Consider the following 114952-nt stretch of genomic DNA (forward strand, 5'->3'; position numbering starts at 1 on the left):
GCCAGCCACCCCATGCACCGGGTGAAGTCTACCTGGTGGGGGCTGGCCCGGGTGATCCCGATTTGCTGACCTTCAAGGCCTTGCGCCTGATGCAGCAGGCCGACGTGGTGCTGTACGACCGCCTGGTGGCCCCGGCCATCATCGAGTTGTGCCGTCGAGATGCCGAGCGCATCTACGTTGGCAAGCGTCGCGCCGACCACGCCGTCCCTCAGGACCAGATCAACCAGCAACTGGTGACCCTGGCCAAGCAAGGCAAGCGCGTGGTGCGGCTCAAGGGCGGCGACCCGTTCATCTTCGGCCGTGGTGGTGAGGAAATCGAAGAGCTGGCGGCCCATGGCATCCCCTTCCAGGTGGTGCCGGGCATTACCGCGGCCAGTGGTTGCGCGGCTTACGCCGGCATCCCGCTGACCCACCGCGACCATGCCCAGTCGGTACGCTTCATCACCGGCCACCTCAAGGACGGCACCAGCGACCTGCCTTGGGCAGACCTGGTGGCGCCGGCCCAGACCCTGGTGTTCTACATGGGCCTGGTGGGCTTGCCGATCATCTGCCAACAACTGATTGCCCATGGCCGTGCTGCTGATACGCCGGCAGCACTGGTGCAGCAAGGCACCACGGTCAACCAGCGCGTGTTCACCGGCACCCTGGCCGACCTGCCACGGTTGGTCGCGGAGCATGAAGTGCATGCGCCGACGCTGGTCATCGTGGGGGAAGTGGTGCAGTTGCGCGAGAAACTGGCGTGGTTCGAAGGCGCTCAGCGCACTGTGTAAGGCCCTGACCCGGTCTGGCGGGCGCTGCTACACGGTTTTCCCGTAGCAGCGCCCCCCAGGTCGCGTCCCACGCTCAACCCGCAAAAATCCCACGCCCCGCCAACCGCCCGCGGTCGTGCGCTACGGAAAAATCCTGCGCCGGTCCCTTCGGCACAATGCCTGTCGGGTTGATGGTGGCATGGCTGCCATAGTAATGATGCTTGATGTGCTGGAAATCCACCGTCTGCGCCACGCCTGGCCACTGGTACAGCTCACGCAGCCAGTTCGACAGGTTCGGGTAATCGACGATCCGGCGCAAATTGCACTTGAAGTGCCCGTGGTACACCGCGTCAAAGCGAATGATCGTGGTGAACAAGCGCACATCCGCCTCGGTCAGGTACTCTCCCGCCAGGTAGCGCTTTTGGCCCAGCAGGGCTTCCAACCTATCCAGCTCGGCAAACACTTCATCGAACGCCTGCTCATAGGCCGCCTGCGACGTGGCAAAGCCTGCGCGATACACGCCGTTGTTCACCGCTGGGTAGATCGCCTCGTTCAGGGCCTCGATTGCCGGCCGCAAGGGTTCCGGGTACAGGTCCAGCGTATTGCCAGTCAGCGCGTTGAAGGCGCTGTTGAACATGCGGATGATCTCCGCCGATTCATTGCTGACGATCCGCTTGAGTTGCTTGTCCCACAGCACCGGCACGGTCACGCGCCCGGTGTAATCCGGGGTTTCCGAGGTGTAACGCTGGTGCATGAAGGCAAACCCGTCGAGCTTGTCGCCGGTCGAGCCCAGGGAAGTATCGAAGGTCCAGCCATTCTCGCGCATCAGCCAGCTGACCACAGACACGTCGATCAGGCTTTCAAGCCCCTTGAGCTGACGCACGATCAGCGTGCGGTGCGCCCACGGGCAGGCCAGCGAAACATACAGGTGGTAACGGCCGGCCTCGGCCTTGAAGCCGCCTTCGCCGCTGGGGCCCGGGCTGCCGTCCGCGGTGACCCAGTTGCGGCGTTTGGCTGCTTCGCGCTGGAACGCACCGTCTTTGCTGCTTTCATACCACTGGTCATGCCAGCGCCCTTCGATCAGCAAGCCCATACCCTGTACTCCCGGCAGATTTCATAAGCGTTGGAGTCCAGTGTACGGGCCGCAGTTCGAATAAATAGCGCAAAACCCCGGCGGTATCTATCGGCTAGATCGATCTATCGCGGGCGTCCCAGTACTGGCGTGCTGTCGCAAAGGCGTCATCACGGTTTTTGCCCAGGCCGCGCAAGGCCAAGGCCATGGTCGAGATCAGCGCCATCTCGCCATAGCTGTCCTCGGCGTCGCCCCGCCATACCGCCAGCAGGTGCGTCGGGTCCAAGGTGGCCGGCTTGACGTGGCGCTGGGCCGAGAGCTGCGGCCACTCTTCGTCCCAGCTCTGGCCGCCGGTGGTGCCATACAGATGACTGGGGCTGTCCGGGTTGACTTCGATCTCGCCGCCATCGCCCTTCACCACGATAGCGTGGTCGCCCAGCAGGCCGCTGGCATCGCGGTGCACCGCCTGGTAGCCAGGGTGGAAGATGCTCTGCAGGCCACAACGGGCACCCAGCGGGTTGAGAATGCGTGCCAGGGAGTGGATCGGCGACCGCAGGCCCAACGTATTGCGCAGATCAATCATGCGCTGCAACTGCGGCGCCCAGTCCACCAGCGGCGCGAACGCCAGGCCATGGCTGTCCAGCGCCCGGCCCACCGCGTCCCAGCCACGGGCCAGGGGAATGCCGACGGTGCCCAGCAATTGTTCGGTATACAGGCGCCCAGCGGTGTGCGCGCCGCCGCCGTGGATCAGAATGCGCACACCGTTGCCGGCCAGGCACTTGGCCGCCAGCAGGTACCAGGGCAGGTGGCGCTTCTTGCCGGCGTAGGTGGGCCAGTCGATGTCCACGGTCAGTGGGGGAGGCCTGAGCCGAGCGCGCAAGGCCTCAGTGAAACCGGCCAACTCCTCGGCACTTTCTTCCTTATGGCGCAGCAGCATCAGGAAGGCGCCCAGTTGCGCTTCCTCGACCTGCTCGTCCAGCAACAGGCCCATGGCCTCACGGGCCTCGTCGCGGGTCAGGTTGCGAGCGCCGCGCTTGCCCTTGCCCAGGGCGCGAACGAAGGGGGCGAAGGGGTGCTCGGCAGGGGTTTCCAGCAGCAGGGCGGGGTAGTCGGTCATATGCAATTGGTCGGTTTGGGCAGGCCCGCCAGCTTGGCGGCGAGTTTGGCGGGGGTGCCATTGAACAGGCGGTTCAGGTGCGGGCTGTTGCCTTTCTCGGCGCCCAGTTTCAGCGCCGTGTACTTGATCAGCGGGCGCGTGGCCGGCGACAGCTGAAACTCCTGGTAGAACTGGCGCAACACCTCCAGCACCTCCCAGTGTTCTGGGGTCAGGGCAATGCTTTCCCGCGCCGCCAAGGCTTCGGCGACAGGTTTGGACCACTCGGTCAGGTCTTCCAGAAAGCCGTTCTGGTCCAGGGCGATCGGGCGGCCATCGACAATCAGTTCGCTCATAGCCAGGTGTTGACCTTGTCGTAATCAATGGAAAGCTGCACGAAGCCTGGGTAATCCACGACCTGCGCCGTGGTGGTGAGCGCCCGCGCCTTGACATCTTCTTCCAGGGCGTAGAGCCGGCCCGCCAGGTGCGCCAGATCGTCATTCAACAGTGCGTACACCGCGTCACCGGTCAGCAGCACGCCATCGCGGGCCCCCAGCACGCGCAGGCAACTGGCCAGGCGCTGATCGCTGAAGGGCGAATGGGACAACACATGCAAGGTAGCCATCAGAGGGTAATCACCTGATCAAAACGGTCGACAAGGGCGGCCAGGGCATCATCTTCCAGCACCTGCGCCTCCAGGCTCAGCGGCACGCTGTCCAGCCCGCGGGCACGCAGGCTACTGGCAGCCACGAACAGCTCATCCACGCCAAACATCGGCAGGGCCTGCAGGTTGGCGGTCAGGTCTTTCTGTTGCACCTGGCCAGGCGCCTGCCCCGGCATCAACTGAAAAACCCCGTCATCAAGAAACAGCATGCCCAGCGGCAGGTCGAAGGCGCCGCCGGCCAGGGCAATATCCAGCGCTTCGCGCGGACCTGGGCCAGACCAGGGGGCCTGACGGCTGATGATCAACAGCGACTTGGCCATCTCATTGCCCCCCAAAAGTCACAAGGCGGTCGGCCAACTGCGCGGCCTCATGCAATTGCCCCAGCCCGGACAATTCCCAGGGCGCGGGCAGGTTGGCGGCCGGACGGTTCCAGCGCCGAGCTTCTTCTTCATTGAGCACGCCACGGCGCAGCGCTGCGGCGATGCACACCACCGCATCCAGCTGCTGCTCGGTAATAAAGGTACGCCACTGCGCGGCGATGTCCGTTTCATCCTGGGGGGCAACCACGTTGCCCGAGGCGCTGTGCACCCCGTCCTGGTAGAAGAACAAGCGGACGATCTCATGGCCGCCCGCCAGCGCCGCCTCGGCAAACCGCAGGGCGCGGCGCGAGGAGGGCGCATGGGCGGGGGAAAATACAGCGATGGCGAACTTCATGGCGCGGCTCTGTCAGCAAATCTGCCGGAATGATAAAGCCTGGCCGCCAAAAAAGCCCGCCGCACGCGCCTCAACGGCCGTCGCGTGCCTCGGGCAGGAACCAGTTCAGCACCAGCGCACAGATACCACCGGTGGCCACGCCCGACTCCAGCACGTTGCGCAGCGCCGACGGCATGTGGGCCAGGAACTCTGGCACCTGGGCCACGCCCAGGCCCAGAGCCAGGGACACCGCGATAATCAGCAACGCACGACGGTCCAGGTGGATACTCGCCAGGATATTGATGCCCGACGCCGCCACGGCCCCGAACATCACCATGGCCGCGCCACCCAGCACCGGCTCCGGTACAGCCTGGATCACCCCGGCCACTGTCGGGAACAGCCCCAGAATCACCAGCATGCCCGCGATCCACACACCAATGTGGCGGCTGGCGATACCGGTCAGCTGAATCACGCCGTTGTTCTGGGCGAAGATGGAACTGGGGAAGGTATTGAAAATGCCGGCCAACAGCGAGTTGGCACCGTTCACCAGCACCCCGCCCTTGATACGCTGCATCCACACCGGGCCTTCCACCGGTTGGCGCGACACCTTGCTGGTGGCCGTCACGTCACCGATGGACTCCAGCGACGTCACCAGGTAAATCACCAGCATCGGAATGAACAGCGCCCAGGAAAAGCCCAGGCCGAAATGCAACGGCACCGGCACCTGAAACACCGCCGCCTCATGCATGCCGGTGAAATTCAAGCGCCCCATGTAGCCTGCCAGCGCATAGCCCACCGCCAGCGCGATGACGATGGCGCAGCTGCGCATCCACACGACTGGCAGACGGTTCAGCACCACGATGATCGCCAGCACCACACCCGACAGCAGCAGGTTGTCGCCGTTGGCGAAGGTGCCGTTGGCCATCGCCGAGAAACCGCCCCCCATGCTGATCAGGCCTACCTTGATCAGTGTCAGGCCGATCATCAGCACCACGATGCCAGTCACCAGCGGCGTAATCAGCCGCTTCACGAACGGCAAGATCCGCGAAATACCCATTTCCACGAACGACCCGGCGATCACCACGCCGAAAATCGCCGCCATCACGCCTTCCACCGGCGTGCCCTGCTTGACCATCAAGGCCCCGCCGGCAATCAACGGCCCGACGAAGTTGAAACTGGTGCCCTGCACAATCAGCAAGCCCGCGCCAAATGGCCCGAAGCGCTTGCACTGGACGAAGGTCGCGATCCCGGAGATGACCAGCGACATCGACACGATCAGGTTGGTGTCATGGGGCGACACCCCCAGAGCCTGACAGATCAGCAACCCGGGCGTCACGATCGGAACAATGATCGCCAGCAAATGCTGCAAGGCCGCCAGCAGCGCGATCAAGGGGCGGGGCCGGTCTTCCAGGCCCAGCACCAGGTCCTGGTGGTCGGGCGGGGAGGGCTGTTGCTGTACGGTCATGGCAGGTGCCTTGGAAAAAAAGAGCGCAATTCTACGGACAAGCACGCCACAAGGCCACTACCCACGATAATCGGCAGATTCCCTCCGGTTTTCCTTCATCGGAGCCGGTAGCCGCCGCGAAAACCCTTATTGCACCCACGAAAAAGCCCGCCGAAGCGGGCTCTTTCTTGCTCTGCTCAATCAGTCATCACGACCCATCAGGCCAAACAACTGCAGCAAGCTGACAAACAGGTTGTAGATCGATACATACAGGCTGATGGTCGCCATGATGTAGTTGCGCTCGCCACCCTGAATGATCGCGCTGGTCTGGAACAGGATGCACGCCGACGAGAACAGCACGAACCCCGCGCTGATCGCCAGTTGCAGCCCGCTGATCTGGAAGAACAGCCCCGCCAGCGTCGCACCCAGCAGCACGAAGAAGCCCGCGGTGATGAAGCCACCCAGGAAGCTCATGTCCTTGCGGGTGATCAGCACGTAGGCCGACAGACCGCCGAACACCAGTGCCGTCATGGCAAACGCCGAACTCACCACTTCCGCGCCGCCCTGCATGTGCAGGTAACGGTTCAGGATTGGGCCCAACAGGTAACCCATGAAACCGGTCAAAGCAAAGGTGGACACCAGGCCCCACGCCGAATCACGCAGCTTGGTGGTGAGGAAGAACAGCCCGTAGAAGCCGATCAGCACCACGAAAATGTTCGGGTAGCGCACGTTCATCTGTTGCGCCACATAGGCGGTCACGGCGCTGAAGGCCAGGGTCATGGCCAGCAAACCGTAGGTATTGCGCAGGACCTTGCTGACCTCTAGCTGGTCGGCCTGCTGCCTGCTATTGACTGCGTAATCCTGTTCGCGCATGGCGAGACTCCTTTGGGTTGAAACCGGGTTTGAAACGTTCAGATGCAAAGATCATAACAGACCTGCAGCGCAGGGCCATGAAGAGAGTTTGACAGTGTGTTTCATTCGGGTATTATGCACGCCGCAACACAGCTGGAAGCGTGGCCGAGTGGTTTAAGGCAACGGTCTTGAAAACCGTCGATGGGCAACTATCCTAGAGTTCGAATCTCTACGCTTCCGCCACATACCTCCTACAAGGCCCGTTTTAGGCGGGTCTTGTCGTTTCTGCTTTTTGCTGGTCCCCCACTCCCCGGTTCTGCTTCTGCGCGATGAGCGTACTTTCCAAAACCGCTCTAGATTGGCCGTTTTGGCGCCATTTCCGATTCGTTAATTCGAATCCTTAACGATCCGCCAATTTTCCCTTTTCGATGATGACGGCTACTTTTCACTTTCCTTGTCATCATTGACTGGGTCCATGACGGCGGCAGGCTCCCGGGGGAGAAGAAGCAATGAGCGAGATCCAGCTGTTAACGCAATTAGTCGCACGGCTCGACATAAACCAGATGGCGATTCAAGCTGCCATCAAGGAGGTCGCGCTGTGGATTCGTCAACAAGGCGCACAGGTAGTCGCTGACAACATTTCAGGCACGTTGGAGACTCTGAGCCTGAATGCTGACTTCATCGCACAAGGAGTGGCCGACCTAACCGTCGCGATCGAGGTGAGGGGATGGCAGAAAAAACCTGAGCAAAGCCAGTCGTCACTGAATGGGGGAAGGACACGGCTCGACGCGCGCGGCCTGCCTATAACACATCATTGGTGCTCAACTCTTTAACGGGGGAGTTCAGTTCTCGAACAGCTTGAGGGCATCGGATTCGCTCAGCAGTTCCTTGGCCTCCGCGAGGCGGAGTAGCATATTCCGGTTCATATCAAACCAGGTCGCAGAGGGAGCCGCTGATGGGAGCGTACAGTGAGAGCTTGACCGAAAGGTGCAATCACACGCGGATCAAGGCAGGCTTCTGCCTGATCTGTGGGGGCTACGGCAAATTAAGTTCTGACCATGTTCCACCTCGATGCTGTGTCACGATCACCAGAACAGAGCAACGCCACATTACTGAATCCTTAGATCTCGGTGATCGCAGCATCAAAGGCGTGTCGTCCACGAATGGCAGCCGGTTCAAGACCATTTGCCAGTGCTGCAACAACCTGCTGGGACGAACGGACGGTGAGGTCGGTCAGGCGTATCGTAATTTGAAGCATCAGGTGGTCCGTTATTTCCAGTCTGGTGATCAGATTCTTCCTATGGCCAGCGCCGCTATCGACTCCATCAGCTATGCCAGGTCAATGCTTGGACACCTCTTGGCCGCGACGATCGTCAAAGAATGTGAGACAGAGCCGACCCCGACCGCATACTTTGACCCCCTCAAGCGCTTCGTGTTGGGCGATGACCATGCGCTCGATCAAAGTCATGACATCCATTATTGGTTCTATCCAAGCAATGTTCACATAAGCGCCAAGCTTGTCGCTTTCAGCAATGAGGGGCATCAATCTTGCCTCAGCTTACTGAGCTTTTTTCCGGTGGCGTTCATGGTCACGGCGAAGGGCGAGGGCACCTGGCCGGTACAGGCTCGCCAGCTGTCTTTTAGTGATGATCGATTGATTCTGGATTTATCTGTTCACGATATTCGCTATGTCACGTTCTCTTTCGTCGAATTGAAGGGAAACCAGTTTTTTGCTCTTGCCGGGCAGCAAGCAATCATCAGTTATCCGGTGGGGCAATGATGTTTCGGGCGGTGGACGCCTAGCGTTAAGAGTGGGGCACACTAGACGATGCCCGTGCAGGCCTGGCTGTGGGTGGAAAAGCTCACCCACACGCGTCTACCACGGCCGATGCACCGCTTTCAGTGACCTCAACCGGTTTGCCGTGAGACTCCCGTTCGAAAGCAGGCGGAGTTAAGTGAAGTTGTGCCTGCAGTTCCCCTGCGCTGCGCACCCAAAACATGAAGCGAACCAGAAGTCCCAGCATCAGGAGCCCTAATAACTCCAGAGCGACGGCCATTTTCAGTTGTGATGAAATAGCGTCGGAGACGAAATCGTTTCCGAATCCCACCACTAACTGACAAATGACATCGCTTTCCCAGATGTCCAAATTAGGCTGCGGATGATTGGTGTATCGACAATCGCCTTGCTGCATTCTCCAGGCGTCGCCACGGAAAGGCTCTGGAAATTCAAAACGAACGCTGTAGGCTTCGTTTTTCCCTGCCCAAAACCAGGTGCCGGTCGCATTGATCTTGAGCAAGGCGTAGTCGCTATTTGCCACGAATAGGCCGCTGGTCATGAAGCATCCGGCGAACGCTACGTAGGTTAATTGGGTAAGCCTGCGGCGCAGCGAGCCCGGCACGTCGAACGTCAGGTCATTAGCCTTAAACAGTCGCCCCGCACGGCGTAATTCTGGGAACTCCAGCTCATGCTCCCGCATCCACTGATGCAGGTTCCGTTTTGCCTTGACCGACCTCAGTTGGAAACCTGTTTTCAGGTTGAATTTGTTGAGGTCTAGATAGTCATCGGCAACCTTCTGGTCGTCCTCGCAAGTGTACTTACCTTCAAGTCCTAGCCATTTCAAAGCCTGATGGAAAACAAAAAATGGGGAGCGTGTCCGCGACCAGACAATGGCTATCACCGCTATCCCGCACGCGATGGGCCAAAGCTTGTACAAGATATCTAGCCAGTGCATCAACGAGGTAAATGTCTGGTCGTTCAAGGTTACTGAGCTCTGAGGTTGTGGGGTAAAAATCCTACATCCACCGGATGCCACCCGGTGTTTTGGAGGGATAAGCCTGACTCGGTAGAGGCAAGGAGGGCTAGGGTTCAAGGCTGATTTCTATCCGCTTGATCAACTGCCACCATCGCCATGAAATCAGTCTCTCCAACAATTCGAATTTCCTGGCCAGCCTCTATCAAGTCCTCGGCCTTCAAATGCTTGCTGCTTTTCTCCTTCCCTCCAAGCCGGCTAAGGTCTTGATCACCGACGACGAGAATCGTGGTCTTACGGGTGACGGTGCTGGAGCACGTACATCCAAGAGCCATAGCCAATTGTTCGGCTTGAGAACGCCCCATGTGCATTGCTCCGGTGAATACCATGCTCTCGCCAGCAAGTGGGCCTGCAGTGTTGATATCTGAGGTAGGGGGGCGCTGAATTGGCAGTTTGTTCCTGGTCAGCCAGCCAGAGGGAGAAATCCCTGTGGCCTCACACGCGCTTATGAAGACTTGGCCGGCAGCCCTCGCATCTTCTAATGCATTGTGATGTCGTGAAAGAGAAATACCAAGATGCTTACACACGGCCTTCAAGCCCCACCCACTCTCGGCGTATTTGTCGGGCCATGCTCTTCGCACAATTGGGTGAATGTTCAGCCAAGGGTTAGTTATGGGTGTCAGCTTCCGAAGCCCGCAGGCTTGGCTGAATGCTGACCGATCAAAGTGACCATAGCTCGTAATCAAACCATCGGATGCCAATGGCCGAATGATCTCAAGCACAGCCTGAAAGGTCGGCTGTCCTATTACCATGGCTGCAGTGATGCCATGAAGCCGGGTATTGATTGCGTGAAAGTGATCCTCGGGATCGACTAGTGTTTCCCACTCATTCGCGATCTGGCCGTCTACAAACTCAACCACACCAACTTGGCAAATTGATCCGAACCAAGAGTTTGCCGTCTCTACATCAATCGAGATGAAACGATTACCTGACATAAGCCTTCCCTGGATTGCTGAAGGCTAAACGCTACTACGACTCGTGCTTTGTCGCCACTGACGCTTTGACTAGGGGAGCAGTCCCTAGTCCTGTAGGCTGCCGCCAGGCTGCGTCCGGGGCCCACGCCAAATCCCAACTGTACCGCGGCGGGCATGACGCGGCGTGGTGGCCGCTGCTACTGGATTACATTCACCTCAATCCGTAGCCGCTGCCGCAGGCTGCGCTGGCCATCAGCGGCGCAGCTTGGTCCAGGTGTATTTTCTTGGGGTTACGCAAACCTCTCGTGCGCACGTTGCCACAAACTGAGCGCATCATTGAGCAAACCTACCGCAATAACCTCCCGGGTTTCCGGGTCGCGAAGCAGCGCGAGATCCTCATTCGATGGGGTGTGCAGATTCACATTGAGCGCTGGATACTTCCAGAAAAGTGCATCCGAACCGCGAGCAGCGGGCGCAATCTCCCGGCTCAGCTCCAGCAAACGTTGACGGTCTTCCGGAAACTCTCCTCCGTCACAGTAGTAGCCGCAGTAAAGGCGATGGTTAAGCTCGATATATACGCCCCCCTTCATGAAGGTGAAGGGGAAATAGGCGCCAATGTACTTACTGTTTTTGGCCCGCTTGTAATAGGCGCAAACTGCCTCCTTGGTAACGGTAATTTCTGGATTGCCCATCTGTGAGTACTTGCTCGCCTGCTGCGCCGCCATGCGTTCCCAGATATCCAACTGCAAGTCAGCGAGCACCGCCCTGAACGCATGATTGAGGTCCGCGATCAGGAAGAGGTTGTCACCCTGCAAAATTTGTTCTTGCAGCTTGTTCATGTATGTCTCGTCCTGGTCGCTCGATGTCAGTTTCTGAAGCAGCTCGATGTACTGAAACAGGCTTTCCCGAACTCCCGGCTCGCGGGCAACCAGTGGAATACAGTCCTTGAGCCAAGCGATGATCTCGGCTTCGTAGCTCACGAGAATGACAGGCAAGCCCTTGCTGCTTTGCTCATCAGGCTCGGAACCGTCGAGTGTGAGGTATGTGGTCCAGACCTCGCTGCTGCCTTCAGCCTGCATGCGTTGGTGGTAGCGCCAGAGTTGTTCCTCCTGGTCGCCTGCGTAGATCTTGTTCTCGATGATGACGGCTTGCCCGGCACGGTTGCGGACGAGGATATCGATGTTCTGATATTCGACGTCGACCCTCGCATGCGCCATATCGAAGTTTTGGATGCCCAGGCGCTCCAATAACAGACCAAGCAGGGCTGAACCTTGATTGTGGGTAGCCTTGGGGTCGAGCAGGAAGGCGAGGAACCGCGAGTGGAGGCGGATTTCGTCGCTGGAGCTGCGTAGCACCGAGAAGAGGTTGAAGCCGGGTGGGCGCTGATACTTGGCGCGGAGGAGGGCTATGGTTTGGAGAAAGTCGTCCATGAAGGGGCGTTCCTGGTGCGGGCGGGGACAGGGTTCAGTATCGGCTACATCAGAGTTTGCGATAATGGCCATCTGATGGTGATGGGCCCCAGGGTAGCCCATGATAAGGTTAGCCGATAACGGAATTGATAAAAACGTGAATGATCACTGACCATCTGACGCCGCTGCGCTGCGCAATTCATGATCGAAAGATGACCCCGCCTTCCAGCCCGTGGATCGAGGCCGCACGATATTGCGTAGCCGGGTTGTTTGACATCGGCTTTCATCGCGACTCAGAGCTGCTTTTGGTGGTGTCGAGTTCAGGGCGTGGCGTATTCGATTGTCTTACGGGAGCGAAGATCGCGCGGGATTATGCCGACGATGTACTAACCGATGCCTAGCTGGAGTGCGAAGGAATAGGCCCGCTGGCCGGCATGAATATAAGGATGTAAGGGATCAGCGGGGAGGGCTGCCCGTGGCGTCACCGGATGGGTGGTGTGTTGAGACCGTAACGTTGAGTTGGCCGGAACATCACCTGTTGCTGGTGGAACCTGGATCGTGGCTTTATCGCGGACGTTATAACAGCCATGCGCTTTCCATAAATTGGCGGTCGAGCGTGAGTTGAGGGCGTTTGGGTTTTCCTGGTCGGGGAACAGCTTGGTGATTGCTACGTCCGGGGAGTTGGTGGTTTATCGCCGGTAGGGCTTGGCCTGCCCCAACCATGCCGGGTGATCTGCTAGAGAACACGCGTCTGACGACCAAAGGCTGATTACCACCCCACCCAAGAAGCGCTATCATCGCGCCACTAGCCTGAGCGGGGCCTACCAAGATCGGGCGCTCGTCCGCACTCCCTTGGGCACCATGACAAGGATGGTTGCACATGGACGACTCCGTTCAGCCTGTTCCGGCACCTGAAGCCCCGCTGCCCAAAGAACTCAAAATCCTCGCCACGCTGGTTTCCAAACTTAACCTGGCAGATTTCCAAAACGCTATCCCGGTCATTCGCGAACTGCGGATTCTAAACGAAACGGATAAGCGTTACCTGAATGCAACGCTTACCCTGACTTCGTCGCCAGCGGTGTTCAAACCCAAGATCTGGCGCATTGATGAGATCAGTGCAGGAGCATTCCAGATCATTCCCGGCCTAGACCTGGTGCTCGACGGCGCATTGCTCGGGCGTCTGACAGAAGCAGAAGGCTCAACCTTCACTTTCTTGCTTGAAGCCGACGACCGTGAAGCCGGCGCTGGCCGCACAGAGGTGCTGCGCACTGAGCATGTGGTTGAACTGTTACCTCGCAACCAGTGGGGTGGTCTGGCACACATACCGGACATGACCGCCGCCTTTGTGCAGCCGAACGACAGCGCCGTTGAGCGCTTGCTCAAGCAGGCGGCGGATGTGTTGCGCAAAAGCGACAGGCCTTCGGCTTTGGATGGCTATGAAGGTGGCGCCAAGCGGGCGTGGGAGTTGGCTTCGGCGATCTGGGCTGCCGTGGCGCGCATGAAGCTGGACTACGCGCTACCGCCCGCCAGTTTCGAGCAGTTTGGTCAAAAGGTCCGCAGCCCTAGCCAAGTAACCGATAGCGGCTTGGCTACGTGCCTGGACCTGGCGCTGTTTTTCTGTGCAGCACTGGAGCAGGCAGGTCTGAACCCGGTGATGGTCTTTACGCATGGCCATGCTTTCGCCGGCCTGTGGCTCAAGCCCGAGGAGTTCACCACGGCGCTCGTCGACGACGTTACCACTATCCGCAAGCGGGTAAAGCTAAAAGAGCTGGTGTTGTTCGAGACGACCCTTATTACCCAGCACCCCATTTGTTCATTCTCTTATGCGGCGGAGCGGGGAACCCTTCAGGTTGCCGAAGACGCGGAAGTGCCATTCCAAATGCTGTTGGATATTCGGCGAGCACGGCTACAGCGCATCAAACCGCTTGCTAGCGCGGAAGCGCAAGGTGCGCGTCCCGTTGACACTGATGAGACCGGAATATCGAATCTTGGCGTTGAAAGTAATGCGGATTTGCCAGTCGATAACGCTCAGGTAGCAGACGTCGATGTTTCCAAACTGGACCCGGCAGACCGCCTGGGCCGCTGGCAGCGTAAGCTTCTGGACCTTTCCCTCAAGAATAACCTGCTCAACTTCAAGACCGGCAAGCGCGCCCTCAAGCTCGAAGCGCCAGACCCGGGTGCGCTCGAGGATCTCCTGGCCAGTGGCCAATCACTTCGCCTGCTGACCCGCCCAGACTTGATGGACGGCGCGGACCCTCGCGAGCGTGCGCTCTACGAACAGCGTGAGCGGGAAGATGTGCGGCGTCGCCATGCGGAGGATGCGCTGAAGCGGCGAGAAGTCTTCGTCGCGCTATCCAGTGCGGAGATGGACTCACGGCTCACCGAACTCTACCGCGGTGCCCGAACCGCGTTGCAAGAGGGTGGGGCTAACACGCTATTCCTGGCACTCGGCTTCCTCAGCTGGACACGCGAGGATCGCGCCGACCAACGCTACCGCGCTCCTCTGGTGTTGATCCCCGTTACGCTTGAACGCAGGAGTGCCCGGTCTGGGTTCTCCATCGTGTTGCACGATGATGAGCCACGCTTCAACCCTACGCTTATCGAGATGCTGCGCCAGGACTTCGAGCTTGGGCTCGGTTCGCTCGAGCACGAACTGCCCCACGACGACTCAGGCCTGGACATCGCTGGAATCTGGCGGCATGTCGGTCATGCGATCAAGGACGTACCAGGTTGGGAGCTGAATGAAGACGTAGTGCTGTCGATGTTCTCGTTCGCCAAATACCTGATGTGGAAGGACCTGGCGGAGAACGAGGGTCACCTGCGGCAAAGTCCGGTGGTTCAGCACCTGCTGGACACGCCGCGAGACTCGTTCGCTTCTGACCTGACGTTCCCTGAGGCCCGGGCACTGGACCGTGACTTCGGTCCAGCCGACGTGTTCTGCCCACTGCCATCCGACTCCTCGCAGCTTTCCGCGGTGATGGCCGCCTCCAAGGGCAAGGATTTCGTGCTGATCGGCCCGCCAGGCACGGGTAAAAGCCAGACCATCGCCAACATGATCGCGCAGTCCATCGCCCAGAACCGCCGCGTGCTGTTTGTTTCTGAAAAGATCGCGGCGCTGGATGTGGTGTACCGCCGGCTTCGGGAAATCGGCCTTGGGGAGTTCTGTTTGGAGGTCCACTCCAGCAAGGCACGGAAAACCGATGTGCTGGCTCAGCTGCAATCCGCGTGGGAAGCCAAGGGGCAGGTCGATACCGCCGCGTGGGAAGCCGAAGCGCTACGTTTGAGTGCGCTGCGAGACAGCTTGAACCTGTATGTGGAGCGCCTGCACCGCCGCCACCGTAACGGTTACTCCATCTATGAAGCCATTGGTGTCGTCACTGGCGGCGTAGACGTGCCGCATGTTTCGTTGGCGTGGCCGACCCCGGAGTTCCACGACCACAAGGCGTTGCTTGATCTGCGTGAAGTAGGCGACCGGTTGGAGGTCAACGCCCAGGCTGTCGGGTTCGACCAACTTGCAGGCCATGCACTGTCTGTAGTCGGGCAGACAGATTGGTCACCCCACTGGCAACAGCAATTTGTACAAGCTGCGCGCGACGCTATTCCGGCCGTCGAGGCCGTGCAGCGCGCCGCAGATAAGTTTATCGGGTTGACCGGGTTACCTTCAGCAAGTCTCACACCCACCGGCCTGCAAGGCTTGTCAGCCTTGTCCGAGGTTCTGCCAGAAGCCGCAGGCCACGACTGGCGCTTCGCCCTGAGGCCCGATGCCCGTACCTTGGCCCAGCGGTTGGGGGAGGGCTGCGAACACATCGAACAACATCGTCAACTGAGCGCGGGCCTTTCGGCACCCTGGCCGTCAGCGGTCGTCACCCAAGCGAAGCACGCCTTGGACCTACTCCAGCAGCGCCGTGAGACTTTGGAGCAGGTGGGCCCGGTCTGGTCCGAATCAACCCAGACGGTACTGACCCAGGCGATTGGCTTGTTGGCGCAGATAGCGGCGCTCAGGCAGCAGTTGTCGGTGAATTATGCCGATTCCGTCGAAGCGTTGAATATCGATCAGCTACAGCAGCAATGGAATGCGGCCAAAGCCACCTTTTGGCCCAAGTCCTGGTTTGCCAAGCGGCAAATCATGGCCGTGCTGGCGGCTACGCAAGCAGCGCCGGGTGAACTGGATGCGGGCAAGGACCTGGATATCTGGAGCCAGATTCGCGTCGTACGCAAGGCCATCAACGCGCTCGAACCTACCGGCGAAGCGGCTGCGGTTTGGAAGGGCGCCGAGTCGGATGCATTGCATTTGGAAGTCAGCCTTCGATTGCAGCAGGCGATCAGCGCGCAGAAGGGCAACAACACTTGGACGGATGAAGGATTGGAAGCGGTAGACCAAGGCCATCTGGGCGAAGCGCTAAAAGCAGAGCTCAGCCGACTACGAAAAATAGTGCGGCTCGATGGTGAAATGGTCGAACTGGGTTCCCTCGACGAGCAAGTACACGGCTTGTGGAAAGGGCTGGATACTTACGTCGATGGGCTCTGTGCGGCGCTTAAATTCCAGGCCGACAAGCGTGAAATCGTCGAGCGCGGCAAGCTGTCAGACGAGCACTCACTGGTTGAGGCCGGTACTTGCGGTGCCCTGCTGAAGGCTGACTTCGAGCTGCTTCGCCAGCGGTCAGGGGTCGAACGACAGCTGGCTGATCTGGTGGATTTAAAAGAGTCGATTCCGTTGTGGCGCGACCTTAAAACCAAGCTTGAGCACGCCCGTCAAGCCATTGTATTTCAGTCACGGCTTGCCGCTGCCCTCGCCAAGCTGGCGCTGAACCCAGAGCAGATATCAGCCTACAAAGCGCCATTGAGCACGTTGCTCGGCGATGGCAATGCACTTCTTGAACCTGAGGGCTCCATTGTCCTGGCCGGGGTAGCCTTGCGCGATAGGCTCGCGCAATTGGCGGAGCGCACCGACCAGTTCGTCACGGTAGGGCATTTCACCGGGCCGGGAGCGGCGGCCGTCGTCGAGCAGACCCTGGACTCGTTCAAACAAAGTTGCCATACCGTCATCCTGTCCGAGCCGCGTCTGAAATCCTGGTGCGCCTGGCGCAAGGTTCGGGATGAAGCCTATATGCTGGGCTTGGGCACCTTGGTGGAATCCATGGAAGTCGGCAGCACCGGCGTCGCCAGTGTCCGCCGCCACCTCGAAGTGAACTACGCCCGTTGGTGGTTGAACGCGACGGTCGACAACGAAGCCGTGATTCGTACCTTCGTCAGCGTTGAACACGAACAGCGCATTCGCGATTTTCGCGTGTTGGATGACCGCTTTACCGCGTTGACTCGTGATTGGCTACGGGCACGGCTGTGCGCGGACCTGCCCAGCCAGGACAGCGTCAGCCGATCTTCGGAATGGGGGCTGCTGCGCCACGAGATGGGCAAGAAAACCCGGCACATCCCTCTGCGTGAGCTGATGAGTCGGGCTCCCGAGGCGTTGACCAAGCTGACGCCTTGCCTGTTGATGAGCCCGCTATCGATTGCCCAATACCTGCCGCCTGGTACTGCACCCTTCGATCTGGTGATTTTCGATGAGGCCTCACAGATCCCCGTGTGGGACGCTATCGGCGCCATGGCGCGCGGGCGCCAGGTGGTGATGGTCGGAGACCCGAAGCAGCTGCCGCCGACCTCGTTCTTTGATCGCGCTGAATCCACGGCTGAAGATGAAGATGTTGAAGCTGATCTGGAAAGTATTCTCGATGAATGCATCAGCGCCAACCTGCCCACTCGCAACCTCAACTGGCACTATCGCAGCCGCCACGAGAGCCTGATCGCGTTCTCCAACCAGCGTTACTACAACTCGAAACTGGTCACGTTCCCATCCCCCCATACGGCTGACAAAGCGGTCAAGCTGTGTCCGGTGGCGGGCGTGTACGAGAAAGGCGGGTCTCGCACCAACCCCGTTGAAGCATGGGCGCTAGTTGCGCATCTGGTCGCCAGGTTGAAATCTCCCGAATTCCGGGCGTCTGGCCAAACCGTGGGCGTAGTGACCTTCAACGGCGAGCAGCAGAAACTCATCCACGACCTGCTGGATGATGCCTGCCGCAAAGACCCTTCGCTGGAGCCGTATTTTGCCGAGTCCGAACTTGAGCCGGTGTTCGTCAAGAACCTGGAAAGCGTGCAGGGTGATGAGCGTGACATCATCTACTTCTCGATCACCTACGCCAAGGATGCAGCGGGCGTCATGTCGATGAACTTCGGCCCCCTGAACCGCCAAGGTGGCGAGCGCCGGCTTAACGTGGCCGTTACCCGGGCTCGGCATGAACTGTTGGTGTTCTCCAGCTTGCGTCCCGAATATATCGACCTGGCTCGCACACAAGCCGTCGGCGTCAAAGACCTCAAGCACTTCCTGGAATTCGCCGAGCGTGGCGCAGCCGCGTTGGTCGAGGCCAACTCTGGCAGCGTGGGCGGCTTCGACAGCCCGTTCGAAGAAGCAGTTGCCGCGGTGCTGGTGAAAAAAGGCTGGCAGGTTCACACCCAGATAGGGGTGTCGTCCTTCCGCATCGACCTGGGGATAGTCGACCCCGACGCGCCTGGCCGCTATCTGGCAGGCGTGGAATGCGATGGCGCCACTTACCACCGCAGTGCCACGGCTCGTGACCGCGACAAACTGCGTGAACACGTGCTGCGCGGCCTGGGCTGGGATATCGTGCGCATCTGGTCGACGGACTGGTGGGTGGACGCGGCCGGTACAGCGGAAAAAGTGCATCAGAGCCTTTCGGCGCTGCTGGCGAACGCTCGCGCTAAACAGGCACAGATAGATGCCACTCAAGAAGCCGCCCGGCAGCAGGTGGACGCTGCGGTGGCCGAGGCTATCGCCATTGCCGATGAGGTGGGGCAAGTACTGGCGCCAGACGTGCAGGCGCCGGGTGCCAATGATCCGGACGGCGCATTGCCACAGCTGCTTTATGCAGGCGCCGCGGCGCCTGCACCTGCATCTGCGGCGGCTCTCGCGCCAGCGTTGCACGCGCTCACGGTTGCCCGGCCGGTTTACCGCGAAGTAGACCCGGCTCAGGCAGTGGACAGCGTGGACCCGGATCGGTTCTTCGATGCGGGATACACCCCGGTTCTTGAGCAGATGATCACCTATGTAATCGATCAAGAAGGCCCCGTGCTCGACACGGTGCTGGCGCGCCGCATCGCACGGGCCCATGGCTGGGTGCGTACAGGGTCGCGGATTCGGGATCGTGTCGACCAATTGGCGAAAGGACGTTTCCGCTCTCATGAGGAAGAACAGGTCGGCGTGTTTTATTGGCCGGCAGCGCTGGAGCACGATGGCTTGGCTGTTTTCCGGGGGGCGGATGAAGAAGATGCGATTCGGAGTTTGATGGAAATTTGCTTGCCTGAGCTCGGAGCGCTGGTAGAGGAAATGGTGGCGCGTGGGTTATCGGGGGAGGCGTTGGTATATGCGGTGTCGCGCGAGGCGGGGGTGCAGAAGCTGACGCATGCGGGGCGGGCGCGGATTGAGCGGGCGGTTCGGCGGCTAGGGGACTAGGCTCTGTACGAAATCCCGAGAAACCCAATCAGTGTCCCTTGCAACCGGAAATTTTGTAGAGTTTCCGGCCATCTACGGAAAGGAATCCTGTGATGGCAAAGCGTTACGAACTCTCGGATGAGGCTTGGACTGTGGTTGCCGATCTCTTCACCGAAACCCATGGCCGGGGGCGGCCCCGCCTGAACGACCGCCTGATGCTCGATGGCGTTGCCTGGGTGCTCTGCTCGGGTGCTGCATGGCGAGATATGCCGGAACACTTCGGCCCGTGGTCAACGGTGTATCAACGGTTTCGGGGCTGGCGAAACCAGGGCATATTCGATCAGATGCTCAAACGCTCGCACCTGAGATTGAATGAGCAAGGCTTGATTGATGTGCAAACCTGGATGATCGACTCAACCGCAGTACGTTCAACCCGAGCCTATTCTGGCGCCGGGAAAAAAGGGGGGCTGACGAGCCTGCCGATCACGCTTTAGGCCGCAGTCGCGGTGGCCTGGCAACCAAAATCCACATGCTGCCGACACATCGTGCGACTGATATAAGGCTGCTTCTGCCACGCTGGTGGGCGCCGGGTTGAGCGTCCTAACCAAGCGGACGTTTTGCCTTTGTGATGGATAACCGAAAGGAAGGAATATGACGCTGCATCAGGACTTTAAAATTTTGCTATTTTCTTATGGCACCTTGCAGGACAAGGCCGTTCAGGTCGCCAACTTTGGCCGAGAGCTAACCGGGCAGCCGGATCACATGGCCGGTTACAAAGAGTCCTACGTTGAAATTACTGACCCGGAGGTGATTGCCACCAGCGGGAAAACGCACCATCCAATAGTCATCCCTAGTGCAAACCCTGAAGAGACTGTTCCAGGCATGGTCTTCCAGATAACCCCAGAAGAGCTACGTGCAGCGGACGCCTACGAGGTTTCCGACTACAAGCGTGTTGCAGTGGGGCTCGTCTCCGGGTTGACGGCATGGGTGTATGTAAAGGCCTAACAACCTCAAGAAATTCATTGGCGCATAGTGAGCCCAGCATTCCGGGTAAAGTCGACCTTCTGAGTGGTCGGCACTGGCCACCTGAATGCTGGGATTTGCCATGTGTGTTCTCGGAACACTTACCTAATATCTACCCATCCAAGGAGCGATGTATGCGTATGCGTCCAGCGATAATGGGTGACTGTGTGGGCATGAGTAGAATCGCGAGGGCTACCTTTTCATTGGCGTGCCCAGCTGACACTCCAGCAGAAGAACTGGAGCGCTACATCAGCGAAAATCTGACCGCGCGTTGTTTTCAGATCGCACTGGATTCGTCAAGCCAAGAGGTGCGAGTGTTGGAGAAAGCTGGAGATATTGTGGGCTTCAGTTTGGTTGACTACAAACCAGATCGATTAAACATCCCATTGGCGGATGGCATCCCTGAGTTGAAGCGATGCTATGTCGATTCAAAACACCATGGAACCGGTGCCGCACAACTCCTCTTAGCTGCAACGCTTACTGGTATTTCAGATCGTATCCGGCTTACGGTTAATGATCAGAATACCCGCGCAATATGCTTCTACCAACGTAATGGATATCTGACAGTTGGAGAAACCAGTTTTCAATGCGGCGATCGTGTCCCAGGAAGTGGTGTAACTCATCGCGGTTCTGGCCACAGAGCTTGCCGTTTAGTTGATCACGGCCGACAGCTTGGCCTGTGGATTATCGCTGACTGCCTCAAAGGCCTCCAACTGCATATAACGCCGTTGCAGGCACCACTCGTCGTTCTGCTCCAACAGCATCGCGCCTACCAGCCGTGTGATCGCCGGATCGTTGGGAAAGATACCCACGACATCGGTGCGGCGCTTGATCTCGGCATTGAGCCGCTCCAGTGGATTGGTGCTGTGCAACTGCTGCCGGTGCGCCTTGGGAAACGCCATGTGCGCCAGCACTTCATCCTCGCAGCCGTCCATGAGCGTTGCGATCTTGGGGTACTTTTCGCGCAGTTGATCGGCGACCAGGCGCCACTGCTGATGGCATTCGGTACGGCTGTCTTGGGCGAAAACCGTACGCAGGAGCGCCGCCACCATGGTGCGTTGCCCCTTGCCGACATGGGCCATGGCGTTGCGCATGAAGTGCACGCGGCAACGCTGCCAAGTCGCGTTGAAGACCTTGGAAACAGCGGCCTTGAGCCCTTCGTGGGCGTCAGAGATGACCAGCTTTACGCCACGCAGGCCACGCCGCATAAGGCTTCGCAGGAAGTCTGTCCAGAACGGCTCGGCTTCCGAAGGGCCAACCCGCATGCCCAGGACTTCGCGGCCACCATCGGTGTTCACGGCCACGGCGATTATGACGGCGACCGAGACGATGCGCCCGGCCTCCCGCACCTTGACGTAAGTAGCATCGATCCAGAGATAGGGCCAGTCGCCTTCAAGTGGGCGATCAAGGAAGGCGTGGACCCGCTCATCAATCTCGCCAGCCAGCCGTGACACCTGGCTCTTGGAGATGCCGGTCATGCCCATGGCTTTGACCAGCTCGTCCACTGAACGCGTTGAAACACCCTGGATATAGGCCTCCTGGATCACCGCCGCCATAGCCTTCTCGGCAGTACGGCGTGGCTCTAGAAAGCCGGGGAAATAGCTACCCTGACGCAGTTTCGGGATCTTTAGGTCGACATCGCCAGCGCGGGTTTGCCAGAGGCGATCACGGTAGCCGTTGCGGCTGTTCGTCCGGTCTGGGCTTTTGACATCGAAGCCGGCGCCGCACAGGCCTTCGACGTCGAACTCCATCATGCGCTGGGCAACGAACTGGATCATTTGCTTGAGCAGATCAGCATCTGCCCCTTTCTCAACCAACTCGGTCAATGCGATAGTGGGCTTGGTCATCGTGGTTTCTCTGGTGAAGGTTAAGTCCGCAAACTCAACGTTAGCCAAAAACCACGATGACCAACCTCTTTCGCCCGCAGGGCGCCTTCGATTGGTTTAGTTACACCACTTCCTGGGACACGATCAATGCGGCGATGATGTCCACCGAGACTTGGTGATGGTACGTTAACTGTAGGGTTGCGGTATTCGCGTAAGCGTTCCGGGAAAACAGATTACGAGACTCCTGCGTTCGGGCGATCGGCGCCGATTACCTAGGTCAGGTCGCCGGACGCTCACAATGAAAGGTCAAATCGAATGCAAACGCGCAGTCGACTGGAGTGCAATCTTGCGACAGGTAGGCACCTGTCTAACTAGGCAAGGTGTGTTGAGCGGACGCTTACGTGGCACGGACAGAATCAAGCGGCACTCCAAGCATTTCCCAAAACTGCAGGAGGCATTTCCTTTGATGGGCAAGGTGGGGACATTTCACTCAACACCGGGCGACGGATCAACCGTCGTCCGGCCTGAAGCGTACATCGTGTAAACAACGGCCTTGGCGTAAGCGGCATCGACATTGCCGTGGCGAGTGGGAAACGGGGCTTCTGGCCTGCAACGGCCTGTTTTCAGCTACCGCGTCGCTCGCCTTGCTTGCAAAACCGCTCTAGCACCTGCAGGGCGCTGGTGCCGAAGAGGGCCCCACTCAATATTGATAGCGTAAGGTCACCGCGAAATTTCTCGGCTCGCCATAGAACAAACCGCCAAAGTTGTTCGAGGTCGGTAAGGTCTGGTAATAGGTCCGGTCCAGCGCGTTATTGAGGTTGTACTGCACGTTGAAGTGCTCGTCGATCTGGTAGTTGAGGTGCAGATTGACCAGCGCATAGCCGCCTTGTTCGATGTCGTAAGTACTGGCCTGTGAGTAGGTGCGGCTTTGCGCGAACACCTCGCCACCCGCGCGCCACTGATTGAGGCTGCCCGGCAAGCGATAGTCGGTGGACAGTTTCAGCAGTCGGCGTGGGATACGCGTGTAGTAGTCGGTGCCCTTGTTCTTGCCCGCTACGTACTCCGGGTCGCTGTAGGTGAACCCGGCGCCCAGGTTCCAGCCTTCGGCGGGCTGGCCATTGATCTCGATTTCAAAGCCGTTGTTGCGAACCTTGCCGCCTTCCTCGTAACAACTGCTGGTGCCGGTGACGCCGCAGGTACTGGCGCCAGCGATGGCTTCCGGCATGTGGGTAAGGTTGGTCTGGAACAGCGCCAAGGAGGTGTTGAGGCGGCCGCCGAAGTACTCGCCCTTGATGCCTGCTTCGTAGTTTTCGCCTTCGATGGGCGCCAGCAGCTTGTTGCCCACGCCGAAGTAGCTCTGGGTCTTGTAGATCTCGGTGTAGCTGGCATATAGCGTGTGGTGGGTGTCCAGGTCGAACACCAGCCCGGCATAGGGCACCACGTGACGGTTTTCCTTGTAACTGTCTACGGTGGAGGGGCTGTCGATGGCGTAATCGGACCAGCTCACGCGGCTGCCCAGTATCAGGCTCAGCGAATCGGTGAGGCTCAGCCGGGTTGCGCCGTACACGCCTTTTTCCTTGCGCACGTAGTTGTAGTCGGCGCGGCTGGCCGGGTTGACGATGGGCGTGGCGATGCTGTCCCAGTCAAATGAGGTGATGTCGATGGACGGCGTGTTGGTGGCCTTGTAGATGGCAGCGTCGAAATCATCGCGGCGCAGGTTGGCCCCGAACACCAACTGATGCTCACGCCCCAGCGCGCTGAAGGGGCCGGTAGCGTAGAGGTCGAAGCCGTACTGCCGGTCGTCGTAACCCACCTTGGAAATGGGCAGGGTGTACTGGTTGCCGCTGGTGTTGCTGGTGACCCGCGCCGGGTACGAGGAAAGAAACTGCGCGTCGGAGCTGATGGCGTTCACCGCCAGGGTCAGTTTCCAGTCGTTGTCGAACTGGTGGGTGAGGTCGCTGAAGACGGTGTAATTGGTCTTGTCCAGGTACGCCCACTTGCCGGCCAACGAGGCTGAACGCGACAGCGGGTAGAACGAACCGTCGACACGGGTGTTGAGCCCGCCCCAGTCATAACCGTTGTTGCGGTCCTGCTGCAGGGTGGCACCCACGGTCAGGGTGGTGGCGTCATCAAGGTCGGCTTCGCCCACCAGATACAGCAACTGGTTGTCCTTGCCTGCACCGTCGCGAAAGCTGTTAGCCGTGTTGTAGTAGGCCACGGCGCGCCCGCGCACGCGCCCGTCGTCGGTGAGCGGGCCGGAGACGTCGACCTGACTGCGGTAGTTGTCCCAGGAGCCCGTACCCAGCTCCGCGCTGAGGCGAAAGTCCCGGGTCGGCCGTTTGCGCACCAGGTTGATGGCCGCCGACGGGTTGCCGGTGCCCTGCATCAAGCCGTTGGCCCCGCGCACGATCTCCACCCGGTCGTAGATGGCCATGTTGGCGGTGGACATGACGTCCATCGAGTAGTTTTCCGAGACATTGGTGGGAATGCCGTCGAATTGCAGGTCGTTGATTTCGAAGCCGCGGGCGTAATAGGTAGAGCGCTCGGTACCGATCTTGGTGTAGGTGATACCGGGCGTGGTCCTGGCGACGTCGTCCAGCGATTGCACGTTCTCGTCATCCATCCGCTGACGGGTGATGACTGTCACCGACTGCGGTGTTTCGCGCAGGCTCATGGCCATTTTCGTCGCGGTGGCGGTGGAGCCGGTCGTGTAGGAACCGGTTCCTTCGGTGGTCGCGCCCAGCGCGCTGGCCACCACTGAGGAGGGCGCCAGCTCCAGGCTGCCATCGCGCTGGGGCACGGCCTCCACAGACCAGGTATCGCCGTGCTGCACGCTGCGCAGACCGCTGCCGGCCAACAGTCGCGCGAGCGCATCCACCACGCCGTGGCGCCCCTGCAGGCCGCCGGTGCGCTTGCCTGCGGTAAGGCTGCCGTCAATCGACAGCAGAATGCCCGACGCCTGCGCGAACTGGTTCAGCGCAGGGTCCAGGTCGCCGGCCGCGATGCTGTAGTCACGGTTGGTTTCCTGCTGCGTGGTAGCCGCCTGTAGCGGCGGGCAGGGCAGCCAGGCGCTGGCCAGCAGCGAGCTGAGCAGCAGCGGGCGCAATGTCGAGCGCTGCTGGGGGCGGGGATATGAGATCGGCATGCCGTGGGAGTCCTTCTTGAAATGACGAATGGGGTTCAAGAGGTATCCCGGACGAGTTGGCAAAATCTCTAATCCACTGCGCAAAAAAAATCAGCCAAGCGCTTCAACACTCACCCAGAAGCGCGTCACCCGGCGCACGCGCACTGCCAGCGTCTGCTCCAGCGCCGCAAGAATACGGTCGGTATCGGTCAGCGGAAACACCCCGGTCAAGCGCAGGTTGGCTACTGCCGGGCTCCAGCGCAGGAAGCCGGGCCGGTAGCGCGCCACGTCCTGCAGAAAAACGCCCAATGGAGTCTGGTTGGCAACCAGTTGGCCGCGGCTCCAGGAAATGGCGTTGGCATCGGCAAAGCCCGCAGGCCTGCTGGTACTGGCGTTGAACCACAGCGCCTGGCCGGCACTCACTTGCACTGCTGCCGCGTGTTGCGGCCGCACCTGCAGGGCGCCTTCGTACAGGCACACCAGGCAACCGTCGGCCATCTGGCGCACGCTGAAGCGTGTGCCCAGTGCCTGTACTTCACCTACGGAGGTATCAACGATCAGCGGCGCGTGGGTGTAGGCCGTGTCGTGGCCGCTGGCAAGCAATAGCTCACCGCTGATCAGCCGCACTCGGCGCGCCTGGGCGCTGAACCGCACGTTTACCGCTGTAGAGGTGTTGAGCCACAGTTGGCTGCCATCGGCCAACTGCTGCTGCAGGGTTTCACCGGTGCCGGTCCGCAGGTCCGCCATTGCTTCGCGCCAGGGCAGCTGCCGCTCGGCCAGCCAACCGCTGCCGCCCGCCGCCAACAGCCCGGTCAACAACTTCAGCGCATCACGGCGCCGCAGCTGCGGTTGCTGGCGCAACACCGCCAGCGACTGCGCCTTGGGCAGCCGGGTAAACGCCTGCTGCATCTGCTGCAACCGCGCCCACGCCCGCTGGTGTTCCGGATCGGCGCCATGCCAGGCCGCGAACGCAGCCTGCTGCGGTTCTGCCAGCGGCCCTTGCCAGTGCAGCATCAGCCAATGGCTGGCCTCGGCCACCACTGCGGGGGCCACGGGGGTATCCGCCAGGGGCTTCATTCGCTGTACATCACTTCGTAGCAGGCCTGGATAGCCCGGGTCATGTACTTCTGCACCGACCCCAGGCTCACCCCCAGGCGCGTGGCAATCTCGCTGTAGCCCAACCCCTCGAACTGCGACAGCAACAGCGCCTCGCGCACCTTGGCGGGTAGCGCGTCGAGCATGCGGTCGATACGCAGCAGGGTTTCGACGATGACCGCGCGTTCCTCCAGCGAAATGGACAGCTGTTCATCGGCGCTGGCCAGTGCTTGCAGGTACGCCTGCTCAATGCGCTGGCGCCGCCACAGATCGATGACCAGGTTGCGGGCTATCTGCAAAAGATAGCCACGACCTTGTTCCGGCTGTGGCAGCCGACGGCTCACCAGCAGGCGCAAGAACGTGTCGTGGGCGAGGTCCGCGGCCTGGTGCTGGTCGCCCAAGCGCCGGCGCAACCAGCTCTGCAGCCAGCCATGGTGGTCGGTGTACAGCATGTGGACCAGCACAGGAGGGGTGGGCTCGGGGGGGATAGGGGTCACAAGGCGTTCCATCGCGCACAGGTCATGCTAATGAGAATTACTCTTAAGTGTACCGGCGACGCGTCTCCTTGGGTACTGATCTGGAAGAAAAATATGGCCGAGAGGAAAGCACTGCCTGGGCACCGAACCCCGTCAATCGCTGACCGAGCTGGCCGAGCGGGTTGGGCTGAGCCTGTCGCCATGTCACAGTCGTGGTCGGGCGCAGGAGGATGCCGGTGTGATTCATGGGTACCGGGCTCAAATGTCGGAGCCCGCAGTGGGGCTGAATTCTGGGCCAGGAAGAGGTGCTTCATTCCAAGACAGAACGTATACGTGATGCACTGTGTGCAACAGTCGTAGCGCTGGATAATCCCTTTTATAGCCTTGCCGACGCACTGCGAGCGGGGTTGAAGGCTGTCCCACATGGCTGAGAGGAACTGGCGGGGGCCAGGTCTTCGAGTACCGCATGCCAGGTTTGGCTGGTATGCGCGCACACTGCGCAAATCAGCTATGCACGCTTCGCTATTAATCGCACCGTCATCGTTTCGCATACTCCAGCTTCCAACAAAAACAGCGCAGAGCGCGATGGAGGTCACATGCGGTCCTGGTATAGCAGCATGGCGCCGCAACAGCGCCGTACCTTCTGGGCGTGTTTCACGGGCTGGGCGCTGGATGCGATGGACGTGCAACTGTTCGCGTTCGTGATCCCTACCTTGCTTACGGCATGGGGCATGACCAAGGGACAGGCGGGCATGATCGGTACCTCGGCGTTGATAGCCTCCGCGCTGGGCGGGGTGATCGCCGGCGTGCTGGCCGATCGCATCGGCCGGGTCAAGGTGCTGAAGCTGGCGATCCTGTGGTTTTCGCTGTTCACCGGCCTGTCGGCATTGACCGACTCGTTTCACACCTTATTGCTGACACGCAGCCTGCAAGGCCTGGGGTTTGGCGGAGAGTGGGCAGCAGGGGCGGTGCTGATTGGCGAGGTGGTGGACAAGCGTATTCGTGGGCGCGCCGTGGGCTCGGTGCAGGCCGGCTGGCCGGTGGGCTATGCCATGGCGGCGCTGGCCTACTGGGTGACCTTCAGCCTGCTGCCGGAACACAGCGCCTGGCGCGTGCTGTTTTTGATAGGGGTGTTGCCCGGCCTGCTGGTGCTGTGGATGCGCCGAAATGTGGCAGAGTCCGGCGCATTCCACGCGTCAGCCGCACACCGCGAAAACACGTCGGTCACCTCGACCTTTTTGTTGATTTTCTCCCCGCGGGTGTTGCCCCTGACGGCCATGGCGTCATTGATGGCCGCCGGTGCCCTGGGTGGCAATTACACCATCCTGACCTGGCTGGTGACTTACCTGCGTGAAACCCAGGGGCTGAACGTGAACATGACCACCCTGTACCTGGCGGTGAATATCGTCGGCTCCTTCTGCGGTTACCTGTGCATGGCGCACATGAGCGATTCGCTGGGGCGGCGCAAGACCTTCGCCTTGTCGGCGGCAGGCGCGACCCTGACAGTACTGATCTACACCCAACTGCAGCTGCCCATGTGGAGCCTGTTGCTGCTGGGCTTGCCGTTGGGTTTCTTCCAGTCCGGGATTGTCTCGGGCATGGGGGCCTGTTTTACCGAACTCTTCCCAGCGCAGATCCGTGGCAGCGCGGGGGGCTTTTCCTACAATTTCGGCCGAGGCGTCGGCGCCTTGGTGCCGGCTGGCGTAGGTCTGAGCAGCGGGGCCTTCGGCCTGGCTGCATCCATTGGTGTGTGGGCGGCTTGTGCGTACCTGCTGGTGTTCGTGGTAGCGCTGGTCTTGCCGGAAACCCGTAACAAGGAACTGGAAGTCTATGTCTGATCTCAAGCAAACCCGCAATGGCGGCCAGATCCTGGTCGAAGCCCTGCGTCGCAACGGGGTCGATACCCTGTACTGCGTGCCCGGCGAAAGCTACCTGCCGGTGCTCGACGCGCTGTGTGATGTGCCGTCGATTCGCACCATCGTCACCCGCCACGAAGGGGCGGCGTCGAACATGGCCGACGCTTATGGCAAGCTTACCGGCCGCCCCGGCATCTGCTTCGTGACCCGCGGCCCTGGCGCCACCCACGCCAGCAATGGCGTGCATACGGCGCGCCAGGACTCCACGCCAATGATTTTGTTCGTCGGGCAGATAGAGGGCGGTTTCAAGGGGCGCGAAGCCTTTCAGGAAGTCGACTACGGCCAGATGTTTGGCGGCCTGGCCAAGTGGGTGGCCGAGATCGACCGCATCGAGCGGATTCCCGAGTTTGTCAGCAAGGCATTCAGCATGGCGCAGTCGGGGCGGCCCGGGCCGGTGGTGATCGCCTTGCCCGAAGAAGTGCTGTTCGGCTTGGCGAGCGTGGCCGACGCGCCGCCGGTGCGTGTTGCCCGCGCGGCGCCTGAACCGTCAGCAGTGGCGACGCTGCGCGAACGCCTGGCCACGGCGCAGCGGCCACTGGTAGTCGTTGGTGGCACGGGATGGGATCCGCAGGGCAGCGAAGCACTGCGCCGCTTCGTACACGCCAACCAATTACCGGTCGCGGCCTCTTTTCGGCGCCAGGACCTGTTCGACAACCGTGACCCGCACTACATTGGGCAGTTGGGCCTGGGCACCTCGCCCGCGCTGCTGGCGCGGGTCAAGAACGCCGACCTGCTGCTGGTGATCGGCTCGCGGCTGAGCGAAACCGTGTCCCAGGGCTACAGCCTGATCGATAGCCCAGTGCCCCAGCAGGTGCTGGTTCACGTGCACCCGGATTCGCAGGAGTTGAACCGTGTCTACTGCGCCCAGCTGCCGATTCTGTCTTGCGTGGCGACCTTTGCCAGCGCCGCGGCGGCATTGGCGCCGGTGGAGAGCCATGCCTGGGCCGCCTGGACCCTGGCCGCCCGCGCCGATTACGTTGAACATTCCACGCCGCCTGCCGCCCACCCGCAACTGGCCGGCGTGGACATGGGCGCGGTCATGGGGCATCTGGACGAGGTACTGCCTGACGACGCGATCATCAGCAACGGTGCGGGCAACTACACCGTGTGGGTGCACCGGTTCTACCGCTACCGTCAGCCGGCCACTGAGCTTGCACCCACCAACGGTGCCATGGGCTATGGGCTGCCGGCGGCCATTGCCGCCAAGTTGCATGCCCCCGCGCGTACCGTGGTGTGCTTCGCCGGCGACGGCTGCTTCATGATGTACCCGCAGGAACTGGCTACCGCCCTGCAATTCAACGCTGCGGTGGTGGTGATTGTCGTGAATAACGGCATGCTGGCGACCATTCGCATGCATCAGGAGCGTGAGTACCCCGGCCGGGTGTCGGCTACGGAGCTGGTCAATCCGGACTTCATCAGCCTGGCGCGATCCTTCGGCGCCTACGCCGAGCGGGTCGAGCGCACCGAAGACTTCGCCGGTGCGTTTGCCCGTGCGCGGCAGGCCGGGGTAGCCGCGTTGATCGAACTGCGCGTGGACCCTCGTCAGATCACCCCCCAGGCCCGGCTTCAGTAACGGGGCGCGGCCCTCGGTGGTCGAGGGCGATGTCAAAAATCGGCTAGGGGCTGGAGCAACGTCGCCCCTGGCCAGAGGCCTTGCTCAAGCAGTTGGGTGGTTTCGTGGCGGATGATCTGCGTCACCGCCCACAGACCATCGGCAATTACCCGGTTTTTCGGCCAGGCCATGGCGATGGTGCGGCTGACGTCGGGGTTGGTCAGTGCGTAGCTTTTCAACCGTCCCGCCTGGACTTCCTCCACCACGGCCGCCTCGGGCAGCACTGTGCAGCCGCAACGTTCCAGCACCAGGCGCTTGGTGATCGAGATCGAGCCGTCGCACTCCAACGCAATGCGCGGGGTGAAACCGCTGCGCATGGCCAGCGATTCCACCAGCAGGCGCAGGCCATGGTGAGTGCTGGGCAGGATCAGCGGGATATCTGCTAATGACTTCACCTCGACGCAGTCGCCGCCCAGGGGGTAATCGGCGGGCGTGATCAGGCGCACACCTTCGCGCAGCAAGGGGTCGTGCTGCAGTGGTCCGGGATGCTCGGGTAAGTAGACCAGGGCCAGGTCCACCACGCCTTCGCTCAGGCGCGCCAGGACATCGGCGGCCAGACCTTCGACAAAATGCACTTGCGTATGGGGGTAGCGTGCTTTCAAGGCATGCCCCAGGCGCCCGAACAGGAGGCGGGCGATGGTGGGCTGCGCCGCGATGCACAGCTTCGCCGGGCCATTTTCGGCGCTGTCGCGCATGGCGCGCTCGGCCGCCTGCAACGTGTCCGCCAGGCTGCTGGCATAGCCCAGCAACTGCTGCCCGCGCTCGGTCAGGGTCACGCCGCGGCCGCTGCGATGGAACAGTCGGGTGCCCAGCTCGGTTTCCAGCAGGCTTACCCGGCGGCTGATGGTCGACTGGTCCGCCCCCAAGGCCATGGCAGTGCGGGAAATACTGGCGTGCCTGGCCACCTGGGCAAACAGCGCAAGGTCATCTGAATTCATTGCAGGCTCCAGCAGCGCAAGGGGGCGGATTCTGGCGCAATGCCTAGGGTGTCGGGTGCATAGCAGGTTTGCGCAACAGGCACGGGCAGTTAACCCTCACGTAATGGTGCAATGCAAGCTTTGGTTTCTTTGAGGAAACGTTATGTCCCCTGTCTTCCGAACACGGCTGTTGCTGGCTGGGTCCCTGTCGGCGCTGGCCTTTTGCGCCACGGCCGCTACGTCTTATGGTCCGCAATTGCAGGGCTTCAGTTACCCGTATCCTGTGCACCATTACCGCTTCAACTCCCAAGGCCAAGCGCTGGACATGGGCTACATGGATGTGGCGCCCACAGTCGCAGGCAATGGCCGCACGGTAGTGCTGCTGCATGGCAAGAACTTCTGCGGCGCTACCTGGGACGACAGCATCAAGGCCCTGAGCGGGGCCGGGTATCGGGTGGTGGTGCCCGACCAGATCGGCTTCTGCACCTCCAGCAAACCGGATCATTACCAATACAGTTTCCAGCAACTGGCCGCCAATACCCATGACCTGTTGGCCAGCCTCGGCGTCAGCCAGGCGACCCTCGTGGGTCACTCCACCGGCGGCATGCTGGCGGCGCGGTATGCATTGGTCTACCCCCAGGCCACCCGGCAACTGGTGATGGTCAACCCCATTGGCCTGGAGGACTGGAAAGCGTTGGGCGTGCCGTGGCGCAGCGTGGATCAGTGGTACCAGCGCGAGCTCAAACTCAATGCCGACGGCATTCGCAATTACGAGAAGAATACCTATTACGTGGGGCGCTGGAAGCCTGAGTACGACCGCTGGGTGGACATGCTCGCTGGGCTGAATCAGGGGCCTGGGCACCTTAAAGTCGCCTGGAACTCGGCGCTGATCTACGACATGATCTTTACCCAGCCGGTGTACTACGAACTGCCGCAACTCAAGGTGCCGACGCTGCTGATGATCGGTGACGCCGACACCACCGCCATCGGCAGTGACATCGCGCCGCCCGAGGTCAAGGCCAGAGTGGGGCACTACGCAGTGCTGGGCAAACAGACTGCCCAGCGCATCCCCGGGTCACGCCTGATCGAGTTTCCCGGCAAGGGGCATGCCCCACAGATGGAAGACCCTGCAGGGTTCAACCAGGCGCTGGTCAAGGCGCTGGATTGACCCCATGCCTGCGGCGGCAACCACGCCAGGTTCGTTAGGGTGCCACCGAGGCGCCGTTGATGTGATTGCGCGCCAGCGCCTGGGCAACGAAGCCTGACGACTTCATCGCCTCCACGAATGCCGCCAGGTACGCGGCCGCCTCGGGTCCCTTGGCCTTGGGCGTGGCCATGGCTTGGCGGATGATCATGAAGTGCGGCTCCACAATCCTCATTCCGCCCACCCGAGCGATGTCCTTTTCCAGCTGCTGGCGGATACCGGCCGCCACGCTCAGCTTCTGCTCGATGAAACCCTGGACGATGGCCAGGGAAGTAGGCAGGCGTACGAGCGTGGCGTGGTGCAGGGTACGGCTCAGGAACAGGTCATAGGCACTGCCCTTGCTGACCGCCACGGTGGTGCCGGGCTGGTCGACCTCGGCAGCGGTGGTGACAGGGGAGTCACTGCGTACCGCGTACACACCCTCGATTTCCACATAGGCCTTGGTGAACTCGATCGCCTGCCCGCGGGTGGGGTCGATGGCGAAAAAACCGACATCGGCGCGGCCTTGCTCCACGTTGTCCACGGCGGCCCCCGCCGAGGTGACGGTGACCAGCTGCAGGGGGACCCCCAGCCTGCGTGCCAGCTCGTTCGCCAGGTCGACCGATACGCCTGCCGGCTGACCGGTGGCGGGATCCAGGTGCGCCAGAATCGGGTTACCGGTGTTGATCGAGGCGCGCAGCGTGCCGGTGGGGGCGAAGGCGGCTATTACGGGTTGTTCTGCCATCTGAGCGGCTCCAGCAGGGGGGGTGGCAAGCATCAGTACGCAGGCCAAAGCGCACAGCCACGTGGTGGCGGCCCTCATTCAGGCACCGCTCGGGACTTGGGCGTGCAGGCGTTCGTCGAACGGACTGCCCAGCAGCGGTTGCAGTTGGGTGCGCAGGGTCTTGACGTAGGTGTGCTGCACGAAGCGATCGTAGGCGGCGGGGGAGCGCAACACTTCCACCAGGGTGAAATGGTTTCTGGCATCGGTTTGTTCGAGCACGTCCAGGCGTACCACGTCCGGGTCCTGGCGTGCCTGTTCGGCGAAACGGTGCAGCAGCGTGAGGGCGGCCTTGACCTGGGGTGGCTCGATGTCGACGTGGGCGACGGCATAGACCGATTCATCGGCGGCAGCGTGGGCGCTGAAGAGCACGAAAACGGCGAAGGCCGAAAATTTCAAGCATGGCATGGGTGGAAACCTTGTAGAGGGAGAGCAGCGCCTAGTATGCGGCTTGTGCCTTGGCCGGTAGCGCATATCAGGTTTGCATCATTCCTGAAGCTCCCTGCGCACAATAGCCGCGCCAGCGCTCAACGCATTCAACTTGCCTCTCGCCACCCGACGCGGCAACGGCGCCATGCCACAGTTGGTGCATGGATAGAGTTTGTCGGCGTCTACAAATTGAAGTGCCTTGCGCAGGGTGTCGGCGACTTCCTCAGGCGTTTCGATGGCATGGGTTGCCACGTCAATGGCGCCTACCATCACTTTCTTGCCCCGAATGAGTTCAATGAGCTCCATCGGCACACGCGAGTTGTGACACTCCAGCGAGACCATATCGATATTGGACTTCTGCAGTTTGGGGAAAGCTTCTTCATACTGGCGCCACGCTGAGCCCAGCGTTTTCTTCCAATCGGTATTGGCCTTGATGCCGTAGCCGTAGCAGATATGCACAGCGGTTTCGCATTCAAGGCCTTCTATTGCCCGCTCGAGGGTGGCCACGCCCCAATCGTTCACCTCGTCGAAGAAGACGTTGAAGGCAGGCTCGTCAAACTGGATGATGTCGACACCCGCCGCCTGCAGTTCCCTGGCTTCCTCGTTGAGAATCCTGGCGAATTCCCAGGCCAATTTTTCACGGCTTTTATAGTGGTTGTTGTAAAGCGTATCAATCATCGTCATGGGGCCAGGCAGTGCCCATTTGATGGGTTGCCGGGTGTGTTGACGCAGGAAGGTGGCGTCTTCCACGAACACGGGTTTGCGGCGCGCCACGGCGCCTACCACCGTGGGTACGCTTGCGTCGTAGCGATCACGAATCCTGACGGTCTCGCGTTTCTCGAAATCGACGCCGCTCAGGTGTTCGATGAACGTGGTGACAAAGTGTTGGCGTGTCTGTTCACCGTCGCTGACGATGTCGATCCCTGCATGCCGCTGCTCTTGCAGCGACAGCCGCAGCGCATCGTGTTTGCCTTCGGTCAATTCATCGCCCTGCAGTTTCCACGGTGACCACAGTGTCTCTGGCTGCGCCAGCCAGGCGGGTTTGGGCAGGCTGCCGGCCGTTGAAGTAGGTAGCAGTTTTTTCATGATGCATGGCCTTGTGTATGCGGTTGACCAAAGAGCGCCGTCAGGTGCGCCTGGTATGGCTTGATGAAATGTTCCTCGGCGAACGCCCCTTGCTCGATGGCCAGGCGGCTGCGCTCTGCTCGGTCGTAGACGATGCGAGTCAGCGAATAATCCTGATGCTGCAAGCTTGGCTGGAAGGATTTTCCGGCGGCTGAATTCGCGTTGTAGATTTCAGGCCGGTAGATCTTCTGGAACGTGTCCATCGTGCTGATGGTGCTGATGAGTTCCAGGTCGGTGTAGTCCCCGAGCAAATCGCCGGTAAAATAAAAAGCCAGGGGCGCAACACTGTTCGGCGGCATGAAGTAACGAACCTTCAGGCCCATTTTCCGGAAGTATTCATCCGTCAGCGAGTATTCGTCTTGCTGGTACTCGGCGCCCAGCACCGGATGCTGGTTTCCCGTTTGATGGTAGACCTTGCTGCTGGAAACACTCAGGCAGATAACGGGCGGTTTGCGGAAGTGACACGTGTAGGCGCTCGACGCCACGAAGGACTGGAACAGCTGGCCATGGAGGTCGCCGAACCCCTTCGGGGTACTGAATTCGGACCGGCCGTCGTTATGGCCTGGCAAGAGTACGCTGAAGTCATAATCCCGGACGTAAGAGGAGAAATTGTTGCCGACGATGCCGTCAATGCGTGCGTTGGCTTGTTGGTCGATCACCGTTGTTTTCAATAGCTCGATCAGCGGCAGTGCAGTGCCGCTGCCGTCAAGATCAATATTCATTTCGACGGAGATGACATCAAGCTCAACGGTATAACGATCGCCTGTCGGGTTGTCCCAATGCGCCAGCGCATTGAATCGATTATCGATCATCGCCAACGTATTGCGTAAGTTCTCCTGGCGATTGCAGCCTCTGGCGAGGTTGGCGAAGTTGGTGGTGATGCGTGTAGTGTCCGAGGGGGTGTAATGCTCATCGAAGCGAATGCTTCGGAGGGTGAAATCGACGTCATGGCTCATGGTGGTCGAGGGCTCTCATCGTTCAATGTTTTCAGTGCGCTCTATTACCCTTTTTCAGGTTTGGGTCGGTGAGTGTCTGCACAGTTATCGTGGGGCATGTTATGGGCGCCCATTGAACGAGAACCAGTGAATTGATTTCACAGAACCTTTAGTCATATTCATGCGCGCTTGCGCCGACAGTGCGGTACCCAGTGGGTGGGGTCGGCAGACTCCGGGCCATGCCCTTGCGCAAGGCATGGCCCAGCGCGGGACGTCAGTGACCGAGTTGCACGGTCACTGCGCTGTGCAGGCCATAGGGCTGGAACGGCAGCGGCGCATAGATCGCCGCTTCCTCTTGCTTCATGCGATTGTTCAGTGTCGAGGCCATGGTCAGTTCCACGGTATTGCGCCCGGCATGGGCGTACTGGCTGACGACCACCTCGCGCAGGTGTGGGTCGGCCGCCACGACATGGCCGTTCACCTTCAGTTGCCAGAGACCGTCGCCAGCCGGTATCCCCAGGCGCACGGCGGTGGTGCCTGCGGTCAGCAGGAAGGCGCCCCGGTAGCTGGCGCGGCCGGACAGGTTGCGCAGGCCGTCGACCTCAGACCACGGGCCCTGGGGGGCCGCGCCCACGGCGTGATGCTGGATACGGGTGGTGTAGCCATCCGCGGCCGGGCCCCAGTCGTCGAGTTGCAACGTGGCGTTGCTCAACGCCACCGGCACTTGCCAGCGCACGGCGGGCGCGGCAGTGGCGGTGAAGTGTTGCCCCAGGGCGAACGCAATCGCCTGGCCAGGTTGCAGCTCGACTTCAGTGCCCAAGCTGTCCGGCGCCTGAGGGGTGAACGCCACGGGCACGACCTTGCCGCTCCAGGCGTCCAGTTGCACCAGCTTGCCTTGGCCGCGCAGAGCGATCTGCGCCTTGTAGACCTGCTGGCCGGTATTGACCAGCCAGTAGTAGTCGTTACCTGCGTCGCGACGATGCACGCTGTAGACCCCGGCCACGCCCGGTACGAAGCCTGGCTGCACATGCAGCGTTTGCAGCGCGCTCAGGGCCTGCGAGTAGTCGGCGACTCGCGTAGCCCCCTCAAGCGCCAGGTCGCCGCCCACCACCAGCACCGGTGCGCCCTGGGCGCTCACGGCGCGCAGGCGCTGGCGCACGTCGACAGCCAGTGGCCGCCGGCCGTCCACCAGCAGCGCCTGCCATTGCCCATGCCCCATAACCAGGCGGTGGTCGTGCCAGGCGAGGCCATGGCTAAGGACCTGCTGGCTGCTGATGAACCCGTAGTGGTAGCCGGCCTGGGCCAACGATGAATCCGCCAGCAGCGGCCCGTCGTGATCCAGTTCGTCGTTGAGCACCACCAGTTCGGTCTGGGCCGTGCCATGGCGCAGCAGCGCCTGGGTGCGTGCCAGGTAACCGGTGATCTGCGGCATATCCGGCCAGGACGGCTGACGCGGCCCCCAGGCTTCGGAGAAACCATTGTCGATAGTCGGCGAAAACAGGCTGGGCCCAAACGGCTCGAACGGTGACCAACCCGGCCAGCGTGCCGTTGGCACCTTGCCCGAGTACGGGTAGCCGTGCACGGTGATCTGGTTGACGCCACCGGCGTAGTGCAGTTGCAGCACAGTGAGCATGTCGGCCCAGCTTTGCCGGTAGCTGCCGCCGATCACCGAACAGCATTCGGTGGAGAACTCCCCGCGGCCTTGAATCTGGCCGGCGGTGCCCAGCAGGCGGAACAGGTCCAGCTCGTTGTTCAGGGTCAGGTTCTCGCCTTCGGGGGTGTCGGCCTGTTCGGCCGCGGCGCCCATGTCCATGGGCTGGCCGTAGGTCTGCACGCGGTAGCCCAGGCCCAGGCTGTGGGCCCATTTGGCCAGCGGTTGCAGGTGGTGTTCGCGGTACAGGTCGCTGAGGGTGCGTTCGTAATCGCGGTACACCTCGCTTGAGTGGGCCGTGGCACTGGCCAGTTCGAAGGTGGGCACGCGGGTGCGCGGGGCGCCGAAGTGGCGCTGGTTGTCGACGATGATCAGCGGCAGCAGCGGTTCCATGCGGTAGCCACGGCGCTGGGCGAAGGCGTCGGGCAAGCCGGGTGTCCAGTTCAGGTGCGCGTCCAGTTCCAGGGAGTCTTCGAACAGGTCGCGGCCGTGCTGGCGAATCAGGCCCTTGAGCGTCGGGTTCAGGAGATTGGCTTCCCAGTAGCCGGTGACGGCCTGGCTGCCAGCGTCGGCGAAGTGGTCAGGCACGTAGGCCTGGGGGGCGCTGGCGGCGGGGTTTTGCTTCATGACGGCCAGGGCCGAGGTCTGCCCGGTACCGCGCTGCCAGTAGGCGATGATGATCCAGTGGCCGCCTGGGGGCGCCTGCCAGTGCAAGGTGTCGTCGGTGTTGAGTTCGATCAGCGAGTCGGTTTTCAGGCGGATAGGCTGTTCAGCGCATTGGTCGGCACATTGCCAGGCCTGCGCGGCCACCAGGTGCTGCTGGTTGATGGGCGGGGCTTGGCTTCTGGCGGGTTGGGGCAGTGGCGCCGAATAGGTGTCCTGACCGGCCAGCACTGTCCAGCCGGCCACCAGCTCCTTGGCGGCTTGCGCGCCGTTGGGGTCCAACCCCGGCACCACCACGGGCCACGCCGGGCCCAGGGTGAGCGATACACGCAGACCGTTGTTCGCGGCGGCGCGCAGGGTGGCTTCCAGCACCGTGCGCCACGCCGGCGTGCCCCAGCCGTAGCGCGCCGGGTCCACGGGGCCGGCGTTTTGCGGCAGGTCGGCGACCTCGACACTGCCGAAGCCGGCCTGGGCAATAGTGTGCATGTCCTGGGCAATCACGGCGCTGTCGGCCTGGGCACCCGGTAGCCAGTAACGGATGCTGGGCTTGAAGGGCTGGGTGGGGGCCTCGAACAGCGGGCGCAGGCGGTTGAAGTCGTCGGCGGCGTGGGCAACCGCGGGCAGGCCGGTGACCAGGCAGGTGCAGGCCAAAGCCCTGGCGAGCAGGGAGGGCAGGGTGGTGGGCACGGGGGCAGTTCCTTTGTCGAATCGAGTCCGAGGGGCTCAGGTGGGCGACCGTTCGCTGGCGGTCAGCGCGGCTTTCAGAATCCATGGCGCGGAGACCGCGCCGACCAGGGCGGCGTAGACCATCTTGAACGCCACGAATGGCCAGAAGGCCAGGGTGTCCACCGCCAGGGTCATCAGCGCCAGGCAGGTCGCTGGCACCAGAACGACGGTCATCAGCACGGCGACGATGAGGGTGCGGGCGGCCAGCGGCAATGAGGCCAGCGCGACAATCCACGAGGATGGGCGGGCCTGGGGCGCGGCGATGCGGCCCAGGCGCACGCGCTGGCGGGTGAGCAGCGAGATGGCCAGGCTGCCGAACAGGGTGAGCATGAACACCGTGGGTATCAGGTCGATGGCGATGCCTTTCGTGCCCCATAACGGAATGATGGCGGCGTCGTGAAACAGCAGGGCGGCGAAAAACAGGGCGATGGCGGCGTTGATCGCGCAGCCCAGCAGGGTTTCGCGCTGGATGTAGTGCGGGGCAGGGACGGGGGCGTGGTTCATGCGGTTACACCTGATTTATTGTTCGTGTCCAGGGTAGGTACAGACCGGTGATTCGATGAGGCCAGCCAGGCTGGCCACAAGGTTTCAGGTAACGCGAGTGACGGCTTCCAGGAAAGTGAGCAGCGGCGTGCTGAGCGAAGTGTCGGCGGTGCCGATGCTGAAGCCCTGGGAGAAATGGTTGTGGTTGGGCAGTACCAGCAGTTCGGGGCTGAAACCGTGCTGGCTGACCAGCCGTGCGAACAGCTCACCGGCCTGCACCTGCATTTGCACCAGGTCCAGTTGGGTAAAGCCGATGAGCAGCGGGAAGGGCGCGCTCGACACGTGGTCGACGGTGCTGGCGCTATCCCACATCGCCGGGTCGCTGCCGAAATAGGCTTCGTTGCGCGGGTCGGGCGTGTCGATGCCGAACTGTTTCCGCGCCTTGCCTTCCAGGCGGGCGTTGTAGGGGCCCGACAGCAGCACGGCGCCGCGGATGTTCCAGCCAGGCGGTTGAAACGCTGCGCGCAGTGCCGTGGCGGCCACATGGGCCGCGCCCGCCGATTCCCCCATCAGCACGACGCGGGTGCCGTTCACACCGAATTCAGCACCGTTGTCCTGCAGCCACTGCCACACCTGGGCGACGTCCTGTGGCCCGCACGGCCATTGGCTCTGCGGGGCCAGCCGGTAGTTGGCCAACACCACGGCATAACCGTGGCGGGTCAGGAAGTGACCGATGTTCTGCCGGTGCGCCTTGCTGCCACGAATGAACCCACCGCCGTGGAAGAACGCCAGCACTGGCCAGCCGCCGGCCGGTGCCACGCCAGTGGGCGTGAACAGGTCCAGGCGGTGGCGTTCGTGGGGGCCATAGCTCAGGTCCACGTGCACATTGACCGAGCCGGCGGCGGGCGCTGACTGGGCGTTGGCGTACAGGGCGGCGACGGCAGGCAAGTCATTGCCCACCTCGCGGATGCGCGCCGCCAGTGCCTCGCTCATGCCGCTCATGGCCGTGCTTCCGGGGTTTTGTACAGCTGGCCGTCCTTCATGATCAAGCTGATGTTGTGCTTGTCCTGTAGCACGGTGACGTCCTCGGTGGGGTCGCCCTTGATCATCAGCAGGTCGGCCAGGTAGCCGGGCTTGATCAGGCCCAGCTCGTCGCCCATGCCCATGATCTGCCCACCCAGTTCGGTGGCGGCCTGAAGCACCTCCAGCGGGGTGTAGCCGAAGTGGCGCACCCACAGCTCCAGGTCGCGGGCGTTGCGGCCGTTGGGGTTGAACGGGAAGCCGTAGTCACCGCCCGGCAACAGGCGGATGCCCCGAGCGCGCAGTTTGGGCACCAGGGCTTTCTGGTGTTCCAGCACGATGGCGGCATCGGCCTTCATGTGGCTCATGTCGAAATGCGGCGGCGGGTTGGCGTCCAGGGTTGCCTGGATGATGCCGATGGTGGGCGCGACGAAGAGCTCGTGCTTGCGCGATTCCAGCAGATCCAGGCCTTCATCGTCGGCATAGGTGCAGTGGTACAGCACGCGAAAACCACTGCGCACGCCGATCTTCACGGCTTCGGCGCCGTGGGCATGGCCGGTCAGCCAGACGTTGGACTCGCGCGCCTGTTCGCCCGCAGCCATGAGTTCTTCAGCGTCGTACAGCAGTTCGTGCGAGGCGCCGGGCTTGAGTGCGCTTTCACCGGAGATCAGGAACTTGACAGCCTTGGCGCCCAGCTCGGCGCACGCTTTGACGAAGCTGCGCATGCCGTCGGGACCGCGCTGGTTGCCTTCGACCTTGCCCGGGTCCAGGTCGGTTTCGTTCGGCGGTTCGCGCTCCACCGACGAGGGAATCAGGCGCGGCCCGGGCATTCCGCCGGAGACGATATGGGCGTTGAGGCTGATCTCCAGGGACTTGCTCAGGGCGCCCGCGGAGTAGGCGCTGGTGAAGCCGTGGTCCAGCAGGATGCGGGCATTGCGCGCCGCGGTCAGGGCCAGTTCCTCCGGTGGCAGGTACATGCCCGGCACGAACTTCTCCACCGACGTCGGCCAGGTGATGTGCGCGTGGGGTTCCACCAGGCCAGGCATCACCACGTGATGGGTGCAGTCGAAGACGCGCGCATCATGGCTGGACACGGTGTGCGGCGCACGGGCCACCTCGGTGATGCGGTTGCCTTCGACGCGGATCTCGCCGGCGAAGGCAGCAGCACCGCTGCCGTCGAAAATGCGGGCATTGCGGAATACGACGTTCATGGACTGTTCCTTGTAGTTGTAAGCAGTCACGGCTGAATGAGGTTCAAGCGGTCAAGCGGTGCAGCAGCTCGCGTTGCAAGGTGACCAAGGGGCCGACGCCCGCAGCGGTGGCATACACATAGTGGTCCGGGCGCACGATGGCGGCGGTCACGTTGTGGCGGGCGAACCAGGCGGCCAGCAAGCCGTCGGCCTCGGTCAGCATCGGGCTGCCGAGCACCACGCGCTGCATGCCGGTGATGGCCTGCAAGTGCGCATCCAGGCCCAGGTCGGGGTCGGTCACCACCAGTCGCCAACCACCGCCGAGCACGTCATCCATGCGCTGGCGGGTGCCCTCCTTGAGCAGCCACGGCTGCGGGAACAGGCTGCCGGCGGCGGGGCTGTCTGCCAACAGGCCGGTGGTCAGGCGCGGCAGGATGTCCTGGCGCGGGGTAGGGCGCACGCTGCCGCCCTGTTCGTCGAGCAGACGGGTATCGCGGGCGCGCGCCTTGGCCAGGTCACGCTCGCAGATCACTGCGCCCACCGACTTGATGGTCGTGGTCAGCTGGCGCACGTGTTCCTTGCGCTCGGTGCTGTAGCTGTCCAGCAGGGCTTCGGCTGCCTGGCCCCGCACGCGGCCGTCGAGCACCGCCTGCAGTTTCCAGATCAGGTTGCTGACGTCGCGCACGCCCTGGCACATGCCCTGGCCCAGGAACGGCGGTTGCTGGTGCGCGGCGTCGCCGGCGATGAATACCCGGCCGACGCGCCAGTGCTCGGCCACCAGGGCGTGGAAGCGGTAGCTGGCCTGGCGCCACAGTTGCGCGTCCGCGGGGCCGATCCAGCGCTCCAGCAAGCGCCAGGCGCCTTCCGGGGTGGCGGCCTGCACCGGGTCTTCATCCGGCTTGAGCGAGATTTCCCAGCGGCGGTGGTTACCCGGGCCCATCACGAAGGAGCAGGGGCGCTCGGGTTCACAGTATTGCACGCTGGTGGTGGGCAGCTTGGCCAGACCCTGTTCGTTGGCCACCACGTCGACCACCAGCCACGGCTCGTCGAAGTCCAGGTCTTGCAGGGTAAGGCCGACCTGTTCGCGCACGGTGCTGGAGGCACCGTCGCAGCCGATCAGGTAGCGCGCCGTGACGGTCTTGTGCGTGCCGTTCTCGGCCTTGAGCGTCAGGGTCACGTCGTCGCTGCCTTGCTGCAACGCCTCAAGCTTCAGGCCGGTGTCGACGGTAACGCTGGGCAGTGCGGCGATCCTGCGGCGCAGCACCGCTTCCACCGGCGGCTGGGTGAACACCACCGATGGCTGATGGGCCTGAGGGTAGGGCTCGGGCACCACGGTCATGCGGCGGATCATCTGCCCGTCCAGGCCAAAGTAGCAGGAGTCGGTGAACGGCTCGCAGTACTGAGCCACTTCCTCGCCAATGCCCAGGTGCTGGAAGACTCGCAGGATCTCGTGGTCCAGCGCGATGGCGCGCGGCTTGTCGTACACGTCATGGGCGCGGTCGCACACGTAGACGTTGACGCCTGCCTGGCCCAACAGCGCGGCGGCGATGGCCCCCGAGGGGCCGAAGCCGACGATGGCTACATCGTAGTTATCGGCCGCCATGGCTCAGGCTCCTTCGGCCAGGATCGGGTTGCGCAGCAGGCCGACGTTTTCGATTTCGACTTCCACCACGTCACCGGCTTTCATCCACAGTTGCGGGGTGCGGGCCTGGCCAACGCCGGCCGGGGTGCCCATGGCGATGACGTCACCCGGCTCCAGGGTCAGGCACTCCGACAGCAGCGAGATGGTTTCGGCGACCGACCAGATCATGTCGCGGGTGGTAGCGTCCTGCATGATTTCGCCGTTCAGTCGGCACTGGATGCGCAGTCCGCTGGCGCCGGCAGGCAGCTCATCAGCGGTGACCACGACCGGGCCCAGGGCGCCGGTGGCGTCGAAGTTCTTGCCGATGGTCCACTGTGGGGTGCGCTTCTGGTAGTCGCGCACCGACATGTCGTTGAAGCAGGTGTAGCCAAACACGTAGTCCAGCGCATCGGCCTGGCTCACATGGCGCGGCACCCTGGCGCCGATGACCACGGCAAGTTCGGCCTCGAAGTCGAAGCGCTCGGAGACCTTGGGCACGCGCCCGGCCACTTCATGGGCCATCAGTGACGTCTTGCCACGGTAGAAGAACCACGGGTATTCAGGCTTGCCGCGGCCGCTTTCGCTGGCGTGGTCGAAGTAGTTCAGGCCCAGGCAGATGGTCTTGCCGGGCTCGGGCACCAGCGGCGCCAGTTGCAGGTCATTGAGCGGCAGGCGCGGGGCCTGGCTGTCGGCGGCGGCCCGGGCCGCTTCGTTCAGGTCGATGCCTTGTTCCAGTGCCTGGCGCAGGTCGGCCGGTACGTGGGGCACGGCGGCGTTGAGGTCGATGACCTGGTCGCCTTCGATCAGGCCCAGGCGCGGGGAACCGTTATGCAGAAAGGTGGTGAATCGCATTGTTATTGTCCTTGCTCTGGGGAGGTAAAGAAGACGTTGCGCTGGGCGGCCTTGAGGGCCGGTGACGGTGGCTGTGAAATGCCCCACTGGTCCACGCGGCCCTCGGGCCAGGTCCAGTCGTCTGGCGCGCCGGCCTGGTAGCTGTCGTCGATCTGCTCGACGTCGGCGGTGTATTCGATGACTTCGCCGAAGGGGCCGATGAAGTAGTTGAAAGCGTTGTTGCCCGGGCCGTGACGGCCGGGGCCCCACTCGATGGGGTGCTGGGCGTCGCGCATGCGGCCGCCGCCGCGCATCACCGATTCCAGGTCCGGCATCAGGAAGGCGATGTGGTTGAGCGCGTCGTTGTCGGTCACGCCCAGGGCGATGGAGTGGTGGTCGTGGTCGCAGTTGAGGAAGGCCATGATCTTGGTGCGGTCGGACAGGCGGAAGTCCAGCACGCGCTCGAAGAACGCCTGGGACTGCGCCACGTCGTGGCTATTGAGCACGGCGTGGGCCAGGCGGATGGGGCGGTCCACGGCCTCGAACGGCGCGGTGTTGCGCGCATCGCCATGCACGATGCGCAGGATCCGGCCATGGGGGTCGCGCAGGGTCAGGGCCACGCCGCCGCCCGGCTCGGTCACGTTGACCTGGTCTTCGATGATCTGCCCGCCGTTGGCCAGCGCGGCTTCGCGGATCTGCCCCAGGGCGTCGGCGTCCCTGGCGCGCAGGGTGACGTTGCGGATCGCCAGGTGGGCGGCCTGGTGCAGGGCCAGCAGGTGGTGATCGGCACCCGTGCCTTTGAGGTAGATGGCCGTGTCGGTGCGCGCGGCGATCTCCAGGTGCCAGACGCGGGTGTAGAAGTCCTCGGCGAGCGCCAGGTCGGGTACGTCGAGCGCGACGCTGCGCAATGCCTGAATCCATTTGGAAGCCATAGGTCAACCCCTGCCTGTGTAAGTCGAGCATGCAAGAAAACGTTGGGCGTTGCCGTGCAGCAGAGCCTGAATGCCGGCGTCGTCCAGGCCACATTCGTGCAACCGTGCCACGGGTTTGCGTTCGTGAAAATTGAAGGGGTAGTCGCTGCCCAGCAGCAGTTGGCTGGCGCCGAATGTATCGATCAGGTGGCGCAGGGTCGGGGCATCGAAGACCAGGGTGTCGAAGTACAACTGGCGCGCCTGTTCGCTGGGTGAAATGGCCATGCTGTCGCGCAGGGTGGGAAAGGTTTTCCAGCCTTGCTCCAGGCGTGGCAGCAGCGAGGCGAACGTGCCGCCGCCGTGGCTGAACGCCAGGCGCAGGCCGGGGCAATCGCGCAGCAGGTTGCCGGTGATCACGCTGGCAGCGGCCAGGCCCACGTCGCTGGGGTAGGCCAGCACTTGCTGCAACTGCGCAGGCCCGCTGAGGCGGTCCATGCCGCAGGGCTTGAGGGCGTGGACGAACACGGGCACATCCAATGCCACACAGGCCTGGAAGAAAGGCCGCAGGCTGGGGTCGGCCAAGGTCACACCGTTGATGTTGCTGCCCAGCTCGACCGCTACCAGGCCCAAGGTGCCTGTGGCGTATTCCAGCTCGGCGATGGCCAGGTCCACATCCTGCAATGGCACCGCGGCCATGCCCAGCAAGGCACCGCCACTTTCGTCGCACAGTTGCGCCATGGATTCGTTGATATAACGCAGCAGCGGCTGCGCGTGCTGCGCCGCCAGCCAGTAGCTGAGCAGCTCGGGCATCGGCGAGATGACCTGGTGCGCCAGACCCATGCCCGGCAGATCGGCCAGGCGCCGCGGCAGGCTCCAGCATTGGTCGGACACGGTTCGGTAATGCTTGCCGTCGATCATCACGTGGCAGTGGCAATGGCCATCGTGTGAGGGTATCTGCATCAAGGAGGGCCAGCCGGCGGGCACATGCCTATCGGCCCAGGTGGGGAAGCGGTCCGGTACGAAATGGGCGTGGATATCGGTGCCCAGGTCTTTGGAGAGCTGGATGGTCATGGTCGTGGCTGTTTTTATGATTGTGTCGGCAAATCCTATATAAAATGATTTTTGGTGGCAATATAAAATATTAAAAATTGCGGTATCAGCTTGCTTACAACGGTCGAGGCCTCGCTCAGTGCCTGGCGGAGGCCCCGCGGAAGGTCACTAGCGCGCGGTCAGGCCCGCTGTCTCGATGCCAGCCGTGACGACCCGTTCGTCTTCGTCGCCGGTTCCGCCAGAGGCACCCACCGCCCCCAGCACGTTGCCCGCAGCGTCTAGCACCAGCATTGCGCCGGTGTGCGGAATGAAGGGTTGGCCGCTGGTGGTGGCGATCGCGCCGAAGAAAGCTGGCATTTCACTGGCTTTCTTTGCTAATAATCGCGTATTCGCCCCCATGCCGACGGCAGCGCAGGCTTTGCCCGTGGCGATGGAGAGGCGCAGCGCGGTGGCGCCATCCTCGCGCGAACAGGTGATCACCGCACCTGCGGTGTCGACCACCGCGATCGCCATGGGCTGGAATTGATGATCGCGTGCGGCTTGCAAAGCGCCGTGCAGAGCGGCTTGGGCCAGATCGAGGGTGAGTGTGGGCATGACGGCTCCTTTTTATATATTAAATGAACGGTGCAGGCGTATCTGATATGATTGGCTGCGCAATCGCAACCCCGACTGCTTGTTTTTCATTCTCTGGTGCATTTACCCATGGCTCGAACCCCTGCTGTCAGCATCGATAACCGCCCCTCTACCCGCGCCACTGACCTTTATGATCAGCTGCGCGCGGACCTGATCAACGGTCAATTGGAGCCTGGCAGCAAGCTGGTGATCGATGCCTTGGCGGGCCGCTATGCCACCAGCGCGACGCCGTTGCGCGAGGCGCTGAACCGGCTGATTTCCGATGGCCTGGTGGAAAAGCGCGAACTGCGTGGCTTCGTTGTTGCGGAGGTCAGCGAGCAGGACCTGGTGGAAATCACCAAGACCCGCTGCTGGCTGGAGGAAATTGCCCTGCGCGAGTCCATTGCCCGCCGCGATCGGGCGTGGGAAGAAGAGGTGGTCATTGCCCACCATCGCCTGGCGCGCACGCCGCGGTCGCTGTCCCAGGAGCATTTCGAGGACAACCCGGACTGGGAGCCGGCGCACCGCGCGTTTCACCGGGCGTTGATCAGTGGGTGCGGGTCGCGGTGGTTGTTGGCGTTCTGTGATCAACTGGCCGATCAGCACCATCGCTATCGCACCCTCTCGGCGCCGCAGGCGTTCACGGCCAAGCGTGATGTGAAGTCCGAGCACCAGCAGATCATGGAAGCGGCGGTGGAAGGCCGGGCGGATGAGGCCGTGGGGTTGTTGCGCGGGCACATCGAGCGCACGGCGAGCATCGTGCGCGCGGACTCGCCGTTGTTCATTCAGGGGCGTTGAGCAGATACCCCGCTCCCCCGCCATCTGTGTAGCAGCGGCCATGGCCGCGTCGGCGGTGCACACGGCCTGTCGAGTGGGACGCGGCGCCCGTGACGCAGCCTGGCGGCCACTGCTAAACCGTGGGTGTCATGCCAGCCCGTTGCGCTGGGCAATCGCCCCCAGCACCCGGGCGCTGCCCTTCATCTCGCGCTTGAACGTCGCACGGTCCACGGCCACCAGGCCAAACTTGGGCTTGTAGCCAAACAGCCACTCGAAGTTGTCCAGCAAGCTCCAGTGCACATACCCCAACACCGGCACCCCGTCGTGCATGGCCCGCTGCAGCCCGGCCAATGCCTCGGGAATGTACGCCTGGCGCCGCGAGTCGTTGGCCGTGTTGATGCCATTTTCGGTGACGATCACCGGTTTGCCCGTGGCCTGGTGCGCATAGCGAACGGCGCCTTCCAGGGATGCCGGGTAATATTCCTCGCCACTATCGGTCAATTCCGCACCCTTGGGCGGTAGCATGGCGCCCTGGGCATTCACCTGCTGCCGGCCATAGTTCTGCACGCCAATGAAATCCGCCGAGGTCTTGGCCGCTTCCATCCACGGCCCGTAGACGCTTTCGCGCTTGGCGTCGCGCTGGCTGTCCGGGCCCACGGCCTGGTCGTCGGTGATGGACAGGCTGACGCCCACCCACGCCTGCGGCGCCGCCGATTTGATCGCTTGATAACCTTTGCGGTGGCCTTCCAGCATCCGCTTCAGCTTGGGCTGGTACTGGCCGAAGTTGGCCACCGAATAGTTGGCGCTGCCGGTTGCCCTGGCTGCCGCTTGCAGCATTTGCGCTTCCACGGCCTTGAACGCTGGCGGGAAGGGCAGCGGCAGCCAGTCCAGGATCGCCAGGATGTTGGGTTCGTTGAGGGTGGTGGCGTAGCTCAAATGGCTGCCCAGGTGGGTGGCCGCACGCTCGCAGAAGCGGGCGAAAAGGTCCGGGGCCCCGTCCGCCTCCCAGCCACCGCGTGCGGCGAACCAGCGCGGCGTGGTGAAGTGGTTGAACGTGACCATGGGCGTGATGCCGCGCTCAAGGCAGCTACCCATCATGCGTTTGTACAGATCCAGCATCGCCACGGAAAACTGGCCCTCGGTGGGCTCGATGCGTGCCCATTCCAACGAGAACCGGTAGGTGTTCAGGCCCATGCCTTTCACCAGGTCCACGTCTTCGTTCCAGCGGAACAGGCTGTCACAGGCATCGCCGGAGCGCTCGGCGAACACCGTGGGGGTCACCTGTTCCAGTAGCCAGACATCGGCGTCGCTGTTGTTGCCTTCTATCTGGTGCCCGGCGGACGCGGCCCCCCACAGGAAGCCTGCGGGAAAGGCCGAGGTCTTGCCGGCGCCGTAGCCCAGGCCCGGCAGGCTGGCGGCCAGCGCCAGGGTGGCGCCACCGACCAACACGTCACGGCGGCTGAGTGGGGCAGAGGTATTTTTCACGATCTCGATTTCCTTTTTACCAGTGTGTTCTTCAGCGATGCATGCCCGAGTCAAGCCCCAGGAAACTTTCCAGCTGGACATGGAACAGGAAGCCCGCCGACACGCCGGCCTTGGGGGCAATGCCATCGAACGGGTTGACGGTGTTGATCGGGTCCCAGGTGTACATCACATAGGGGCTGACCACGACCCCGCGGGTCAGGATCAGGTTGGCGTCCAGCTCCAGTGCGTATTCGCCACCGGGGCTTGTGTAGTCCTGGCCCACCGAGCGGTAGGCGGCGTTGATGTACTTCTGTTCATGGTCGCTGAGTTGCACCCAATGGGCGCTCAGCGAGTAGGTGTCATAGGGGCGTGACTTGAATGGCGCGGACAGGATCAAGCCGGTGCTGACCTGGTTGGGAATGCCGTTGGGCACATCCTCTTCGAACACGTGGCTGCCGGCGAAGTAGGCGCTCAGGGCCGTGGGCGTCATGTCCTTGGACTGGCCGCCATCGGCGCGCCAGAAGGTTTTCTTCAGGCCCAGGTAAAAGCCGTTGAGGCCGTTGGTGGTGGCGGGCGCATGGGCCGAATCGCTGAGCTGCGCGGTGCCAGCCGTGGTGTAGTACGGGTCGTTGCCGTCGCGGGTGTTGTGGAAACCCACCAGTTCATAGGATTGCGGATACGCCGTGGTGGAAAAGTCGGTGCGGTAGGCCACGTTGGCCAGGTAGGTGGTGGACATGTTGCCGCCCGAGGAGCCAGCGCCACGTTCCCAGCCATTGGCGAAGGGATAGGCGTCGTTGACCCGCCAGGTGCCCACCTGAGCGCTCAAGGCCGGGGTGAACTGGTAGTTGAGCCGTGCGCCCCAGTTGGCATAAGGCGATGGGTTGGCGCCCGCGGCGTCCGGTAGCGTGGTGCAGCCCAGGCCGACGTTGCACAGTGGCAGGGCAAAGTAGTTGCCGGCATTGCTGATACCGCCTTCCACCGTCAGTTGGTCCTGCAGCAGCTTCTGTTCCAGTGTGAACAGGGTCAGGTGGCTGACGCGGGGAATGTACGGGCTCGACTTGCTCGACAGCACGTCACCGGCTTGCGCGCCGAAATCCAGGTTGTTGCGGTACGGCACGTACAGCTCATTGAAGTGCAGGCGGGTGCCGTGCCAGCCCAGGATTTTCTCCAGATCGACGTCCACGCCCACATCGAACAGTGTCAACGACTCGTGGTTGCCGGTGTCGGTGCCCACGCCCGGGTTGGCCAGGTAGAACTGGGTCAGCCCCAGGTGCGGGCTGACGCCGTGGTCGTCCAGCCATTTGCCTTGTTTTTCCAGCGGGGGCGGGGTCATCACCGGAATGAAGGAGTCCGGGATGGCAACGCTGGGGCCAATCGGCTCGCCCGGGTATTCCAGGCTGGCCAGTTCAAGCTGCGCCAGGTCGGCAAAGCTGGGCGTTGCACACAACAGCGAGACAGCGAACAGCGAATACGGGGCGTATTTGTTCATGGAGACCTTCTTTTTTTATTGTTGTGGCTCTGTTCACAAGGCGCACGAGTCCCTGGCCGGCGCAGGCGGCACGTTCGGCAATGCTTGCGGTGGATCAGGTATCAGGGATGCGGGTGGTCGGATGGCCAGGGCGGGTTAGCCACGCAGGGAGTGTCGAGGGCGCACGGCATGCTGCGGGGAGCAGCGTCTACCGCTGCCTGGAGCTGGGTAGTGGTCATGGCGGTCATTTTTATGATTGTTGGTGCTCAGAATCCTATACAGAAGTAAATACGCACGCAATATAAAATATTAAAATTTATGTATCCTCATTCCGTACAATATCTCAGGCGTGGTCGCCGGTGGGAGTGGGCGAGGTCCGAGGCAATCTGAGGACTAGGGGCATATACGCTTCGAGTCGATTTTTCAGCAGGCGCAGTCCCGCCGTCCGAAAAGGCAACCTATTGAAAATGATGAAGAATCTTTAACGGTTGCGTAGAACTTTCCTACGCAAGATGGTCTACTTGAGGAGATTTTTGTCGAAACTGACACAGTCGGCGCCGCGGCCGCGAGGTCGATTCAGATTCAACGGTTTACCAGAGACCTACCTGACTTATGAAATTCTACCGCCCCTCCATCGTGCTCGCCGCGGTGCTCTCCCTGGCGACGGCCGGCATGGCCTGCGCGACGCAAACCCAGGCGCCGCTGGCCCCGTCGCTCGTCCAAGGCCCTGCGGCGAATCCCCGAGGCGCATCCAACCCGTGGCCAGATGTGCTGAGCATGGGCAGCCAGCCTTCGAGCGAGTTGGCTTACGACGACCACTACCGGCGCGATGGCCACTGGCAGTCCCGCCAGGAGCAGATTCGCCGGGAACGCTGGCGCCGTGAGCAGGCGCGCCGCGAGGCGCAGCGTCGTCACGAGTGGGAACGCCGGCATCACCACTACCGCTAGGCCCGCCCACGCCTGCGGCGCCAGGGGCTGCTACGGGTAGCGCCCCTGGCTCATCCCCGCGCCCACGGCCGCAGCCATACGCCCAGCCCCACCAGCAATACCACCCCGCACACGCAACTGACGCCCAGTTGCACCCACAGGCCAGGTAACGGGTGCACCACCAGCCCCGCCAGCAACATCGCCACCGCGCCCAGCAACCAATGGCTGCGCCACGGCAATTGCCCCAGCAGCTGTTGGCGGCGCATCAGCAATACGCCGGTCAACAGCACACCACACAAGGCCGCCATGGCGATGCCGATCAGGCCGAACACCCAGGGCAGCAGGCCCAGCAGCACGGCGTTGAGCAGGCTGCCTGCCAGTTCGCAGTTGAGCGGCATGCGGGTGTCGCCCGCCGCGTAGGCGTAGCGCGCCAGCAGAGCGTTCCAGGCACCAAACATCAGCGGCGCACAGAACCAGGCCAGCAGTTGCGGCAAGGGGCCGTCGGCCGACTGGTTGGGCAGCAGCAGGGTGACCAGCGCCGCCGAAGCGCCGATCAGCCCGGTCACGGCTGGCACGGTCAGCAAGGTTGCACTGCTCAACCCCTTGCGCAGCAAGGTCAGGCGCTGCTCGCCGGCGCTGCCGCTCATCAAGCCGAGCAACACCTGGTTCAGGCTCATGAGGGCAATCAGCGGCAGGTTGATCAGTTTGCGCGCCAGGTTGATCCAGGTTACCGCGCCTTCACCCAGCAGCGACGCGACCATGCGCTCCAGCAGCGCCAAGCCCTGGCTGGCCAGGTTGCTGCTCAGCAACGGGCCGATGCGGTGCAACAGCTCACGCACCGCGCCTGGTGCCTGCTCGCGTTGCCACGGGCGCCAGCCGGCACGCAGCAGGGAAGGGGCCAACACGGCGGGCATCAGCCAGCTGCCCAGCACGCAGGCACACGCCAGGCCCGTGGTGGTGGCGTCGTGGCGCAACACCGCCAGGTACAGCACTGGCGGCAGGTTGAAGAGCAACGAGCCCAGCCCCGCCAGCACGAACCGCGAGCGCGCCTGCAAGGGGACGCAGAACAGCGCATGCAGCACGAACCCCGGCGCGCACCAGGCCAGCCAGTGCAGGGAACTGGCGGCCCGTACATAGCCGTCGCTGTCCAGGCCGGGGCCGATGGCGCGTACCAGCAAGGGGGCGGCCAGGCTCAGAAACAGGGCTAGCCCCAGGCCCAGCACGAACAGGCGGGGCACCAGGGCGCCCAGCCAGGCGCGCTGGCCCTGGGCGTCACGTTGCTGGAACAGCGGCAATGCCGCGGCGCTCAACAGCCCGGCGGCCAGCGCCATGCGCAGGGCTTCGGGCAGGAACAGCGACACCAGAAAGGCGTCGCTCTGCGCGCCGGCGCCCCACGAGGCCACCAGCAGCCATTCCCGGGCAAAGCCGGCTGCCAGGCCCGTGAGGGTGGCCAGGGTCAACCACAACGTCGAGCCAAACATGACAGGCCTCAGTGGAACAGGGTGAACAGGCCTTTGCCGCCCACCTTGTAGTTGAGGTTGCGGCAGCGTTCACCTTTGACCTCGGCATTTGGCCCACCGACGATGGCGTACGGCGCCACCGGCTTGCTGACCACGCTGTTGCCGCCGACGATGGCGCCTTCGCCGATGTGGGCGCCGAAGGACAGCAGCGCACGGCTGGCGATCCAGGCGTAGTCCTCGATGTAGATCGGCCCGCCCACGGCCCAGAACTCCGGGGCCTGGGTGTCATGGCCGCCGGCGATCAACAGCACGTGGGAGGCGATGGTCACATGGTTGCCGATGATCAGCCCGCCGCGGGCGTCCAGCTGGCAGTGCCAGCCCACCACGGTGTCGTCGCCAATGCGCAGGCCGTCGACGCCCAGCACTTCGGTGTTGCGCCACACGGTGGACCCTTTGCCGATTTTCGCGCCCCCCAGCCGCAACCAGGCCAGGCGAAGGGTATGGCTGGGGATCTTGCAGATCAGGATGTTGTAGGCCTGCTCCCAGGTGCGCAGCATGCGGTCGCGCAGGGTTGCCCAGTTCTTGCCGTACAGCGGGATCAAGGCGCCCTTGAGCTCGCGGCCCAGCAGCGCGTAGAAGCGCCGGGCCAGCGGGTGTTCGATGCGCGGCTCAATGTTCACATAACTGATGAAACACAGGATATCGCCCTTGAGCGGTTGTTCGAACGCCACTTCGTTGGCCAGCATCCAGTCGTAGGCCGCTGCCAGTTCTTCGTGGCTCACTCCCATCTTCAGGGCATATTCAGGCAAGGCCTGGCGCAGGTTTCGCGAATGATAAAGCCGATGTCTCATGGGCGGTTTCCTGGTAGTGCAAGAGAAGTGGCAGCGGTGGCGCGCAGGCGCTTGGCTTCTTGAAGGTTCAAGCCCAGCAGCAGCCAGAACAGAGCGACGAGCACCATGGTGAAGCTGAAGTAGTGGTCGAACAGGCCGCTGACCAGCGCGGCCAGCAGGCCAATCAGGGTACCCATCCACAAGGCGTTGTCAGGGGTCAGCACCAGGGCCTTGGTGGTAGGGCGTGTGTACTTCCACCAACTGCGGACCACCACCAGGAACATCACCAGCCCCAGCAAGCCCAGCTTGTAGATGTAGTTGAGGTACAGGTTGGAAATACCCCACAGGGTGGTGCCGGGAACCGGCGGGTCGACCTTGAAGCCGATACCCAGCGGGTACAGGGCCATGGCGCGGGGGAAGTTGGCGTACTCATCGAAGCGCACCGAGGTACTGGCGTCGTTGCTGGAGAACAGGTCCATGACCCGGTCTTGCAGCGGTGGGTAGAACATCAGCAACAGCGCCGCGCCGACCACGGCCACCATCAACGCCCGGCCGGTGTAGGGAACGCGCTTGCGCGCCAGCCAGATGAGCACCAGCACCAGGCTGACCAGCGCGCCCCGGGAACCGGTCAGCAGCAGGCCGACCAGCCCCAGCAGGGTGACGGCAACGCCCAGGGCCTTGGACCAGCCGGTGCGGGTCAGGCCGAAGCAGGCGGCCAGGGGCACCAGCAACGCCATCGCGCCACCGGTGATGTTGGGGTGCGTCCAGGGCGACGCCATCCGCCCCGATAGGCCGGCCAGGCCTTCGCTCAACTGGTCGACGGAGCCGTAGCCCAGCCGCCCGAGGATGCCGGTGAGGGTGTCGGGGGTGCGGTCCTTGAGGTACACCGGAATTGCCAGCAACAGCAGCCCCAGGGTACCCAGCAACAGGGCGATGACCAGTTGCTCGCGCTTGCGCGGGGTGTCCAGCAGGCGAGGTACCAGAAACAGCGTCGACAGGTTGAACAGCCACCGTACCCAGTTGACCGGACCATTGCCGGCGGCATCGATGACGACCTGGCCGACCACGAAGGGCAGGGCGCTGAACAGCATGAACGCGATGACCATGCGCTCGGTGTGCAGGGCCTTGGGCGCGCGGTGCATCTGGCCGAACAGATGCTGGGCCATCACGCTGGCCCACACCAGCATCACCAGGGCTTCGGACACGGTGGTGCGGATACCGACGTTGACCGTGGTGTAAGGCAGGAACGTGGCGATCACCGCGAACAATAGCAACCCCCACAGTGGCTTGCGCAGGATGGTGACGACGGCAGCGATGCCGACCATCACCGCCATCACCTTGGGCGCCGGCAACAGCCAGGCCAGCACACCGAAGACGACGCTGACGATCAGGGCAAGCGGGAAAGCCATGGGCATCAACGCAACTCCTCGAGCAGTTCATCGAAGCGGCGCCGGTAGGCGGCTTCGCCGTACCCCTGGGCCCAGGCCTTGAGCGGGCCGGCGTCCACGGCGGGCTCGGCAGCCAGGCGGGTCATCAACGCCACCAGTGCCGGGGTGTCGGTGGGGGAAAAGCGCGGGCTGTCGGCCGGGGTGATTTCATCCAGGGCCGACCCGGTCGCGACCGCCACCGGTGTACCCAGGCCCAGCGCCTCGATCACCGGCAGGCCGAAGCCTTCGGCGTAGGACGGTTGCCACAACCGCGCGGCGCCGGCATACAGCGCCTGCAACTGGGCGTCGCTGAGGTCGCTGACGAAATGCAGGCCATGCAAGTGCTGCTGGGCGCTGGGCAAGTGTTCGCGGGCGCCGACCAGCACCAGTTCCGGTGTGTCCGGGTTCTGCTGGCGCGCCTGTTGCCAGGCACTCACAAACCAGGGGATGTTCTTGCGCGGCTCGCGGGTGCCCACGGCCAGCCAATAGCGGGCGGGCAGTTGCAGGCTGCTGATGTCGCCGGGTTCGCCACTGAACGGCAGCACCAGGTTAGGCAGCACCCGCACTTTGTCGCGGGCCTGGGGAAACAGCTTGACCAGTTCGTCGGCGGTGTACTGGGAAGGCACCCACACCCGGTCCGCGACCTTCACCGACCAACCGATCGACAGCTTGTCGGTGTAGCCATAGACGCGCGCCTTGAGCTGCGAGCCGTGGGCGTTGGTGAGGGTCAGCTGGAACAGGTCGTGCAATTGCAGCACATACTTCAGGCCCTCGGGCTTGCGGCCCAGGGGCAGGCCCATGTTGAAGTTGGCGATGTAGGTTTCGATGCCCGCTTCGCGCAGCGCGCCGGGCAGGAAGCCGGCTTCGAATTTCAGCCGGATGGGCAGGCGATGCAGGCCCTGCAGCGGCGAACCCCAGCGCGGGCAGTGCGCCTTGCGGCGGATGCGATGGTCTTCGGGTGCCACGGTGAACAGTTGCAGTTGCACGGCCGGGTTGGCCCGCAAGGCAGCTTCCAGCGCCAGGGTCTGGCGGCCGATGCCGCTGTTGGGGTAGCTGGTGGCGGGGCGGTAATCCAGTCCTATGCGCATACGCTGGTGTCTTCCATAGGTTGCAAAAGGCGAGAGTAGACATGTTCGAGCTGGGCCGCGGCGACGGCCCAGTCGTGGTGGCCGCGCACATAGCGGCGCGCGGCGTCGGACAGGGTTTGCAGGCCGGCGGGGTCGCGCACCGCGTCGGCCAGCAGGTGCGCCAGGCCGTCGGCGGTTTCGCTGCCCAGGTAGTGCTGGCCGTTGGTCACGGCCAACCCCGACACGCCTTGGCCGGTGGTAACCACCGGCAGGCCGGCGGCCATGGCTTCGAGTACCTTGAGTTTGGAGCCGCCGCCCTGGCGCAGCGGGGCGAAAAACACCGCGGTCTGTTCTTGCAGGGCGCGCAGGTCGGGCACGAACCCCTGGAAGTCGACCCGCGGGTCGGGCCAGCGTTCGCGCCACTGGGCCGGCAGGCCAAAGCCGCACACGGCCAGGCGCACGTCGGGGTTCAGCGCCCACACCTTGGGCATGATCGCTTCCATGGCCCATTCCACGGCGTCCAGGTTGGGGCTGTACTCGTAATTACCGATAAACAGCAGACGCTGGCTGTCGAATGCCGGTTGCACGGTGGCGTAATGGGGGCAGTCGACGCCGTTGACCACCACCGATGCCTGACGCTGGAACAGCGTCTGCATCTGCTCGGCGTCGGCTTCGGTCACGGCCACCAGTTGCGTGGCCTGGGCGAACACGCGTTTCTCCCAGCGCCGGTAGCGCCACTGGTCGTAGGCGGTGAAGGGCTTGAGCCAGGCCGGAAAGCGGTCATAGCTGGCCGCGCCCAGGGCCGACTCGATGTTGTGCTCGGTCAGCAGGAACGGCTGGCCATGGCGGCGCAGCGCCGCTTCATAGGGTTCGAAGGCATAGCTGTGTTCGATCTGCACCACGTCCCAGCGGGTAGTGAGCAGTTGGTCGAAATAGCGCTCCAGCTGGGGGGCCAGGCCGTTGATGCTGGCCAGCATCGGGTAGGGCGCGGCCACCACCGCCATCAATGTCTTGAGGCTGCGCAGCGGGCGGCGCGGCAGCACGATCAACTGTTCGAGAAACGGCTCCAGGGCGTTGCGGGTGGCCTGGTCGACGTCGGTCTTGGCTTGCACCAGCAGGGTGATACGGTGCCCGCGCGCGGCCAGGCTGCGCAGCAGGTGGTATTGGCGGGTCTTGCCGCCGCTGGTGGTTGGCCAGGGCAAATAGGGCAATGTCCAGAGAATGCGCATTGAATCGTCCTTGTCACCAGACCAGCATCTGCAGGCTGGTCTTGAGCGGAACACTGATGCCCTGGGCGTTGGCCAGGTCGGTGCGGGTGCCCTTGAGCGGGTCGAACAGCGCCGCCGAAGTGACCGATGGCAGCGTCACCGAACTGCCCGACGCGCTCCAGAACAACCACAGGTGGCTACCGTCGGCGCGGGTCCAGGCGACGTTGTAGAGGTCGCCTGGGCCGTTGGTGTAGGTGGGGGCGTCTGCCGGCTCCAGGCGCGCGCCGGTCACCCCGAGGAAGTTCTTCAAGGCGGTGTACACCGGTTTCGGACTGCCATTGATGTCCACCAGCCCATAGTACTGGTCACGCGCCGAGGCACGGGCGTCGAGGTCGCTGAGGTTGAACAGGAAAATGCGCTGGTAGTCCATGGCGCTCATCAGGGCCAGACGGCGCAGGGTGTAGTCGGCCTGGCCGTCGACCCCGATGATGGCCTGCATTTCCACCGGCCCCGCGTAGCTGGACCAGCCCCACTCGGTGGCCCACACCTGGGTCACGCCTTTGGCGTGCAGCGCGCTGTTGATGTAGTTGCCGCGCTGCAGAAAGTCCTTGGCGGTGGTGTCGTCGCCCTCGGGGTATTCGGAGTAGGGGTGGTAGGCGGCGACGATGTTGGCGGTGGGCAAGCCCTGGGTCAGCAGGTCGGCCAGCATCAGGCCGTCGGTGCTGTGCATCTGGCTGTAGTAGGCCATGCCCGCGGTGGCCACCGGTTTGTCAGGGATGGCGTTGCGAATCGCCTTGGCCGTGGTGAACAGCAGGTTGCCATAGGCGCTGGGGTCTTCCTTGGGCAGCCAGATGATGTTCGGCTCGTTCCACACCTGCCAGGTGTTCACCTGCGGGTAGCGTTTGGCGAGCATGGTCATGCGGTCGGCGAACAGGCTGAAGTCGGTGGGCGGGTACTGGTCGCGGCTGGCGACGTTGGTGGGCGCGCTGCTGTCGAAGCTGGCCGAACCCACCATGTACGCCAGGATGTTGTACTTGTGCGTGGCCATGGCGGTCATCGCACCGTCCAGGGCCGTGAGGTCGAAGTTGTTCTGGGTGGGCTCGATGATCGGCCAGTGGATGGTCAGGCGCACCCAGGTCAGCCCCAGGTCGTCCAGCGCCGCCATCTGTTTCTGATAGACCGCGGGGTCGAAGTACTGGAACTGCGCATTCACCCCCAGGAAGTCACTCCACTGCACCGCTCGCGGGCCCTTGAGGGTGATGTCCGCCTCGGCCTTGTCGCTCCACTGCAACGCACTGAACGCCACGGCGACGGCCAGCAAGGCAGGTATCCATACGATCGGCTTCTTCCACATGGTCAGCGCCCTCCACAGGCGTCCTCGAACATTTGCACAAATCGAGCGGCGGTCAGCGGCCAGGTACGCTGGCTGCCGATCAGGCTGGCGTGCTCGGCCCAGCGAATCGCCAGTTCCGGGGTCGCGCAGAGGTGGCTCAGCTCCGCGGCCAGGGCGGGGACGTTGCCTTGCGGGTAGATGACGCCGTTGCTGTGCGCCACTTCTTCGGCGAACGAACGGGCGTCGGAGGTAATGGCGCCGCGCCCGCAGGCTACGGCCCACGACAGCGCGCCACTGGTGCCGCGCAGGTTGCCCAGCAGCTTGAGCTTGCTGGACTCGCGGTACGGCAGCACCATCACATGGTGCGCCTGGATCACCTTGGGAATGTCGCCGGCCGGCACGTCCAGGCCCCACTCGATGCTGTCGTTGAGTTGCAACTGGTTGATGCGCTGGCGCAGTTGGTCCAGGTAGCTGCCGGAGGGGCCGAAAGCCATTTCCGGTTCACTGCCGCCGGCCAGGGTGAGGCGGATCTTGTCGCGCAGCGCCGGTTGCTGGCTGAAGGTCAGGGCCAGGGCATCGAGCAGGTCTTCGATGCCCTTGCCGCGGTAAATGAAGCCGAAGTACAGCAGGCGCAGAGGTTCCAGTGGGGGCAGGGGGGCGGCCGGGATCTCCAGGTTGCCGTGGGGAATGACCACCATCTGCTCGGCTTTCAGGCCCATGCGCTGCTTCAGGCACTGGCTGCCGGAGCGGGTCAGGGTCACCAACCGCGTCAGGCTGCGCGCCAGTTGCCGTTCTTCATGCAGGCACAGGGGGTCGGCCAGCACCGTGGCCACCTGCGGCAGCGGGTTGGGCAGGCCCTGGGCCAGGGACAGCGGCCAGGGCAGGTGTTCCCGGCGCCACACCAGGCGCTCGGGGTCATGCACGGTGGCGGTCAGGGGCAGGTGGGCAAAGCGCGCGCGCAAGGCCCGCAAGCCATTGAACTCGGCCAGCCGACCGCCGCCGATCTCGGCATGCACCAGGTCGATACCCTGCCAATCGAAGGCTTGCAGGGCAGCCTGGGTGCGCGTCACATCGTTGCCCAGCCCGGCCAGAGGCGTGCTGACCTGCACGCCGTGCTGCTCCAGGGCATTTTTCAGGTGCCCGGCATAATCGGCGATGCCGTTCTGTTCCGGTGGCAGCGGCGCCAGCAGCGCGATATGCATCAGGCATGGCTCCGGATGCGGGTCATGAAGTTCAGCACCTTGGCAGGAATTTCGAAACGGCGACGGTTGATGATGATGCCGTCGACCCGCTTGAACGCGGTGGTCAGAATCGACAGGGCATTTTCCAGCACCGGCACCGTGGTCTTCTCGGCTTCGACGATCAGCGCGATGAGGTCGGCTTCACGCAGGGTCACGAAGGCTTCCTGGTTGGAGAAGAAACCGCTGGCATCCAGCAGCAGGATCTCGCCGGGCTGCGCCGGGGCGATGCCATCCACGCGCACCACATGGCCACGCTCCACCAGCAGGTTGCGCAGGTGGTCGATGACAAAGCTCACGCCTTCGCCCTTGCGCGCCGAGGTCAGGCCGATGCTCAGGCCATTGAGGGCCACCTGCTTGAGGGGCAGCACCCCATAGAGGCGGTACATGCTGGCGGTGAAGGCGCTGACGCGCTGGGCGTCCTGGGCGCTGATGTCCTGCAGGCTGGTCCATACCTTGATGCCGAAACGCTCCTCGATTTTGTCGCCGTCGTGGATGCGCTGGTCCAGCAGGTAGAAGAAATACAGGGCCAGCAGGCCCACGGCGAGGCTGATCGGAATCGCGAACAGCAGCATCAGCAGGCTTTTCGGGAACACGCGGCTGGGGTTGAAGGTGGCCTGTTCGATCACCGCGATGTTGCTGATCTGGCTGGCGTCCAGTTCGCGGTCGATACGGGCTTTCTCCAGGCTGTCGCTATACAGGGCGAAGCTCTTCTCGGCGGCGTCCAGTTCCAGCTGCAACTGCGACAGTTCCGGTTCCAGGCCCACGGCCTGGTTGCGGTCGCCTTCCAGCTTGGCCAACTGCGTCTGTTGTTGCGCGGCCTGGGACTTCAGGCGGCTGAGGCTGGCGGCCTGGTCGGCGTAGCTGTTCTGCAGGCGGGTGTAGATAGGGTTGGGCGCCATGTTCTGCGAGCGCTGTACCGTGGCGTTCTCGCCGTTCATCAACGCCTGCAGGTTGCTGATGGCGGTGTTGATGGCGCGCACGGGCGGAGCGTCGTCCTTGAAGGTGCGCAGCAGCTCCTGCTTCTCGATCTGCTTGGTGTTGATGCGCTGCTGCAGGTCTTCGCGGTCAGGGTTGCGGGCGATCTCGCGGGCGATGCTGATCTCTTTGGGGATGGTGTTCATCTGCTGTTTGAGCACATCGAGGCCGGCCTGGGTGGCGGCGATCGAGCGCAGGGTGTTCAGGTGTTCGCCCTTGAGGTCGTTGAGGTTGCGCGACACATCGTTCAGGCGTTCAGTGATGGACACCGCGCCCAGTTGGTCGAGCAGCGCCTGGATGCGTTTCTTGTAATCCATGATGCGTTGCTGGGTCGCCTTGCTTTCACCCTCGTAGAAGGAATAGAGGCTCTTGCGGCCCAGGGTCTGGGTGCGGGCTTGCTGGTACTTGTCGACCCAGCTCTTGACCACGGTCTGGGCGACTTGCGGGTCGTTCCAGGTGAAACTGATCTCCATCACCGACGAGCCGGTGGCGTGGCTCACGGTGAAATTGCGTTCCAGCTGGCTGGCCAGGCGGTCCACCGGGGTCTGTTTTTCCACCAGCCCCAGCAATTGCAGGAAGCCGCGGCCAATGTCGGCGAGGCTCTGGGCTGCACTCTTGATGGCGTACTTGATGCTGGCCACCGCGCCTTCCTGGCGGGGCTGGTGGGACAGGTCGTCCAGGTACTGCTCGGCCACGAGGCGGGTGATTGGCCGGCCGGTGAGCATGCGTTCCTCGTCGGTGACCGGGTCACGCTGCAGCGGGATCACCGCGGTCTGGCGGTCGGAAACCTCGATGGGCAGGGTGCTGTCGCGCCCGGGCTTGACCAGCAGCAGGGCGGTGGATTCATAGCGGTTGGGCAGCAGGAACGCACCCAGCAGGATGACCACGAAGGTGACTACCACCGTGATTTTCACTTCACGCTTGAAGATGAAAAACAGGCGCAGCAAATCGCGGAAGGAACGGATATTGATCATGTCTGTTGTCCTTAGCGACCGGGATCATTGAGCCGCGTTAAATGTGCTTCCGTTGTAAGTCGTGGTGCTCGTTGCGTTACTCTCGGTTTTACCTCGCAGGTCATACGTCAGCCCCAGCCCGATGCTCTTGCTGAACGGGATGAGCTGATTGAGGTAAAGGTCGACCCATTCGATGCCGTTGCCAACATGGGACTTGGGTACGAACACCACGTCACCGCGCTGCAGCAGGACCGTGCCACGGTCGTTGTTGGCGAACAGCGAGCTGGAGTAGTCGAAGAAGTAAGTCTTGTACTTGCCGTTTTCTTCCTGGCGCATCAGCGCCACGTTGCCGCTGTCTGCCACCGAACGGACACCGCCCGCGCCAATGATGGCCTGTTCAAGGGTAGTGGCGACGTTCACGGGCAACGTAGTGGGGTTCTGCACGGCGCCGCCCACGAATACCGTGTTGCTGGGGGCAGCGTTGATGTTGATGGTGAGCGAAGTCTCACGGTAGATCTTCTCAAGCTTGACCTCCAGTACCTTGGTCAACTCCTCGGTGGACAACCCCGCGGCCTTGACCTGCCCCACGTAGGGGTATGAGAAGGTCCCGTCGTTCTGCACCGGGAACAGGGTCAGCTCGTAGATCGAGTTTGCCGTGAATGCGGAGATCGAGGGTGCCTCACCGGTGTTGCGCACGATTCGCAAGGTATCCCCGGCCCGAATACGCTCGGGTGGCAACGGCCTGCCTACCAGCGAATTGCCGGCTTCATGGCCAGACTTCAATACATCGCTGTCGGGCAGCGAAACCTTCGCCTGATTGCTACATGCACCCAGCATGACAACGCTCAACATCAGCAACGCTTTCTTCATTGGTCAGTCTTCCTGTGGTGCATGAAATACAGCTCCCTGGCAAAACCCGGTGGCCAATCGTCAAAGGTGAATTCAAGCCTTGGGTGGCTCCGGCACGCGGCCGTAAATATCAGTGAAGCGCACAATGTCATCCTCGCCCAGGTACTCGCCGCTCTGCACCTCGATCATGACCAGGTCGATGACCCCGGGGTTGACCAGGCGGTGGGTGTGGCCCGGCTTGATGAACGTCGACTCGTTGGTGTCGAGCAGAAATTCGCGTTCGCCGTTGGTCACCCGCGCCATGCCGCTGACCACGATCCAGTGCTCGCTGCGGTGGTGGTGCATCTGCAGCGACAGCGAGGCGTTGGGGCGTACCACGATGCGCTTGATCTTGAACCGCTTGCCTTCCTCCAGCACGGTGTAGGTACCCCACGGCCGCGTCACGGTACGGTGCAGGCGGTAGGCATCGTGGCCCTGGCGCTTGAGTTCCTGGGCAATGTACTTGACGTCTTGGGTACGGTTGGCGTCGGCGATGAGCAAGGCGTCGGGGGTGTCGATGATGATCAGGTTGTCCAGGCCCACGCCGCCCACCAGGCGTTTGCGCGAATCGATATAGCAGTTGTGCACGTCATGCAGCACCGTCTCGCCATTGCACTGGTTGCCGTTGGCATCTGCCGGGCTCAAGTCGCGCACCGCCTGCCATGAGCCGATGTCGCTCCAGCCCAGCTGACAAGGTATGACCGCGACTTTCTGGGAACGCTCCATGATGGCGTAGTCCACCGAAATGTCTGGCGCGTTGCCGAAAGCGTTGCTGTCCAGCTCCAGCTGGATCTCGCGGTTGCCGTCCTTGCGATGGCTGGCCGCCAGGCACGTGTTGACGGCCTCGAGCACGTCGGGGGCGTGCTGCTCGAATTCGCGCAAAATAGCGTCCACGCGCATGCAGAACATGCCGGCGTTCCACAGGTGCAGGCCGCCCTTGAGGTATTCCTGGGCGGTGGCGGCATTGGGTTTTTCCACGAATTGCGCCACCTGGTAACCGCCGTGGCTCAGGGCTTGGCCCTTCTCGATGTAGCCAAAGCCGGTTTCGGCATGGCTGGGGACGATGCCGAAGGTCACCAGCCAGCCTTCGTCCGCCAGGCCGCGCGCCGCTTGCACCGCCGCTTCGAAGGCCTGGGTGTCGGTGATCAGGTGGTCGGCCGGCAGCACCAGTAGCTGGGCGTCCTCGCCATACAACCGCGCAGTGTGCAGCGCGGCCGCGGCGATGGCGGGGGCGGTATTGCGACCGAACGGTTCGAGAATGAAATCCAGACCGGCGTGGGTCTTGTTCAGCAGCCGGTAGTCGTCCAGGGTGCGGAAAAACACCTCGCGGTTGGTGACCGTCAACAGCCGTTCCACTCCCGGCAGGGACGTGGCGCGCATGAACGTCTTCTGCAGCAGGCTTTCGCCGTCTGGCAGGCGCATGAACGGCTTGGGCATGGCTTCACGGGAAACCGGCCACAAACGGGTGCCAGCGCCGCCGGCGATGATGCAGGGGATAAGCGCGCCCATTCAATATACCTCGCGGGTCAGAAGCACTGCCGGAACAGTGCGGAACAGGATGTAGAGGTCAAACCACACCGACCAGTTTTCAATGTATTCCAGGTCGAACTCCACGCGTTTTTCGATTTTTTCCAGGGTGTCCGTTTCTCCCCGGTAACCGTTGATCTGGGCAAGGCCGGTGATGCCCGGCTTGACCCGGTGACGCGAGGTGTACTCCTTGACCGCTTCCTCGAACAGAATCCCCGCCGCCTTGGTGGCCGTGGCGTGAGGCCGCGGCCCGACCATGGACATGGTGCCGCCGACCACGTTGAACAGTTGCGGCAACTCGTCCAGGCTGGTCTTGCGAATGAAACGGCCCACCCGGGTGATGCGCGAGTCTCCGCGCACGGTCTGCTTCTCGGCGTTGGCGTCAGCCTGATGCTGGTGCATTGAGCGAAACTTGTACACCTCGATCAGGCGGTTGTTGTAGCCATAGCGTTTTTGCTTGAACAGCACCGGCCCTGGTGAGTCGAGCTTGATGGCCAGTGCCACCAGCAACATGATCGGCGACAGCAGCAACAGGGCGAAGATCGAGATCAGCATGTCTTCCAGGCGTTTGAAAAACGGCGACCAGCCACGCAGCGGCACTTCAGACGCGTTGAACATGGGCAGGTTGGCCACTTCCGTGATGCGGTTGTGGGAATGGCGGAAGGCGACCATGTCCGGCACCAGCAGTACGTTCACCGGCAGGCGACGCAGTTCGCGGATGATGTAGTCCATGCGGTTTTCGGCCGACCAGGGCAAGGCGACCAGCACCTGGGTGACCTTTTCTTCGCGGATCAGTTGTTCCAGCTCCTGGGAGTTGCCCAGCAGCGGAAGATTGACCAGGGTCTTGGGCAGGCGGGCGATGCGGTCGTCGATGAAGCCGACGACCCCGGAGCGAATGTCCTGGTGCTGCAGCAGGTACTCGGCCAGACGCTGGCCGTTTTCCGTGGCCCCCAGAATGACCGCGTTTTGCAGGAACACGCCGCGCATCATCAGTTGCTGGAACACCGTGAGCAGGATCAGGCGTTCGATGCCAAACAGCACAAAGGTGCCGAAAAACCAGATGGCCAGTTCCAGGTTGCTGATGAAATCGAACAGTGACAATGCCCGGTGCATGAACAGCAACAGGCAGAAGGCCGACGCCCAGGCATAGAAAGTGGTCTGAAAGCGCAGCCGGTTGCTGAAGATGGATTCGGCGTACACTCCCAGTGCCTGGAAGATCAGCACGCTGAGGAAACCGAAGAAACACAGCATCGCCACATAGTTCTTGGTGGTGCCGACCGGGTCGTTCTGCTCCAGCGCCAGCAGCAACAGGCCGGGGGCGATGGCGGTGAGACCGTGAACCAGACGTATAGCGAACAGGAAATACTCGACCATGCTGGGTCGGGTCATCAGCAGACTGTCCACGGGTTGCAAGCGCATACTTCCCTCCCTTCAGACCATTGGCAATCCAAGGCCGACAACTAGCATTGCGGCAGTTCCATTTAGCGTCACGGGTATGACTGTTTTACGCGAGTTCCCATCCTTGGTGGCGGTTTCTTGTCGTTATGAGGTAACCGGGAGGGTGCGTCATTATTCTGCTGATGGCACGGAGCTACTGTAGAGCCGGGCAACGCCAAAAACAACTGCCTCTGTGGCACTTTGAAACATGAGTAAAGTCCATGAAACACCGCCTTGCGAGTGAAAAAGCGCGGAGCGCCAAAAAAATATTCAATACCTGAAGAACTGTATGGCTTTTTTTGACGCCTCTGTGGTCGAAAATTGACCATGAATGTTCGTTGATAGCGGAGGCAGCATGGCAGCGCGCAAGGCTTTTTTGATTCTTCATGGCAAGCAGGCCCTCAACGACGAGGTTCGCCGCGCGGTCGAGGCCCGGCGGGCCGAGGGCTGGGACCTGGCAGTGCGCCTGACCTGGGAGGCCGGTGATGCCGAGCGCCTGGTCCATGAAGCGCTGGGGCAGGGAGCGACACACATCATCGCGGGCGGCGGCGACGGCACGTTGCGCGATATCGCCGAAGCCATGGCCTTAGCCGCGGCCGATGCCAGCCTGGTGCTGCTGCCATTGGGAACGGCCAATGATTTCGCCCGCGCCGCTGGCGTGCCACTTGATTGCGCCGGCGCTTTGGCGTTATTGGACACGGCGCCCCAGCTGATCGATCTAGGGGAAGTGGATGGGCAGCTGTTTCTCAACATGGCGACCGGTGGCTTCGGCAGCCAGGTGACGGCCAATACGTCCGATGACCTGAAAAAGGTGCTGGGTGGGGCTGCTTACCTGTTTACCGGGTTATCACGCTTTGCCGAGCTGCGGCCGGCTTATGGGCAGTTGCGCGGGCCGGGTTTCGAATGGGAAGGGCAATTGCTGGCACTGGGCATCGGCAACGGTCGCCAGGCCGGTGGTGGCCACGTGCTGTGCCCACAGGCACTGGCCGACGATGGCCTGCTGGACGTCAGCATCCTGCCAGCGCCCACCGAGGTCTTCGGTACCTTGAAAGACCTGCTGGCCGGTGGCCTGGGCGTCGACAACCTGTTTGTCCGTGCGCGGCTGCCCTGGGTGCAGATCCACAGTGCCGAAGGCCTGGACATCAACCTGGATGGCGAGCCGCTGACGGGCGACAGCCTCAAGTTCAGCATTCGCCCGGGTGCCTTGAACGTGCACCTGCCCGCCGGCTCGCCGCTGCTCGGTGGCCAGCGGCCATAGCGGCAGGAGGCTCAGTGACCACGGTAGTGCAATGCCCCGGCAAAACCGGGCGCCATGCGGTGCTGCCTCCCCGAGCTTTCAGTCGTCCAGGCTGATGATGCGCTCGCGGACCGCGAACAGTACCAGGCCGGCTACGTCGAATATCTGCAAGCGCTTCATGATCTGCGAGCGGTGGGTCTCCACCGTTTTCACGCTCAGGCCCAAACCGTTGGCAATCTCGCGGGTGGACTTGCCGCGTACGATCAGACGCAGGATCTCCAACTGGCGAGCGGTCAGCTTGTGGTTGTCGTCGGCCGCCGGTTTGTTGCCTTGCACCCGAATCAAGGCCTGGTTGATCACGGTGTGGGCAATAGCCGGGCTCAGGTAGCGCTCGTTGCCGCGCAATGCATCCAGGGCCTGTTCGAGCTCGACGGCAGTGGTGTCCTTGAGCAGGTAGCCATGGGCGCCCATTTCCAGTGCCTGCATGATCATGTCCGGGTCGGTGTGCATGGACAGGATCAGCACCTTGCTGCGCATTCGCGCGGCTTGTAGCCGGCCCAGGGCCTCCAGCCCACCGGTGTCGCGCATGGACAGGTCGAGCAGGACGATGTCCGGGTCCAGGCAGCGGACCATTTCCAGCAACTGGTTGCCGTCGCTGGCTTCACCCACCACGGCGTAGCCGGGGATGTCGGACACCAGGGCGCGCACGCCCGCTCTGATCAGCGAGTGATCATCTACAAGCAGTAATTTGCAGATCATAAGCCTTTGCCGAGGTTGGCGCGTTCGAGGGCCCGCGGGGCCCAGGGAAAGAGTGCTTCAAGTTCAGTGCCCTGGCCGGGCTGGCTTGTCACTTTCAACCAGCCCCCGATCAGCGCGGCGCGCTCGTGCATGCCGGACATGCCGCGCAAGCCTTCGGCGGCCGGGTCGGCGACGGGGGTGAAACCCACGCCGTCATCGCTTATGTACAGGTGCAGACCCTCTGGCGTGCGGGCCAGGCGCACCAGCAGGTTGGCCGCCTGGGCATGGCGCAACAGGTTGGTGACGGCTTCCTGGGTGATGCGAAATGCCGCCACTGCCATCGCTTCGGGAATGCCGGTCATCTGCTGGTGGCATTCCAGGCTCCAGTGCACGTCGGTGTTGGCCAGGGTGCGCAGCAGGTGCGCACGCAGGCTGGCCCCCAGCCCCAGGCTGTTGAGCTGCCGTGGGTTGAGGATCGCCGACACATCGCGCACCTTGGTCAAGGTTTCGTCGATGGTGTCACGCAGCGTTGCGAAGTCATTTTCCAGATCATCGTTCATGCGCCGTTGCAGCCATTCGGTCTGCATCTTCGCCGCCGTGAGCAACTGGCCGATGTCATCGTGCAGTTCGCGGCTGAGGCGGTGCCGTTCGTTTTCCTGAACTTCCAACAGCCGGCTTGCCAGTTCCTGGGGTTTGAACGCAATGGACTTCTGCGCGCAGCGATGTTGGGCAATGACGCTGAGCATGGCCGCGATATTAAGTAGCAATAACACCGCAGACATGCTGGCACCGCTGATGAACGCCTGCGCATTGCCCACTAGCGAAAACAGGCACAGCAGCACTGTCAGCCAGCGCATGTGTTGCATGCTCCATGGCGACTGAACGTATTTTCTGAAACTGGCGTACATAGAGAACGGAGCCAAGAATTGATCGCTGCTGAAAACCGGTTAGGGCGTTGTTGAAACCTGTCTCCAAGGCTCCATGCTCTGGGGGTGGCGCGACGTGCGGAAGTTACCGACGGCCCGCCCTGGCGGGTCGTTGGCTTCCCGGCCCCGCCCGTTGTCAGGGGGTGTGGGCGTCCGCGCCGAAAGGAAATCTGATAGGCCATGGTATCACTTCATCGACAGTTGGTCGCGCGTTCGGCTTATAGGTCCGACGAGGCAGGTGTATTCGGCCAAGTTACAGGAGCTGGTCGACTAAGTGTCATTTGGCCATCACTGTTCGTGTTCAAACGAAGCAGCGCCAGCGGCACTCCAAGGGGCGTAGCGAGGTAGCGTAAATAACGCACGGAAAAGGCGCACACAGACATCCGGTTAACTTTCATGTAAAGCATAAGTTACAGGCGTGGCGAACTTCTGTACCTAGGGGAGAGGCTGATGCTCGATAGGAGTATCACCGGCCTCTCCTGCACGTCGACCAGAGCAAGCCGGACTATCGCTGTATGGAAAAAGCTACAAAGGCGTGCAATGGCAGGTCAGATGACCTGCCTGCCCGTCTGCTGTGCCGTGTGGGTCGGCAGGTGCGGGGCCGGACCCTGCTCAGGGTCGATACTCACCGCCAGGGCATGCACCAGCGCGGCCTGCTCATCGCTGTCCAGGCTCAATTGACCCGTGCGCGGGTCGATCAGCTCCAGTTGCCAGGCCAGCAGTGTCAGGCATTCATTGAGGGCTTTGAGGGTGGGGCCCGCCAGACGATTACGTGGACGTGCCACGCCAAGCAGCTGTTGCAGCTGCTGGCAAAACGCGGCAACCTCGTTCAGCGCCAGCCCTTGCGCCCTCTGGCTCAAGCTCTCCAGGGTGCTGACCAGGCAATCGGCTGCATCCTGATCATTGCAGATCAATTCCAGGTGGTTCAGGCATTCTTGCAACTTGTTCAGCATGGCCTGGGCGTCGACGAGGAAGTCGGGCAGGGCACATGACCACTGAGTGTCATTCAGCATGTTGATCTCCACAACTCCGTGCGGACCTGTCACCCCGCACTGCACGTACGGAATGGCCTTCAGGCCAGTCAAGCTTAGCTGCAATCCGCGTGGGTGCGGTGGGCAAATGTAGGGTCATTGCCCATGTGTCCTGCGAGCCACAGGTTAGACACATTGGCTTGGGAAACTCGCCGCGAATCAGGCCGTCATGGCCATCGCTGGCAGGCTGGCGGGGGGTGTAAAGAAAGGCAACCAACGGCCTGACTCCGTTCATGCAGTGAGAATGGCGTCACATTAATGGCTATTGGATATCGCGAATATCAGGTTCTACCCGATTGCCTATAGGGGAAACCCTGATAAGAAGATGAGGGTTAGTAGCCGCTTTGTATCAAGAGGCGCGATGTAGGCGATGCGATCAGTTAAGCATGATGTTAATGTGACATCAATGGTTCGGCGGTGCATTTCATCGGTCTTCAAGATCAGTGCCGCGCTGCCGATAACCTTGACTGAGAACCCTCAGCAACGTCCCCCAGGAGTCCTAGATGGCCGGCATTCTCGACACAGTAGACCAACGTACGCAGCTTGTGGGTGAGAACCGCCTGGAGATTCTGATGTTTCGCCTGGCGGGCCGCCAGTTATTCGCCATCAACGTGTTCAAGGTGCAGGAAGTACTGCAGCTGCCCAAGCTCACGCTGATGCCCCAGCGCCATGCCTATGTGTGTGGCGTAGTGAACCTGAGGGGGCAGACGCTACCGGTCATCGACCTGTCCCAGGCCATTGGTATGCGCCCGCTGCAACCAGGGCCCAACAGCACCATCATCGTCACTGAATACAACCGTTCGGTGCAGGCTTTCCTGGTAGGGGGCGTGGATCGGATCGTCAACATGAACTGGGAAGCGATTCTCCCACCTCCGACCAGTGCGGGGCGCCAGCATTACCTGACGGCCATCAGCAAGGTCGACGACCAGTTGGTCGAAATCATCGACGTGGAAAAAGTGCTGGCCGAGATCGTACCCTACAGCGCCAAGGTGTCGCGCGACAAACTGGAAGACCCGGTACTGGCCCGTGCTCGGGGCCGCGAGGTGCTGCTGGTGGACGACTCCACCGTGGCCCTGGCGCAGTTGCGCGATACCTTGTCGCAACTGGGGGTAAAAATGCATGTGGCCAGCGACGGCCTCAAGGCGCTAAAGATGCTCAAGGCCTGGGCTGACGCGGGTGAGGTGCTCACCGATAAACTGTTGATGGTGTTCACCGACGCAGAAATGCCGGAAATGGACGGCTACCGCTTGACCACCGAAATTCGCAACGACGCGCGGCTGCGCGGCCTGTACGTGGTGCTGCACACCTCGCTGTCGGGCAGTTTCAACGAGTCGATGGTCAAGAAAGTAGGCTGTGACAATTTCCTCTCCAAGTTCCAGCCGGACAAGCTGGTGGACGTGGTGCGCCAGCGCCTGATGCTCGACAACTGATCGCCGCAGTTCGGAAGCCGCCGCCGCTGGGGTAAGCTGGCGGCTTCCCTGACCGTCGGAAGCCGCCCCATGCAACTCAGCGCCTTGTACCGCTACCCCCTGAAATCGGCCATCGCCGAGCCCTTGCAAACGTCGGCGATCGAGCCGCTGGGGCTGGCGGGTGACCGCCGCTGGATGCTGGTGGACGAAGCCACCGGGCGTTTCCTCTCCCAGCGCGCCGAGGCGCACATGAGCCAACTGGGCGCGGCCCATCTCGATGATGGCCTGCGGTTATCCGCACCGGGCCTCAGCGCGCTGTTCGTGCCTACCCCCACACCCGACGCAGCCCTGCGGGGAGTCACTGTCTGGCGCGATACGTTGCGGGTCCCCGATGCCGGTGATGAGGCGGCGGCCTGGGTCTCCTCCTTTATAGGCAAGCCGACGCGCCTGGTGCAGCTGCCCGCCGAGCGAGCGCGCTTCACCCAGTCAGGTTATGGGCTGGACACCGACAGGGTCGGCTTCGCCGACGGTTTCCCGTTGCTGTTGATCGGCCAGGCGTCCTTGGATGACCTGTCCAGGCGGGTAGGGCGCCCGCTCGAGATGCTGCGCTTTCGCCCCAACCTGGTGGTCAGCGGCAGTGAGGCCTTTGCCGAGGACGGCTGGAAGCGCATTCGTATCGGAGATACGGAGCTGAGGGTGATCACGCCCTGTGCGCGCTGCATTCTGACCACCCTCGACCCGCGCACTGGCGTGCGCAGCGAAGACCGTGAGCCGCTAGCGACGCTCAAGACCTACCGGCAGGTGGGCGGCGACGTGCAGTTCGGCCAGAACCTGGTGAGCGAGGGGGAAGGGTGGTTGCAGGTCGGCATGCCTGTCGAGGTCATCGACTGAGCTGACGGCGGGTAGCCCCTTTGCAGGCCAGGCTTGCCAGAGCCTGCAAAGGGGGGGTATCCAGGCCTTTACTGGTCGTCGAAGAAACGCTCGTTCCAGTCGGCAATCGGCTGCGGCGTGTTGAGCTTCTGTCCGTAGATCACCGCATACGACAATACGTTCTGCACGTACTGGCGTGTTTCGTCGAACGGGATGGACTCCACCCACACGTCGAAGCTCAGGTGGTTGGCGCCGCGCAGCCACTGTTTCACCCGCCCTGGGCCGGCATTGTAGGCTGCAGACGCCAATACGCGGTTGCCGTTGAACTGGGCATGCACCTGGCTCAGGTAGGCAGCGCCCAACTGGATGTTCTTGTCCGGGTCGATGGCCTGGGATGGCGTCGCCAGCGGGATGCTGAACTTGCGCGCGGTTTCCTTGGCGGTGCCCGGCATCAGTTGCATCAGGCCCATGGCGCCGACGCCCGAGCGGGCATCATCCATGAACGCGCTTTCCTGGCGGGTGATGGCAAATACCCAGCTGGAGTGGATGCCGCGGTTGGTGGCCTCGCGCACCAGCGTGTCACGGTGGGCCATGGGGAAGCGGATATCCAGGTCATCCCAGTACTGCGCCTGGCTGATGGTGCGGATGGCCGGGAAGTACCAGTGCATGTCGTAGGCCAGCTTGGCCTGGGCGACCATTTCGTCGCGGTTGAACAGGTTGCTCACGTAGTACCACTCGCGGCGCGCATCCACTACCTGGCCGCGGTCGAGCAGCTCCATGGCGCGGCGGATGCCAGGAGTATTGCGGACCTTGTTCATCAACGCGTTGCTGATCACCAGCGGGCGGTTGGCCAGGGAGTAGGGCGCCTGGGTGCGATCGGCCGCCAGGAAGCCATAGAAATCACGCTCCTTGGCGACATTGCGGTACAGCACCGCCACCTGAGGGTTCTGCGGCTGGGCCAGTTCCAGGCTGCGTGCCTGCCAGTACTTCCAGCGGTTGGTGGTGGCCAGGTCCTGGGGCAGGCGGCGGGTCAGGTCGTAGGCATCTTGCCAGCGGCCCAGGCGCAACAGCAGGCGCAGGCGCCACTCGGTCACGGTGTTGTCGCGCAGTTCGGGGTCGTACTGGGTCATCAGGTCGAGCGCGCGCGGGTCATAGTTGCGCGCCAGGGTCAGGCCGATCTCCCGGGCGATCGACACCTTTTCGTCGCGGGAAAAGCGCATGCTGCTGGCGTAGCTGTCAAGCATCTGCATGGCGCGGTCCGGGTCCTGCTTGGCCAGGCGGCGCAGGCCCAGGCCCACTACGTCGGCCATGGCCTCGGTAGCAGGCTGGAACCGCGACGGGTCAGTGAGCAGCTCCGGGTTCTGGGCCACGCTGATCAGCAGGCGGCCCTGGTTGCCCAGGGTTGGCAGCGTCGCCACCAGGGCGTTGGCCAGGGCGTAGTTGCGGGTGTGGGCGGCCAGTTTCAGGCGCTGCCAGCGTTTGTCTTCGGTCAACTGGCCGTCGGCGGCCCACAGGCCGAACAGCGCTTCGCAGGCGTCGGGCTGGGTCTTGCCGGTCAGCCACAGTTTCTGTGCGCTGGCGTAGCCTTCGGCCTTCAGGCCATGGCTGAGCTGGTACTGGCCGTTGAGGCAGTCCAGCTCGGTGAAATTCAGCTTGGCGTCGTAATATTTGGCAAAGGTTTGCCAATCGCCACGCTCAGCCAGCCAGCGCAACCAGCGCAACTTCATCCAGTTGGCCTGGGGCAGGTCGCCGTGGGCCGCGAGGAATTTCTCGATTTCGTCGTTGCTGGCGGTTTTCAGTCGCGCGGTCAGCTCGTCGTAGGCCAAATACGGTTCCAGTGGGTAGTCGGCGAGCATCGGCGCGTACTGGAAATACGGGCCGCTGTCGCCCTTGGCCAGGGCGCGCTTGGCCTGGTCGTAATACTGGCGCTGGGTGGTCAGGTCCACTGCATGGGCGCAGGAGACGGCGGTGGCAGAGAGCAGCAGGCAGGACAAGAGGCTAAACAGGCGACCGCGCATGAGACATCCGTGCAGATAAGGCATGACAAGTGCGGCGTGGCCTGCACTGATTGCTCACTAGCTTAGCCGGTTGCGGGTAGACGATGAAAGCACTGTGCTTGTATCTGAACATGAATTCGCCGCGAAGCCACCGCGCGACGGCATTTACTGTGCTAGGCGCCCAAGTCAGGTAGAATGCGCGCCCGGTTTTTGGAGAAACACATGACCCTGCTCAAATTAAGCGATGTGTCCCTCGCTTTCGGCGCGATGCCGTTGTTGGACAAAGTGTCCTGGCAGATCGCCCGTGGAGAGCGGGTCTGCATCATCGGGCGCAATGGCACTGGCAAGTCCAGCATGCTGCGCCTGGTCAAGGGCGATCAGAAGCCTGACGAGGGCGAGGTCTGGCGCGCGCCGGGCCTGAAGATCGGCGAGTTGCCACAGGAACTGCCGGTAGCGGACGACCGCACGGTGTTCGACGTGGTTGCCGAAGGCCTGGATGGTGTGGGCGCGCTGCTCGCCGAATATCACCACCTGAGCCAGAACATCGTCACCGATGAAGACCTGACCAAGCTCATGCACGTGCAGTCGGACCTCGAGGCCCGTGACGGCTGGCGCCTGCAGCAGCTGGTGGACAGCACCCTGAGCCGCCTGCAACTGCCGGCCGACAAGACCCTGGCGCAACTGTCCGGTGGCTGGCGCCGCCGCGTGCTGCTGGCCCAGGCCCTGGTGTCGGAACCCGACCTGTTGCTGCTGGACGAGCCCACCAACCACCTGGATATCGGTGCCATCGCCTGGCTGGAAGAGGCCCTGAGCGGTTTTGGCGGCGCCGTGCTGTTCATCACCCACGACCGGTCGTTCCTGCAGAACCTGGCCACCCGCATCCTGGAACTGGACCGCGGCGGCCTGATCGACTGGAACGGTGACTACGCCAGCTTCCTGGTGCACAAGGAAGCCATGCTGGCGGCCGAAGAGACCGCCAACGCGCTGTTCGACAAGCGCCTGGCCCAGGAAGAAGTGTGGATCCGCCAGGGCATCAAGGCACGCCGTACCCGCAACGAAGGTCGCGTGCGCGCCCTGAAGGAATTGCGCGTGGAGCGCAGCGAGCGTCGCGAGCGCCAGGGCAAGGCCAATATCCAGCTCGATACCGCGGAGAAATCCGGCAAGCAGGTGATGGTGGTCGAGAACGTCAGCTTTGCCCACCCGGGCGGCCCGTTCCTGGTCAAGGACTTCTCCATGGTGCTGCAACGTCAGGACCGCATCGGCCTGCTGGGTGCCAACGGCACCGGCAAGACCACCCTGCTGAAGCTGATGCTGGGTGATCTGCAAGCCACCAGCGGTAGCGTCACTGCGGGCACGCGCCTGGAAGTGGCCTACTTCGACCAGCTGCGCCACCAGTTGAACCTGGAAAAGACCGTGATCGACAACCTGGCCGAAGGCCGGGACTTCATCGAGATCGACGGCCAGAACCGTCACGTGCTCAGCTACCTGGGCGACTTCCTGTTCAGCCCGCAGCGTGCCCGCACGCCGGTCAAGGCGTTGTCCGGGGGTGAGCGCGCGCGCCTGCTGCTGGCCAAGCTGTTCAGCAAGCCAGCCAACCTTCTGGTGCTCGACGAACCGACCAACGACCTCGACGTCGAGACCCTGGAGTTGCTGGAAGAAGTGCTGTCCAGCTTCAAGGGCACGGTGCTGATGGTCAGTCACGACCGGGCCTTCCTCGACAACGTCGTCACCAGCACCCTGGTGTTCGAAGGTGAGGGCAAGGTGCGCGAGTACGTGGGTGGCTACCAGGACTGGATTCGCCAGGGTGGCTCGCCCAAGCTGCTGGGCGTGACCGAGAACAAGTCGGGCAAGGCCGAGCTCAACAGTGCCGTGGTCGAAGCGCCTGCCGCGGTAGCGGCGCCGGTGGCTGAAGCGCCGGTGGCCAAGAAGAAGCTGAGCTACAAGCTGCAGCGCGAGCTGGAAGCCTTGCCGGGTGAGATCGATGCCCAGGAGCAGAAGATTGCTGCGCTGGAAGCGACCATGGCTGATGTAGGCTTCTACCAGAAGCCGGCCGCAGAGACCGCCAAGGTCATCGCCGAGCTGGAACAGGCGCAGGCCCGGTTGGACGAGATGGTCGAACGTTGGGCTGAGCTGGACGCCTGAGGCGCGAGCTCAAACTTGGAGCGGTAAGCTGCAAGAAGGGGCGTGTACCGCGTCCCGCTTGCAGCTTCCAGCTTCGAATACCTTATTCGGCCTTTTTCAACCGCACGGCCAGCACGTCGCATGGCGCGCCATGCAGTACGTCGTTGGACGTGGACCCCAGCAGCAGCGCCAGGCCGTGGCGGGCATGGCTGCCCACCACCACCAGATCACATCCCTTTTCCTTGGCCAGGCCATGGATTTCCTGCTTGGGCTGGCCGTAGGTCAAGTGGCAATTGTCTTTGGTCAGTTCCGGGTACTTGGTGATCAACCGCTCCAGGCGCTCCTTGGCCTGGTCGAACTGCTGCTGTTGCAATTGCGACAGGTCCATGGGGACATCGCCGCCAAAGGCCATGGCCATGGGTTCAACGATGTGCACCAATGATAACTTGGCGTCCTGGCTGGCGGACAGTTCGCGGGCGCGGTGAATCACCGGATCGCACTCTTCGGTCAGGTCGACGGCGACCAGAATATGGTGGTAGGGCATGGGAAGCTCTCCTGACGATGGCGATAGCCTAAGTATGGCCTGTTTCAAGTCGGTCTGTCTTGATCGCGCTAACCAACTCATTTCTAAAGTTTTACAGGGTGCACAGTCATATGACGGTATGGATAGTGGTGTCAATCCTTGCGCTGGTTTTAAGCCCCATGGTCTGGCTGCGCCCGTCGCGCAAACAGAGCGGGCAGATGGCCTTGCGCCTGGAGGCGCGGCGCCTGGGTTTGGCCATGCAATTGGCTCCCCAGCAGTGGCCGCACTGGCTGCCCACGCAGCCGCCCAGCCCGTGTGCGCAGTACTGTCGGCCGCGGCGTTCGCCCCAGGCGGCGCAGTTCTGTTACTGGCAGGCAACCCCGGGCACCTGGCTGAACCAGTGGCGCGAGCCGTGTGAAGACCCTGCGTTGCTGGCGCAGTTCAGCACATTGCCGGGCAATGTCTACAAGGTTGAGGCAGGTCAACAGATGGTTGCCCTGTACTGGGGGGAGCGTGGGGAGGCCAGCGTGCTGGTGGCGATTGATGGGGTGCTGAAGGCGTTGGCGTGAGGCCGGATTGGTGGAAAGTCGTGGCGCCGCCAGAGATCTGCAGTGGCGCCACTCCATTCCCCGGCCATCCATGGAAGGTAATAAAAAGGTTCTTCACGGAATCCCGGGAAAGTGGATGGCGGCGCCCTGGATCTCCAGTGAACAAACAAGGGGGGGCTAGGCGATTTCACAGACATAACTGGCCCGAAACAGATGTGGGACCAGGCTTGCCTGGGAAGCGCCGCGCGGGCGGCGCTCGGTTTCAATGGCGCAGGAAAATTCAAGACATGCACCTAGTGGCCCTGACGCGATTGTAAGAAGGGCCGACAGGATGTTCGTCGGAGCTCCTGGTTGGAGATCGCATTAAGGCTTCCAGGCGCCGGGCGATGTTGTTGTGTCGCTGCTGAGATCGAGCGCCGCCCGCGCGGCGCTTCCCAGGCAAGCCTGGTCCCACATTTGTTTCGGGCCAGTCATGTCTGTGAGATCACCTGGTCCGCCTTGTTTGTTCACTACAGACCGTTGAAGGCCCCGCCAACTTGCCCAGAATTCAACGAGCAACCAATAAAAAGCCCGATAATCTGCGTCGGGCTGGGGTTGGCCAGGCAGGCCGGTAAGACATTTTTGCGTGTTTGGTCGACAGTGTAGTCGCGAACGAATCTTACGCTCGTCCTGGGCGGCTTTTCCTCTCTTTATTTTCAAAAAAACCGTTTGGCAGCGGCGCAGTCCCGTGTTTCTGGCGGTCACAGCAGCGTGCCATCCTGTTGCCGAATGTTGCTTCATGAGGGGGAAGGGCTTCCTGCGCCATTTTGACGCACGCGTGACCGCAAAGTCGCGTTTTTGCGGCGTTTCAGCGCATTTGACAATTGCCGGTTTTTCCCTGAATGTGTGCATACCCAAATCAAACGGGCGTATGAATTGAGCGTTTGTCTTGTAGGAACGCTCTTACAGAATCCCGACAATCACGCTGACGGGTGTGTCTGGCGGCGGGGGAGCGGCAACTGGCGTGAAGGCGCCTGCCGGCCCTGTACCAGCGTTTGGCGTGTACTGTTCAGCTTCCATATCGTGGAGATCAGTTGATGATTTACGAAGGTAAAGCCATCACGGTTAAGGCTCTTGAAAGTGGCATCGTCGAATTGAAGTTCGACCTCAAGGGTGAGTCCGTCAACAAGTTCAACCGTCTGACCCTGGGCGAGCTGCGCCAGGCCGTCGACACCATCAAGGCCGATGCCTCGATCAAGGGCGTGATTGTCAGCAGTGGCAAGGACGTCTTCATCGTCGGCGCGGACATCACCGAATTTGTCGACAATTTCAAGCTGCCCGAGGCCGAACTGGTCGCCGGTAACCTGGAAGCCAACCGCATTTTCAGCGATTTCGAAGACCTGGGCGTGCCTACCGTGGCGGCCATCAATGGCATCGCCCTGGGCGGCGGCCTGGAAATGTGCCTGGCGGCTGACTACCGCGTCATGGCCGAGACCGCCAAGGTCGGCCTGCCCGAAGTCAAGCTGGGCATCTACCCAGGCTTCGGCGGCACCGTGCGCCTGCCGCGCATCATCGGTGCCGACAATGCCATCGAATGGATCGCCTCGGGCAAGGAAAACCGTGCCGAAGACGCCCTCAAGGCGGGTGCGGTAGATGCCGTGGTCGCGCCTGAGAAGTTGAAGGACGCCGCCCTGGACCTGGTCAAGCGCGCCATCAGTAGCGAATTCGACTACAAGGCCAAGCGCCAGCCCAAGCTGGACAAGCTCAAGCTCAACGCCATTGAACAGATGATGGCCTTCGAAACCGCCAAAGGCTTCGTTGCTGGCCAGGCCGGCCCGAACTACCCGGCCCCGGTCGAAGCCATCAAGACCATCCAGAAAGCCGCCAACTTCGGCCGCGAAAAAGCCCTGGAAGTGGAAGCCGCCGGTTTCGTCAAAATGGCCAAGACCTCGGCCGCGCAGAGCCTGGTGGGGCTGTTCCTCAATGACCAGGAGCTCAAGCGCAAGGCCAAGGCCTACGACGAGCTGGCCCATGACGTGAAGCAGGCGGCCGTGCTGGGCGCCGGCATCATGGGCGGCGGCATCGCCTACCAGTCGGCGGTCAAGGGCACGCCGATCCTGATGAAGGACATCAACGAGAAGGGCATCGAACAAGGCCTGGCCGAAGCCTCGAAGCTGCTGGGCAAGCGCGTGGAGAAAGGTCGCCTGACCCCGGCGAAGATGGCCGAGGCGCTGAACGCCATTCGCCCCACCCTGTCGTACGGCGATTTCGGCCACGTCGACATCGTCGTCGAAGCCGTGGTCGAGAACCCGAAGGTCAAGCAAGCCGTGCTGGCTGAAGTGGAAGGCCAGGTGAAGGACGACACCATCCTGGCGTCCAACACCTCGACCATTTCCATCAGCCTGCTGGCCAAGGCCCTCAAGCGCCCGGAAAACTTCGTCGGCATGCACTTCTTCAACCCGGTGCACATGATGCCGCTGGTGGAAGTGATCCGTGGCGAGAAGTCCAGCGAAGTCGCGGTGGCGACCACCGTGGCCTATGCCAAGAAAATGGGCAAGAACCCGATCGTGGTCAACGACTGCCCGGGCTTCCTGGTCAACCGCGTTCTGTTTCCATACTTCGGTGGCTTCGCCCGCCTGGTCAGTGCCGGCGTCGACTTCGTGCGCGTGGACAAGATCATGGAGAAATTCGGCTGGCCTATGGGCCCGGCCTACCTGATGGACGTGGTCGGCATCGACACCGGCCACCACGGCCGCGACGTGATGGCCGACGGCTTCCCGGACCGCATGAAGGATGACCGTCGTTCGGCCATCGACGTGCTGTACGAGGCCAACCGCCTGGGCCAGAAGAACGGCAAGGGCTTCTACGCCTACGAGACCGACAAGCGCGGCAAGCCGAAGAAAGTCGCCGACGCCTCGGTGCTGGAAGTGCTCAAGCCGATCGTCTACGAGCAGCGCGAGCTGACCGACGATGACATCCTCAACTGGATGATGATCCCCCTGTGCCTGGAAACCGTGCGCTGCCTGGAAGACGGCATCGTCGCCACTGCGGCCGAGGCCGACATGGGCCTGGTCTACGGCATCGGTTTCCCTCCCTTCCGTGGCGGTGCATTGCGTTACATCGATTCGCTGGGCGTGGCCAATTTCGTCGCCCTGGCAGACCAGTACGCCGACCTGGGCCCGCTGTACCACCCCACCGCGAAGCTGCGTGAAATGGCCAAGAACGGCCAGAGCTTCTTCGGTTAAGCGCCCAACGACCAGAGCGAGAATGATTTTATGAGCTTGAATCCGAGAGATGTGGTGATCGTCGACTTCGGTCGCACGCCAATGGGCCGCTCCAAGGGTGGCATGCACCGCAACACCCGTGCCGAAGACATGTCGGCGCACCTGATCAGCAAACTGCTGGAGCGCAACGTCAAGGTTGACCCCAACGAGGTCGAGGACGTCATCTGGGGCTGCGTCAACCAGACCCTGGAGCAGGGCTGGAACATCGCGCGCATGGCCTCGCTGATGACCCAGATCCCCCACACTGCGGCGGGCCAGACCGTCAGCCGCCTGTGCGGCTCGTCCATGAGCGCGCTGCACACGGCCGCCCAGGCGATCATGACCGGCAACGGTGACGTGTTCGTGGTCGGTGGCGTCGAGCACATGGGCCACGTGGGCATGATGCACGGTGTCGACCCCAACCCGCACATGTCCCTGTACGCTGCCAAGGCGTCGGGCATGATGGGCCTGACCGCCGAGATGCTGGGCAAGATGCATGGCATTACCCGTGAAGCCCAGGACGCCTTTGGCGTGCGTTCCCACCAGCTGGCCCACAAGGCCACCGTGGAAGGCAAGTTCAAGGATGAGATCATCCCCATGCAAGGGTATGACGAGAACGGTTTCCTGAAGATGTTCGACTACGACGAGACCATTCGTCCGGACACTACCCTGGAAAGCCTGGCGGCGCTCAAGCCTGCTTTCAACCCCAAAGGTGGCACGGTGACAGCGGGCACTTCGTCGCAAATCACCGACGGTGCCTCTTGCATGATCGTCATGTCGGCCCAACGTGCTCAAGACCTGGGCATCCAGCCGCTGGCCGTGATTCGTTCCATGGCCGTGGCCGGTGTCGACCCCGCGATCATGGGCTACGGCCCCGTGCCGGCGACCCAGAAGGCGCTCAAGCGCGCGGGCCTGAGCATCACCGACATCGACTTCTTCGAGCTCAACGAAGCCTTCGCCGCACAGGCCCTGCCGGTGCTGAAGGATTTGAAAGTACTCGACAAGATGAACGAGAAGGTTAACCTGCACGGCGGCGCCATCGCTTTGGGCCACCCGTTCGGTTGCTCCGGGGCGCGCATTTCAGGCACCCTGTTGAATGTCATGAAACAGAACAACGGCACCCTCGGGGTGTCCACCATGTGTGTCGGTCTGGGTCAGGGCATCACTACCGTCTTCGAACGCGTTTAAGCATTCGTGAGTCGGCGAACCGGGGCCAGGTGCCCCGGTTTTTGTTTTTACAGAATATTTGTTTTTCAGCGAGGCAGACATGCACTTACAGCCAGGGCTCTACCGCCACTACAAAGGCCCTCAGTACCGGGTTTTCGGGGTCGCGCGCCACTCCGAAACCGAGGAAGAAGTGGTCTGCTATCAGGCGTTGTACGGCGAGTTTGGCCTGTGGGTAAGGCCCTTGAGCATGTTTCTGGAGTCGGTAGAAGTTGACGGCGAGCGCGTACCGCGCTTTGCTTTGGTCGAGGCCGAACCGAGCCTGTTCGACCCGCCCGGTGACGTGATCGCTTGATCATCCGCGCTTGACCTCACTCCGTCACCACTATATATAGCGGTGCCTCGAAGGCACCAATCGCTTTCATTTCTAGTATTCAGGAATTTTCTGATCCATGGGCAAATCGCTGGTCATTGTGGAATCCCCGGCTAAGGCCAAGACCATCAACAAGTATCTGGGCAACCAATACGTGGTGAAGTCGAGTATCGGCCATATCCGAGACCTGCCCACCAGCGGTTCGGCTAGCGCCACGAAAGAACCGGTAAAGCGTGGCAAGGCCGCGGCCGCCGAGGCACCTGCCTTGTCGCCCAAGGAAAAGGCGCGCAAGCAACTGGTGGCGCGCATGGGCGTCGACCCGGAGCATGGCTGGAAGGCCCAGTACGAGATCCTTCCCGGCAAGGAGAAGGTGATCGAGGAGCTGCGCCGGCTCGCCAAGGATGCCGACACCATCTATCTCGCAACCGACTTGGACCGCGAGGGGGAAGCCATTGCCTGGCACCTGCGCGAAGCCATCGGTGGCGATGACAGCCGCTACAAGCGCGTGGTGTTCAACGAAATCACCAAGAAGGCCATCCAGGAGGCGTTCTCGACGCCGGGCGAACTCGATATCGACCGGGTCAACGCCCAGCAGGCGCGCCGCTTCCTCGACCGCGTGGTGGGCTACATGGTCTCGCCGCTGCTATGGGCCAAGATCGCCCGTGGCTTGTCCGCCGGCCGTGTGCAGTCGGTGGCGGTGAAGCTGGTGGTGGAGCGTGAGCGCGAGATCCGCGCCTTCATCCCGGAAGAGTACTGGGAGATCCACGCCGACCTGGGCACCGCGAAGAACGCCAAGGTGCGCTTCGAAGTGGCGCGTGAAAAGGGCGAGGCGTTCAAGCCGCTCAACGAAGCCACCGCCATGGCGGCGCTGGAGAAGCTCAAGGCGTCCACCTACAGCATCGTCAAGCGCGAAGACAAACCGACCAGCAGCAAGCCGTCGGCCCCGTTCATCACCTCGACCCTGCAGCAGGCCGCGAGCAACCGCCTGGGCTTCGGTGTGAAGAAGACCATGATGATGGCCCAGCGCTTGTACGAGGCCGGCTACATCACCTACATGCGTACCGACTCCACCAACCTGTCCACCGATGCAGTGGACATGGCGCGCAGCTACATCGAGAAAGAATTCGGCAAGCAGTACCTGCCGCCGGCGCCCATGGTGTACGGCAGCAAAGAGGGCGCACAGGAAGCGCACGAAGCCATTCGTCCGTCCGACGTCAATACCCACCCGACCAAGCTGGCCGGCATGGAGCGTGACGCCGAGCGCCTGTACGAGTTGATCTGGCGCCAGTTCCTGGCCTGCCAGATGCCGCCTGCGCAATACCTGTCGACCACGGTTACCGTGGCCGCCGGCGACTTCGAGCTGCGCGCCAAGGGCCGTATCCTCAAGTTCGACGGTTACACCCGTGTCATGCCGCAAATGGCCAAGCCAGGCGATGACGACGTGCTGCCGGAAATGGACCAGGGCGAAGTCCTCAAGCTGATCGAGCTGGACCCTACCCAGCACTTCACCAAGCCGCCGGCCCGTTACTCGGAAGCCAGCCTGGTGAAAGAGATGGAAAAACGCGGTATCGGTCGCCCGTCGACCTACGCGGCCATCATCTCCACCATCCAGGACCGCGGCTACGTGGCCCTGCACAACCGTCGTTTCTACTCCGAGAAGATGGGTGACATTGTCACCGAACGCCTGTCGGAGAGCTTCTCGAACCTCATGGACTATGGCTTCACCGCCGGCATGGAGGAGAACCTCGACGACGTGGCCCAGGGTGAGCGCGACTGGAAGAACGTGCTGGATGAGTTCTACGGCGACTTCAAGAACAAGCTGGAAGTGGCTGGCTCGGCCGACAGCGGCATGCGCGCCAACCAGCCGACGCCGACCGACATCACCTGCCGCGAATGCGGCCGGCACATGATGATCCGTACCGCATCCACCGGTGTTTTCCTGGGCTGCTCGGGTTACAGCCTGCCGCCGAAAGAACGCTGCAAGGCCACCATCAACCTGGTGCCGGGCGACGAGATCGCCGCCGACGACGAGGGTGAATCCGAGTCGCTGGTGCTGCGTGGCAAGCACCGCTGCCCGATCTGTGCCACCGCCATGGATGCTTACCTGCTGGATGAAAAGCGCAAGCTGCACATCTGCGGTAACAACCCGGATTGCGTGGGTTACGAGATCGAGGAAGGCAACTACCGCATCAAGGGCTATGAAGGTCCTAGCCTGGAGTGCGACAAGTGCGGCAGCGAAATGCAGCTCAAGACTGGCCGTTTCGGCAAGTTCTTCGGGTGCACCAACCCCGACTGCAAGAACACCCGCAAGCTGCTCAAGAGCGGCGAGGCGGCGCCGCCGAAGATGGACGCGGTGAAGATGCCGGAGCTCAAGTGCGAGAAGGTCAACGACACGTACGTGCTGCGTGACGGTGCCTCGGGGTTGTTCCTGGCCGCCAGCCAGTTCCCGAAAAACCGGGAGACCCGTGCGCCCCTGGTGATCGAGATCATCCCGCACAAGGACGAGATCGACCCCAAGTACCACTTCCTCTGCGAAGCGCCGAAGAAGGACCCGGACGGTCGCCCGGCCGTGATTCGCTACAGCCGCAAGACCAAGGAGCAGTACGTGCAGACCGAAGTCGACGGCAAGCCGACCGGCTGGCGCGCGTTCTACGACGGTGATAGCTGGAAGGTCGAGGACAAGCGGGCCAAGGAAAAAGAGCCGGCCTGATTCATGCTCACGAAAAACCGCGCTTCGGCGCGGTTTTTTTTCGCCTGCGCCTGCTGGTCTCTGGGAATGAGCAAGGCTCGAGTAGCGGGCACCAATGATTTGCCTTGCAGCAAACGCCTGCCATCGCCGAAACTGTTCGTCTGCCCGAACCCCGTCTTTCCCGGAGGGTGCCCCCATGGCCCACGAACTCTATACCCGCACCAATCAGAAAATCTATTTCGCCGGCCTGTCGCTTGAAGCCTTGGGCAAAGCCGAGCAGGGCCAGGCGATGAATGCCATGGCGCGTGTCCAGGCCGAGCGTGAATCAGCGCTGTTCCACCTGTACGGCGCCCTGCTGGGGTTGTGCCATGAGATCGCTGGTTTTTACCGGTTGCCCCAGGCGGCTACGCCGCGTGCCGAGGAGCTGTTGACTCGCGAAGTGCTGGCCCAGATCGCCATCCCGGAAATGGCCGAGCTGGTAGAGCTGGCCCAGGCGCCCGGCACCTGGGTGCATGAACTGCTGGCTGCCCACGCGGCGCTGCACCGGCCGCCCCAGGCGCCTAAAGTGGCCAAGGGCGATGTCACCCAGCCGCTGATCGTGGCGGTTAATCTGGACGCTCCCGAAGAGCCCGAGGCGCTGACCCGTGAGGTGCTCGAAGGCTGGCGCCAGCAGCTCAAGAGCCTGGCCGTTCGTTACCGTGATGGCCTCAGTGAGTGCTGATTGCGTCAACCGCTGCTACAATGGCGCCCTCACGTGGAGAACCCCTTTTTATGCCAACGTCCTTTCTTGAAATTGTCGAGTTGCCTGACGGCCGAATTGAACTGCGCCGCGCCGAGGATGAAGGCTCGCTCGTGACCTTGAACTTCTCTGAAGACGCCAAGGCATTCCTGCAGGGACAGCACGTTGAAGTCGCCAAGGCCATGCTCAGTGTCGGCGTGCAAATGGCCGGCAAGATGGTCGAAGGCGAAATCGAGAAAGAAGAAGGCCCGCGCGTTCTGCATTGAGCGCATGGCGCGGCAAGCGTCAGCGCGGCCCGGCAGCGGGCATCAGGCCATGCGAATGTTCAGGCTCTGGGCGTCACCGATGCGCGCGGCGGCAATCAGCTGTTGGCGAGCACCGACAGGCAGCGGGTTGAGCCAGCTGACCACGGTGTGGCTGCGGCCCAGGCGCAAGGCCTCACCCGCCAGTTGCAGTGCAGTCTGGTTACCCCCCGTTTGCAGGATCAGGATGCGCTCGCGGTTCAGTCCGGCGTCCCGAAGCCAGGCCTGGGTAAGGCTGGCAGGCGGGGCGACCAGGGTCAGCCAACGGGCATCCAGGTCTTCACTGAGTTCGCGCAGCATGGGTGCCAGCAGGTTCAGGCAGTTCCCAGCAGCGCCACGCAATGACACTTCGCTGAACGCTTCTGGCTGTGGGGCCGTCCAGGGCACTTCGCTTGCGTGGGTGAACAGCGGCGCGACAGGTTGGGCCATGAAGGCCTCGAACAAGGACAGTTGAGCCGGTTGCATCGGGTGTGGGAACTGCATGTAGCCTCCTTTATCGGCGTATGACGCCGACGCTCAAGCCTTCGATGACCAGGTCCTGGTCCTTGAGGTTGACTTCGATGGGTGCGAACTCGGGATTTTCCGCCAGCAGGAACACCTTGCTGCCTTCGCGCTTGAAGCGCTTGACGGTCACCTCGTCGCCGATACGCGCTACCACGATCTGGCCATTGCGGGCCTCGCGACAGGTGTGCACCGCCAGCAGGTCGCCGTCGAAGATGCCGACATCCTTCATGCTCATGCCGTGCACGCGCAGCAGGTAGTCGGCCCGGGGGTGGAAGAAGGTGGGGTTGATGTTGCAGGATTCCTCGATGTGCTGCTGGGCGAGGATGGGAGCGCCGGCAGCCACCCGGCCGATGATGGGCAGGGTGGATTCGTCGGCCTTGGCCTCGAAACCGGGAATACGAATACCGCGGGACGCGCCCGGGGTCATCTCGATGGCCCCCTTGCGCGCCAGCGCCTTGAGGTGTTCTTCAGCGGCGTTTGGCGACTTGAAACCCAGTTCCTGGGCGATTTCCGCGCGGGTGGGCGGGAAGCCGTTGTCGTCGAGGCAGCGCTTGATGAAAGCCAGGATCTCGGCTTGGCGTGGCGTCAGTTTCAGCATGTCGATCGCTCTGTCTTTTTATACAGTGACTGGGATTATATACAGTATGAGGGGCTTGGCAATCCTGCTTTCATTGCCGCTCGTCCCCCGGCTGCCCAGCGCCGTCCGGCGGTGGTGTGCAACGCACGGGCCAAAGGCCACTGCGGTGTGGTTAAATACGTGACCGGCCAGGCACAAAACGCCCGGCCAGGCTTGACACGGACATAGGTTGAAACGTATGTTTCAAACAGGTGTTTGTCAGGTGGAAATAGCATGGCCCAGTCGGAAACCGTTGAACGCATACTCGACGCTGCCGAGCAGTTGTTCGCGGAAAAAGGTTTTGCCGAAACCTCGTTGCGGCTGATCACCAGCAAGGCCGGGGTGAACCTGGCGGCGGTGAACTATCATTTCGGTTCCAAGAAGGCGTTGATCCAGGCGGTGTTCTCGCGCTTCCTGGGGCCGTTCTGCATCAGCCTCGAGCGTGAGCTGGAACGGCGCCAGGGCCGCCCGGAGCACAAGGCCAGCCTGGAAGAGCTGCTGGAAATCCTGGTCGAGCAGGCCATGGTGGTGCAGCCGCGCAGTGGCAACGACCTGTCGATCTTCATGCGCCTGCTGGGGCTGGCCTTCAGCCAGAGCCAAGGGCACCTGCGTCGTTACCTGGAAGACATGTACGGCAAGGTGTTCCGCCGCTACATGCTGCTGGTCAACGAAGCCGCGCCGCGCATTCCGCCGCTGGAGCTGTTCTGGCGCGTGCATTTCATGCTCGGCGCCGCGGCGTTCAGCATGTCGGGTATCAAGGCACTGCGGGCCATCGCCGAGACCGATTTCGGCATCGATACCTCCATCGAGCAGGTCATGCGCCTGATGGTGCCGTTCCTGGCCGCTGGCATGCGTGCCGACAGTGGCGTGACCGATGACGCCATGGCCGCCGCGCAGCTGCGCCCGCGCAGCAAGTCCACGGCCCCGGCGCTGGCCAAGGCCTGATTCACATGGCGATGGGCGTGGCGGGCTGCTTGGGCTAAGCTAGCGGCCCATGCTTATTTCGAATCCGCCGCGCTGCCCTGGCGCCGCCTCTTTCCCCTTACCGATGCCACCCCGTGAGGCCCAGCGCCTCGCGGGGTGGCGTGTGTGCACCCGCGAATCAAGGATTACCTCATGACTTCCCGCCTTCAAGGCTCGTTGATGGTCGATATCGCCGGCACCTGGCTGACCGCCGAGGACCGCCACCTGCTGCGCCAGCCAGAAGTGGCTGGGCTGATCATCTTTGCCCGCAACATCGAACATGCCCGCCAGGTGCGTGAGTTGACCGCGTCGATCCGCGCCATTCGCCCGGACCTGATCCTGGCCGTGGACCAGGAGGGCGGTCGCGTGCAGCGCCTGCGCCAGGGCTTCGTGCGCCTGCCCGCCATGCGCGCGCTGGCCGACAACCCCAACGCCGAGTACCTGGCCGAGCAATGTGGCTGGATCATGGCCACCGAAGTGCTGGCCGTAGGCCTGGACCTGAGCTTCGCGCCGGTGCTGGACCTGGACCACCAGCGCAGCGCGGTGGTTGGCAGCCGGGCATTCGAGGGCAACCCCGAGCGCGCCACGGCCCTGGCCGGTGCATTCATCAAGGGCATGAACGCCGCGGGTATGGCGGCGTGTGGCAAGCATTTCCCTGGCCACGGCTGGGCCGAAGCCGACTCCCACGTGGCCATTCCCAACGATGAGCGCAGCCTGGAGCAGATCCGCGCCCTGGACCTGGTGCCGTTCGCCCGTCTGAGCAAGCAGTTGGCAGCGGTGATGCCGGCCCACGTCATCTACCCACAGGTAGACAACCAGCCGGCCGGGTTCTCCCGGCGCTGGCTGCAGGACATCCTGCGCGGCGAACTGGGTTTCGACGGGGTGATTTTCAGCGACGACTTGTCCATGGCCGGTGCGCACGTGGTGGGTGATGCCGCCAGCCGTATCGAGGCGGCGTTGACCGCTGGCTGCGACATGGGCCTGGTGTGCAACGACCGCGCCGCGGCCGAGCTGGCCCTGAGTGCCGCGCAGCGCTTGCAGGTGACGCCTTCGCCGCGTATCGCTGGCATGCGTGGCCAGGCCTTCAGCAACGTCGAATACCGCCAGCACCCGCGTTGGCTGGAAGCTGTGGGTGCCCTGCGCGATGCTCAGTTGATCGACTGATGAGGCGCGGCGCCTGCTCCCCGGCGGGCGTCTGGTCCCGCCGGGGAGGCTGGGCCTAGCGCTTGCGCGGCTTGCGGCCGGGCAACGGCTCGAACAGGGCGTCGATGTCCTCGGGCGCAAGCTTCCAGTCGCCGGCCTCGCGGCCATCGAGAATACCGGCGGCCAAGGCCGATTTCTCCAGCTGCAGGTGCTGGATCTTTTCTTCCACCGTGCCTCGGGTAATCAGCTTGTAGACGAACACCGGCTTTTCCTGGCCAATGCGGTACGCACGATCCGTGGCCTGGTGCTCGGCGGCCGGGTTCCACCACGGGTCGTAGTGGATGACCGTGTCGGCCGCCGTCAGGTTCAGGCCCACGCCACCCGCCTTGAGGCTGATGAGGAAGATCTGCACCTTGCCCTTCTGGAAGTCCTGCACCGGCACCCGGCGGTTTTTGGTGGCACCCGTCAACAGGGCGTAGTCGATGCCGCGGTGTTGCAGTTCCTGTTCGATCAGCCCGAGCATGGAGGTGAACTGCGAGAACAGCAGAATGCGGCGCTTTTCCAGCAGCAGTTCCTCGATGATCTCCATCAGGCTGGCCAGCTTGCCTGAGCTGCCGCCGCGGCTGGGCGGCGTCGCGCTGTTGACCAGGCGCAGGTCGCAGCACACCTGGCGCAGCTTGAGCAGGGCTTCGAGAATGATGATCTGGCTGCGTGCCACGCCCTTGCGGTTGATCTCTTCGCGGACCTTCTTGTCCATGGCCAGGCGCACGGTTTCGTACACGTCGCGCTGGGCCTCGTTGAGCTCTACCCAATGGGTGATCTCGGTCTTGGCTGGCAGCTCGGTGGCCACTTGCTCCTTGGTGCGGCGCAGCAGGAACGGCTTGATGCGTGCATTGAGGTGCTGCAGGCGTTCCTGGTCGCCGTGCTTTTCGATGGGCACCCGGTAATCGCGGTTGAAGGCCTTGGCGTCGCCCAGCCAGCCTGGCAGCAGGAAGTGGAACAGCGACCACAGTTCGCCCAGGTGGTTTTCCAGCGGCGTGCCGCTCAGACACAGGCGCTGCCGCGCCTTGAGCTGGCGCGCCGCCTGGGCGGCCTTGCTGCCCGGTGTCTTGATGTACTGCGCTTCGTCGAGGATCAGCACGTGCAAGGGCACCTTGGCCAGCGCGTCGAGGTCTTTGGGCAGCAGCGCGTAGGTGGTCAGCAACAGGTCATAGTCGAACAGGTGGTCGAAATGCTTCTTGCGCCCGGCGCCGTGCAGGGCAGCTACCCGCAGGGTCGGCGCGAAGCGCTGGGCTTCATCCTGCCAGTTGGGGATCAGGCTGGTGGGCATCACCACCATGGCGGGGCGGTCCAGGCGCCCGGCGTTCTTCTCACACAGCAGGTGCGCCAGGGTCTGCAGGGTTTTGCCCAGGCCCATGTCGTCGGCCAGGATGCCGCCCACTTCCAGTTCGCGCATGGCTTGCATCCAGCTCAGGCCTTCGGCCTGGTAGGGGCGTAGCGTGGCGGCCAGGTCGGCTGGCGGTGGCGTGGGCTGGGTACGTATGTCGCGCAGACGTTCGGCGAAACCACGCAGGCGCTCGCCACCCTCCCAGCTCAGCGGCAGTTCCTTCAGGGCATTGAGCCGCGTGGCGTCCGGCGTCGGCAGGCGCAGGCGGGTCTCGCTGGGCTCATCGCGCAGGTAGAAGTCGCCCAGGGTCGAGAGCACCGGCTTGAGGCGGCCGTAGGGCAGCGCCACTTGCATCAGCTTGGGTTTGTTGTGCGCCTGGGGGCTGTGGATGGGCACCAGGATCTGCTCGTCATCGCGACGTCGGGCCAGTTGGGCCGGGTTGAGCAGCTCGGGGTGGGTGCGCAGCAGGTTGAGCAGGATCGGCAGCAGGCTCAGGCGTTCGCCATTGATCACGATGCCCAGTTCCAGGTCGAACCAGTCACGGTCCGGCGCCTCGTCCACTATCGCGTACCAGTCGTCCACAGGCGTCAGGTCGAAGGCGAAATCATCCGAATACTCGATTTCCCAGCCTTGCTCGCGCAGCAACGGCAGGTCGTTGAGTACAAAGCGCAGCCAGGCGCTGTCACTGGGCAGTTCGAATATGTCGCCGGCGCTTTCCGGTAGTGCCTTGCTTTGCCGGGTAGCGATGCGAAACCCCAGCGCTTGCAGGGTTTCGCGCAGGGCTTTTTCGCTCAGTGGCTGGCGGGCGACAGGCAATTCGTGGTGGGCGCGTGCGCTGGACACATACTGACCGGCATAGCCATACGCCAACGCCGCCCGGTGCTGGATGTGCCGCTGCATGCGACCGTTGCGCGGTTCGAAGGCGCTGAACTCGACGCTGCCCAGCCACAGGCGTGGCCGGGGTTCGAGGTGTTGCATCAGGTGTTCGGACATTTAGCGGGCAGACACCTTGTTCATAACCAGCGTGCTCATGAGGCCTTCGGCGCCAGGCGTTCGAACAGCGCTTCGAGGGTGTTGAAGCGCTCGTCGGCACGTTCCATCGGCACCATGAATTTGAACAGCGTGGCGCCTTCGAATTTGTAGCGGTTGGGCTGGCCCTGGATCAGCTTGATCAGCACCAGCGGGTCTACCGGGGTCTCGGCGGCGAACTCGATACGCCCGCCTTGCGGGCCGGCGTCCACCTTCTTGATGCCCAGGGTCTCGGCCTGCAGCTTGAGCAGCGTCAGGCGTACCAGGTTCTTGGTCGGCTCGGGCAGCAGGCCGAAGCGGTCGATCATTTCCACCTGCAGGTCCTTGAGGCCGTCTTCGTCCACCGCCGAAGCGATGCGTTTGTACAGGATCAGCCGTGCATGCACATCGGGCAGGTAGTCTTCGGGGATCAACGCCGGCAGGCGCAGGTTGATCTCCGGGCCGCCGCCCAGCGGCTGGTCGAGGTTGGGCTGTTCGCCCTTGCGAATGGCCTTCACGGCGCGTTCGAGCATTTCCATGTACAGGGTGAAGCCCACGGCCTGGATCTGGCCGCTCTGGCCTTCGCCCAGCAGCTCGCCGGCGCCACGGATTTCCAGGTCGTTGGTGGCCAGCACGAAGCCGGCGCCCAGGTCCTGGGTATTGGCGATGGCTTCCAGGCGTTTTTCGGCGTCCGGGGTAATCTGCTGGCGGGGCGGGGTCAGCAGGTAGGCGTAGGCCTGGTGGTGGCTGCGCCCCACGCGGCCACGCAATTGGTGCAACTGCGCCAGGCCGAACTTGTCGGCCCGCTCGATGATGATGGTGTTGGCACTGGGCACGTCGATGCCGGTCTCGATGATGGTCGAGGCGATCAGCACGTTGAAGCGCTTGTGGTAGAAGTCGCTCATCACCTGTTCGAGTTCGCGCTCGCGCATCTGCCCGTGGCCAATGCCGATGCGGGCCTCGGGCACCAGTTCGGCGAGGTCGGCGGCGCACTTCTCGATGGTCTTCACGTCGTTGTGCAGGTAGTACACCTGGCCGCCGCGCAACAGCTCACGCAGCAGCGCTTCCTTGACGGTGCTCTTGTTCTGCTCCATGACGAACGTCCGCACCGACAGGCGCCGCGCCGGCGGGGTGGCGATGATGGACAGGTCGCGCATGCCCGACACGGCCATGTTCAAGGTACGCGGGATAGGCGTGGCGGTCAGGGTGAGGATGTCCACTTCGCTGCGCAGGTTCTTGAGCTGCTCTTTCTGGCGCACGCCGAAGCGGTGTTCCTCGTCGATGATCACCAGGCCCAGGTTCTTGACCTTGACGTCGTCCTGCAGCAGCTTGTGGGTGCCGATGACGATGTCGATCTTGCCGTCGGCCAGTTCCTGCACGGCAGCGCTGACTTCCTTGGCCGACTTGAAGCGGCTCATCACTTCGACCCGCACGGGCCAGTCGGCGAAGCGGTCGCGGAAGCTGTTGTAGTGTTGCTGGGCGAGCAGGGTGGTGGGCACCAGGATCGCGACCTGGCGGCCGCCGTGCACGGCGATGAACGCCGCGCGCATGGCCACCTCGGTCTTGCCGAAGCCGACGTCGCCGCACACCAGGCGGTCCATGGGCTTGGGCGCGAGCATGTCCTCGCGCACCGCCTCGATGGCCGATTGCTGGTCGGGGGTTTCCTCGAACGGAAAGCCGGCACTGAAGGTGGCGTAATCCACGGTCGGGTCGGCGAAGGCGTAGCCTTTGCGTGCCGCACGCCGGGCGTAGATGTCCAGCAGTTCGGCGGCCACGTCGCGCACCTGTTCGGCGGCCTTGCGCTTGGCTTTCTGCCAGGTTTCCGAACCCAGGCGGTGCAGCGGCGCCAGGGCGTCGTCACTGCCGGTATAGCGGGCGATCAGGTGCAGGTTGGCCACCGGCACGTAGAGCTTGGCGTTCTCGGCGTATTCCAGGGTGAGGAATTCGGCCACCTGGTTGTCCACCTCCAGGGTCGCCAGCCCCAGGTAGCGGCCCACGCCGTGGTCGATGTGCACCACGGGCGCGCCTTCGCGCAGCTCGGTGAGGTTCTTGATGACTGCATCGTTGTTGGCGTCGGCGCGCTTTTCGCGGCGCCGGCGCTGCATCACCCGCTGGCCGAACAGCGGGCTTTCGGCGACCAGCGCCAAGGCCGGGTCGTCCAGTACCAGGCCCTCGTCCAGCGGGGCGATGGTGATGGCCAGGCGGTCCTTGCCGGTGGCGAAGTCGGTCCAGCTGTCCAGGGTCTTGGGTTGCAGTTTCAGGCGGCCCAGCAGTTCCAGCAGCACCTCGCGGCGGCCCGCCGATTCGGCGGTGAACAGCACGCGGCCGGGGAACTGGTCGAGGAAATTCGACAGCGCCGCCAGCGGCTGGTTGGCCTTGGCTTCGATGGCCAGGTTGGGCAGCGGCTGTGCCGGGAACCGATCACGGCCCACGCCCGGTTCGATGTCGGCCTGGCTGGCGACCACACGCGGCCATTGCTTGAGCCGTGCGAAGCAGTCCTCCACCGGCAGGAACAGTTCGGCAGGCGGCAGCAGCGGCCGCTGCTTGTCGATGCGGCGCTCTTCGTAGCGGTTGCGCACGTCGTTCCAGAAATTCTCCGCCGCCTGTTCGATGCCCGGCAGCGAGAACACCTGGGTGTCCTGGGGCAGGTAGTCGAACAGGGTGGAGGTTTCTTCGAAGAACAGCGGCAGGTAGTACTCGATGCCGGCGGGGGTGATACCGCTGCTCAGGTCCTGGAAGATCGGCGTGCGGCGGAAGTCCACGTCGAAGCGTTCGCGAAAGCGCGCCTTGAAGCGGGTGACGGCGTCCTTCTGCAGGGGGAACTCGCGCGCGGGCAGCAGGCGTACCGAGTCGACCTTGTCGATGGACCGCTGGGTCTCCGGGTCGAAGGTGCGCAGGGTCTCGATTTCGTCATCGAACAGGTCGATGCGGTAGGGCAGCTTGCTGCCCATGGGGAACAGGTCGATCAGCGCGCCGCGCACGGTGAATTCGCCGTGCTCGTACACGGTGTCCACGTAGCGGTAGCCGCTGGCTTCCAGGCGCGTGCGCATCTGCTCCACGTCGAGCTTCTGGCCCACGTCCAGCACCAGACTGCTGCCCAGCAGAAACTGCGTGGGCGCCAACCTGTGTAGGGCCGTGGTGATAGGCACTACCAGAACGCCGTGATCCAGCTCCGGCAGGCGGTACAGGCTGGAAATGCGCTGGGAAATGATGTCCTGGTGCGGCGAGAACAGGTCGTACGGCAGGGTTTCCCAGTCCGGAAAATGCAGCACGGGCAGTTGCGGCGCGAAAAAGCGCAGCTCCTGTTCCAGGCGGTCGGCACTCTGGCTGTCGGCCGTGAGCAGCAGGGTGAAACGCCGGGCGGCACTGGCTGCCTCGGCGATGGCCAGGCTCAGGGCGGCCCCAGGCAGGTTGCCCCAGGTGTGTTTCCCCGCGGTGGGGGACAGTAGCGGAAGACGCAGGACAGGCACGGGAGGTCGAGCTCCAAGCGTTGCGACAAAGACAACGATTGTACCGGCACCGGGCCGGGCTGTCAGTTTCGACCGCACGAAAACGAAACCTTGGCGCAAAAGCCCGGTCTATGAGCCTGTATCGACAGGCGCTCATTGCTCCGGGCCACGCCCGAAGTCATAATGTAGCCCCTTTTTTCAGTCCCTACATGTGGAAGGTTCCCGTGACTCAGAAGCCCGACCAGTGTCTTGGTGAATGGATCGATCGTGAAGCGCTCGCCGAGGCGATGATTCCGCTGATCGGTCAGCTCTACCGCAATAACAACGTGGTGAGCTCGATCTATGGCCGCAGCCTGATCAACCGTTCCGTCATTCAGATCCTCAAGGCCCACCGTTTTGCCCGGCATCGCCAGGCCGACGTCGTTGAACTGTCTGTCCACGAGACGTTCCCCCTGCTCAAGGCCATGAGCGAGCTGAAACTGGGCGCCGCTTCGGTGGACCTGGGCAAGCTGGCGGTCAAGTTCAAGGAAGAGGGCAACGGCCGTACTGCCGAGCAGTTCGTGCGTGAAGAAATGGCCGACATCGTGGGCCAGCAGAACGCTTCGCCGCGCAAGGGCAAGGACGTGGTGCTGTATGGTTTCGGTCGTATCGGCCGCCTGCTGGCGCGCATCCTGATCGAGAAGACCGGTGGCGGCGACGGCCTGCGCCTGCGGGCCATCGTGGTACGCAAGGGCGCCGAGAACGACCTGGTCAAGCGCGCCAGCCTGCTGCGCCGCGACTCGGTGCACGGCCCGTTCGATGGCACCATCACCATCGACGAAGCCAACAGCACCATCACGGCCAACGGCAACCTGATCCAGGTGATCTACGCCAAGAACCCGACCGAGGTGGACTACACCCAGTACGGCATCAACGACGCGCTGCTGGTGGACAACACCGGTGTGTGGCGTGACGCCGACGGCCTGGGCCAGCACCTGACCTGCCCGGGTATCGACCGCGTGATCCTGACCGCGCCGGGCAAGGGCAAGCTGAAGAACATCGTGCACGGGATCAACCACGGCGAAATCACCGCGGACGACAAGATCGTCTCGGCGGCCTCCTGCACCACCAACGCCATCGTGCCGGTGCTCAAGGCGGTCAACGACCAGTACGGCATCGCCAACGGTCACGTCGAAACCGTTCACTCGTACACCAACGACCAGAACCTGATCGACAACTTCCACAAGGGTTCGCGCCGTGGCCGCAGCGCCGCGCTGAACATGGTGATCACCGAGACCGGCGCCGCCACCGCTGCCGCCAAGGCCCTGCCTGAGTTGGCCGGCAAGCTGACCGGCAACGCCATTCGCGTGCCGACGCCGAACGTGTCGATGGCCATCCTGAACCTGAACCTGGAAAAGGCCACCACGCGCGAAGAGATCAACGAGTACCTGCGCCAGATGGCCATGCACTCGGACCTGCACAAGCAGATCGACTACGTGAATTCCCAGGAAGTGGTGTCCACCGACTTCGTCGGCTCGCGCCACGCCGGTGTGGTCGATGCCGAAGCCACTATCTGCAATGACAACCGCGTTGTGCTGTACGTATGGTACGACAACGAGTTCGGTTACAGCTGCCAGGTGGTGCGCGTGATGGAAGACATGGCCGGTGTGAACCCGCCTGCGTTTCCGCGCTAAGCTTCAGGCGGTGAAATGAGAAAGCCCCGGCAGAGATGCCGGGGCTTTTTTGTGGGAGGGCCGAACGACCGCGCCTGCCCTCAGGCCCGCGCGGCCTGCGCGGTGCGCAATGCATGTTTGTTGCCATGGAACAGCACCAGCGTGGCAATCAAGCCCAGCACCGCCGCGCCACTGAGCCAGATGCCCGGCGCCGCCTTGTTGTCCAGCACGTGGATCAGGTAGGTACAGGCCGCCGGAGTAAACCCGCCAAACGTGGCCGTCGCCAGGCTGTAGGCCAGCGAGAAACCGGTGGTGCGCACGTCCACCGGCATGATCTCGGTCAGCGCCACCACCATGGCGCCGTTGTACGAGCCATACAGGAACGACAGCCACAGCTCTACCATCAGCAGGCGTTCGAAGCTGGGTGCCTGGACCATCCAGCTCAGTGCCGGGTACGCCGTGAGAATCGCCAGGATGGTGGCGGCCAGCAACAGCGGTTTACGGCCGACACGGTCGGACACCGCACCCATCACCGGCAGCCAGATGAAGTTGGATATCCCGATCAGCACCGTGACCAGCAACGCGTCGAAGTCCGACAGGTGCAGTTCGGCCTTGCCGAAAGTGGGGGTGTAGGCCGTGATCAGGTAGAACGACACGGTGGTCATCACCACCAGGGCCATGCCGGCGATCACCAGGCCGAAGTTCGCGCCGATCGAGCGGACCACTGCCTTGAGGGTGGGGCGGTGGGTGCGGGCCTGGAATTCCGGGGTTTCTTCCAGTGAGCGGCGAATCAGGAAGATGGCCGGCACGATCATGCAGCCCACCAGGAACGGCACCCGCCAGCCCCAGTCGCCCATTTGTTCGGGGCTCAGCCAATGGTTCAGGCCTACCCCCAGCAGGCCTGCGAACACCACCGCGGCCTGCTGGCTTGCCGATTGCCAGCTGACGAAAAAGCCCTTGCGTCCGGGGGTGGAAATTTCCGCCAGGTACACCGACACCCCGCCCAGTTCCACCCCGGCCGAAAAGCCTTGCAGCAGTCGCCCCAGCAACACCAGCAGCGGCGCGACCACGCCCAGGGTGGCGTAACCAGGGACGAAGGCGATCAGCAGGGTGCCCATGGCCATCATGGCCAGGGTCACGATCAGCCCCTGGCGGCGCCCGTGGCGGTCAATGTACGCGCCCAGGAAAATAGCCCCCAGCGGGCGCATCAGGAAGCCGGCCCCGAACGTGGCCAGCGATAGCATCAACGAGGCAAAGGCATTGTCGGAAGGGAAGAAGGTCTTGGCGATGGCGGTGGCGTAAAAGCCGTAGACCATGAAGTCGAACATCTCGAGAAAATTACCGCTGACAACGCGAAATATCGCTTTGCCCTTGCCTGTAGTCGAGGCCATGGGAATGCACTCACTCAAGTTGTTGGGGGTGGGACGCGGTGCACAGTACCGCTGCGCAAAGCTCTGGTCAGGAATCAGGCCGCTCGGCGACAGAATTTTGTAACAACATGTTTGAGTGTAGGGCGCTGGCAGCGATTTTGCCTGCTGGGTGTAACGTTTCAGCGTACCTTTCAGGGTGTGCTTGAGTGCAGAAGTGACAGCCGCAAGTTGTCAGAAAGGCCCCTGGGTGCCAGCCATATATTCAGGTATAAACGGGCCAAGTCCTTGTCTTTGCTGGTAAAAAACACCTGGCCATTGCGCTCCACGCTCAACCCGCGGGCCGGGCCGTACACGAGGGCATAACGGTCACCGGCATGGATGTCGGTGAACGTGCGGTGCAGGCGATCAATTTCACCCCGGGCCGCCAGCAGTTGGTTGGGGTTGGCCTGGCGTTCCAGCGTGCGGTTGGCCGCCTTGATGACGTCGTCGCGGTCCACGTCATGGAAATAGAACAGTTCGAGGCGTTGGTCGCTGAAGCTGTCCACCGCCTGTTGCGGGCTGACCCCTGCCTTGGCATAGAAAGCAGCGGCGTAGACATCGACGAATAGGTAATTGAGCAGGGCCTGGTTTTTGCGCTCCAATGTCGGTGCCTGGCCCCACTGCGCCGCGAAATTGGCCTCACGCAGGCGATCCGCCGTATCGCCCAGTGCCAGCGAACAGAAGAAGAGCAGAAGCAACAGCGGCTTGTGGCGCATAATGGCGTCTTCCTCGAATGTCTGTCTCAAGGTTAAGTCAAAATTCGCCTTTTCACGCGCCATGCCCGTCCTTTTATCCTGCTCAACCTGTTGACCGCCCTGGCGGGCTGCAGCGGTGGCGACCCGGTGGAATCATTCAGCGGCCCGACCATGGGCAGCCGCTACAGCGTGCAGTACGTGCCCAGCGCGCAGACGCCCCAGCCCCGCCAGGTGCAGGCGGAAGTGGAAAACATCCTCGGTGAGCTGGACCAGCAACTGTCGCTGTACCGGGGCGACTCCGAGGTACGCCGCTTCAACGAATTGCCCGCCGATAGCTGTCGGGTGATGCCGCCCGCGGTCCTGGCCCTGGTGCAGTACGGCCAGTCGCTGTCCAGCGCCAGCGAGGGTGCCTATGACCAGACCGTGGGGCCGCTGATGGACCTGTGGGGCTTCGGCCCGGGCAGCCGTCAGCAGCAGGTGCCGCGCCCGGCCGTGCTGGCCTTGACCCGTCAGCGCGTGGGTTACCGCCACCTTCGCATCGACGGCGACCAACTGTGCAAGGACGCGGCGGTAGCAGTGGACCTCAACAGCGTGGCGGCCGGGTACGCGGTGGAACGCATTGGCGCGCGCCTGCAGGCCATGGGCGTGGGCAGCTACCTGGCCGAGGCGACCGGCGAGCTCAAGGCGGTGGGGCGCAAGCCTGATGGCAGTGCCTGGCAGGTCAGCGTGCAGGCCCCGCGCGCTGACGACCCTCACGCCAGCCGGGTGCTGGGCATTGACGGTTATGGTGTGTCCACCTCTGCGGAGCACACCCATTACTTTGTCCATGAAGGGCGGCATTATTCCCATCTGCTGGATGCCCGCACGGGCGCGCCCATCAGCCATGACCTGGCGTCGGTAACGGTGATTCATCCTTCGGCCTTGTCGGCCGATGGCTTGTCTACGTTGCTGATGATATTGGGGCCGGAGCAGGGTTGGGAATACGCCCAGGGGCATGACATCGCGGCGCTGTTCGTGCGCCGTGATGGCGAGGTGTTGTCCAGCCGTGGAACGCCGGCGTTTGAGCGCATGGCGGGGGCCAATGTGCCGGGCAAGTAAGGCCCGAGCGGTTCACTCGTTGACCATTTCCCGCACCGCTTCCACCTTTGCCATTGACGCCAACCCCCAGAGATCAATAGCCTTTGACGCGACCAAGGGTTAATGTTCGCGGCGTTCACGCTTCTATAGACTGCATCCCCGAGTTTTCGATGCCGCGGCGCGGCATGTTGAGCCGGAGGTACCAGAGTGGTGTCTCGGCCTGTTCTGAAGGAGTACGCATGGCTGTCTACAACTATGATGTAGTGGTGTTGGGTTCCGGGCCCGCCGGTGAGGGCGCGGCAATGAACGCCGCGAAGGCAGGGCGCAAGGTGGCGATGGTCGATAGCCGTCGCCAGGTCGGCGGCAACTGCACCCACCTGGGCACCATCCCGTCCAAGGCCCTGCGTCACTCGGTCAAGCAGATCATCCAGTTCAATACCAACCCCATGTTCCGGGCCATTGGCGAACCACGCTGGTTCTCGTTCCCCGACGTGCTGAAAAGCGCCGAGCAGGTGATCGCCAAGCAGGTGGCATCACGCACCACGTATTACTCGCGCAACCGTGTCGACGTGTTTTTCGGCACCGGCAGTTTCTCTGACGAGCAGACCGTGGAAGTCATCTGCGCCAACGGTGCGCAGGAAAAACTGGTGGCCAAGCAGGTCATCATCGCCACCGGTTCGCGCCCCTATCGCCCGGCCGACATCGACTTCCACCACCCGCGTATCTACGACAGCGACACGATCCTCAGCCTCACCCACACCCCGCGCAAGTTGATCATCTATGGCGCCGGGGTCATCGGCTGCGAATACGCCTCGATCTTCAGTGGGCTGGGCGTGCTGGTGGAGCTGGTGGACAACCGCGAGCAGCTGCTGAGCTTCCTGGACTCGGAAATTTCCCAGGGCCTGAGCTACCACTTCAGCAACAACAACGTGATGGTTCGCCATAACGAAGAGTATGAAAAAGTAGAAGGCCTGGAAAACGGTGTGATCCTGCACCTCAAGTCGGGCAAGAAGATCAAGGCCGACGCCTTGTTGTGGTGCAACGGCCGTACTGGCAACACCGACCGCCTGGGCTTGGAAAACATTGGCATCAAGGTCAACGGTCGCGGCCAGATCAACGTCGACGAGGCGTACCGCACCAGCGTGCCGACCATTTACGGCGCTGGTGATGTGATCGGCTGGCCAAGCTTGGCCAGTGCCGCCTACGACCAGGGCCGTTCGGCCGCTGGCAGCGTGGTGGACAACGGCAGCTGGCGCTACGTGAACGACGTGCCGACCGGCATCTACACCATTCCCGAGATCAGCTCCATCGGCAAGACCGAGGCCGAACTGACCCAGGCCAAGGTGCCTTACGAAGTGGGCAAGGCATTCTTCAAGGGCATGGCCCGTGCGCAGATCTCCGGTGAGCCGGTGGGCATGCTGAAGATTCTGTTCCACCGTGAAACCCTGGAGATCCTCGGCGTGCATTGCTTCGGCGACCAGGCATCAGAGATCGTCCACATTGGCCAGGCCATCATGAGCCAGCCGGGTGAGCTCAATACCCTGAAGTATTTCGTCAACACCACGTTCAACTACCCGACCATGGCCGAAGCGTATCGGGTAGCCGCATACGACGGCCTCAACCGGCTTTTTTGAGCGGCTCCGGCCGGTGGCCTGAGCCGGCCGGGGAGACCGATTTCAGCGATTCCCGAGCGTGGCGGTGGCCAAACCGGGAAAGTCTGTAATCAGGCTGTCAACGCCGAAGTCGGCGAGCCGACGCATCAGCGCCGGTTCGTTGACCGTCCACACCGACACATGCAGCCCCTGGCGCTGGGCCTTGATCAAGCGCTCGGGGGTGCACAGCGTCCAGTTCAGCGCCAGCAGGTTGCAGCCATGGTTCTGGGCCACTTTCAGCGGGTCCAGCCAGGCGTATTCCGCCACCAGGCCACGGCTGATGTCCGGGGTCAGTTCGGCGGCGGCCCGCAGCACTTCCCGTGAGCTGGAGGTGATGGTGACCTTGTCCAGCATGCCGTACTCCTGCGCCAGTTCGCGAATCGCCAGCACGGTGGTGGCGGCGCGGGTGCGCGAGGCGCTCTTGACCTCCAGTTGCCAGTGCTCGAAATCGCAGGCCTTGAACAGCTCTTCCAGGCGTGGAATAGGGCAGGGTTGAACCCAGCCCGGGCCGCCTTTGCGCGCATCGTAGGTGACCAGGTCAGCGGCATCATGCTCCACCACCTTGCCGCGCCGGTCGGTAGTGCGCTTGAGGGTAGGGTCGTGAATCACCATCAGGTGGCCGTCGCGGGACAGGTGCAGGTCCAGTTCGCAACGGCGCACGCCATGCTTGAGGCATTCCTGGAAACTGGTGAGGGTGTTTTCCGGTGCTTCGCCTTTGGCGCCGCGGTGGCCATAAATAAGGGTCACGTCTGTTCCTTCAAAAAATCGCTGGGTCAGTGTGCGGTGGAGGCAGGGGCTGGCTTGTCGGCATGCCACTCCTGCCTGTCGTGTCAGGCAGCAGGCTGATCGTTTTGTTCGCGTTCCTTGCGCCGTTCGGCCTGTTGTTTCTGCAGGATATAGCGTGCCAGCAATTGCCGCTGGGCGTCACTGAGGGAATCGAACTCGGTGCCGATTTCATAACGGCCATCGGCCCTGGCGTCGCAGTGGGTGACCTTGGCCCGCAGCAGTAACCCCAGTGCCTGGGGCATGAGGGCCATCTTGACCGCTACGCGGCTGCCGGGCGCCATGGCCTGGTCATGGCTGAACTCCACGCCGCCTTCGGACAGCACCACCGGCTGCGGTTCGCCGATGTGCCCCAGCACGGTCTGCGCCACCACCTGGCTGAGCAGGTCGATACGCTTATTCTGGGCCTTGAGGAAGTTGCCCAGGGTGCGGTCGCTGTCACTGAGTTGACGCAGCAGGTGCTGGGACTCGAATTCGCTCAGGTGCAGTTCGCTGAGCAGGTTGAAGAGCGGTGACGCATCTTGCAACACATCGGTGCCCGCGGCGTCGGCGGCCGACAGCGGGCTAATTTCCAGTGCGATCCTATCGTCGATACGGTAGTATTCGCGGCGATCTTCTTCATCTAATGTCGACATGGCGAACCCATGGTAGCGGCGGTGGTCTGAGTGTAAAGCTGCTCGTCAAGCCCCGCCACAAGGACGTTCCTCTTCCACCCGAACAAGCCCCGACATGTTCAGACCTCTCTTCGTGTTCATCGGCGCGCGTTATACCCGCGCCAAGCGTCGCAATCATTTTGTGTCGTTCATTTCACTGACCTCCATGATCGGTCTCGCCCTGGGCGTCATCGTCATGATCGTGGTGCTGTCGGTCATGAACGGCTTCGATCATGAGATGCGTACCCGCGTGCTCGGCATGGTGCCCCACGCAACCATCGAATCCAGCAAGCCGATCAGTGATTGGCAGGCCCTTGCCGCTAAAGTAAAGCAGAATCCCGCGGTTGTGGAGGTAGCGCCCTACACGCAAATGCAGGGTTTGCTGACCAATAACGGCAAGGTGCAGAAAATGCTGCTCAACGGCGTCGACCCGGCCGAGGAGCGCAAGGTCTCTATCCTGGATCACTTCATCAAGCAGGGTAGCCTGGACGACCTCAAGGCGGGCGACTTCGGCATCATGCTGGGCGACAACGCCGCCAACAAGCTGGGTGTGCAAGTGGGTGACAAGGTCACGTTCGTCACGCCCGAGGTGAGCATCACCCCGGCTGGGATGTTCCCACGCATGAAGCGCTTCACGGTCACCGGCATCTTCCATGTGGGCGCCGGCGAGATCGACGGCTACCTGGGCCTGACCAACCTCGACGACCTGGCCCGCCTGCACCGTTGGCAGCCCGACCAGGTGCAGGGCCTGCGGCTGAAGTTCGCCGACCTGTTCCAGGCACCGCGCATTTCCTGGGAGATCGCGCAGCACCTGGGTGACCAGGACTTCTACGCCCGCGACTGGACCCGCACCCACGGCAACCTGTACCAGGCCATCGGCATGGAGAAATCCATGATCGGCCTGCTGCTGTTGCTGATCGTGGCGGTGGCCGCGTTCAACATCATTTCGACCCTGGTGATGGTGGTCAACGACAAGCGCGGCGACATCGCCATCCTGCGCACCCTGGGGTCGACGCCTGGGCAGATCATGCGCATCTTCATGGTCCAGGGCACGGTGATCGGCGTGGTCGGCACGCTGATCGGCGCGGTGCTGGGGATGCTCGCGGCACTGAACGTCAGCGCCGCCATCGCCTTGCTGGAAAAAGTCATCGGGCACAAGTTTCTCAACCCCGACGTCTACTTCATCGATTACCTGCCGTCGCAGCTGATGGCCAATGACGTGTTCATGGTCTGTGGCGCGGCATTGGTCCTGAGTTTCCTCGCGACCCTGTACCCCGCCTGGCGTGCCGCACGCACCCAGCCGGCAGAGGCGCTACGTTATGAGTGAGTTGGGCATGAGTGAAAAAGCAGTGCTGAGTTGCCGCAACCTGGGCAAGTCCTACGAGGAAGGCCCGGAGTCGGTCGTGGTGTTGTCCAATCTGCAGTTGGAGCTGTTTGCCGGTGAGCGCGTGGCCATCGTCGGCCAGTCGGGTTCGGGCAAGAGTACCCTGCTGAACATGCTCGGCGGCCTCGACACGCCTACCACGGGCAGTGTGTGGCTGGCGGGCGAGCAACTGTCGGCCTTGAACGAGAAAGCCCGCGGCCTGTTGCGCAACCGCGCCCTGGGCTTCGTCTACCAGTTCCACCACCTGCTGCCCGAATTCACGGCGCTGGAGAACGTGTGCATGCCGCTGCTGATCGGCAAGACGCCGATCCCCGAGGCGAAACAGCGCGCCACCGCGCTGTTGGAGCGTGTGGGCCTGGGTCACCGGCTGTCGCACAAGCCAGCCGAGCTGTCGGGCGGCGAGCGTCAGCGCGTGGCCATTGCCCGTGCATTGGTGAACCAGCCGGGCCTGGTGATGCTCGACGAGCCTACCGGCAACCTCGACCAGCATACCGCGCAAGGTATCCAGGACCTGATGCTGGAGTTGAGCACGTCGCTGCGCACCGCCTTCCTGGTGGTGACCCACGACCTCAACCTGGCTCGCCAGATGGACCGCGTGCTGCGCCTGGAAGAGGGCCGTCTGGTCCCTATCTGAGCCACCCGGCGTTGCGCCCGGCCACTCGCCGGGCGCCTGCTTCAACCCTTTTTCCAGGTGCCTTGACGTATGTTCAGACCCTTATCCATCTTCGTCGGCGCGCGCTACACCCGGGCCAAGCGCCGCAACCATTTCATCTCGTTCATTTCCATGACCTCCATGATCGGCCTGGGCCTGGGTGTGCTGGCGATGATCGTGGTGCTGTCGGTGATGAACGGTTTCCAGAAGGAAATGAGTTCGCGCATCCTCGGCATGGTGCCCCACGCGACGATTCTGGGCGCCAAGCCGCTGGACGACTGGCAGCCGGTGGCCGCTGCCGCCATGAAGAACCCCGAAGTACTGGCCGCGGTGCCGTTCACCGACATGGACGGCATGCTGTCCTACAAGGGCTACATGCAGCCGATCCAGGTCAGCGGTGTCGATCCCGCCCAGGAGGGCAAGGTGTCCATCGTCGCCGACCACATCGTGCAAGGCTCGATGCAGGACCTCAAGCCGGGCGAGTTCGGCGTGGTCATCGGCGACATCACCGCGCGGCGCTTTCGCCTGAGCGTGGGTGACAAGCTGACCCTGATCGTGCCGGAACTCAGCGGTGAGCCAGGCGGCATTACCCCGCGCATGCAGCGCCTGAACGTGGTGGGGGTGTTCAAGGTCGGTGCCGAGCTGGACGGTTCCATGGCCTTGATCCACATGGCCGACGCCGCGCAGATCCAGCACTGGCAGCCCAACCAGGTGCAGAGTGTGCGCCTGAAGCTCAAGGACCTGTACATGGCACCCCAGGTGTCCAAGGCCATCGCCGGCACCTTGGGTGATGGCTACAAGGCGGATGACTGGACCCATACCCAGGGCAGCCTGTTCAGCGCCATGAAAATGGAAAAGACCATGATCGGCCTGTTGCTGCTGATGATCGTCGCGGTGGCGGCGTTCAACATCATCGCCACGCTGATCATGGTGGTGAACGACAAGGGCGCGGATATCGCGATACTGCGCACCTTGGGCGCCACGCCCCGGCAGATCATGGGCATTTTCATGGTGCAAGGCACGGTAATCGGTGTGGTGGGCACGCTGATCGGTGGTGTGCTGGGCATCATTGCCGCCCTCAACGTCAGCGCCATGGTGGGCTGGATCGAGCGGGTGACCGGCCAGCACATTTTTACCTCCGACGTGTACTTCATCAGCAACCTGCCGTCCGACCTGCAGGCCGGTGACGTGGTAATGATCTGCAGCGCGGGCCTGATCCTGAGCTTCCTGGCCACGATCTACCCGGCCTGGCGCGCGGCACAGATCGAACCGGCGTACGCCTTGCGCTACGAATAAAACCGGAGCCGTTGGTGGGGGCTGGCAAGCCAGCCCCCACAAGCGCCGCGCAAACCGTTAAACTGGGCGGGTTTATTCACGTCCAGGTTTCCAACATGCATCCCGCAGCCGAACATTCGCCGTTGGGCAAGTCCAGCGAATACATCTCCACCTACACGCCATCGTTGCTGTTCCCCATCCCGCGCGCCGCCAAGTGGGCCGAGCTGGGCTTGAGCGCCGATACCCTGCCGTACCAGGGCGTCGACTTCTGGAACTGTTTCGAACTGTCGTGGCTGCTGCCGTCGGGCAAGCCGGTGGTGGCCATCGGTGAATTCAGCATCCCGGCAGACTCGCCGAACATCATCGAGTCCAAGTCGTTCAAGCTGTACCTCAACTCGCTGAACCAGACCCCCTTCGACAGCACCGAAGCGCTGGAAGCCTGCCTGGTCGAAGACCTGTCCGCGGCCGCCGGCAAGCCGGTGGGTGTGCGTGTGCGCCGCCTGGCGGAGGTGGAAGCGGAAGGGGTGGTCGGGTTGCCAGGCACGTGCATCGATGACCTGGACGTGAGCATTTCCAGCTATGAGCACCCGCAGCCCGAACTGCTGCGCTGCGATGCGTCGCGCAGGGTCGAGGAAAGCCTGCACAGTCACCTGCTCAAATCCAACTGCCCGGTCACCAGCCAGCCAGACTGGGGCAGTGTCGCGGTGCACTACCGCGGCCCGGCGCTGGACCACGCCAGCTTCCTGGCCTACCTGGTGAGCTTTCGCCAGCATTCGGACTTCCACGAGCAGTGCGTGGAGCGCATTTTCATGGACCTGAAGCGCTTGCTTGATCCGCAGGAACTGACGGTGTATGCGCGGTATGTGCGTCGCGGTGGCTTGGACATCAACCCGTACCGCAGCATGTCGGCGGTGACCTTGGAGAACGTGAGGCTCGTCCGCCAGTAAGGTAGGTGGCGCAGGCTTCCCGAGCGGGCGCCCGGTCCCACAGCGTTGGTATCGCTGGTTGGGGTTTCCCCGTGGGATCGGGCGCGCCGTGGGTTCAGATACCCATGCCCCCCAGGGTCTGGATGATGTTGCGCAACGTGCCCGCCAGCCCTGGGTGCTCCACTTCGAAGCGCTCTGCGGCCAGGTTGACGCCGTCGGCGAGGTTGGGGTTGTTGGTGGCGGTTTCCAGCTGCAGCTCGGCCTCGATCTGGGCCATCAGGTCGTGCAGGTTGGCACGCTCCTCTTCATTCAGCGGCGGGTTCTGCTCCAATTGCTCGCGCAATGTGTTCAGTTGCTCTTGCAGTTCGCGGGCAGGCATGGCGATCTCCCTTCAATAATAGGCACTGCCATTGACCGCGGCGCACTGCCAAAGGTCCATGACTGACCTTTAGATTAATCCAGCGCCGCGTTGCCTGCATGATCTTGATCAACGTCGTTGTATCAGGGCTTTTCCCCCTTGTAGCGGCGCAGGGCGATGTCGGCCAGGCAGGTGCCCAGTTCTTCCAGGTGGTCGATCACCGAATGCACGCCCAGCGCGAACAGGTGCAGCGTGGCCTTGCCGCGCAGCAGGTCGCGTTCGCGGGATTCCAGCAGCGCCCACTCCGGGGCGGACAGCCCGCACAGCGAGCCGCAGGACGCCAGTCCGACGGTCCACAGCCCGGCGTTGAGGCCAGATTGCAGCAGGCGCGGGTTACCACTGACGAGCACGCAGCCGTCCAGCTTCGATACGTTGAGGTGCATCAGTGCTTGCCAGCAGGCGTCCGGCGCAGGCCAGGGGTTGCCGTCGGTAGCCCCCACGGCTTTTACCCATTGGGGCAGGGGGGCGGCCAGCGGCAGGGCCAGCTCTTCCTTGAGTTCGTCCAGCCAGGCACAGGGAACACCCTGGTGGTGCAGCTGCTTCAAGGCTTGCAGGGCGCCTGGCGTGGGGCCGGCCTCGGGTTCGGTGCGCGCGCCGAAATCCACCAGGCAGCCGCTCAGGCCAAAGAGCAGCGCGGTGAAGGCGGGTACGCAAGGGGCGGTGTCAGGCATGTCGGCTTCCCTGTGTAGACCCTCGAAGGCTACGCAGGCGGCATGACAGTTGCGTGAACCTGTGATGACGTTTGGGTGTCTGTGTATCGGGCCTGCGACAAGACTGACGCGCCGCCCGCAGAAGCTTTATACTGCATCACTTTATGTCACGGGGCCCTCCGGCTGCCGATTCGAATCCAAGGAGTAACGTCTATGCGCTTGATCGGTGCAGGAATGATCGATCGTCTGGCCAAGGCCTGCCTGTTCGCGGGTGTGGTCCTGGCCCCAGGGGTACAGGCAGCGGACGAAGACCCGTGGGAAGGTGTCAACCGGGTCATCTTCCGTTTCAACGATACGGTCGACACCTACGCGTTCAAACCGATCGCCCAGGGCTACCAGTTCATCACCCCGCAGTTCATGCAGGACGGCGTGCACAACTTCTTCCAGAACATCGGTGACGTCGGCAACCTGGCCAACGATGTACTGCAGGTCAAGCCGCGCGAAGCCGGCGTCGACACCGCGCGGCTGCTGCTCAACACCACGCTGGGTGTCGTAGGGTTCGTGGACGTGGGCACCCGCATGGGCCTGCAGCGCAACGACGAGGACTTCGGCCTGACCCTGGGCAAGTGGGGCGTGCCGAGCGGCCCGTACGTGATGATCCCGCTGCTGGGGCCAAGCACTGTGCGTGATGGCCTGGCCAAATACCCCGACAGTTTCACCCAGCCGTACCGCTACATGGACGACATGTCGCTGCGCAACAGCCTGTTCGCGCTGAACATGGTCGATACCCGCGCGCAGTTGCTGTCGGCGGAGAAGATGATCAATGGCGACAAGTACACCTTCATCCGCAACGCTTACCTGCAGATGCGCGAGTTCAAGGTGAAGGAAGGTCACGTCGTCGACGATTTCTGATCGTCCCGATGTGCAAAGGGCGACCTTCGGGTCGCCTTTTTCGTGGGGTGGAGCGTCAGCTCATCTGCAGGATGCTCAGTCCCAGGGTTTGCAGCCCGGCGCCCAGCTCCTCGACTCGCACCACCTCCACCTGGGCCTCCAGGTCGCGCAGGGCGGCGTGTTCGGAGGGCAGGTGAATGCCGATGATGTCGCCTACCCGCAGGCTGCTGCGCGCCTCGATCTGCATGCCCGTGCTGGACAGGTCACGGCACACGCCCACGATCCGTTGCCCGTCCACTTTCAGAAACACTTTGGCGTTGACCGTCATGCGAATGAAATCGCGTTTCTCGGCAAAGTCGCGATCGATCTGGCTCATGGGCTGCATCCTTCCATTAGGTTGCTTGCGAAGGGGTTTTTATAACCCCCGGTGATTTGCGCTGTAAAGACGGCAAGCGACCATCGGCACACGCTTGAAACACCCGGCGGATGGGAGTACCGTCTGCGCCTTAGAGGGCACCTCTGGGTAATCGTGTCAGGGCACATTGTCCTACACTGGCTACCAGGAGAGGCTAGAAGTGAATCCAGTAAGCGAGCTCAGGCCCGGCCGAGTACCTTACGCCAACCAATTTCTGGCGCCGTTTGCCCACATGCAGAAAACCAGTGCCACGCTGCTGATAATCGATGATGACGACGTAGTGCGCGCGAGTCTCGCCGCCTACCTGGAAGACAGTGGCTTCAGCGTCCTGCAGGCGAGCAATGGCCTGCAGGGGCTTCAGGTATTCGAGCAGGAAAAGCCCGATCTCGTGATCTGTGACTTGCGCATGCCCCAGGTCGGTGGCCTGGAGCTCATTCGCCAGGTCACCGAGCGCGCGCCCGAACTGCCCGTGATCGTGCTGTCAGGTGCGGGGGTCATGAACGACGCCGTGGAGGCCTTGCGCCTCGGCGCGTCGGACTACCTGATCAAGCCCCTGGAAGACCTGGCGGTGCTTGAGCACTCGGTGCGTCGGGCGCTTGACCGTGCCTGGCTGCTGCAGGAGAACCAGCGCTACCGGGAAAAGCTGGAAACCGCCAACCGCGAACTGGAGGCCAGCCTGCACCTGTTGCAGGAAGACCAGAACGCCGGGCGCCAGGTGCAGATGAACATGCTGCCCGAGAGCCCGTGGGAGGTCGACGGCTTCAAGTTCGAGCACCAGATCATCCCGTCCCTGTACTTGTCAGGTGATTTCGTCGACTGTTTTCGCGTCGATGAGCGTAGAGTGGCATTCTACCTGGCTGACGTTTCCGGGCATGGTGCCTCGTCAGCGTTCGTGACCGTGCTGCTGAAATTCATGACCACGCGCCTGATGTTCGAATTCAAGCGCAGCGGCACCTTGCCGGAATTCAAGCCGTCGGAAGTGCTGGGCCATATCAACCGCGGCCTGATCAACTGCAAGCTGGGCAAGCATGTGACCATGGTGGGCGGGGTCATCGACGAGGAAACCGGCCTTTTGACGTACAGCATTGGCGGGCATCTGCCGTTGCCGGTGTTCTTCAGCCAGGGCCAGGTGCGTTACCTGGAAGGGCGAGGGTTGCCGGTGGGGCTTTTCAACGAGGCCACCTACAGTGACCACGTACTGGAGTTGCCCGAGAGTTTCAGCCTGACGCTGTTCTCTGATGGCATTCTGGACCTTTTGCCCGGTGAAACACTCAAAGACAAAGAGGCTGCCTTGCCGGAAATCGTCAAGGAAGTTGGCGGCGGCCTGGATGGCCTGCGGCAGAAGTTTGGATTGGCCACGCTCGGGGAGATGCCGGATGATATCGCCCTGTTGGTGCTAAGCAGGAACCTAGAATGAGTACGGGTAGAATCCAGTTCGCCGAGCAAGATGGCACGTTCGTGCTGAAATTTGTCGGTGAAGTGCGCCTGACCTTGTGTTCGGCGCTGGATGCGACTATTGAAAAGATCTTCACTGCCTTGAATTTCTCGGCCATCGTCATTGACCTGACCGAGACGCGCAGTATCGACAGCACCACGCTGGGCCTGCTGGCCAAGCTGTCGATCCTGTCGCGGCAGAAGGTAGGGTTGCTGCCGACCGTGGTCACCACCCACGAGGATATCACGCGCCTCCTGCAATCGATGGGCTTCGACCAGGTGTTCAACATCGTCGACCGCCCCATCCCATGCCCGGAATGCCTGACCGACCTGCCATCCCAGGACCAGTCCGAGGACATCGTGCGCACCAAGGTACTGGAAGCGCACAAGATCCTCATGGGCCTGAACGACTCCAACCGCGAAGCGTTCCACGACCTGGTCAGCGCCCTCGAGCGCAGCTGAAGCCAGCTACCACAAAAAAGGGCGACTTCCGTGGAAGCCGCCCTTTTTCATTGCCGACTGCGAATCAGAGCTTCGCCTTGAGCAACGCTTCCAGTTTCTCCTGGTCGCGGGCGAACTGGCGAATGCCTTCGGCCAGCTTCTCGGTGGCCATGGCGTCTTCGTTGGACTCCCAGCGGAACTGAGCTTCGTTCAGCGTGTGCTTCGGCTCGCCGGCGTTGCCAGGCTTGAGTTTCTGCGACAGCGTGCCGGTGTCATCCGACAGCTTCTGCAACAGCTCGGGGCTGATGGTCAGGCGGTCGCAACCGGCCAGCTCTTCGATCTGGCTGGTGTTGCGGAAGCTGGCGCCCATGACCACGGTGTCGTAGCCATTGGCCTTGTAGTAGTTGTAGATGCGCGTGACCGACTGCACGCCCGGGTCTTCGGCGCCGGTGTATTCCTGACCGGTGGACTTCTTGTACCAGTCGTAGATGCGGCCCACGAACGGCGAGATCAGGAACACCCCGGCGTCGGCGCAGGCGGCGGCCTGAGCGAAAGAGAACAGCAGGGTCAGGTTGGTCTGAATACCTTCCTTCTCGAGTTTCTCGGCGGCGCGGATACCTTCCCAGGTCGACGCCAGCTTGATCAGCACGCGGTCGCGGCTGACGCCAGCCTTGTCGTACAGGTCGATCAACTGGTGGGCCTTGGCCAGCAGCTTGGGCTCGTCGAACGACAGGCGCGCATCCACCTCGGTGGAGATGCGTCCCGGGATCGCCTTCAAGATACCGCTACCCACGGCGACCGCGAAGCGATCGCAGGCCAGGCCGATATCGCCCTTGACGTCGCCCACGGCGTCATTCAGCAGGTCGGCGTAGCTGGTGATGGCGGCTGCCTTGAGCAACAGCGAGGGGTTGGTGGTGGCGTCCACGGGCTTGAGGCGGGTAATCGCATCGAGGTCACCGGTGTCGGCGACTACCGTGGTGAATTGCTTGAGTTGTTCCAGCTTGGAAGTCATGAGCGTGCTCTGTCCTGTGCGATTGAGTGACATTACCCGACCACCGCCATGCGCTCAAGCGCCGCGGGGGGCGGGTAACCAAAGACTGCTTGTTGGAGTGCGAAACCGCCGTGCCGGTTCCCTGGCGTAGCGGTCAGCGGCCTTCGAGCAACTGCCCGGCCTGGTCCAGCAAGCCCAGCGGGTCCTTGCTCTTGTGGATATCCACCGACAGCAGCTGGCGGAACTTGCGCGCCCCGGGGAAACCCTGGCCCAGGCCCAGGATATGCCGGGTGATATGGTGCATGGCCCCGCCGTCCTCGAGGTGCCGGGCGATATACGGCCGCAGCCGCGCCAGCGCCTCAGCACGGGAAATGACCGGTGCGGTGCTGCCGAACAATTCCTGGTCCACTGTCGCCAGCAGGTAAGGGTTATGGTACGCCTCGCGGCCCAGCATCACACCATCGAAAGTGCGTAAATGCGCCTGGCATTCGGCCATGGTCTTGATGCCACCGTTGAGGATGATCTCCAGGTCCGGAAAGTCGGCTTTCAACTGCGCTGCCACGTCATAGCGCAACGGCGGGATGTCGCGGTTTTCCTTGGGCGACAGTCCTTCGAGGATGGCGATGCGCGCATGCACGGTAAAACTCCGGCAACCGGCGTCGCGGACCTGGCCGACGAAGTCGCACAACTCGGCATAGCTGTCGCGGCCATTGATGCCGATGCGGTGCTTGACCGTCACCGGAATCGACACCGCGTCGCGCATGGCCTTCACGCAATCGGCCACCAGCGCGGGATGGCCCATCAGGCAGGCGCCGATCATGTTGTTCTGCACGCGGTCGCTCGGGCAGCCGACGTTCAGGTTCACTTCGTCGTAGCCCACGTCCTGGGCCATGCGCGCACAGGCCGCCAGGTCGGCCGGCACGCTGCCGCCCAGTTGCAGCGCCAATGGATGCTCGGTGTCGTCGTGGCGCAGGAAGCGCGCGGCGTCGCCGTTGAGCAGGGCGCCAGTGGTGACCATTTCGGTGTAGAGCAGGGCGTTGGCGGAGAGCAGACGGAGGAAGAAGCGGCAGTGGCGGTCTGTCCAGTCCATCATAGGTGCAACGCTGAAGCGGCGGGAAGGCTCAGGCCTTGATTTTAGTGGGTTTGAGGCTGATTTCGTTTGCATTTTGGTCTGCGTATTTTGTACCATTTTCGGGCGTTTTCAGGCGTTTTTTTTCCAGTCGTTGGTACAATGTACCAACTGAACGGAGGCGTGTACCAATTCCATGGCCACTATCAGACCCCGCAAAAGAGCTGACGGTACAGTCAGCTACACCGCCCAGATCCGGATCAATCGTGATGGGGCGCAAGTCTACCAAGAGACGCAGACCTTCGCGCGGAAACAGGCTGCTCAAGCGTGGATCCGGCGACGTGAGGCGGAGCTCTATGAGCCCGACGCTATAGAGAAGGCGAATCGAGTCGGCGTGCCTCTTGCTGAGATCATCGATCGCTACTTGAAGGAGGTTGAGAAAGCCCGACCATTGGGCAAGACCAAGCGTGCTGTCTTGAAGGCAATTGCATCTACCTCATTGGGCCAGGTCATCGACAGCGATATCAATAGCCAGCGGTTGGTGGAGTTCGCGCTGTGGCGTATGACCAAAGCCGGCGGGGATGTGCAGCCACAGACCGCGGCGAATGATCTGGCTCACCTTGGTGCGGTGCTCTCGGTGGCTAAGCCTGCCTGGGGGTTCCAAGTTGACCAGCATGCGATGGCTGATGCCAGGAAGGTGCTCAAGAAACTTGGCTACGATATGCGGAGCCAAGAGCGATCACGACGGCCATCTAAAGCTGAATTGGAAAAGATTCTGGAGCATTTCAGTGCTGGACAGAAGACGCGGCCGACCTCGATCAACATGGTCAAGGTTATCGGCTTCGCGATGTTCTCTACCCGTCGACAGGACGAGATTACGAGAATTCGGTGGGCAGACCTCGACGAGGAAGAGCATCGGGTTCTGGTCCGGGACATGAAAAATCCGGGGCAAAAAATTGGTAACAACGTTTGGTGCCATATCCCATACCCTGCCTGGGAGATCCTGCAAACGATGCCCCGGGAATGTGATCAGATATTTCCCTACAACCCAGACTCTATCTCCGCAGCGTGGACTCGGGCGTGTAAATTTTTGGCGTTGGAGGATCTCCATTTTCATGACCTTAGACATGAGGGCGTCAGTCGGTTGTTCGAGATGGAATGGGACATTCCGCGCGTAGCCTCGGTGTCCGGGCACAGGGATTGGAATTCGATGCGACGTTACACACACCTTAAGCGACGGGGAGACGTCTGGCTGGAATGGGAGTGGATCGAAAAGATGATCAAATCTCCCGTCGTGCTTGGCGCGAGGGCTGAAGTCAACGTCGCCCCAAGGCGGAAGCACCGTTGAGTTGGCGACATTCTCTGAGCGCTGCTTCGCGTTGCTCATCGAGGTAATTGGCCAGGTCTGTGATGTGGATGCCCTTGGCGCTCTTCTGGCTTGGCTCCAGGCGAGTGATTGGGATTTTGATCTGGCCTGCCAGTACTTTGCGTTGGAACATCTCAATCGTGAGATGAGTGAAGTAGTCAGCGCAAACCGTGCTGAGAGGAATGATAGCTTTGCCTTCATACTGGGCCATCAGCAGGAAAATGGTGTTCATCCTTGTTCTCCTCAAAGGGGGGGCTTTGGCGGGCGACGGCTTAGGATGATCGTTTTCTTTTGCGGGGCAGACAAAAAATTCGAGGAGTATGGCCTCGAATTTATATCGAGGAAGTGTATGGACGCTCTTGGTAAGGTACGGATTTCTAAAGCGGTTCGCGAGGTGCGAGTCACGTGCTTCTGAATGTGAGTTTTTCCGGAAAGTGGAACTATGCGTTCTTCAGTGGAAGATCGGTTGGAAGGCCGATGGGTGGTGTTTTAGGGGGAGGGCATTTTTTTATTTGCGTGACCTAGTGTTTTGGGTATGCATGCTGGCTACTGGTTGTGGTGGGGGAGCTATGCATTTAGGGTCTCTATACTTGTCTGTCACTCTTTTTGTCACTGAAGAGGGTTTTCTTCATTTGCAGGGTCTGCCTCTTCTTTTTTTGTTTGGTGTGATTTACCGAAAGTAGTCTTAGGTGAGTTCGAACTCTTTAGCTAGTAATTGGTAGCTAACAAGTCGGTCGGTATAGGTGTGCGTGAC

General features: G+C 62.5%; 97 protein-coding genes, 1 tRNA gene and 3 pseudogenes (2 of these 101 only partly in view). 39 read left to right on the plus strand and 62 right to left on the minus strand.

Annotation, left to right across the window (positions count from 1 at the left end; translation table 11 throughout):
- A protein-coding gene (gene cysG, locus HWQ56_RS09670) for a siroheme synthase CysG (protein WP_158156924.1) crosses the window boundary here: on the plus strand, nt 1-770 show its 3' portion. Its footprint begins 625 nt before the window's first position; 770 of the gene's 1395 nt are visible here — the last part of the coding sequence; its start codon lies beyond the left edge, outside the window; it ends in the stop codon at nt 768-770.
- 73 nt (nt 771-843) lie between these two features.
- On the opposite strand, the gene HWQ56_RS09675 is transcribed toward cysG, so the two are convergent.
- From HWQ56_RS09675 to HWQ56_RS09710, 8 genes are all read right to left on the minus strand, one after another.
- Nucleotides 844-1842, minus strand: a complete 999-nt coding sequence (locus HWQ56_RS09675) for a glutathione S-transferase family protein (RefSeq protein WP_176570301.1) — start codon at nt 1840-1842, stop codon at nt 844-846.
- 94 nt (nt 1843-1936) lie between these two features.
- Nucleotides 1937-2938: a glycosyl transferase family protein gene (locus tag HWQ56_RS09680; protein ID WP_176570302.1), complete on the minus strand. Its 1002-nt coding sequence runs from the start codon at nt 2936-2938 to the stop codon at nt 1937-1939.
- Nucleotides 2935-3270, minus strand: a complete 336-nt coding sequence (locus HWQ56_RS09685; RefSeq protein WP_176570303.1) for a TusE/DsrC/DsvC family sulfur relay protein — start codon at nt 3268-3270, stop codon at nt 2935-2937. Before HWQ56_RS09685 ends, HWQ56_RS09680 begins: the two co-directional genes overlap by 4 nt.
- Nucleotides 3267-3539, minus strand: coding sequence for a sulfurtransferase complex subunit TusB (tusB, locus tag HWQ56_RS09690; protein WP_158156932.1), 273 nt, complete (start codon nt 3537-3539; stop codon nt 3267-3269). The genes HWQ56_RS09685 and tusB overlap by 4 nt, the downstream gene beginning before the upstream one ends.
- Nucleotides 3539-3898, minus strand: a complete 360-nt coding sequence (tusC, locus tag HWQ56_RS09695; RefSeq protein WP_158156934.1) for a sulfurtransferase complex subunit TusC — start codon at nt 3896-3898, stop codon at nt 3539-3541. Before tusC ends, tusB begins: the two co-directional genes overlap by 1 nt.
- 1 nt (nt 3899) lies before the next feature.
- On the minus strand, nt 3900-4292 hold the full coding sequence (gene tusD / locus HWQ56_RS09700) for a sulfurtransferase complex subunit TusD (RefSeq protein WP_158156936.1): 393 nt from the start codon (nt 4290-4292) through the stop codon (nt 3900-3902).
- Nucleotides 4293-4362: 70 nt separating this feature from the next.
- Nucleotides 4363-5736 carry a nucleobase:cation symporter-2 family protein gene (locus tag HWQ56_RS09705; protein WP_158156938.1) on the minus strand — a complete coding sequence of 458 codons (1374 nt, stop codon included), beginning with the start codon at nt 5734-5736 and terminating at the stop codon, nt 4363-4365.
- Nucleotides 5737-5916: 180 nt separating this feature from the next.
- The gene (locus HWQ56_RS09710) at nt 5917-6588 is read right to left on the minus strand and encodes a Bax inhibitor-1/YccA family protein (RefSeq protein WP_158156940.1); all 672 of its coding nucleotides are present in this window, start codon (nt 6586-6588) and stop codon (nt 5917-5919) included.
- A 134-nt stretch (nt 6589-6722) separates the two neighbouring features.
- Between HWQ56_RS09710 and HWQ56_RS09715 the strand changes: the two genes are divergently transcribed.
- The 3 genes from HWQ56_RS09715 to HWQ56_RS09725 all read left to right on the plus strand — a co-directional run bounded on the left by HWQ56_RS09715 (nt 6723) and on the right by HWQ56_RS09725 (nt 8347).
- A tRNA-Ser gene (locus HWQ56_RS09715) sits at nt 6723-6810 on the plus strand.
- Between the two features lie 266 nt (nt 6811-7076).
- Nucleotides 7077-7400, plus strand: a complete 324-nt coding sequence (locus HWQ56_RS09720; RefSeq protein WP_176570304.1) for a hypothetical protein — start codon at nt 7077-7079, stop codon at nt 7398-7400.
- Nucleotides 7401-7522: 122 nt separating this feature from the next.
- Entirely contained in the window at nt 7523-8347 is an 825-nt protein-coding gene (locus HWQ56_RS09725) for a metal-binding protein (protein WP_176570305.1), read from the plus strand.
- Nucleotides 8348-8429: 82 nt separating this feature from the next.
- Here the strand turns inward: HWQ56_RS09725 and HWQ56_RS09730 are convergent, their stop codons facing one another.
- The 3 genes from HWQ56_RS09730 to HWQ56_RS09740 form a co-directional block, all read right to left on the minus strand.
- Entirely contained in the window at nt 8430-9326 is an 897-nt protein-coding gene (locus tag HWQ56_RS09730; RefSeq protein ID WP_176570306.1) for a DUF6216 family protein, read from the minus strand.
- Nucleotides 9327-9433: 107 nt separating this feature from the next.
- The gene (locus tag HWQ56_RS09735; RefSeq protein WP_176570307.1) at nt 9434-10312 is read right to left on the minus strand and encodes an exonuclease domain-containing protein; all 879 of its coding nucleotides are present in this window, start codon (nt 10310-10312) and stop codon (nt 9434-9436) included.
- Between the two features lie 269 nt (nt 10313-10581).
- Entirely contained in the window at nt 10582-11721 is a 1140-nt protein-coding gene (locus HWQ56_RS09740; protein WP_176570308.1) for a PDDEXK-like family protein, read from the minus strand.
- Nucleotides 11722-11861: 140 nt separating this feature from the next.
- Between HWQ56_RS09740 and HWQ56_RS09745 the strand changes: the two genes are divergently transcribed.
- From HWQ56_RS09745 to HWQ56_RS09765, 5 genes and pseudogenes are all read left to right on the plus strand, one after another.
- The gene (locus HWQ56_RS09745; RefSeq protein ID WP_176570309.1) at nt 11862-12101 is read left to right on the plus strand and encodes a hypothetical protein; all 240 of its coding nucleotides are present in this window, start codon (nt 11862-11864) and stop codon (nt 12099-12101) included.
- Between the two features lie 479 nt (nt 12102-12580).
- A complete protein-coding gene (locus HWQ56_RS09750) occupies nt 12581-19225 on the plus strand; it encodes a DUF3320 domain-containing protein (RefSeq protein ID WP_176570310.1) in 6645 nt (2214 codons plus the stop codon).
- 92 nt (nt 19226-19317) lie between these two features.
- A pseudogene (locus tag HWQ56_RS09755) lies at nt 19318-19775 on the plus strand (IS5 family transposase); the annotation flags it as partial.
- Nucleotides 19776-19855: 80 nt separating this feature from the next.
- Nucleotides 19856-20209 carry a gamma-glutamylcyclotransferase family protein gene (locus tag HWQ56_RS09760; protein WP_176570311.1) on the plus strand — a complete coding sequence of 118 codons (354 nt, stop codon included), beginning with the start codon at nt 19856-19858 and terminating at the stop codon, nt 20207-20209.
- Nucleotides 20210-20400: 191 nt separating this feature from the next.
- Nucleotides 20401-20745 (plus strand): annotated as a pseudogene (locus tag HWQ56_RS09765) (GNAT family N-acetyltransferase); the annotation flags it as partial.
- A 132-nt stretch (nt 20746-20877) separates the two neighbouring features.
- On the opposite strand, the gene HWQ56_RS09770 reads toward HWQ56_RS09765, so the two are convergent.
- The 4 genes from HWQ56_RS09770 to HWQ56_RS09785 form a co-directional block, all read right to left on the minus strand.
- Nucleotides 20878-22074, minus strand: a complete 1197-nt coding sequence (locus tag HWQ56_RS09770) for an IS256 family transposase (protein ID WP_060501916.1) — start codon at nt 22072-22074, stop codon at nt 20878-20880.
- Between the two features lie 679 nt (nt 22075-22753).
- Nucleotides 22754-25198 (minus strand): TonB-dependent siderophore receptor, encoded by a 2445-nt coding sequence (locus HWQ56_RS09775; RefSeq protein ID WP_176570312.1) that lies wholly within the window; start codon nt 25196-25198, stop codon nt 22754-22756.
- Nucleotides 25199-25288: 90 nt separating this feature from the next.
- The gene (locus HWQ56_RS09780) at nt 25289-26254 is read right to left on the minus strand and encodes a FecR domain-containing protein (protein ID WP_176570313.1); all 966 of its coding nucleotides are present in this window, start codon (nt 26252-26254) and stop codon (nt 25289-25291) included.
- A complete protein-coding gene (locus tag HWQ56_RS09785; protein ID WP_245217872.1) occupies nt 26251-26724 on the minus strand; it encodes a sigma-70 family RNA polymerase sigma factor in 474 nt (157 codons plus the stop codon). Before HWQ56_RS09785 ends, HWQ56_RS09780 begins: the two co-directional genes overlap by 4 nt.
- A gap of 136 nt (nt 26725-26860) precedes the next feature.
- On the opposite strand from HWQ56_RS09785, the pseudogene HWQ56_RS09790 reads away from it, so the two are divergent.
- The 3 genes and pseudogenes from HWQ56_RS09790 to HWQ56_RS09800 all read left to right on the plus strand — a co-directional run.
- Nucleotides 26861-27037: pseudogene (locus tag HWQ56_RS09790) on the plus strand (Lrp/AsnC family transcriptional regulator); the annotation flags it as partial.
- 307 nt (nt 27038-27344) lie between these two features.
- Nucleotides 27345-28586 (plus strand): MFS transporter, encoded by a 1242-nt coding sequence (locus tag HWQ56_RS09795; protein ID WP_176570315.1) that lies wholly within the window; start codon nt 27345-27347, stop codon nt 28584-28586.
- On the plus strand, nt 28579-30237 hold the full coding sequence (locus HWQ56_RS09800) for a thiamine pyrophosphate-binding protein (protein WP_176570316.1): 1659 nt from the start codon (nt 28579-28581) through the stop codon (nt 30235-30237). The genes HWQ56_RS09795 and HWQ56_RS09800 overlap by 8 nt, the downstream gene beginning before the upstream one ends.
- A gap of 32 nt (nt 30238-30269) precedes the next feature.
- Here the strand turns inward: HWQ56_RS09800 and HWQ56_RS09805 are convergent, their stop codons facing one another.
- Nucleotides 30270-31214, minus strand: coding sequence for a LysR family transcriptional regulator (locus HWQ56_RS09805; protein WP_176570317.1), 945 nt, complete (start codon nt 31212-31214; stop codon nt 30270-30272).
- A gap of 142 nt (nt 31215-31356) precedes the next feature.
- Here HWQ56_RS09805 and HWQ56_RS09810 point away from each other — a divergent pair, with 142 nt between their 5' ends.
- Nucleotides 31357-32361, plus strand: coding sequence for an alpha/beta fold hydrolase (locus tag HWQ56_RS09810; protein ID WP_158158396.1), 1005 nt, complete (start codon nt 31357-31359; stop codon nt 32359-32361).
- A 34-nt stretch (nt 32362-32395) separates the two neighbouring features.
- Here HWQ56_RS09810 and HWQ56_RS09815 read toward each other — a convergent pair whose 3' ends face one another.
- The 13 genes from HWQ56_RS09815 to HWQ56_RS09875 all read right to left on the minus strand — a co-directional run bounded on the left by HWQ56_RS09815 (nt 32396) and on the right by HWQ56_RS09875 (nt 46386).
- The gene (locus tag HWQ56_RS09815; protein ID WP_176570318.1) at nt 32396-33121 is read right to left on the minus strand and encodes an ABC transporter substrate-binding protein; all 726 of its coding nucleotides are present in this window, start codon (nt 33119-33121) and stop codon (nt 32396-32398) included.
- 78 nt (nt 33122-33199) lie between these two features.
- Complete coding sequence (locus HWQ56_RS09820) at nt 33200-33565, minus strand: putative quinol monooxygenase (protein ID WP_176570319.1); 366 nt, start codon at nt 33563-33565, stop codon at nt 33200-33202.
- Between the two features lie 78 nt (nt 33566-33643).
- Nucleotides 33644-34672: a methionine synthase gene (locus HWQ56_RS09825; RefSeq protein WP_176570320.1), complete on the minus strand. Its 1029-nt coding sequence runs from the start codon at nt 34670-34672 to the stop codon at nt 33644-33646.
- A complete protein-coding gene (locus HWQ56_RS09830) occupies nt 34669-35667 on the minus strand; it encodes a DUF1852 domain-containing protein (protein WP_176570321.1) in 999 nt (332 codons plus the stop codon). The genes HWQ56_RS09825 and HWQ56_RS09830 overlap by 4 nt, the downstream gene beginning before the upstream one ends.
- Before the next feature lie 253 nt (nt 35668-35920).
- Entirely contained in the window at nt 35921-38647 is a 2727-nt protein-coding gene (locus HWQ56_RS09835; protein WP_176570322.1) for a glycosyl hydrolase, read from the minus strand.
- 36 nt (nt 38648-38683) lie between these two features.
- Nucleotides 38684-39190 (minus strand): hypothetical protein, encoded by a 507-nt coding sequence (locus HWQ56_RS09840; protein WP_158153883.1) that lies wholly within the window; start codon nt 39188-39190, stop codon nt 38684-38686.
- 84 nt (nt 39191-39274) lie between these two features.
- Nucleotides 39275-40171, minus strand: coding sequence for an alpha/beta hydrolase (locus HWQ56_RS09845; RefSeq protein WP_176570323.1), 897 nt, complete (start codon nt 40169-40171; stop codon nt 39275-39277).
- Nucleotides 40168-41400 (minus strand): amidohydrolase family protein, encoded by a 1233-nt coding sequence (locus tag HWQ56_RS09850; protein ID WP_176570324.1) that lies wholly within the window; start codon nt 41398-41400, stop codon nt 40168-40170. The genes HWQ56_RS09845 and HWQ56_RS09850 overlap by 4 nt, the downstream gene beginning before the upstream one ends.
- A 43-nt stretch (nt 41401-41443) precedes the next feature.
- Complete coding sequence (locus tag HWQ56_RS09855) at nt 41444-42982, minus strand: bifunctional 3-(3-hydroxy-phenyl)propionate/3-hydroxycinnamic acid hydroxylase (protein WP_176570325.1); 1539 nt, start codon at nt 42980-42982, stop codon at nt 41444-41446.
- A gap of 3 nt (nt 42983-42985) precedes the next feature.
- Nucleotides 42986-43852, minus strand: a complete 867-nt coding sequence (locus HWQ56_RS09860; RefSeq protein WP_176570326.1) for a fumarylacetoacetate hydrolase family protein — start codon at nt 43850-43852, stop codon at nt 42986-42988.
- A 2-nt stretch (nt 43853-43854) separates the two neighbouring features.
- Nucleotides 43855-44763, minus strand: a complete 909-nt coding sequence (locus HWQ56_RS09865; protein WP_158153888.1) for a VOC family protein — start codon at nt 44761-44763, stop codon at nt 43855-43857.
- A gap of 3 nt (nt 44764-44766) precedes the next feature.
- Entirely contained in the window at nt 44767-45813 is a 1047-nt protein-coding gene (locus HWQ56_RS09870; protein ID WP_176570327.1) for an amidohydrolase family protein, read from the minus strand.
- A gap of 147 nt (nt 45814-45960) precedes the next feature.
- Complete coding sequence (locus tag HWQ56_RS09875; RefSeq protein WP_176570328.1) at nt 45961-46386, minus strand: GlcG/HbpS family heme-binding protein; 426 nt, start codon at nt 46384-46386, stop codon at nt 45961-45963.
- Between the two features lie 108 nt (nt 46387-46494).
- On the opposite strand from HWQ56_RS09875, the gene HWQ56_RS09880 reads away from it, so the two are divergent.
- Nucleotides 46495-47202: a GntR family transcriptional regulator gene (locus HWQ56_RS09880; RefSeq protein WP_158153891.1), complete on the plus strand. Its 708-nt coding sequence runs from the start codon at nt 46495-46497 to the stop codon at nt 47200-47202.
- A 126-nt stretch (nt 47203-47328) separates the two neighbouring features.
- On the opposite strand, the gene HWQ56_RS09885 is transcribed toward HWQ56_RS09880, so the two are convergent.
- A complete protein-coding gene (locus HWQ56_RS09885) occupies nt 47329-48666 on the minus strand; it encodes a glycoside hydrolase family 1 protein (protein ID WP_199267068.1) in 1338 nt (445 codons plus the stop codon).
- Between the two features lie 31 nt (nt 48667-48697).
- On the minus strand, nt 48698-50134 hold the full coding sequence (locus HWQ56_RS09890) for a carbohydrate porin (RefSeq protein ID WP_176570329.1): 1437 nt from the start codon (nt 50132-50134) through the stop codon (nt 48698-48700).
- A 591-nt stretch (nt 50135-50725) separates the two neighbouring features.
- On the opposite strand from HWQ56_RS09890, the gene HWQ56_RS09895 reads away from it, so the two are divergent.
- Complete coding sequence (locus HWQ56_RS09895; RefSeq protein ID WP_158153894.1) at nt 50726-51061, plus strand: hypothetical protein; 336 nt, start codon at nt 50726-50728, stop codon at nt 51059-51061.
- A 50-nt stretch (nt 51062-51111) separates the two neighbouring features.
- Here HWQ56_RS09895 and HWQ56_RS09900 read toward each other — a convergent pair whose 3' ends face one another.
- The 11 genes from HWQ56_RS09900 to HWQ56_RS09950 all read right to left on the minus strand — a co-directional run bounded on the left by HWQ56_RS09900 (nt 51112) and on the right by HWQ56_RS09950 (nt 65368).
- Nucleotides 51112-52521 (minus strand): lipid II flippase MurJ, encoded by a 1410-nt coding sequence (locus tag HWQ56_RS09900; protein ID WP_158153895.1) that lies wholly within the window; start codon nt 52519-52521, stop codon nt 51112-51114.
- An 8-nt stretch (nt 52522-52529) separates the two neighbouring features.
- Nucleotides 52530-53351, minus strand: a complete 822-nt coding sequence (locus tag HWQ56_RS09905; RefSeq protein WP_158153896.1) for an acyltransferase — start codon at nt 53349-53351, stop codon at nt 52530-52532.
- Nucleotides 53348-54745: an O-antigen ligase family protein gene (locus HWQ56_RS09910; RefSeq protein ID WP_176570330.1), complete on the minus strand. Its 1398-nt coding sequence runs from the start codon at nt 54743-54745 to the stop codon at nt 53348-53350. Before HWQ56_RS09910 ends, HWQ56_RS09905 begins: the two co-directional genes overlap by 4 nt.
- Nucleotides 54745-55845 carry a glycosyltransferase family 4 protein gene (locus tag HWQ56_RS09915; RefSeq protein WP_176570331.1) on the minus strand — a complete coding sequence of 367 codons (1101 nt, stop codon included), beginning with the start codon at nt 55843-55845 and terminating at the stop codon, nt 54745-54747. Before HWQ56_RS09915 ends, HWQ56_RS09910 begins: the two co-directional genes overlap by 1 nt.
- Nucleotides 55836-57053, minus strand: coding sequence for a glycosyltransferase family 4 protein (locus HWQ56_RS09920; protein ID WP_158153899.1), 1218 nt, complete (start codon nt 57051-57053; stop codon nt 55836-55838). Before HWQ56_RS09920 ends, HWQ56_RS09915 begins: the two co-directional genes overlap by 10 nt.
- 13 nt (nt 57054-57066) lie before the next feature.
- Nucleotides 57067-58386, minus strand: a complete 1320-nt coding sequence (locus HWQ56_RS09925; RefSeq protein WP_158153900.1) for a cellulase family glycosylhydrolase — start codon at nt 58384-58386, stop codon at nt 57067-57069.
- 2 nt (nt 58387-58388) lie between these two features.
- Entirely contained in the window at nt 58389-59567 is a 1179-nt protein-coding gene (locus tag HWQ56_RS09930; RefSeq protein ID WP_176570332.1) for a glycosyltransferase, read from the minus strand.
- On the minus strand, nt 59567-61555 hold the full coding sequence (locus HWQ56_RS09935; protein ID WP_158153902.1) for a GumC family protein: 1989 nt from the start codon (nt 61553-61555) through the stop codon (nt 59567-59569). Before HWQ56_RS09935 ends, HWQ56_RS09930 begins: the two co-directional genes overlap by 1 nt.
- A gap of 24 nt (nt 61556-61579) precedes the next feature.
- Nucleotides 61580-62404, minus strand: a complete 825-nt coding sequence (locus tag HWQ56_RS09940; RefSeq protein ID WP_158153903.1) for a polysaccharide biosynthesis/export family protein — start codon at nt 62402-62404, stop codon at nt 61580-61582.
- A 72-nt stretch (nt 62405-62476) separates the two neighbouring features.
- Nucleotides 62477-63931, minus strand: a complete 1455-nt coding sequence (locus HWQ56_RS09945) for a mannose-1-phosphate guanylyltransferase/mannose-6-phosphate isomerase (RefSeq protein WP_158153904.1) — start codon at nt 63929-63931, stop codon at nt 62477-62479.
- A complete protein-coding gene (locus HWQ56_RS09950; protein WP_158153905.1) occupies nt 63932-65368 on the minus strand; it encodes an undecaprenyl-phosphate glucose phosphotransferase in 1437 nt (478 codons plus the stop codon).
- Between the two features lie 373 nt (nt 65369-65741).
- On the opposite strand from HWQ56_RS09950, the gene yegS reads away from it, so the two are divergent.
- Nucleotides 65742-66644 carry a lipid kinase YegS gene (yegS, locus tag HWQ56_RS09955; RefSeq protein WP_158153906.1) on the plus strand — a complete coding sequence of 301 codons (903 nt, stop codon included), beginning with the start codon at nt 65742-65744 and terminating at the stop codon, nt 66642-66644.
- A 78-nt stretch (nt 66645-66722) separates the two neighbouring features.
- Here the strand turns inward: yegS and HWQ56_RS09960 are convergent, their stop codons facing one another.
- From HWQ56_RS09960 to HWQ56_RS09970, 3 genes are all read right to left on the minus strand, one after another.
- Nucleotides 66723-67382: a response regulator gene (locus HWQ56_RS09960; protein ID WP_158153907.1), complete on the minus strand. Its 660-nt coding sequence runs from the start codon at nt 67380-67382 to the stop codon at nt 66723-66725.
- Nucleotides 67379-68269, minus strand: a complete 891-nt coding sequence (locus HWQ56_RS09965) for a sensor histidine kinase (protein WP_176572372.1) — start codon at nt 68267-68269, stop codon at nt 67379-67381. Before HWQ56_RS09965 ends, HWQ56_RS09960 begins: the two co-directional genes overlap by 4 nt.
- A 566-nt stretch (nt 68270-68835) precedes the next feature.
- Nucleotides 68836-69300, minus strand: coding sequence for a hypothetical protein (locus HWQ56_RS09970; RefSeq protein ID WP_158153908.1), 465 nt, complete (start codon nt 69298-69300; stop codon nt 68836-68838).
- A gap of 521 nt (nt 69301-69821) precedes the next feature.
- Between HWQ56_RS09970 and HWQ56_RS09975 the strand changes: the two genes are divergently transcribed.
- Together HWQ56_RS09975 and HWQ56_RS09980 are read left to right on the plus strand one after the other, a co-directional pair.
- Complete coding sequence (locus tag HWQ56_RS09975) at nt 69822-70748, plus strand: chemotaxis protein CheV (RefSeq protein WP_176570333.1); 927 nt, start codon at nt 69822-69824, stop codon at nt 70746-70748.
- A 69-nt stretch (nt 70749-70817) separates the two neighbouring features.
- The gene (locus HWQ56_RS09980; protein ID WP_176570334.1) at nt 70818-71618 is read left to right on the plus strand and encodes an MOSC domain-containing protein; all 801 of its coding nucleotides are present in this window, start codon (nt 70818-70820) and stop codon (nt 71616-71618) included.
- A gap of 68 nt (nt 71619-71686) precedes the next feature.
- Here HWQ56_RS09980 and HWQ56_RS09985 read toward each other — a convergent pair whose 3' ends face one another.
- The gene (locus tag HWQ56_RS09985; protein ID WP_158153911.1) at nt 71687-73615 is read right to left on the minus strand and encodes a transglycosylase SLT domain-containing protein; all 1929 of its coding nucleotides are present in this window, start codon (nt 73613-73615) and stop codon (nt 71687-71689) included.
- A gap of 201 nt (nt 73616-73816) precedes the next feature.
- On the opposite strand from HWQ56_RS09985, the gene HWQ56_RS09990 reads away from it, so the two are divergent.
- The gene (locus HWQ56_RS09990) at nt 73817-75736 is read left to right on the plus strand and encodes an ATP-binding cassette domain-containing protein (protein WP_158153912.1); all 1920 of its coding nucleotides are present in this window, start codon (nt 73817-73819) and stop codon (nt 75734-75736) included.
- An 82-nt stretch (nt 75737-75818) separates the two neighbouring features.
- On the opposite strand, the gene HWQ56_RS09995 is transcribed toward HWQ56_RS09990, so the two are convergent.
- Complete coding sequence (locus HWQ56_RS09995; protein WP_158153913.1) at nt 75819-76259, minus strand: universal stress protein; 441 nt, start codon at nt 76257-76259, stop codon at nt 75819-75821.
- A 110-nt stretch (nt 76260-76369) separates the two neighbouring features.
- Between HWQ56_RS09995 and HWQ56_RS10000 the strand changes: the two genes are divergently transcribed.
- The 7 genes from HWQ56_RS10000 to HWQ56_RS10030 all read left to right on the plus strand — a co-directional run bounded on the left by HWQ56_RS10000 (nt 76370) and on the right by HWQ56_RS10030 (nt 85259).
- Complete coding sequence (locus HWQ56_RS10000; protein ID WP_158153914.1) at nt 76370-76807, plus strand: hypothetical protein; 438 nt, start codon at nt 76370-76372, stop codon at nt 76805-76807.
- A gap of 1055 nt (nt 76808-77862) precedes the next feature.
- Entirely contained in the window at nt 77863-80010 is a 2148-nt protein-coding gene (fadB, locus tag HWQ56_RS10005) for a fatty acid oxidation complex subunit alpha FadB (RefSeq protein WP_176570335.1), read from the plus strand.
- 30 nt (nt 80011-80040) lie between these two features.
- Nucleotides 80041-81216 carry an acetyl-CoA C-acyltransferase FadA gene (gene fadA / locus HWQ56_RS10010; protein ID WP_158157982.1) on the plus strand — a complete coding sequence of 392 codons (1176 nt, stop codon included), beginning with the start codon at nt 80041-80043 and terminating at the stop codon, nt 81214-81216.
- Nucleotides 81217-81295: 79 nt separating this feature from the next.
- On the plus strand, nt 81296-81547 hold the full coding sequence (locus HWQ56_RS10015; RefSeq protein ID WP_158157981.1) for a DUF1653 domain-containing protein: 252 nt from the start codon (nt 81296-81298) through the stop codon (nt 81545-81547).
- 97 nt (nt 81548-81644) lie between these two features.
- The gene (gene topA, locus HWQ56_RS10020) at nt 81645-84275 is read left to right on the plus strand and encodes a type I DNA topoisomerase (RefSeq protein ID WP_158157980.1); all 2631 of its coding nucleotides are present in this window, start codon (nt 81645-81647) and stop codon (nt 84273-84275) included.
- Between the two features lie 175 nt (nt 84276-84450).
- Nucleotides 84451-84975, plus strand: a complete 525-nt coding sequence (locus tag HWQ56_RS10025) for a DUF6586 family protein (RefSeq protein WP_158157979.1) — start codon at nt 84451-84453, stop codon at nt 84973-84975.
- Between the two features lie 50 nt (nt 84976-85025).
- Entirely contained in the window at nt 85026-85259 is a 234-nt protein-coding gene (locus tag HWQ56_RS10030; RefSeq protein ID WP_158157978.1) for a hypothetical protein, read from the plus strand.
- Between the two features lie 42 nt (nt 85260-85301).
- Here the strand turns inward: HWQ56_RS10030 and sulA are convergent, their stop codons facing one another.
- Both sulA and lexA read right to left on the minus strand, forming a co-directional pair.
- Nucleotides 85302-85778: an SOS-induced cell division inhibitor SulA gene (gene sulA, locus HWQ56_RS10035; RefSeq protein ID WP_158157977.1), complete on the minus strand. Its 477-nt coding sequence runs from the start codon at nt 85776-85778 to the stop codon at nt 85302-85304.
- Between the two features lie 10 nt (nt 85779-85788).
- On the minus strand, nt 85789-86397 hold the full coding sequence (gene lexA, locus HWQ56_RS10040; protein WP_008368403.1) for a transcriptional repressor LexA: 609 nt from the start codon (nt 86395-86397) through the stop codon (nt 85789-85791).
- A 252-nt stretch (nt 86398-86649) separates the two neighbouring features.
- On the opposite strand from lexA, the gene HWQ56_RS10045 reads away from it, so the two are divergent.
- Together HWQ56_RS10045 and nagZ are read left to right on the plus strand one after the other, a co-directional pair.
- Nucleotides 86650-87360: a TetR/AcrR family transcriptional regulator gene (locus tag HWQ56_RS10045; protein WP_158157976.1), complete on the plus strand. Its 711-nt coding sequence runs from the start codon at nt 86650-86652 to the stop codon at nt 87358-87360.
- A gap of 171 nt (nt 87361-87531) precedes the next feature.
- Nucleotides 87532-88542 (plus strand): beta-N-acetylhexosaminidase, encoded by a 1011-nt coding sequence (gene nagZ, locus HWQ56_RS10050; RefSeq protein WP_158157975.1) that lies wholly within the window; start codon nt 87532-87534, stop codon nt 88540-88542.
- Nucleotides 88543-88597: 55 nt separating this feature from the next.
- Here nagZ and HWQ56_RS10055 read toward each other — a convergent pair whose 3' ends face one another.
- Together HWQ56_RS10055 and mfd are read right to left on the minus strand one after the other, a co-directional pair.
- A complete protein-coding gene (locus tag HWQ56_RS10055; RefSeq protein ID WP_176570336.1) occupies nt 88598-90901 on the minus strand; it encodes a DEAD/DEAH box helicase in 2304 nt (767 codons plus the stop codon).
- A 35-nt stretch (nt 90902-90936) separates the two neighbouring features.
- On the minus strand, nt 90937-94386 hold the full coding sequence (gene mfd, locus HWQ56_RS10060) for a transcription-repair coupling factor (RefSeq protein ID WP_176570337.1): 3450 nt from the start codon (nt 94384-94386) through the stop codon (nt 90937-90939).
- Between the two features lie 188 nt (nt 94387-94574).
- On the opposite strand from mfd, the gene HWQ56_RS10065 reads away from it, so the two are divergent.
- A complete protein-coding gene (locus tag HWQ56_RS10065) occupies nt 94575-96038 on the plus strand; it encodes a glyceraldehyde-3-phosphate dehydrogenase (RefSeq protein ID WP_158157972.1) in 1464 nt (487 codons plus the stop codon).
- An 80-nt stretch (nt 96039-96118) separates the two neighbouring features.
- Here the strand turns inward: HWQ56_RS10065 and tcuC are convergent, their stop codons facing one another.
- Complete coding sequence (gene tcuC / locus HWQ56_RS10070) at nt 96119-97408, minus strand: MFS transporter (protein WP_158157971.1); 1290 nt, start codon at nt 97406-97408, stop codon at nt 96119-96121.
- A 170-nt stretch (nt 97409-97578) separates the two neighbouring features.
- Nucleotides 97579-98142: a chalcone isomerase family protein gene (locus HWQ56_RS10075; RefSeq protein ID WP_158157970.1), complete on the minus strand. Its 564-nt coding sequence runs from the start codon at nt 98140-98142 to the stop codon at nt 97579-97581.
- A 150-nt stretch (nt 98143-98292) separates the two neighbouring features.
- Here HWQ56_RS10075 and HWQ56_RS10080 point away from each other — a divergent pair, with 150 nt between their 5' ends.
- On the plus strand, nt 98293-99219 hold the full coding sequence (locus tag HWQ56_RS10080) for an FAD:protein FMN transferase (protein ID WP_158157986.1): 927 nt from the start codon (nt 98293-98295) through the stop codon (nt 99217-99219).
- A 218-nt stretch (nt 99220-99437) separates the two neighbouring features.
- Nucleotides 99438-100832 (plus strand): Si-specific NAD(P)(+) transhydrogenase, encoded by a 1395-nt coding sequence (gene sthA / locus HWQ56_RS10085; RefSeq protein ID WP_176570338.1) that lies wholly within the window; start codon nt 99438-99440, stop codon nt 100830-100832.
- 42 nt (nt 100833-100874) lie between these two features.
- On the opposite strand, the gene HWQ56_RS10090 is transcribed toward sthA, so the two are convergent.
- Both HWQ56_RS10090 and HWQ56_RS10095 read right to left on the minus strand, forming a co-directional pair.
- The gene (locus HWQ56_RS10090) at nt 100875-101597 is read right to left on the minus strand and encodes a glycerophosphodiester phosphodiesterase (RefSeq protein ID WP_158157968.1); all 723 of its coding nucleotides are present in this window, start codon (nt 101595-101597) and stop codon (nt 100875-100877) included.
- 83 nt (nt 101598-101680) lie between these two features.
- Nucleotides 101681-102268 (minus strand): PilZ domain-containing protein, encoded by a 588-nt coding sequence (locus HWQ56_RS10095; protein ID WP_158157967.1) that lies wholly within the window; start codon nt 102266-102268, stop codon nt 101681-101683.
- A 94-nt stretch (nt 102269-102362) separates the two neighbouring features.
- Between HWQ56_RS10095 and HWQ56_RS10100 the strand changes: the two genes are divergently transcribed.
- The 4 genes from HWQ56_RS10100 to queF all read left to right on the plus strand — a co-directional run bounded on the left by HWQ56_RS10100 (nt 102363) and on the right by queF (nt 106544).
- Nucleotides 102363-103613 (plus strand): lipoprotein-releasing ABC transporter permease subunit, encoded by a 1251-nt coding sequence (locus tag HWQ56_RS10100; RefSeq protein ID WP_158157966.1) that lies wholly within the window; start codon nt 102363-102365, stop codon nt 103611-103613.
- A gap of 7 nt (nt 103614-103620) precedes the next feature.
- Nucleotides 103621-104304: a lipoprotein-releasing ABC transporter ATP-binding protein LolD gene (lolD, locus tag HWQ56_RS10105; protein ID WP_176570339.1), complete on the plus strand. Its 684-nt coding sequence runs from the start codon at nt 103621-103623 to the stop codon at nt 104302-104304.
- A 69-nt stretch (nt 104305-104373) separates the two neighbouring features.
- Complete coding sequence (locus HWQ56_RS10110; protein WP_158157964.1) at nt 104374-105618, plus strand: lipoprotein-releasing ABC transporter permease subunit; 1245 nt, start codon at nt 104374-104376, stop codon at nt 105616-105618.
- A gap of 95 nt (nt 105619-105713) precedes the next feature.
- The gene (queF, locus tag HWQ56_RS10115; RefSeq protein WP_176570340.1) at nt 105714-106544 is read left to right on the plus strand and encodes an NADPH-dependent 7-cyano-7-deazaguanine reductase QueF; all 831 of its coding nucleotides are present in this window, start codon (nt 105714-105716) and stop codon (nt 106542-106544) included.
- A 94-nt stretch (nt 106545-106638) separates the two neighbouring features.
- Here queF and HWQ56_RS10120 read toward each other — a convergent pair whose 3' ends face one another.
- Both HWQ56_RS10120 and pcrP read right to left on the minus strand, forming a co-directional pair.
- A complete protein-coding gene (locus HWQ56_RS10120) occupies nt 106639-106902 on the minus strand; it encodes a DUF4404 family protein (protein WP_176570341.1) in 264 nt (87 codons plus the stop codon).
- A gap of 122 nt (nt 106903-107024) precedes the next feature.
- A complete protein-coding gene (gene pcrP / locus HWQ56_RS10125; protein ID WP_176570342.1) occupies nt 107025-107612 on the minus strand; it encodes an HAD superfamily inactivated hydrolase PcrP in 588 nt (195 codons plus the stop codon).
- Between the two features lie 192 nt (nt 107613-107804).
- On the opposite strand from pcrP, the gene HWQ56_RS10130 reads away from it, so the two are divergent.
- On the plus strand, nt 107805-108503 hold the full coding sequence (locus HWQ56_RS10130; protein WP_158157960.1) for an MlaA family lipoprotein: 699 nt from the start codon (nt 107805-107807) through the stop codon (nt 108501-108503).
- A 55-nt stretch (nt 108504-108558) separates the two neighbouring features.
- Here HWQ56_RS10130 and HWQ56_RS10135 read toward each other — a convergent pair whose 3' ends face one another.
- A complete protein-coding gene (locus HWQ56_RS10135) occupies nt 108559-108858 on the minus strand; it encodes a PilZ domain-containing protein (RefSeq protein WP_158157959.1) in 300 nt (99 codons plus the stop codon).
- A 271-nt stretch (nt 108859-109129) separates the two neighbouring features.
- On the opposite strand from HWQ56_RS10135, the gene rssB reads away from it, so the two are divergent.
- The gene (gene rssB / locus HWQ56_RS10140) at nt 109130-110314 is read left to right on the plus strand and encodes a two-component system response regulator RssB (protein ID WP_158157985.1); all 1185 of its coding nucleotides are present in this window, start codon (nt 109130-109132) and stop codon (nt 110312-110314) included.
- Complete coding sequence (gene rssC, locus HWQ56_RS10145; protein WP_158157958.1) at nt 110311-110793, plus strand: anti-sigma factor antagonist RssC; 483 nt, start codon at nt 110311-110313, stop codon at nt 110791-110793. The genes rssB and rssC overlap by 4 nt, the downstream gene beginning before the upstream one ends.
- A gap of 64 nt (nt 110794-110857) precedes the next feature.
- Here rssC and tal read toward each other — a convergent pair whose 3' ends face one another.
- Nucleotides 110858-111784: a transaldolase gene (gene tal, locus HWQ56_RS10150; protein ID WP_176570343.1), complete on the minus strand. Its 927-nt coding sequence runs from the start codon at nt 111782-111784 to the stop codon at nt 110858-110860.
- Nucleotides 111785-111917: 133 nt separating this feature from the next.
- The gene (gene dusA / locus HWQ56_RS10155; protein WP_176570344.1) at nt 111918-112928 is read right to left on the minus strand and encodes a tRNA dihydrouridine(20/20a) synthase DusA; all 1011 of its coding nucleotides are present in this window, start codon (nt 112926-112928) and stop codon (nt 111918-111920) included.
- Nucleotides 112929-113028: 100 nt separating this feature from the next.
- Here dusA and HWQ56_RS10160 point away from each other — a divergent pair, with 100 nt between their 5' ends.
- Nucleotides 113029-114180 carry a tyrosine-type recombinase/integrase gene (locus HWQ56_RS10160; RefSeq protein ID WP_176570345.1) on the plus strand — a complete coding sequence of 384 codons (1152 nt, stop codon included), beginning with the start codon at nt 113029-113031 and terminating at the stop codon, nt 114178-114180.
- Here the strand turns inward: HWQ56_RS10160 and HWQ56_RS10165 are convergent.
- Both HWQ56_RS10165 and HWQ56_RS10170 read right to left on the minus strand, forming a co-directional pair.
- The gene (locus HWQ56_RS10165; protein ID WP_176570346.1) at nt 114149-114430 is read right to left on the minus strand and encodes a pyocin activator PrtN family protein; all 282 of its coding nucleotides are present in this window, start codon (nt 114428-114430) and stop codon (nt 114149-114151) included. The genes HWQ56_RS10160 and HWQ56_RS10165 overlap by 32 nt on opposite strands.
- 453 nt (nt 114431-114883) lie before the next feature.
- On the minus strand, nt 114884-114952 hold the end of the coding sequence (locus tag HWQ56_RS10170; protein WP_209008706.1) for an MsnO8 family LLM class oxidoreductase. The gene runs 942 nt beyond the window's last position; the window shows 69 of its 1011 coding nt (coding positions 943-1011); its start codon lies off the right edge, out of view; its stop codon occupies nt 114884-114886.

This window comes from Pseudomonas eucalypticola (genome assembly GCF_013374995.1).
In the GTDB taxonomy this organism is placed as follows: Bacteria; Pseudomonadota; Gammaproteobacteria; order Pseudomonadales; family Pseudomonadaceae; genus Aquipseudomonas; species Aquipseudomonas eucalypticola.

Coding starts and splice junctions, on each gene's coding strand:
- HWQ56_RS09675 (WP_176570301.1), bottom strand. CDS start 1,842: ATGGGCTTGCTGATCGAAGGGCGCTGGCATGACCAGTGGTATGAAAGC.
- HWQ56_RS09680 (WP_176570302.1), bottom strand. CDS start 2,938: ATGACCGACTACCCCGCCCTGCTGCTGGAAACCCCTGCCGAGCACCCC.
- HWQ56_RS09685 (WP_176570303.1), bottom strand. CDS start 3,270: ATGAGCGAACTGATTGTCGATGGCCGCCCGATCGCCCTGGACCAGAAC.
- tusB (WP_158156932.1), bottom strand. CDS start 3,539: ATGGCTACCTTGCATGTGTTGTCCCATTCGCCCTTCAGCGATCAGCGC.
- tusC (WP_158156934.1), bottom strand. CDS start 3,898: ATGGCCAAGTCGCTGTTGATCATCAGCCGTCAGGCCCCCTGGTCTGGC.
- tusD (WP_158156936.1), bottom strand. CDS start 4,292: ATGAAGTTCGCCATCGCTGTATTTTCCCCCGCCCATGCGCCCTCCTCG.
- HWQ56_RS09705 (WP_158156938.1), bottom strand. CDS start 5,736: ATGACCGTACAGCAACAGCCCTCCCCGCCCGACCACCAGGACCTGGTG.
- HWQ56_RS09710 (WP_158156940.1), bottom strand. CDS start 6,588: ATGCGCGAACAGGATTACGCAGTCAATAGCAGGCAGCAGGCCGACCAG.
- HWQ56_RS09720 (WP_176570304.1), top strand. CDS start 7,077: ATGAGCGAGATCCAGCTGTTAACGCAATTAGTCGCACGGCTCGACATA.
- HWQ56_RS09725 (WP_176570305.1), top strand. CDS start 7,523: ATGGGAGCGTACAGTGAGAGCTTGACCGAAAGGTGCAATCACACGCGG.
- HWQ56_RS09735 (WP_176570307.1), bottom strand. CDS start 10,312: ATGTCAGGTAATCGTTTCATCTCGATTGATGTAGAGACGGCAAACTCT.
- HWQ56_RS09740 (WP_176570308.1), bottom strand. CDS start 11,721: ATGGACGACTTTCTCCAAACCATAGCCCTCCTCCGCGCCAAGTATCAG.
- HWQ56_RS09745 (WP_176570309.1), top strand. CDS start 11,862: ATGATCACTGACCATCTGACGCCGCTGCGCTGCGCAATTCATGATCGA.
- HWQ56_RS09750 (WP_176570310.1), top strand. CDS start 12,581: ATGGACGACTCCGTTCAGCCTGTTCCGGCACCTGAAGCCCCGCTGCCC.
- HWQ56_RS09760 (WP_176570311.1), top strand. CDS start 19,856: ATGACGCTGCATCAGGACTTTAAAATTTTGCTATTTTCTTATGGCACC.
- HWQ56_RS09770 (WP_060501916.1), bottom strand. CDS start 22,074: ATGACCAAGCCCACTATCGCATTGACCGAGTTGGTTGAGAAAGGGGCA.
- HWQ56_RS09775 (WP_176570312.1), bottom strand. CDS start 25,198: ATGCCGATCTCATATCCCCGCCCCCAGCAGCGCTCGACATTGCGCCCG.
- HWQ56_RS09780 (WP_176570313.1), bottom strand. CDS start 26,254: ATGAAGCCCCTGGCGGATACCCCCGTGGCCCCCGCAGTGGTGGCCGAG.
- HWQ56_RS09785 (WP_245217872.1), bottom strand. CDS start 26,724: ATGCTGTACACCGACCACCATGGCTGGCTGCAGAGCTGGTTGCGCCGG.
- HWQ56_RS09795 (WP_176570315.1), top strand. CDS start 27,345: ATGCGGTCCTGGTATAGCAGCATGGCGCCGCAACAGCGCCGTACCTTC.
- HWQ56_RS09800 (WP_176570316.1), top strand. CDS start 28,579: ATGTCTGATCTCAAGCAAACCCGCAATGGCGGCCAGATCCTGGTCGAA.
- HWQ56_RS09805 (WP_176570317.1), bottom strand. CDS start 31,214: ATGAATTCAGATGACCTTGCGCTGTTTGCCCAGGTGGCCAGGCACGCC.
- HWQ56_RS09810 (WP_158158396.1), top strand. CDS start 31,357: ATGTCCCCTGTCTTCCGAACACGGCTGTTGCTGGCTGGGTCCCTGTCG.
- HWQ56_RS09815 (WP_176570318.1), bottom strand. CDS start 33,121: ATGGCAGAACAACCCGTAATAGCCGCCTTCGCCCCCACCGGCACGCTG.
- HWQ56_RS09820 (WP_176570319.1), bottom strand. CDS start 33,565: ATGCCATGCTTGAAATTTTCGGCCTTCGCCGTTTTCGTGCTCTTCAGC.
- HWQ56_RS09825 (WP_176570320.1), bottom strand. CDS start 34,672: ATGAAAAAACTGCTACCTACTTCAACGGCCGGCAGCCTGCCCAAACCC.
- HWQ56_RS09830 (WP_176570321.1), bottom strand. CDS start 35,667: ATGAGCCATGACGTCGATTTCACCCTCCGAAGCATTCGCTTCGATGAG.
- HWQ56_RS09840 (WP_158153883.1), bottom strand. CDS start 39,190: ATGAACCACGCCCCCGTCCCTGCCCCGCACTACATCCAGCGCGAAACC.
- HWQ56_RS09845 (WP_176570323.1), bottom strand. CDS start 40,171: ATGAGCGGCATGAGCGAGGCACTGGCGGCGCGCATCCGCGAGGTGGGC.
- HWQ56_RS09850 (WP_176570324.1), bottom strand. CDS start 41,400: ATGAACGTCGTATTCCGCAATGCCCGCATTTTCGACGGCAGCGGTGCT.
- HWQ56_RS09855 (WP_176570325.1), bottom strand. CDS start 42,982: ATGGCGGCCGATAACTACGATGTAGCCATCGTCGGCTTCGGCCCCTCG.
- HWQ56_RS09860 (WP_176570326.1), bottom strand. CDS start 43,852: ATGCGATTCACCACCTTTCTGCATAACGGTTCCCCGCGCCTGGGCCTG.
- HWQ56_RS09865 (WP_158153888.1), bottom strand. CDS start 44,763: ATGGCTTCCAAATGGATTCAGGCATTGCGCAGCGTCGCGCTCGACGTA.
- HWQ56_RS09870 (WP_176570327.1), bottom strand. CDS start 45,813: ATGACCATCCAGCTCTCCAAAGACCTGGGCACCGATATCCACGCCCAT.
- HWQ56_RS09875 (WP_176570328.1), bottom strand. CDS start 46,386: ATGCCCACACTCACCCTCGATCTGGCCCAAGCCGCTCTGCACGGCGCT.
- HWQ56_RS09880 (WP_158153891.1), top strand. CDS start 46,495: ATGGCTCGAACCCCTGCTGTCAGCATCGATAACCGCCCCTCTACCCGC.
- HWQ56_RS09890 (WP_176570329.1), bottom strand. CDS start 50,134: ATGAACAAATACGCCCCGTATTCGCTGTTCGCTGTCTCGCTGTTGTGT.
- HWQ56_RS09895 (WP_158153894.1), top strand. CDS start 50,726: ATGAAATTCTACCGCCCCTCCATCGTGCTCGCCGCGGTGCTCTCCCTG.
- HWQ56_RS09900 (WP_158153895.1), bottom strand. CDS start 52,521: ATGTTTGGCTCGACGTTGTGGTTGACCCTGGCCACCCTCACGGGCCTG.
- HWQ56_RS09905 (WP_158153896.1), bottom strand. CDS start 53,351: ATGAGACATCGGCTTTATCATTCGCGAAACCTGCGCCAGGCCTTGCCT.
- HWQ56_RS09910 (WP_176570330.1), bottom strand. CDS start 54,745: ATGCCCATGGCTTTCCCGCTTGCCCTGATCGTCAGCGTCGTCTTCGGT.
- HWQ56_RS09915 (WP_176570331.1), bottom strand. CDS start 55,845: ATGCGCATAGGACTGGATTACCGCCCCGCCACCAGCTACCCCAACAGC.
- HWQ56_RS09920 (WP_158153899.1), bottom strand. CDS start 57,053: ATGCGCATTCTCTGGACATTGCCCTATTTGCCCTGGCCAACCACCAGC.
- HWQ56_RS09925 (WP_158153900.1), bottom strand. CDS start 58,386: ATGTGGAAGAAGCCGATCGTATGGATACCTGCCTTGCTGGCCGTCGCC.
- HWQ56_RS09930 (WP_176570332.1), bottom strand. CDS start 59,567: ATGCATATCGCGCTGCTGGCGCCGCTGCCACCGGAACAGAACGGCATC.
- HWQ56_RS09935 (WP_158153902.1), bottom strand. CDS start 61,555: ATGATCAATATCCGTTCCTTCCGCGATTTGCTGCGCCTGTTTTTCATC.
- HWQ56_RS09940 (WP_158153903.1), bottom strand. CDS start 62,404: ATGAAGAAAGCGTTGCTGATGTTGAGCGTTGTCATGCTGGGTGCATGT.
- HWQ56_RS09945 (WP_158153904.1), bottom strand. CDS start 63,931: ATGGGCGCGCTTATCCCCTGCATCATCGCCGGCGGCGCTGGCACCCGT.
- HWQ56_RS09950 (WP_158153905.1), bottom strand. CDS start 65,368: ATGCGCTTGCAACCCGTGGACAGTCTGCTGATGACCCGACCCAGCATG.
- yegS (WP_158153906.1), top strand. CDS start 65,742: ATGGCAGCGCGCAAGGCTTTTTTGATTCTTCATGGCAAGCAGGCCCTC.
- HWQ56_RS09960 (WP_158153907.1), bottom strand. CDS start 67,382: ATGATCTGCAAATTACTGCTTGTAGATGATCACTCGCTGATCAGAGCG.
- HWQ56_RS09965 (WP_176572372.1), bottom strand. CDS start 68,269: ATGTACGCCAGTTTCAGAAAATACGTTCAGTCGCCATGGAGCATGCAA.
- HWQ56_RS09970 (WP_158153908.1), bottom strand. CDS start 69,300: ATGCTGAATGACACTCAGTGGTCATGTGCCCTGCCCGACTTCCTCGTC.
- HWQ56_RS09975 (WP_176570333.1), top strand. CDS start 69,822: ATGGCCGGCATTCTCGACACAGTAGACCAACGTACGCAGCTTGTGGGT.
- HWQ56_RS09980 (WP_176570334.1), top strand. CDS start 70,818: ATGCAACTCAGCGCCTTGTACCGCTACCCCCTGAAATCGGCCATCGCC.
- HWQ56_RS09985 (WP_158153911.1), bottom strand. CDS start 73,615: ATGCGCGGTCGCCTGTTTAGCCTCTTGTCCTGCCTGCTGCTCTCTGCC.
- HWQ56_RS09990 (WP_158153912.1), top strand. CDS start 73,817: ATGACCCTGCTCAAATTAAGCGATGTGTCCCTCGCTTTCGGCGCGATG.
- HWQ56_RS09995 (WP_158153913.1), bottom strand. CDS start 76,259: ATGCCCTACCACCATATTCTGGTCGCCGTCGACCTGACCGAAGAGTGC.
- HWQ56_RS10000 (WP_158153914.1), top strand. CDS start 76,370: ATGACGGTATGGATAGTGGTGTCAATCCTTGCGCTGGTTTTAAGCCCC.
- fadB (WP_176570335.1), top strand. CDS start 77,863: ATGATTTACGAAGGTAAAGCCATCACGGTTAAGGCTCTTGAAAGTGGC.
- fadA (WP_158157982.1), top strand. CDS start 80,041: ATGAGCTTGAATCCGAGAGATGTGGTGATCGTCGACTTCGGTCGCACG.
- HWQ56_RS10015 (WP_158157981.1), top strand. CDS start 81,296: ATGCACTTACAGCCAGGGCTCTACCGCCACTACAAAGGCCCTCAGTAC.
- topA (WP_158157980.1), top strand. CDS start 81,645: ATGGGCAAATCGCTGGTCATTGTGGAATCCCCGGCTAAGGCCAAGACC.
- HWQ56_RS10025 (WP_158157979.1), top strand. CDS start 84,451: ATGGCCCACGAACTCTATACCCGCACCAATCAGAAAATCTATTTCGCC.
- HWQ56_RS10030 (WP_158157978.1), top strand. CDS start 85,026: ATGCCAACGTCCTTTCTTGAAATTGTCGAGTTGCCTGACGGCCGAATT.
- sulA (WP_158157977.1), bottom strand. CDS start 85,778: ATGCAGTTCCCACACCCGATGCAACCGGCTCAACTGTCCTTGTTCGAG.
- lexA (WP_008368403.1), bottom strand. CDS start 86,397: ATGCTGAAACTGACGCCACGCCAAGCCGAGATCCTGGCTTTCATCAAG.
- HWQ56_RS10045 (WP_158157976.1), top strand. CDS start 86,650: ATGGCCCAGTCGGAAACCGTTGAACGCATACTCGACGCTGCCGAGCAG.
- nagZ (WP_158157975.1), top strand. CDS start 87,532: ATGACTTCCCGCCTTCAAGGCTCGTTGATGGTCGATATCGCCGGCACC.
- HWQ56_RS10055 (WP_176570336.1), bottom strand. CDS start 90,901: ATGTCCGAACACCTGATGCAACACCTCGAACCCCGGCCACGCCTGTGG.
- HWQ56_RS10065 (WP_158157972.1), top strand. CDS start 94,575: ATGTGGAAGGTTCCCGTGACTCAGAAGCCCGACCAGTGTCTTGGTGAA.
- tcuC (WP_158157971.1), bottom strand. CDS start 97,408: ATGGCCTCGACTACAGGCAAGGGCAAAGCGATATTTCGCGTTGTCAGC.
- HWQ56_RS10075 (WP_158157970.1), bottom strand. CDS start 98,142: ATGCGCCACAAGCCGCTGTTGCTTCTGCTCTTCTTCTGTTCGCTGGCA.
- HWQ56_RS10080 (WP_158157986.1), top strand. CDS start 98,293: ATGGGCAGCCGCTACAGCGTGCAGTACGTGCCCAGCGCGCAGACGCCC.
- sthA (WP_176570338.1), top strand. CDS start 99,438: ATGGCTGTCTACAACTATGATGTAGTGGTGTTGGGTTCCGGGCCCGCC.
- HWQ56_RS10095 (WP_158157967.1), bottom strand. CDS start 102,268: ATGTCGACATTAGATGAAGAAGATCGCCGCGAATACTACCGTATCGAC.
- HWQ56_RS10100 (WP_158157966.1), top strand. CDS start 102,363: ATGTTCAGACCTCTCTTCGTGTTCATCGGCGCGCGTTATACCCGCGCC.
- lolD (WP_176570339.1), top strand. CDS start 103,621: ATGAGTGAAAAAGCAGTGCTGAGTTGCCGCAACCTGGGCAAGTCCTAC.
- HWQ56_RS10110 (WP_158157964.1), top strand. CDS start 104,374: ATGTTCAGACCCTTATCCATCTTCGTCGGCGCGCGCTACACCCGGGCC.
- queF (WP_176570340.1), top strand. CDS start 105,714: ATGCATCCCGCAGCCGAACATTCGCCGTTGGGCAAGTCCAGCGAATAC.
- HWQ56_RS10120 (WP_176570341.1), bottom strand. CDS start 106,902: ATGCCTGCCCGCGAACTGCAAGAGCAACTGAACACATTGCGCGAGCAA.
- pcrP (WP_176570342.1), bottom strand. CDS start 107,612: ATGCCTGACACCGCCCCTTGCGTACCCGCCTTCACCGCGCTGCTCTTT.
- HWQ56_RS10130 (WP_158157960.1), top strand. CDS start 107,805: ATGCGCTTGATCGGTGCAGGAATGATCGATCGTCTGGCCAAGGCCTGC.
- HWQ56_RS10135 (WP_158157959.1), bottom strand. CDS start 108,858: ATGAGCCAGATCGATCGCGACTTTGCCGAGAAACGCGATTTCATTCGC.
- rssB (WP_158157985.1), top strand. CDS start 109,130: ATGCAGAAAACCAGTGCCACGCTGCTGATAATCGATGATGACGACGTA.
- rssC (WP_158157958.1), top strand. CDS start 110,311: ATGAGTACGGGTAGAATCCAGTTCGCCGAGCAAGATGGCACGTTCGTG.
- tal (WP_176570343.1), bottom strand. CDS start 111,784: ATGACTTCCAAGCTGGAACAACTCAAGCAATTCACCACGGTAGTCGCC.
- dusA (WP_176570344.1), bottom strand. CDS start 112,928: ATGCAAACGAAATCAGCCTCAAACCCACTAAAATCAAGGCCTGAGCCT.
- HWQ56_RS10160 (WP_176570345.1), top strand. CDS start 113,029: ATGGCCACTATCAGACCCCGCAAAAGAGCTGACGGTACAGTCAGCTAC.
- HWQ56_RS10165 (WP_176570346.1), bottom strand. CDS start 114,430: ATGAACACCATTTTCCTGCTGATGGCCCAGTATGAAGGCAAAGCTATC.